Genomic DNA, 115,343 nt, shown 5'->3' on the forward strand with positions numbered 1-115,343 from the left:
CACCACCGCGACGACAGGCACCGAACCACTGCGCGCCAGAATCGCCGAGATGATCTTGCCGGCGCGCGACTGCCCGTCGAGTCGTCCCTCGCCGACCACCACGAGGTCGGAGGTGGCGAGCGCGTCGTCGAAACCTGCCACATCCAGCACGTAGGCGGCGCCGGGGCGCAATTCGGCGTCGAATCGGGCCCACATTCCTCCGGAGAACCCACCGGCCGCACCCGTGCCGTCCACGCCCCGTGGATCGCGCGGCAACGACGCGGCGGCCTCGTGTAGTCGTGTCGTCAACAGCTCGACGGTCGCGGGGTCGGCGCCCTTCTGCGGCCCGAACACCCGCGCGGCGTCGGTGTAGCGGGTGGTGACATCGGTGAGCACGACGACGGAGGCAGAACCCAGGCCATCGGCGTCTTCGATCGCGGCGAGCGCCCCGAGACCACCGTCGGTGGTGGCCGACCCGCCCGCTGCCACGACGATCTGCCGCGCACCGCGCTTCGCCGCGGCGGCCATGATCATCCCGGTGCCGTACGTGTCGGCGGCGGCGGCATCGCGAACACCGTTGTGTGCGGTCGTGATTCCACTGACCGTGGCGAGCTCGACGATCGCGGTGCCGTCGGGCGACAGGCCGAAGAAGCCGCGGCACGGGGCCCGCCACGGGTTGACCGCCTCGACCTCGATACGTTCGAGGCCGAGCGGAACCGTGAGGACATCGAGCGTGCCCTCACCGCCGTCGGCCACGGGCATGCGGATCGTCTCGTGACCCGCGGATGCGGCTCCGGCAGCGATCGCGTCGGCGACCTCGGCGGCGGTGTAGGTGCCCTTGAAACTGTCTGGTGCAATCAGAATCCTCATGCGCGGACGACCCATTCGAACGCGTCGGCCTCCGACCGTGCCCCCTGCCTGGCGCGGGAACGGTTCGGCTCGTCCAGTTCGGCGACGACGTCCTCTCCGAGCCGGACGATGTCGGCGAACACGTGCGGAGAGAGCCACGACGGACGGGTAGCGAAGAGCAGGTCCTCGCTCGCGGTGTTCCCGCTCGCTCCGGGTGCGAACGGGCAACCGCCGAGTCCGCCGAGCGCGCCGTCGACGACGTTCGCGCCCGCCTCGACGGCAGCGAGGCCGTTCGCGACACCCAGACCCCACGTGTCGTGGCCGTGGTAGACGATCCGACGATCGGGCGACTCCCCGCGGATGCGCGAGACGAGGGCGCTGACCTGCGCGGGGACGGCTTGGCCGAGGGTGTCGGCGACGACGACATCGGCCGATCCGTCGGCCCGCGGGTCGCATGCGATCTCGAGGACACGGTCCGGGTCGACGGGCCCGTCGAACGGGCAGGTGAACGATGTCGCCAGACACAACTGGATGCTGCCGCCCGCGGCGCGGGCCAGTTCCACTGCGGCGGGCATTGCCGCGAGGCTGTCCTCGGTGTCGCGGCCGATGTTCGCGCGGTTGTGGGAATCGGACACCGAGAAGCAGTACTGGAACCGCCGCGCTCCCGCAGCGAGCGCCTTCTCCACGTGCCGCGGGGTGGCCACCCAGATCCAGCAACGATCCAGTTCTTCTTCGGTGAGCGCCGACACCAGTTCGAGGGTGTTCGCCATCGGCGGCACCAGGTCGGCGCGCGCCAGCGACCCGATCTCGAGCTCGGGTATCCCCGCGGCGAGAAGGGCGTGCACGATCTCGACCTTGCGCTGCACCGGGAGCAGTTTCCCGGTGAGTTGCAGGCCGTCGCGCAGGGTCACATCCCGCAGGATCACATCGCGCCCGGTCGACTGTGTATCCACGTCGTGCCTCCCGTCCCTCGAGCCATGTCGTGCCGAGTATCCCCGCGCCGCGATTGGTACACCAATCGGGGACACACCGCCCGAGTTCTGTCGGTTTTGTGACAGGTGACACTATCGTTGCGACCTGGATGGGGACTTGCCGGAAGGTATTTGAGAAATGGGAGCGTTCGTCGGGAAAGCGCTGCTGTGGTGTGCGCTGCTGGCAGGGCTGATCGGATCCGGGATCGCCGTGTACGCCTTGCACGTGAACGGGGCAGTGGGCTCGCTCATCGTCGCATCGGTCGCGGGGCTCGTGCTGTTGCGCCTGCGGCCGGAGGTGAGAGACGAGGAGGCCGGCGAAGCCCCTCGCGACGCGGCCGTGACATGACATCGGCCGTGACCTGACGTATGCCGGTCCACACCACCCGATCGGGTACGCGTCACCGTGGCTCGATGGCACTCGCCGATGGGCGCAAGGTGCGTTTTCGGCCGGTATGCTGAGCGGTCGGGCGTCCGCACGGGCGTTTCGCACGGAGGAACCTACGACGGTTCCCTCGGGACGTCGAAGAGGAGCATCGGTTCGTGTCGTTGTGGTCACGTGCGCTTTCCGTCGATGAGCTCGACGACCGAACCTGGCTCGAGCTCATGCCGTGGCTCGATCGCTACGGGTCTGCGCGCACGGCAGCGTTGAATGCGCTCGCGCCGACACCGAGCTGGTGGGAATCGCAGTCACCGGCGCAGACCGCTGCCGACACCGAGATCCCGGAGCTCTGCGCGGAACTGTCCCGGATCTACGTCACCGACCACCCCGAACTGCGGTTCGCGGACGGGCTGATCCGCACCGTCGAAGTCGCCGTGGAAGCCCTCGACCTGGGGGTGTCGGCCGCGACGATCGTCGCGCGCCTGCCGCATGCCCCTACCACCGCGGAGCTGTTCAGCCGCAGCCCCGCCGACCTGTTCGACGTGCGCGGCGCCGACAGCGACGCGGTCTACGAAATCGTCTGTGCGGCCCTCGTACTCACGGTGCTGCGCGACCCTTCCACGCTCGGGCCGGAAGAGTCGGCAGCGCCCGTCCCGGCGCTCGCGCTTCTCGTCGATGACCTCGCTGCCGTTGCCCGGTGGCAGACACTGTGCAACGAGCGGGATCGTCCTCTGCTCGACATCGGTCTCGACACGGGTGCGCCCGAGGAGATCCAGGAGGCCGTTGCACGGCTCGGGGCGATCGCCGCCCGGGATCTTCCGGTGGGGGCTCCGGCCGATCCGGTGACCGAACTCGCTGAATACGTTGCGTCGTTGCCCGACGCCGACCGCGAAATCCTGCGCAGCCGCATCCACGACGATGTCGATGCCGATTCGTCCCAACCGTCGACATTTCCGTTCGGGACCGCGGTGGGCGACTTCCTGGCGGCGCTGCGCACCGACGTACGTCCTGTGGCGTCGTTCGACCGGATCCTGCGTGATCGTCCCGTGCTGGCGCAGACGGTGCCGGGGCTCGACGCGCCGTTGTGGAAGGTCCTCGACCGCCTCGACGACCGCTGCACCGTCGCAGACGGATGGATCGCCGTGCCCGATCTCGCCGAGGCGGAGAAGCAGACCCGTGCACTGCTCGGCGAATTCGAATCCGCCAACGGAGTGGTGCAACCCGCAGGGGTTGCCGCGATATCGAAACTGCCCGCCGACGAATTCCGATCATGGATGGAGTACTGCGGAACCACCGTCTTCGAAGGCCGGATTCTCACTGCTCAGGGCACCGTCGCGGGTCACGCCGCGCAGATCCTCGAGGTGATCGGCGACCCGCTCTCCGCCGAAACGCTCGTCGCACGCATGGACTCGAACATCGACATCCACAGCGTCGTCGAAGAGCTCGGTGACGACGACCGGTTCACCGTCACCGAGGACGACGGACTGTGGGGTCTGCTCGAATGGGAGACCGACCTCGTCACCGCCGTCGCGACACGCATCGCTCGGCTCGTAGACGGTGCTGCCGGCTCGATCGAGCTCGACAAGGTGGCCGAAGCGCTGGTCCAGCGATTTTCGATCTCCGATGCGTCCGCTCGGGTATTCGCGGCGAGCGGGGATTTCGAAGTCGTCGCGGAGTGTGTCCGCCGTCGGCGTCGCACCCATGTACCCGCTTTGCCCCCGGAACGCACCAAACGCCTGTACCGGCTCGATGAGCACTGGCGCCTGCGGATTCCCGTCACTCGCGACCACATGCGCGGCGCGGAGGTCCCGATCCCGTCCGCTGTCGCGGGCATAGTCGGGTGCGAGCCCGGCGCCGAGATCGTGCTGAAGTCGAGGCTAGGGCCTCAGGTGTTGCGGTGGACAGGGCCGATTCCGCAGCTCGCTTCGGTGCGTCGGTTCCTCGACGAGATCGGTATCGACGAGTACGGCGAGCTGTTTCTCGAAGTCCGGTCGGACGGCCGGTTCGACGTGCTGCCGTTACGCACGTTCGCCTCGAATGCCGATCCGCTCCGCAAGGCGCTCGCGCTCATCGGCTACACAACACCGGAGGTCGTGCCGGAGTCGAGCATTCCGGCCGCGTTCGCAACGGCCATCGGGCTCGACGGCGAGACTCGCCCACGCCGCATCCTCAGCGCATACCGTGCACGTCACGAAGCCGAGGTGGTCTCGTTGCTCGAGAGTGCGTGGGTGCGCGTACCCGGCGGTCAGGATCATCCCCGGCTGTGAGTAGGGTCGCCGGGTGGTGCATCGGGGGTGCGTCGTAGCACGATGGTGCACATGAACGACCTGCCGAATCCCGACGTTTCCGGTGCGATCCCCGCGGATGCGATCGTGCGTGCGCTGGCGGGTGTCGTCGGATCGGTCGAAGCCGCGATCGTGCGGCTCCGAGGCGACGACGCCGAACCCGACACTGTCGAGAAGGTCCTGGCGGGAGCGGGCGCTCCCGATCTCGGCGACGTCGTCGCCCACCACAACGCGTTGACGCGCGCGATCGCGATCGTCGATCACCGTGGTGCGCTCCCCGAGGAGGAGTGGATCACGGTCGCGGAACTCGGTCCGCTGCTCTCCTCAGTGGTCCAGCGGCTCCGCGCGTATGCCTTCGAGATCCTTGGTCCGGTCGAGCCCGAGATCACCGTGTCGGCACACGTCGCGTTGCTGCTCACGATGGCCGACGACGGCCGATTCGGTGAGACGCTGCAGTTGCTCGTGCTCGTCGAGGACGCCACGACCATGTGGCAGCGCCTGCGTATCGAACGCGCACGCACCGCTGAAGCGGACGAACGGAGCGAGGTTCTCAGCGCCGCACGCGTCCTGCTAACCGAGCATTTCGAGCAGGACGGCGAACTGCTCCGCCGTGGACGCCGCGCACTTGCCCGGGTTGCCGAAGGCACCCCGCTCGAGGTCGTCCGACGCCTGTCTTCACCGCGCACCATGCGCACGCTTGCCAGGTTGCGGGAGGACCTCGAGGACTTCCGTTCGGCATGCCGAGCCGACGCGGCAGGATGGCTCGTCGACGAGGATCCCGAGATCGCCGACGCACTGGATTCGATCGACAGTCCGCTCAAATCGGTAGGCGGTGTTCTCGGCCGAGGCCTCGCGAAGGTATCCGACGCGCGGCACCGCGCCGCCGAGAGCGATGGCGAATCCGAGGAGGCCGCCCGCGAACGGGATTAGGTGGTGGGGGTCGACACCTAGGGTGCGTATCTGCGAGGTCGAGCCCGCGGGACAGTAGTGGAGCCGGTTTCTCCGGCCGTCCGGAACGAATGGACGCCATCTCCGCCGCAACCCCGGGTGTGATTCCATGGCCGCCGCCACTGTTGTTGTCCACGAACCATTTCCACTGTCTCCCGCCCAGCGTGGGTTGTGGTTCGCTCAACAGCTCGCACCGCGTGTGCCGATCTGCATCGCACAGTACGTCGACATTCGTGGTGTGCTCGACGTCGACCTGTTCCGTCGGGTCTCGCTCGTCGCCGCGCACGAGTTCCAATCGGTGTTCCTCAGGCTCGTCGACATCGACGGCGAACCCCACCAGGTGGTTGCGCCGCCTCCGGATGCCGAACTGGACGTGCACGATTTCCGTGCGGCGCCCGACCCGGAGGCAGCGGCGCACGAATGGATGGACCACAACCACACCGCCGAAATCGATCTCACCGACGAACCACTGACCGAGGCCGCTCTGCTCCAGGTCGCCGACGACCGGTACTTCTGGTACACACGCATCCACCACATCGCGCTCGATGGGCACGGCGCCGCGACGATGGTCGACCGAGTCGCCGAGTTGTACACCGCAGAGTTCGAGAATCGGGAACCACAGCCGAATCGCGCCGCCGACCTGCGCACACTGCAGCAGCTCGACCACGACTACCGCGCCTCCCGCCGGTACGAGCAGGATCGTGCCCACTGGGCGGAACGGCTTCACTCGCGCTCGGCCGCAGTCACACTCACCGACAAGATCGCACCACCCGCGGTCCGTAGCCGGGTCGCCCGTGCCGCGCTCACAGAGGAGACGACAGCCCGGCTGGACGCGTCCGGAGCCGATGCGGCCGCGCGGATCGTTTCGGCGTTTGCGTGCCACCTCGCGCAGACGACCGGGCGACAGGACGTGCTGGTCGACATCCCGGTTTCCGCGCGCACTACCGCCGTGCTGCGTCGGTCCGGCGGCATGCTCGCCAACGTCGTCCCGCTGCTCGTGACGGTGCGCACCGACGGCACCGTGGGCACGCTCGTCGATCGGGTCCGGCTCGAACTCACCGGTGCGCTGCGTCATCAGCGGGGGAACGTCGAGGACATCCTGCGTGAGCTGGGCGCGGACGCCGCTGCCCGGCGGATCTCGTCGCCCGTCGTCAACGTGATGCTCTTCGACCGGCAATGGCGATTCGGGCCCGCCGTGGCCGATTTCCACATCCTCACCGCGGGTCCGGTGCCGGACATCATGATCAACATCTACCGCTCCGGCCACCCGCCGAGGACGATCGTCGAGATCCGCGCCAACCCCGGTCGGTACACCGACGACGAGGTGCATCGGCACCATGCGCGGCTCCTCGACGTCGTCGACGCGTTCGCGTGCGCATCGTCGGACACGCCGCTGACCGACATCGGGGTGATCGACGTGCCCGGCGCTGTCCGCGGCGCACCGGGGGAGAACGGTACGACGATGCCCGAGGTCCTCGCTGCCGCCGTCGCCGCGAATCCGCAGGGTGTCGCGGTGCAGTGCGAGGGCCGCACCCTCACCTACACAGAACTCGACATGGTCTCCGACCGGCTCGCCCACGCCCTCCGCGTCTCGGGGGCCGGGCCGGAGACGGTTGTGGCCGTCGCGATCGCGCGGTCGATCGAATCGGTGGTGGCGCTGTGGTCGGTCGTCAAGAGCGGCGCAGCATTCGTGCCCGTCGACCCCTCCTACCCGGCCGAACGGATCGCGCACATGCTCACCGATTCGGCCGTGGCGGTGGGGCTGACCACGCCGCAGTTCCGCGCAGCGCTGCCCGACGCAATTCGATGGCTCGAGCTCCGGGAGGGACTGCCGGCCACGGAGCTCACGCCGTGCGCACCCGCGGCGGTACATCCCGACGGGGCTGCCTATCTGATCTACACGTCCGGATCGACCGGCCTTCCCAAGGGCGTCACCATCACCCACCGCGGCATCGCCGACCTGGTCGCAGAGCAGCGCGACCGCTTCCGTGGACACCCCGGCGCCCGTGTGCTGCACTGTGCCTCCCCGAGTTTCGATGCCTCCGTGTTCGAGATCCTGTGGGCTGCGGGCAGTGCCTCCCGTCTGGTCGTGGTGCCGCCCGCCGTAACGGGCGGCGACGAACTCGCCGAGATCCTTCCTCGCAACGACGTCACCCACGCTGTCCTCACGCCTACCGTGTTGTCCACGGTGCCGCGGCTCCCCGGCTCTCTGCACACGCTGGCGGTAGCGGGGGAGGCATGCCCGGACGAACTCGTCGAACGCCTGGCCCCCGGGCGCACGATGATCAACGGCTACGGGCCGACGGAATCGACCGTCATGTCGAATGCCGCGACGATCGTGGCCGGTGAACCCGTGACGATCGGTGGTCCGGTCCGTGGGCTCACCGAAACCGTCCTCGACGACCGGCTGCGGCCCGTCCCTGTAGGGGTGGCCGGGGAGCTGTACGTGGCCGGCCCGGCGTTGGCACGCGGCTACCGCAATCGCGAGGCGCTCACTGCGACGCGTTTCGTCGCAGCGCCCGGCGGTGCGCGGATGTACCGGACCGGCGACGTGGTGCGCTGGCGGCGACTGCCCGACCGCACCCTCGTGCTCGACTACGTGGGCCGCTCCGATTTCCAGATCAAGATCCGGGGTATCCGGGTCGAACTCGGCGAGATCGACGCAGCCCTGGTCCGCCACCCCGTCGTCGCTGCGGCGGTGACGGTCGGGCGCCCGGATCCGTCCGGTGATGTCGTTCCTGTCTCGTACGTCGTTCCCACTGCGGGCGAGCCCGCCAATTTCACTGCGGGCGAGCCCGCCAATTTCACTGCGGGCGAGCCCGCTATTCCCACTGCGGGTGAGCTGACCGCGTACCTGCGCGGTTGCGTGCCCGCTCACCTGGTGCCTGCCGCGATAGTCGTTCTCGACGAGCTGCCCGTCACGCCCGTCGGGAAACTCGACCGCAATGCACTGCCGGAACCCGTGTTCGGCGCCGGGCGCGCCGAGTTCGTCGCGCCGGACGGGAACGCCGAACGCGCTGTCGCGGAGGTGTTCGCCGAGGTTCTCGGGCTCGAGCGGGTGGGTCGCAGCGACCACTTCTTCGACCTGGGCGGCAATTCCCTCAGCGCGACCCGCGCGGTCGCCCGTGTGAACGCCGCACTCGGAGTGGGACTCGGTGTCCGCGACCTGTTCGAGTCGCCGGTCGTCGCGGCTCTTGCTGTTCACGCAGGCAGGGCTGCCCCCGCGGCGGGGTCCGTCCCCGCCGGCCCTCGCCCCGACCGGGTTCCACTGGCGCCCGCTCAGCAGCGCATGTGGATCATCAACCAGGTCGACACAGCCTCGCCCGCGTACAACGTGCCCATCGCATTGCACGTCACCGGAGACCTCGATCTCGATGTACTGCGCGCGGCCTTCGCGGACGTCGTCGCGCGACACGAACCGCTGCGCACCCGCTACCCGTCCTCGGAGCGCGGCCCCTACCAGGACGTGCTCGACGACGCCGCGTTCGATTTCACGCCGGTGCCCGTGCGCGGAGAAGTCGGCATGCGCGAGGCGCTGCGCGAGCTCGCGACCGCAGGATTCGACGTGAGCCGCGATCTTCCGGTCCGTACCGCGTTGTTGCAGCTCGGGCCTGCAGATCACGTCGTCGTGGTGGTTGTACACCACATTGCCGCCGACGGTGCGTCGACGCTGCCGCTCGCTCGCGACACGATGCTCGCCTACACCTCCCGGCTACAGGGACACGCCCCCGCGTGGGCGCCACTGCCGTCGCGCTACACCGACCACGCGCTGGGGCACCTCGCCCGACTCGGCGACGCCACCGATCCGCAGTCCTTGCTGGCGCGGCAGATCGACTTCTGGCGTTCGACGCTCGACGGCGTCCCCGAACTTCTCGACCTGCCCGTCGACCGACCCCGGCCCGCGCGACGCACCCACCACGGCGCCACCGTCTCGTTCGAGATTCCGGCCGAACTGACATCGGGTGTGTCTGCCCTGGCTCATGCGCACGACGTGACCGTCTTCATGGTGATGCACGCAGCATTCGCCATCCTGCTCGAACGACTCACCGGGGCAACGACGCTGGCGATCGGGACGCCTGTAGCGGGTCGCGGGGCCGCAGAACTCGACGACATGGTCGGTATGTTCGTCAATACGGTCGTGCTCCGCTCCGACATCGATGCATCCGCGTCGTTCGGCGAATTCCTCGACCGCACCCGCGACCGCGACCTGGACGCCTTCGATCACGCGGACGTGCCGTTCGACCGGGTCGTGCAGGCGCTCGATCCTGCGCGGTCGACGTCGCACGCCCCGCTGTTCCAGGCCCTGCTCGAGTTCCGCAACATCGCACCTACCCGGGTCGAACTGCCGGGTCTCGTGATCGATACCGTCGACGTGGCACCGCCGGTTGCCAAATGCGACCTCTACCTCGCTGTGGAGGAACCGCGGGACGGGAACGTGACAGCAGCCGAGTTCGGGTACGCCACAGATATCTTCGATGAGGTGTCAATTCAGCGGTTCGCCGCGGAATTCACACGAATCCTCGACGCGGTCGTCACCCGGCCCGACCGCGAGGTCGGCGGGATCGACATCCTGAGTACGAGTGAACGCGCCGATCTCGTGCCGGTGTCGGGTCGGCCGATGGAACCCGCTGTCACCCTCCCGCGGCTGTTGACGCATGGCGCAACGATCGGCGGCGACGCCGTCGCAGTGGTGTGCGGCAACGACCAGCTCACCTACCGCGCACTCGATTCGCGCTCGAACCGGCTGGCGCGCCGGCTCATCGAACTCGGAGCGGGCCCCGAATCGGTGGTCGCGGTCGCGCTGACTCGCTCGATCGAGTCGGTCCTGGCACTGTGGGCGGTCGCGAAAACCGGTGCCGCCTTCGTTGCGGTCGACCCGAAATACCCCTCCGCGCGGATCGAGCACATGATCGAGGATTCCGGCGCTACCATCGGAGTCACCGTCGATGAACTGCACGCCGACCTACCACTCCAGCGGTGGGTGATGCTCGACGACCTTGACGAAAGTAACACGATCGCAGCCCATTCCGATCGCGCGATCGCCGACATCGACCGTCGCATACCGCTGCGCCCCCATCAGGCGGCCTATCTCGTCTACACCTCGGGATCGACGGGGACTCCCAAGGGCGTCGTGGTCACTCACACGGGACTTGCAGGGTTCGTCGAAGAGCAACGCACGAGGTTCGTACTCGGATCGCGTTCGCGGGTGCTGCATTTCGCATCACCGAGTTTCGATGCCGCGATCCTCGAACAGTTGTGGGCCTTCGGGTCGGGCGGGTGCCTGATCGTTGCCCCGCCGACGGTCTACGGTGGTATCGAGCTCGCTGATCTTCTCGCCCGAGAACGTGTCACGCACATCGCCTTGACTCCGTCGGTGCTCGCGACCCTCGACCCTGCCGGACTTACGCACCTGCACACCGTCGTCGTAGGTGGGGAGTCCTGCCCGCCCGAACTCGTGGCGCAGTGGGCGCCCGGTCGCGACATGGTCAATACATACGGGCCGGCCGAGAACACCATCCAGACCAACGCCGGCACACCGCTGGTTGCGGGTGGACCTGTCGAACTGGGTGGGCCTATCCGCGGAATCACCGAACAAGTCCTCGACCACCGTCTCCGGCCGGTTCCCGTCGGAGTGGTGGGGGAGTTGTATGTGAGCGGACCCGCCGTGGCCCGCGGTTACCGGAACCGACGTGGCGGCACGGCGTCCAGATTCGTCGCCGATCCGTCCGGGAAGCCGGGGGAGCGGATGTATCGCACCGGCGACCTCGTGCGGTGGCGCCATGCCGCCGACGGCACACTCACCCTCGACTACGTCGGCCGCAGCGACCTGCAGGTCAAGATCCGCGGATTCCGCATCGAACCCGGTGAGATCGAATCGGTGCTTCGCGACGCCCCCAGGGTGGCCCGCGCGGTGGTCACTGTGCGCCGTGATCGCCTCGACAGCTACGTCGTTCCGGTTCCCGGCGCAGCCATCGTCGCCGACGATGTTCGTGCCCACGCCCAGACGCGACTCGCTCCGCACATGGTGCCCGCGACCCTCACCGTGCTCGATGCGCTGCCCGTCACCCCCAACGGCAAGCTCGACAGGACGGCATTGCCGATCCCCGACCTCATCGAGGGACGCCGACCCTACCGGGCGCCGCGCGACGCGACGGAGCAGGCCGTTGTCTCCGCGTTCGCCGGAACCCTCGACATCCCGCGAGTGGGGCTCGACGACGACTACTTCGCTCTCGGCGGCACCTCACTCGGCGCGACGGCCGTGGTCGCCGCGCTGGCGGAGTCCTTCGGCCGTCCTGTTCCCGTGCAGTGGATCTTCACCCACCCCACCCCGGGGTCCCTGGCTCGGCGTCTCGTCGATTCGCCGGCCGGTGAAGACTCGTTCGATGCGGTGATCCCGTTGCGCGAGGGCGGGTCCGGCGATCCGTTGTTCTGCGTCCACCCCGCGGCGGGCCTGGCGTGGTGCTTCGCCGGACTCGCACGGCGTATCGACGACCGGCCCGTATACGGGCTGCAGTCGCCGCTGCTGGCCGATCCGGATTGCGATGTCGACACCCTCGCGGGTCTTGCCTCCGCTCACGTCGAGAGCATCCGGGCGACGCAACCGCACGGTCCGTACCACCTGCTCGGCTACTCGGTGGGCGGGCAGATCGCCCACGAGATCGCAGCTCAGCTCGACGCCGCGGGGGAAGTGGTCGCGAGTTTGACCATGCTCGACACCCACCTGCAGGAGGACGCACCCGACGCGGAGATCGTCACTGCCGAAATCGAGGCACTCGCGCCTGGGTGCGCGCGGCCGCGCAGGGAACTCCTCCGCAGCGCCTTCAACCGAACTGTCGGCTTCGCCGCCGTCCATCGACCGACCGCACGACCCGTCGCCGACCTGGTGTTCTTCGAATCCGCCGACGCCGTCGCCGCTCGGATGCCCGAGCCCGCCGAAGTCTGGCAACCGCACATCGACGGACACATCGTCACCCACCGCCTCGACATCACACACCGGGACATGACCGGTCCACACGCACTCGACCAGATCACCCCGGTCCTCACGGACCATCTCCGGAAAGGCCAGTCATGACCGACCAGACCAGCGTTCTCCGTGGCCGCCGATCGGGCATCGAGCCGGTGAGCGTCTTCGACGACGTCCGGGACGACGAGCATCCCCGCACCGCGGAGCTGCGTCGCTGGGCAGTCGATTTCCTGTGCAGACCGCACGACGAGCTCGGGCGCAGCGGCGCCGTCTGCCCGTTCGCGGCGCCGTCGATCGGCCGGGGACTGTTCTATGCGGTGTTCGTACCGGGTGCGGTCGGCGCGCAACGCATGCGGGACGTCGCCGACGACCTCGCAGAACTCTTCCCGCATCTGTCGCCGGCCTCCGGGCCGGACGCGGCGCTCAAATCCGTCGTTGCGGTGTTCCCTGACGTCACGGACTACGACGTGATCGACCTCGTACAGAACGAACGCAAGTCGGAGTTCGTACTCGACGGGCTGATGCTCGGCCAGTTCTATCCGGGCTGCACTGTGTCCGGTCTGAGGAACAGTGCGTTCCGGGCGCTCGACGCACCGCTGCCCATGCTCGCCGTCCGTCACATGGTGGGCTCGGATTTTCCGTTTCTCGCATCCCAGCGTGAGTGGGTCCTCGCGTACTTGAAGAAATTCGCCGCCAGTGTCCCGTCGATGGTCCGGGCCGACATCGCCGACCGCGTGATGATGTCGTGACTACCGAACTCTCGTGAGTACCGAACTACGGTAGGCGCATGGCCAGATCCGAAGGCGTGCCCGCGTACACGATCCGTCAGCTGGCGGCCTTCGTCGCCGTCGCGGACTGGGGAACCATCACCGCGGCCGCCGACGCACTGCACATGTCGCACTCGGCGGTGTCCGCCTCCATCAACGATCTCGAGCGGGCACTCGACGTCACACTGTTCGTGCGACAGCGGGCCCGCGGGGTGCGGTTGACCCCGACCGGGCACGCGGTTCTCGAGCGCGCCAAGAACGTCCTGCATGTCGCTACCGAACTCGAGAGTGATGCCCACTCCGAGGCGGGATCCGTGGTCGGCCCTGTCGCCGTGGGGTGCTATCCGTCCCTCGGGCCGACTCTGCTGCCCTCGTTGATCGCGGGATTCACCGAGGCGCATCCCCGGGCGCGCGTCGATTTCCGGGAGGACACCCAGGACAGGTTGAGGGCATTGCTCGACTCTCGCGAGCTGGACGTCGCATTCCTGTACGACCTCGAGCTCGATCCGGGGCTCGAGACCGTCGTGCTCGACTCCAGGGAACCGATGCTGCTGCTGCCCGCCGAACACCCGGCCGCATCGTCGGGGGAGCCGGTGCGACTCACAGACCTCGCGCAGGATCCCATGGTGATCCTCGATGCGCCCCCGAGTTCGGGCCACGCGATGAGCCTGTGCGCCGAAGCGGGGTTCTCCCCGGTGGTCGCCTACCGCACCCAGAACTACGAGACGGCCCGCTCCTTCGTCGGCCGTGGGTTGGGGTGGACGCTGCTGCTGCAGCGTCCCGCGCAGGACGTGAGTTACGAGGGGCTCCCGATCGCCGTGCGGCCGTTTGCGGAACCGAAGCCGCCTCCCGTCGGAATCCTCCTCGCATGGCGGAAAGACGCGCTGCAGAGCCGTGTCGCGCAGACTTTTGTGGACTTCGTGCTCGCGGCAGGGGAGCGCAAAGTACCCAAATGAACTGGGAAGACGCCCTCAATCACTGATTTTCGGTGATTCATTCCCGACTTTATCCGCTTTTCAAACGAATGTGATCGCCCTCATGATGTTCGTATCGCGTCCGAACGCTCGTTAACCGGAATGCACCCCTGTTACATCTCGCCGAAGGGCACCAGTAATCATGACCGTCCTTGACTCGCCTCCGCAGGCGTCGGCCGAAGCCGCGCGCAAAGCCGCGCTGGGCAGCTTCGTCGGTACCGCAATCGAGTGGTACGACTTCTTCATCTACGGCACTGCTGCAGCGCTCGTACTCGGACCTCAGTTCTTCCCCGGTTCGTCCGATGTCGCCGGCACCCTCGCTGCCTTCGCGACGCTCGCCGTCGGCTTCATCGCCCGCCCCATCGGCGGCGTGGTCATGGGTCACTTCGGTGACAAGATCGGCCGCAAGTCGATGCTCGTCACCTCACTGCTGCTCATGGGCTTCGCGACGGTCGCCATCGGCCTGCTTCCGAACTTCGACGCCATCGGCGTCGCCGCCCCCATCCTTCTCGTGACCCTGCGCTTCATCCAGGGTCTCGGCGTGGGCGGAGAGTGGGGTGGCGCGGTGCTCGTCGCCACCGAGAACGCCCCCGCCGGCAAACGCGGCCTCTACGGCGCAGCGCCTCAGCTGGGTGTGCCCGCCGGTGTGCTGATCGCGAACCTCGTCTACCTGCCACTCACCGCGTTCCTCAGCGAAGAGGCCTTCAACTCGTGGGGCTGGCGCGTGCCATTCCTCATGTCGGCGGTCCTCGTCGTCGTGGCGCTGTGGATCCGCCTCGGACTCGAAGAGAGCGAAGAATTCAAGGCGACGAAGGAGGCCCCCGCCGAGGCCGACGAGAAGATGCCGATCCTCGAGGTGCTCACCAAGCACTGGAAGACCGTTCTGCTGGCCGGTGGCACGTTCATCGCCACCAACGGCATCGCGTACGCGTACATGGTCTACGTCCTCAAGTACGGCGAATCCGAACTCGGCTACAGCAAGACCGCGATGCTGAGCCTGCTCATCGCATCCTGCCCGTTCTGGATGGCCGGCATGGCCTACAGCGCGTGGCGCTCCGACATCGTCGGCCGTCGCAACATCTACATCAAGGCATCTGCCGCGCTCGTCGTCGCCGCGGCGCTGTTCTTCCCCCTGATGGACACCGCGATCCTGCCGGTGATGCTGCTGGCGATGGTCGCACTCGGCTTCACTCTCGGATGCTGCGCCGGACCGCAATCCGCGCTCTTCGCGGAACTGTTCCCCGCCAAGATCCGCTACAGCGGCGCGTCCCTCGGATACCAGGTCGGTGCCATCCTCGGCGGTGGTCTCGCCCCGATGATCGCGACGTCGCTGTTCGCCGCGACCGGCACCTCGATGTCGATCACCGGCTACTTCGTGCTGATCGCCCTCATCAGTCTCATGAGCATCCTGCTCCTGCGCGTGCCCTCCGCCGGCACGAGCACCGAGCAGAAGCAGTCCCTCTCCCAGGAAGGTGTCTGACCCGTGTCGACCTACTACCAGCCTCCCAAGTACCCCGCAGCGGCATTCGACTCGATGACTCCGTCCGGCGAGACGCTTCCCGTCGTCGTCGTGGGTGCCGGACCGGTCGGCATGGCCACCGCACTCGGACTCGCGCAGCGCGGCATCCCCGTCACCATCATCGAGGCCGCCGATCAGGTGTCCTTCGGTAGCCGCGCGATCTGCATCTCCCGGCACAGCCTCGAAGCCGCCGGTCGCCTCGGATTCGGCAAGGAACTCGAGAAGATCGTCCTCCCGTGGGTCGGTGGCCGCAGCTACTACCGCGACGAGCAGGTCCTGCACTTCGAGATGCCGCTGCGTGACTTCGACGTGCGCCCGCCCATGATCAACGTCTCCCAGTCGGAGTTCGAGCAGATCATGGTCGACACCCTCGAGAAGAACCCCCTCATCACCCTGTACTGGCAGGCGTCCATCGCCGGCATCCTGCGCGGCGACGACGAGGTCACCCTCGAGGTCGACACCGCCGCCGGCAAGCGCCACCTGCGCGCCCGCTACGTCGTCGCTGCCGACGGCGGCCGCAGCCGCATGCGTGAGCTCGCCGGTCTGCGTCTGCAGGGCACCAGCTACGAGGGTCGCTACGTCATCGCCGATATCCACTGGGAGTCGGATCTGCCCGCCGAGCGCATGGTGTGGTTCGACCCGCCGAGCAACCCGGGCTCGACGATCATCATGCACAAGCAGCCCGGCAACATCTGGCGCATCGACTATCAGCTCGATCCGTCCGAGGACGCCGAGATCGAGACCCAGGAAGACGCCATTCGGGCCCGCATCACGAAGCACCTCGACTGGCTGCAGAACGATCTGCCGTGGACTCTCGAGTGGAAGGGCTTCTACAGCGCCCGCGCGCTCGCCCTCGACGAGTTCACACACGGCCGCATCCTGTTCGCCGGCGACGCAGCGCACCTCGTCCCGATCTTCGGTGTGCGCGGTCTGAACTCCGGCATGGAAGACGCCGAGACCCTCGCGTGGCAGCTCGCCGCCGTCATCAACGGCAACGCCGACGAGGCCCTGCTGCAGGCGTACTCCTTCGAGCGCCACAATGCGTGGGAGCAGAACGTCGCCAACGCCGGCAAGTCCACGCTCATCATGAGCCCGGGCAGCCATGGCTACCGCACCACCCGCGATGCAGTTCTCGCCCTTGCGGTCGGCCGCCCCGAGTTCGGACACCTGATCAATCCGCGCCAGTCCAGCGCCACTCACGCTCGGCTCTCCCCGCTCACCTGGCCGGTGGCGACCGGTGTCGAAGGTGTGCTCCCGGGCGAGCCTGTCGAAGACCGCAAGGTGCGCGTCGACGGTGCCGACAGTTCTCTCAACGTCGCACGCGGCACCGGCTTCGCAGTGCTCGGCGTCGGTCTCGACGCGGCAGACAGCGCGGCGCTCGCGACCGCGGCCACCGAACTCGGCGAAGCCCTGTCGCCCGAGAGTGTCCGTGCACTTGCCGTCGACAGTGCTGCTGCAGAAGGCGTCACCGTCCTCGACGCCGCCGACCTCGCGGGCGCGCTCGGTGCGACCGCGGGCGAAGCGTTCGTCATCCGTCCCGACGGCCTGCTGCTGTGTCGCGTCCCGGTCGCGCGGCTCTCCGGGGTCGCGGCTGCACTGCACGCGGGTGTCGCACCTGCCGGTGATGCGCTGCCTGCACGTCCGGCCGAGCAGGTCACCGCGGATGAGCAGCGTCGCGAGAACGTGTGGCTGGGTCTGTCGACCGCGCTCGACCAGGTTGCTGAGGACGATCGGGAGGGGTTCCTCACCCGCCTTGCGCTGATGCTGGGATCCCAGGTCGATCACCGTCAGTTCGAGGAGGCCATCGCGGCCGCCTCCGACACGTCCCCGGTCCGCGTCGAGGAGCTCACGCCGCAGGCCTGACACCCCACCCCTTCCGAGCGAATGGCACATTCGGCTTGATCACGAAGCCGAATGTGCCATTCGTCCACCTCGGTGCGGTGTGATCTAGCGCAGGGAGTCGAGTGCCTCGGCGATCGGGGTATCGCCGTTGTTGAATTCGATGGTGCGACCCGCGGTAGCGGGACGTTCGAGCACCGCAGCGACGACGGCAGCGACATCCGCGCGCGACACCTGCCCCTTGTCGCGCGCGCCCTGACCGGCGATCTCGATCCGTCCGGTCGGCGGATCCAGCGTCAGGGCGCTCGGCCCCAGAATCGTCCACTCGAGATCGGTGCCGCGCAGATGCGCATCGGCGCCGGCCTTCGCCTCGGCGTAGGGGTAGAAGCTGTTGTCCTCGGGCACGCCGTGGTCCGGGCGCGCCCCGAAGTACGAGACCATCACGTACCGGCGCACACCGGCCTCCTGCGCGGCCGTCATCGATGAGATCGCCGCGTCGCGGTCCACGGCGTAGGTGCGGGCCGGGTTCCCGCCGCCTGCGCCCGCCGACCACACCACCGCGTCATGTCCCTGCAACAGTTCGGTCAGCGCCGCGATGTCGAGTTGTTCGACGTCGGCCACCACCGGCGTGCCTCCGGCGGCCCGCACGTCGTCGGCGTGGTCCGGGTTGCGAATGAACGCACTGGTCTCGTGGCCGGCGTCGGTGAGCAGCCGCTCGAGGTGCAGTGCGACTTTGCCGTGTCCGCCGAAGAGTGCGATGCGTGCCATGTCGGGTGCTCCTTGGTATTCGGAATCAGTGCCGCCTCCCAGCATGCCTGCCTGCGCGGGTCGGTGTGTCCGGAGAGCGTCAGCGGAGCCGTTCAAGTGCCGTGTCGACGAGATGCTCGGCGATCGCCATCGACGATGTGGCACCGGGCGAGGGTGCGTTGCGCAGGTGTACGACGGGCCCGTGTCCGGTGATGACGAAGTCGTCCTCCAACCCGCCGTCGGCATTCATGGCTTGCGCGCGAATTCCGCGGGGACCGTCGACCACATCGTCGGCGGTCAGTCCGGGAACGTATCTCGCGGCCTCGGACACGAAACGACGAGTGCTCATCGCGGTGCGCAGTTCACGACTTGCTGCGGGAAGGTTATGTGTCGCGAACTTCCAGAAACCGGGCCAGGCGGCGGCGTCGCGCAGGTCGCGCCACGACCCGCGGATACCCTCGTAGGTCTCGCGTCCGGGCGAGAGGAATGCGTTGGGTCCCACCATGACTTCTCCGTCGATGCGCTTCGTCAGATGCACCCCGAGGAACGGGTAGCGAGGGTCCGGCACCGGATAGATCAGGCCACGAACCTTCGTGGCGGCCGCGGGTTTGAGTAAGCGGTAGTCGCCGAGGAACGGAACGATCCGCGGGGTGCGGGCGTCGCCGGCCGCATGCGCGAGGCGATCGGACTGCAACCCCGCGCATGCGATCACCAGATCGAATGACCAAGTACCAGAAGTGGTTTCGACGACGACCTGGTGCCCCGCAGTGTGCAGGCCGGTCACGGGAGTGCCGGTGTGTAGAGCGCCACCCGCATTCGTCACGTCGTCGGCGAGTGCGCGGGTGACCGCGACGTAGTCGATGATCGCGGTCTGCGGCGAATGCAGCGCGGAGATGCCCACGGCGTGCGGCTCGATCGCCGTGATCTCGTCGGCACCGATTCGTCTGATGCCCGGGACGCCGTTGGCGGTCGCACGGGCTTCGATCGCGTCGAGTCGGTCGAGCTCGGATTCGTCCAGCGCGACAACGAGCTTGCCGCACTCGTCGTACGGGATGTCCTTCTCGACGGCGAATTTCTGCAGCAGGTCGACACCGCGCCGGCACAGTTGCGCCTTCAAGCTCCCCGGTGTGTAGTACAGCCCCGCATGCACCACGCCGCTGTTGTGGCCGGTTTGATGCGATGCGAGCGACGGCTCCTTCTCGAACAGGGTGACGTCGTGGTCCAGCATCGCGAGTCGGCGTGCCGTGGCGGCGCCGATGATCCCACCGCCGACGACGGCGGCGCGCAGCGTACTCATGGGCGACACTCTAACCGTGTGGGAGCGAACGCCGGTTGATGACCGAATGTCACCCCTGGTCAGTCCGACTGACTCGGGGTGACATTCGGCCATCAGCGGTAGAAGCCGCGGACTCAGCGCGTGCGGTCGGAGCTGTAGCCCCACAGCCAGTCGGTGTATTTGTAGCTCGACGTGTCGCGGATGCGGAACAACTCGTTGCGCGCTTCGCGACCCGCCCCGTCGAGATGCCACAGATCGCCCCACATGCGGCCGACTGTGAGGATGCGGTTGCAGCGCGGTGCACGCTCGGCGTTGACGTCGCGCAGGATCTTCGGCCAGTTCTTCGTGTCGCCCCGAAGGTCCTCGGCGGCATAGTCGGCCAGGCACCGGGCGTCCTCGAGGGCCATGACCGCGCCCGACGCCAGGTACTGCAGCGGCGGGTGTGCGGCGTCCCCGAGCAGGAGCATGCGGCCGTCGACCCAGTTGTCGACCGGGTCGCGGTCGAACATCGGCCACCAACGGTCGGTCCACAGATACTTCAACGCTTCCTTGACCGAGTCGTGGCAGTGGTCGTAGGCGTGTGCCAACTCCTCCGGGCTGCCCCACTTCTCCTCACCGCGCAGGAACGCGGGCGACTGGAAGACGGCTACCTGGTTGAGCATCTCGCCGTTGCGCAGCGGGTACTGGATGAAGTGACAGCGCGGACCGATGTAGCCGACGACGTCCTCGATCTCTTCCTCGAGCGGAACCTCGTTCATCGGGAAGGTGCCGCGGAACGCGACATACCCGGAGCCGACGGGCTTGTCGTCGTGCAGCTTCGGTCGCAGGCGCGAGTGCAGGCCGTCCATTCCGAGCGCGACGTCGCCGACATGCTCGGAGCCGTCCTCGAGGATGACGCGCACGGTGTCGCCCTCGGTGATGACGTCCTGCACGGTCGAACTGACGCGAAGATCGGCACCGGCCTTGCGGGCAGCCTCGACGAGCACCGAATGCAGGTCGGAGCGGTGGACCACGAAGTACACGCCGCCGTAGTGCTGCTGGTAGTCGTGCCCGAGGTTGACCTTGGTCAAGATCTCGGAGGTCACGGCGTCGCGGAAGACGAGGTTCTTGGGCAGGACACCCTTGGAGATCACCTCGTCGTAGACGCCGAGTGACTGGAGGATTCGGCTGCCGTGTGGGCCGATCTGAAGGCCGGCACCGACCTCACCGAACTCCGGGGCTCGTTCGAACAGCGTGACCCGGGCGCCCTTCTGGGAGAGGGCCAGGGCATTGGCGACGCCGCCGATCCCGCCGCCGGCTATGAGGACCCGTGCGTCCTTCAGATCGGACATGAGTTGAGGCTCCTTCGTTTTCGAGAGTAGGTCGGATCAGTGGGCCATGACCGGGCCGCGAGCCGCGTCATGACTGGTGGGGAACTTCTTCCAGATCACGGTCAGCAGGAGCGACGAGACCAGTGCGCTGATACCGAACAGGATGAAGTTCGAGTCGGCGCCGAGCCCCGCAGCCAGAAGCCAGCCACCGACCTGCGGAGCCGCGACCGCGCCGATACGCCCGACGCCGAGCGCCCAGCCGAGAGCGGTGCCACGGAGGTGGTCGGGGTAGTACGACGCAACTGCGGCGATGATGAGTGCCTGCGTACCGTGTGTACCGACGCCCGCGAGCACGAAGATGAGGTAGACGACGGCGACCGGAGGATCGAGCAACAGGGCGAGCAGGGAGACGCCGGCAATGGCCGCGGCGATGACACTGGTCGGTACCGATCCGTATCGCACACCACCCCAGGCGGTGATGAACGATCCGGCGACCGCACCGAGATTCAAGGCGAGCGCGAAGGTGAGGGCGCTGCCGAGATCGGTGCCCTCACCCTGCATGAGCTTCGGCAGCCAGGTGCCGAGTCCGTACCAGGCGAGAAGGGTGACGATGGTGACGGCGGCGAACATGATGCTGATGAGACGGAACTGGGGGCCGAGCAGTGCTTTGAAACCGCTTGCGCCGGCCTTCTGATCGGCCTTCGTCGTGGTGCTCGGAAGGGTCCTGAGGGCAAGCGGCACGAGTACGACGAGGGGGATGATGGCGAACAGGAACATCGGTCGCCAACCCCAGTGGGGAATGACGGGGATGCCGACGAGCGCGGCGATGCTGCCGCCGATCGGTACACCCGACATCATCATGGTCGCGACGGCTGCGCGCCACTTGTTCGGGACGAGTTCGGCCGCAAGCGCATTGGATGTCGGGACGAGTCCGCCGAGGCCGATTCCGGCGATCAGGCGGAGGATGCCGAAGACGGCGGGTCCGGGTGCGATCGCGCACAGCGCGGTGAATACCGACAGCACGACGACGCATCCGATGACCGCCTGCTTGCGTCCGATCGCGTCGGACAGCCGTCCGGCGAGGACCGCGCCGATCATCATGCCGACGAACGCGAGGCTCCCGAGGGTGCCCGCAGTCGAGGAGCTGATGCCCCATTCGTCCTGCAGGCTCGAAATGACGTTGCCGTAGACGATGAGGTCGTAGCCGTCGAAGACGACGAACATCCAGCACACGATCACGGCGATGACGTTGCCGCGCGGGAGGACGATGTGGCCGTCACTTGTCGAGGAGACGACCCCGTTGGGCTTGTGCATTTTTCCACCTTGGGAGTGCGTTGCACCGCCATGCAATAGAGTTCTGCTATGCAGAAAAAGCCGGGCAGGATCGAGCGGCCTACATATGCCTTGGAGTCGGTCGACAATGCGCTTCGCCTACTCCAGATGCTGCGTGATGTGGGTGCTCTGCGATTGAAGGAAGCCGCGGAAGAACTCGGGACGGCACCGTCGACCGCGCATCGACTACTCGCCATGCTGGTCTACCGCGGGTTCGCAGTGCAGGACGAGAAGCGGACCTACCACCCCGGGCCGGCGATGGGAGTGGGGCCGGCGCGGCAGGGCTGGACCCGCGAACTCACCGAACTGTCCCGGCCGCACATGGAGGCGCTGGCGTCGCTGGCGGGGGAGACGATCAACCTCGTCATCAGGATCGGGTCGCAGGCGCGGTTCCTGTGGACCGCGGAGACCGAATCGATCCTGCGGGTGGGTGATCGGCAAGGCCAGGTACTTCCGGCCGAGCTCACAGCGGGTGGGCGCATCCTCCTGGCCGAGCAGCCACGCGCGGTTCTGGAGCAGTTGTACCTGCGGCCGGCCGACGAGCCCCGAATCGATCAGGGGCCTTCGCCGGCCTATGCCACCGATCGGAGGATGGCGGTGGGGGAGTTCGAGGTCTTCGTCCACGAGCTCGAGGCCGCGCGGAAGGTGGGGTTCGCGGTGAACGTCGAACACACCGAGGAAGGAGTCGCCGCACTCGGTGTGGCGATCCGCAACGGCAGGGGTAACGCGATTGCGGCGCTCACCGCCGCGGTGCCCGTCACTCGCTACCGGGCGCATCTGCGCGGGCAGCTGGTCAACCAGATGCACGCTGCCGTCCGCGGCATCCAGGTGGATGTCGCGAGTATCGAACCGACCGGCGTCAAGAGTTCTGGAGAGAAGAAATCAGTTCCGCTCGACGACTGACCGGACATACGTTGGACGGCAAGCCGGACATGTGCTGCACGTTTGACGAGGAGACCGATGACCGCCACCGAATCCATGGATCCCGAACCCATGGACCCCGAACTCAGCAAGCTCTACGACGACTTCGCCACCGAGAACCTGAACCCTCTGTGGACACAGCTCGGCGACCTCATGCCGATGGCGCCGACGTCCAAGGCGGTGCCGTTCGTGTGGAAGTGGTCGACGCTGTACCCGCTCGCGCAGCGAGCAGGTGATCTCGTGCCGGTGGGCCGCGGCGGCGAGCGCCGCGCAATCGCGCTGGCCAACCCCGGCCTCGGCGGCGTCCCGTACGTCACCCCCACCCTGTGGGCGGCGATCCAGTACCTCGGACCGAAGGAGACGGCCCCCGAGCACCGTCACTCCCAGAACGCCTTCCGATTCGTCGTCGAAGGCGAGGGCGTGTGGACCGTCGTCAACGGCGACCCGGTCGCGATGCGTCGCGGCGACTTCCTGCTCACACCCGGGTGGAACTTCCACGGCCACCACAACGAGACCGATCAACCGATGGCATGGATCGACGGACTCGACATCCCGTTCGTCCACTACACCGACACTGGGTTCTTCGAATTCGGCTCCGACGGTGTGACCGACGAGAGCACCCCGGACCTCTCGCGCTCCGAGCGTCTGTGGGTGCATCCCGGTCTGCGTCCGCTCGTCGGACTCGACCGCAAGACGAGTTCACCGATCGCGTGCTACCGCTGGGCCCACACCGACCGCGCACTGAACGAGCAGCTGGCACTCGAGGACGAGGGTTACGCTGCGACACCGGAGCCCGGCCACGCCGCGATCCGCTACACCAATCCCACCACCGGTGGCGACGTCATGCCGACGATCCGCGCCGAGTTCCACCGCCTCCGGGCCGGAGCACACACCCGTCGGCGCCGCGATGTCGGCTCGGTCGTGTTCCAGGTGTTCGAAGGCGAGGGCCGTTTCCATCTCGGAGACAAGAGCCACGACGTCACCAAGGGCGACATGATCGTGGTGCCGTCCTGGACCGAGTGGTCGCTCGAAACCGACAACGGCGTCGACCTGTTCGCCTTCTCCGACGCACCGATCGTGGAGCGTCTCCACTTCAACCGCACCATCATCTCCGAAGGAGCCTGAAACTCATGCGACTCGCCACTCTCCGCCTCGACGGCGCGACCGCTGCCGTGAGGGTCGACAGCGACTCCGCCGCGACCGTGATCGACGGTTACGCCGACCTGTCCGCGCTGCTCGACAATGCAGACTGGAAATCCGTCGCCGAGAAGGCTTCGGGCAAGACCGTCGACCTCGCGAACGCCGACTACGCACCTGTGGTGCCCAGCCCTAGCAAGATCGTGTGCGTCGGCCTGAACTACGCGACGCACATCAAGGAGATGGGCCGCGACCTCCCCGAGTTCCCGACCCTGTTCTCGAAATTCAAGGAAGCCCTCACCGGTCCCTACGATGACGTGATCGTGCCCGAGTACGCCGGTGCGCAGCTCGACTGGGAAGCCGAGCTGGCCGTCGTCATCGGTAAGCAGGCCTACCAGGTCGGCGAGAGCGACGCTGCCGACTACATCGCCGGCTACTCGGTGATCAACGACTACACGATGCGCGACTATCAGTACCGCACGCTGCAGTGGGACCAGGGCAAGACGTTCGAGAAGACCAGCGGCTTCGGTCCGTTCCTCGACACCGACTACCAGCTCGGCACCAAGATCGAGACCGTGCTCGAGGGCGAGGTCATGCAGTCCTCGAACACTCAGGACCTGGTGTTCACCCCGGCCAAGCTCGTCGACTACATCTCGCACATCGTCACGCTGCAGCCCGGCGACGTCATCATCACCGGCACCACCGGCGGCGTCGGTCACGCCCGCAAGCCCGCTCGGTACATCCAGAACGGCGAGACCGTCGAGGTCACCATCGAGGGCCTCGGCACCGTCAAGAACAAGACGATCATCAAGTAGGAGAACCCGAACGTGGGATTCAACGATCTCGAACTCTCCGAGCGGTTGCTGATCGCCAGACGCGGAACGTCGTACCTGTCGCAGCGGCTCGCGGACCTGACCGATGACGAATTCGACGGACCCACCCTGCTCGAAGGGTGGACCCGCCGGCACCTCGTCGCACATATCGGGTACAACGCCGCGGCCCTGTGCCGACTCATGGATTGGGCCGCGACAGGTGTCGAGACACCGATGTACTCATCGACCGAGCAGCGTGGCGAGGAGATCGCAGAGGGTGCCACACTGAGTCCCGCGGCGCTCCGGAACCTGTTCGCGCACACGGTTGCCCGTCTCGACGAGAAGTGGCGGCACTTACCGGACTCTGCATGGCAGGCGCAGGTGCGCACTGCGCAAGGACGACTGGTCCCGGCCGAGGAGACCGCCTGGATGCGCACCCGCGAGGTGTGGATCCACGCCGTCGACCTCGACAACGGCGGACGTTTCGGCGACTTCCCCACGGTCGTCCTCGAGTCGCTGCTCGACGACATCGTCGGGATGTGGCGCAAGAAGGAACTCGGCGCGGGTATCGCGCTCGAGGTCGACGGCGGCATCCCGGTCGCGGTGAAGGAAGACGCCGAGGTCACCCACAAGGTGCAGGGCTCGCTCCCTGCCGTAGTGCGCTGGGCCGCCGGCCGCGGCGCGGTCGGAGTCGAGGGGGGAGAGCTGACGCCTCCGCGCTGGCTCTGACATCACACGGACGGAGGGGCCCTTTCATCTGCAGGATCGATGGAAGGGCCCCTCCGTGTGTGCGGTTGCTAGCGGGGATCCCGCTCGCAGCCGATGCCGTCGTTGTCACGGTCCAGGCGCGGTGCGTAACCCGGATCGTCACGGTAGACAGGAGCTGCCCCGGCGTTCCATGCCTCGGTACAGTTCTTGAATCCGCCACTCGGCGCCGACCGCGGCGTGGGCGCGGGGGCCGACTGTTGCGGAGCCGGAGCCGGAGCCGGAGCCGGCTGCTGGGGAGCCGGCGCCTCGTGCGGTGCCGGAGGAGCCGGCGGCGCCGGCGGCGCGAACGGGTTCCACGAACCACTCGGGATCAGATCGGCGACACCCTTGGGGAGCAGATCGACCAGGGTGAACGCGTTCGCGGTGGCAGGAGCAGCGACGGTCAGAGCCAGAACGCTCAGGGTCGCGGCAGTCAGACGCCGGATCTTCATGGGTTGTGCCTTTCGAATCATCGTCGAGGCCATCCGAAAAATGTGGCCTCGAAATGGGTATCGTCCCGTCCGCACGAAACGTTGCGAACGGGACGATCGGCACAAAATGGTCTCCTAGCGGAACGCAAGCTCCACATCGGACGGTGTCGGCTGCCCATGCGTGGGATCGATCTCAGCGTGCTGCTCCGCGTGATGGAACGGCACGACCACCTTCGGATCGATACGCATGACGGTGTACCCCGCGACTGCACCGGCACCGAATCCGGGTGCGAAGATCCGAACCGGCTTGTCGATGACACCGTCGCGGACGGCGTCGTGTATCGCGAGCGGGATGCTCGCCGACGACGCGTTGCCGACCTGTTCGATGTTGAAATACAGGCGATCCGCCGACAGTCCGGCGTTCGCGGCAAGCTCGATGATCATCGTCTTGTTCGCCTGGTGCGGCACGATCAGGTCGATGTTGTCGAGCAGCGACCCGCTCTCACCGGCCGGTGCGGGCAGTTCCTTGATCTCGTCGAGCATCTGCGCGAGGTAGCGACCGGCGAGCGACTTGACCTCGGGACCGTAGACAGTGATGAAGTTGTCGAAGTCCGGGTTGGGCCAGATGATCGAATTGACCTCGCTCGTAGGCCCACTGGCGTAGCTGTTGAAGTACTCGATGTCGGATTCGGCAGATTCGTCTGCGGGCGAGACGACGATCGCCGCTGCACCGTCGCCGAAGATCATCCGCGACGGACGCACGTTGCCGATCTTGTCGGAGAACTTCTCGACGCACACCACGAGCACCGGTCGCTTGACCTGTTGCATGATCCGCGTTGCCTCGGCCAGGCCATAAGGCATGCCCGCGCACGCAGCGATCAGATCGAACGACGCGTGGCTCTGCGCAATTCCGAGCTCACCGGAGATCCACGTGGCGAGCGACGGGATCAACCGTCCGCTCGTGCACGTGCACACGATGACCGCGCCGATGTCTTCGGGACCGACCTTCGCATGCTCGACGGCCTGTTTCGCTGCCGACAATGCGAGATCCTCGAACGTGCCGGAAGTGTAGCGGCGCTGTTCGATTCCGGTCTTCTCGGCGATGGACGCAGCGGTCATCGGCGACCAGTTGTACGCCGTGTTCCGGATGAGATCTTCGTTGGTGCAGACAGTGTCGCCGTGCGCGACCGCAATCGCGTCGATGCGCGGCCGGATCGTGAACTCCTTGCTGACGTCGATTGCCGGGTAGGGCTTCGACGGAGGTACAGGATCCGGGCTCGTATAACTCACACCCTTGCGCGTCTTGCCGGACGTGGCACGGGTGATGAAGCGCTGGACTTCACGGTCGCGCGGCTGGAAGACGACCACGTAGTCGTCGTCCTTCAGTTCCGAGACCTTGACGACCTGTAGGTCGTTGCGGTTGTACGGGTGTTGGTTGTGCAGCACCATCGACCACCGGCCGAGGGCCTCCAGTTCCGCGACATCCTCGCTGCTGTCCAGGATTTCGTCGTACGTGTACGTCGGGTAGTTCGGATCGTGGTTGCCGATCCGGAGCGTCATGTTGGACGGGTCGGCGAGTAGCTGCTCGACCGTCGGCTTGACGGTGGGCAACGATCCGGCGATGTGCCGGCGGGCACCGAACACGTTGAACAGGCGGGCGAAGATGAGGTCTTCGGCGGAGTCGTTCCATGCGGCAGGCAGTTCACGGAACGCGGCCTGGACAGAAGCCATGCGCTCGGCCGCTTCGGGCCACGGCGTGAGAGTCGGCATGTAGAGATCGTCGCGGTTACGGGGGACATCGGCCCACCGCGTCGGTGTCTTGTCGAACATGGTGAGTGCAAACCGATTGGCCCAGAACCCACTCAGAGCCATGTCGCGCATGAGCTCGAACTTGGATTTGTAGACTCCCTGAGCGCTGCGCGAGAGGATTTCCGAGACCGAGGGTGCCTTCGTGTCGAAATCGCGGCGGATCACCGAGTCGAGGTGCTCGACGCTGGTGAACGCTGAGAAATCGAGGTCGGGAAAGAAGTTCGAAGGAAAGACGATCTTGCCGTGCCGATTGAGCTCGAATGACTGCATGTGAGATGAAACCGTTCAGTGAATGTGGCTGGAATGGGTATGAGCGGTCACATGTCGAGTCCGCCGTTGACACCCCACACCTGACCGGTGATGTACGACGAGGCATCGGCTGCGAGGAAGTGGACGACGCGAGCAATTTCCTGCGGGTCGGCAAGGCGCTTCACGGGGATGCTGTCGGTGATACGGTCGAGCACCTTCTCCGGGATGGACTCGACCATTTCCGTGGCGACGAATCCCGGGGTGACCGTGTTGACGGTGACACCGATGCTGTCCGGAGTGAGGAGCCCTGCCCTGCTCAGGTGGAACGTGGCTTCCTTGGCGAGAGTCTTGGTGAGGCCGAAGAGACCGGCCTTGGAAGCGGCGTAGTTGGCCTGGCCGATGTTGCCGGTCTCTCCGATGACGGACGAGACGTTGACGATACGGCCGGTACCGCGCTCGAGCATGTGGCGAAGGGCCGCCTGGGCCAGATAGAACGCGCCGGAAAGGTTGACGGAGATGACCTTGTCCCAGTCGTCGTCCTCCATCTTCAGCACCGTGCGGTCGATGGTGATGCCGGCGTTGTTGATCAGGATGTCGATACGGCCGTGCTCGGCGATGACCTCGTCGATGGTCCGGCGGCAATCCTCTGCGCTGGCGACGTCACCCTTGTGCACGGAGTAGTTCGCGTCGTCGCGGCCGTTGGTCTTCAGCTCCGCCAGGAATTGGTCGGCCTGCGAAGTGTTGCGTGCGTAGCCCGCTGCCACGGTTGCGCCCTGGGTGGCCAGGCTGCGGCTGATGGCAGCACCGATGCCCCGTGTTCCTCCGGTGACGAAGGCGACGCGTCCACGAAGCTTGTTGCCCTGGACGGACTGGGTGGTGGGTTCGGCGGTGCTGGTCATGTGTCGTCTCCTCTGATGGCGGCGATCGCGTCGGGCACGGCGACGTGCCTTCGGGGCTGCGTATGCCCGATGGTCTTGTAGTAGTGCGCGATTGAGAGATGTCCCCTGCTGCGCGTTGTATTGTCGAGCGCCCCTGCTCGCTAGCTCCCTGCGTATTCAATGATGCAGCACATTCCCGTGATTGTCATGTGCAATGTATCGCCGCAATTCAGCCAGAGGATTTCATGATCAGTTTGTAATATGTTGCAGTGCAACGAATTAAGGGAAAATCCGTTGCTTACTCCGGAGTACGAACATGCTGTTTGTTCGTAGCTGCGGCGACCTGTTGTGTGCGCGTATGGCTCCGGGAATTGCTGTGGCGCACAGTCTTACTTCAGGGTCAGGTCGAATCGCGGAGAGGTGATGACGATCTTGATTACATCGAACGATTGATTGAAAGTAAGTGCTGCACAACATAATAGAGATCGGGTGTGTGGTGGCTACCAGAATGGCATGCAGTGCATAATTTGGTTGCACTCGGTGCCACGAATGAGGCTTCCGGTGTCATCGCGGGGAATTTCGCATCCAGCCGTGTCTCATGCTGCATCCATTGTGATGTTGGGCACAAGACTGTCTGCAGTGTGGGGAAAGACCCCATCGTCGCGCTGTTCCGGAGTCATTCGACTGAGATGATGGTCGGCGTGACGCAGACGCAGATGATTCGAACCGAGCGAACAGAACTTGAAGTACTCGTGAACGGCGCAGGGCCGGCAGTGGTGCTGCTGCCGTCGCTCGGGCGCGACTCCTACGAGTTCGAGCCGATCGCTCAGGACCTGGCTGCAGCCGGATTCTGCGCCGTGCGTCCCCAACCTCGCGGAGTCGGCTCGAGCACCGGTCCGCTCGACACGCTGGATCTGCACGATCTCGCCGGCGATGTAGCTGATGTCCTCGCGGCGCTCGACACAGGCCCCGCAGTACTGGCAGGGCACGCGTTCGGTCACTACGTCGCACGCGTGCTGGCCGTGGACCGTCCCGAGCTGGTCAGAGGAGTTGCCGTGCTGGCAGCCGGTGCGCGTAGTTTCCCGTCGTCATTGACCGAGCGCGTCGCGAAATGCTCCGACCTGGCGCTACCGGACTCCGAACGCCTCGTTCACCTGCGTGAGGTCTTCTTCGCCGAGGGCCACGACCCATCGGTGTGGCTCGAGGGCTGGTGGCCCGCCGCCATCGTCTCCCAGCGCGCTGCCATGGCATCGACCGACAAGGAGTCGTGGTGGCCGATAGCGCCGTCCCCGCTGCTCGACGTGCAGGCCGGTGACGACGTATTCCGCCCGGCCGAGACCCGCTCGGAGCTGATCGACGAATTCGGGCCCGGCCTGGTGACGACCGTTCTCATCGAGGGCAGCGGCCACGCGCTGATCCCCGAGGTTCCGCACGCAGTCGCGCACGCGCTCGTCGAATGGATCCGCACGTTCGACTGAGATGAAGAAATCGTCATCTTCGCCTCATGGACGACTCATCGTGGATCGCCAGAGTAAGGGTGCACCGAACGGAACATCCTCGTGAAGGAGACAAGATCATGGCCCTGAGCCGCACCTGGTGGGCAGCCGTAGCATTGACGACTGCGGCCGCAGCCGGAACAGCCGGTTTCGTGCTTTCGGACTCGAACGAGGCCGCGCCGACCGCATCGTCCTCGACCTACACGATCTCGACGATCGCCGATCCTTCCTCGACCGGACCCACCCCGTCCACGACGCCGACCACTGCGTCAGCGACGGCCTACGGAACAGGCTCCGCCGGCCTTGCCGGCGCCCCACCTCCCGGAGTCCCGTTCATCGACACCAACACCTGCGACGCCTGGTTCGACGACTGGGACGACACGGTCCCCGATTTCGTCGAGGACTTCTACGACGAGTGGGACGATCGGTGCGACGACCTCCTCGATGACGATCATGACGACCGGGACGATCACGACGACTGGGATGACTAGATCGTAACGACGAAGCCCCGCACCGGTTTCCGGTGCGGGGCTTCGGTCGTTCTACGGGTGGTTACGCGAGGGTTCGCGCAATACCACGCTCGAGGGCCGCGATGATCTGCGGACGCAATTCGGCGGCCGGCACGATCGCATCGACCGACCCGACCCGCTGAGCGCGCTGGATATTGTGGATCGCCTCGAACTCTGCGGCGACCTCACCGAGCTTCTCCGACCGGACCGAGGTCCGCAGCGACGCGAGTTCGACACCGAGACGTGCCTTCTCTCCGTCCTCTGCCGCCGCGATCTGGGCTTCGAGTTCGACGATGCGCGAGTCGCTCGCTGTGCGCTTGTTCACGTCGCGGGTGAACACCACGGCCGCGGCGGGTGCGCCACCGAGCACCGACGCGAACGAGCCCTCGACCGCGAGGACTTCCATGTTCTCGTTGAGTGCTCCGGAGAACACGACGAACGCGCCGCCGTGGTAGCGGGACACCACGACGAACACGATGGGTCCGTCGAAATTGACGATCGCACGCCCGATCTCGGCACCGTTCTCGAGCTGCACATTGCGCAGCGACTCGGGGGAGCCATCGAAGCCGGACAGGTTCGCCAGCACCACGAGCGGACGGTTGCCGCTCGCCGCGTTGATCGCGCGCGCAGTCTTCTTCGACGACTTCGGGAACAACGTGCCCGAGGTCCACTGGTCCGGACCGTCCGTCGGGAACCAGCCCTTGCGAGCGATGGCCCGCGACTCGATGCCGATGACGGAGACCGCATGGCCGCCGAGGTGTGCATCGAACACGACCGAGGTGTCGGCGTCGGCCATGTCGGCCCAGCGTTCGAGCACCGCGTGATCCTGGTCGACCACAGCCCGCATCACCGTGCGGATGTCGAACGGCTTCTTTCGGTCCGGGTTCGTCTCGGACGAGAAGATGTCGCCCACGGTGGTGAAGTCGCTCGACGGATGCACGTGCGGGTAGACCCGCACGTCGCGGTCGATCGGGTCGCTCGACTCCGCCTTGCGGGGGAACCGTTCGCCCGGAGCGATGTAGGCGTGGGCGTAGTGCCCGAAGAGAACCTCGATCGCGGCAGACAGGTTCGGGGCCCAGTACTGCGCCTGGCCGTTGGGGCCCATGACGCGGTCGTAGCCACCGATACCGAAGTTGTCCTCGGCAGACACACCACCGGAGTAGTCCAGCGACTGCTTACCGGTGAGCACCATCGCGCTGTCCGGCGTCATCACCAGGATGCCCTTGGTGTGCATGAGCATCGTCGCCTCGGCGTTCCAGTACGGCTGTGCGCCGACGTTGATGCCCGTGACCACGACGTTGATCTCGCCGCCGTTCTGCGTGAACGTGATGATGCGACGCAGTGCACGCGACACCCAGTCCATGTTCTCGGTACCCGAGTCCATCGAGATCGTTGCACCCGACGACAGCGCAAACCATTCGACGGGGGCACCGAGCTTTTCGGCGAGGTCGACGGCGGCGACCACGCGGGAGCATTCCGCCTCCGCGACGGTACCGAGCGCCTTGGTCGGATCCCCGAACATCGCGACACGGGTCATGCCCTCGGGGTACAACTCGGTCGCGGTGGTCACGACACCGACGATGAGACCTGCCTTGTTGCGACCGTACGGGCGGTCTACCGGGACCAGCTCGCCGGCCTCGTCGAAGTCGTATTCGACGAAGCTGCCGCCGTTGCCGGTGAGCAGCGGAATGAGCTCGTACGGGTACACGGTGTTGCGGGCGCGGGAGCGCTGCACCTTCTGGGTGTACTCGTCGAGCGGCTTGAGGGGTTCCTTCGGCGGATCGGTGAGACGCACGACCACACCGGCTCCCGAGCGGTACGAGAATCGCAACGCGACCTCACGCGCGGGCTGCTCCGGGTTGTCGCGGAGCCAGCCGATGACGGTGATTTCTTCGAGTCCTGCGCCGACGGTGAGTGGTGCGGCGTTCTGGGCGGTCCGGCGCAGCTCGTCGAACGTCAGGTCCACGACGGGCCAGACGAACAGCACGACGCGATTGGCGTCGAGACGCCGACCGCCGCGGGCCGCCTGCGCCCGCCGCATGCCGTCGAGCGAACTCGCGAGCGCCCGCTCGAACGCGGGTAGGCCCGCGATCGCACCGGATTCGTCGCGCTGCGGTGTCAGATCCCGCACCTCGGCGAGGGCGATGAACCGCTCGTCGGACGGGTTGTCCTGCGAAACAATGTGATACAGGTACGTGTCCGGGTTGGCAGGAAGGCGCGTGCCATCGAAGTTCTTCAGGCGCCACAGGTCGAGACGCTGGCCGGTGAGCGGGTGGATGTCGCGGATGTTGGTCTCCTCCGCGTATCCCGTCTCGTAGGGGCGGAACGTGAAGACGTGCTCCTCGGCATTGTCGGTGTGGCACACCGTGACCGTCACGCGACGCGCGGTCGCGGTGACCTCCCTCGCGGCCAGCACGGTCTGCAACGCCTGTGCCTGCGCATCGGCGTCGCCGGGAGCGTCGTCCCATGCCAGGTAGAGATCGATGACGAGGTTCTCGGTGCTCGGCAGCGGCTTCGCGGCGTCTTCGACGGAAGCGAGCAGTGCGGCGAGATCGGAATGCTTGGCCTCGGCCGAGATCAGGTACAGCCGGGTGCCGCGTAGATCGAAGTTGCCGGTGACGAACTGGCGACCGTCGCGAACGTTCGACTCCACGTCCTCGAGAGTGCGGATCTTGTATGCGCGCCGCGTGATCACCTCGAGGAGCGGTCCGGGAACCGATTCGGGACGTGAAATCTGCTGCGCGAGAAGATCGATGAGGGGTTCCGGAGTTGCGACGAGCGCCTCGATCCGCTCCGCGTAGTCGGCGGAACTGTCGTGCTCGGCGAGGTAGGCGAGCGAACCGCGCACCCCGTCGTATACCTGCTCGCGAGCCTTCCGGATCACCGGCTCCTCGAAGAAGCGGTACCGCAGATTGCGGGCGGTGTCACCGATGACGGGGAAGCGGACCTGCGTCGCGACGATGAGACGGTCGAGGACCTCGTTGAGTTCGCTCGACACACCGGACTCGCCGGTGCCGTGCTCGAGCCAGCGGTCTAGGAGTGCCGAGACCACGGGGATCTGCGCCTCGATGCGTTCCTGCGCGCAGAAAAGCCGGTAGACGGCCTCTTCGAGCTCGGGTGTGCGTTCGAGCTCGGTGACGTCGTAGTGACGCAGGGCGCGCGAAAGACGTCCGCGGAAGCTCTCGGGCAGTCCGCCGACCTCGACGTCGAGCGACTGCAGATACCCGTGGAAGAACTCGCGGGGGCTGTGTACCTTGTCGTCGCTGTTCTCCTCGTCCTGCGTCGGACGGTTGCGCGACAGTTCGCACACGTCGGCGAACGTGGTGAGCAGAGCGAGCTCCGCGCGCACCAGGTCGCAGGACGCGGCCTTCGCGGTGAGTTGCTCGTACTCGCCGAGCAGCGCTGCGGTGCGTTCGGCGGACACGTCGTAGCCGGTGATCAATGCCCCGAGCCGGACCAGGCGGGCATGGGCATCGGCGACGGCATCGTCGGTCAATGCAGGTGCGGCAGTGGGGAACTGCACCCGCTCGACCACTGCGGTCGTGGTCTCCTCGGCAACCTGATCGACGCGCAGCAGCGGAGCGCCGGCGTCGACCTGGCCGTTGACGACTGCGAGGATCTCGCGGACCTTGCCGGCGAACGGGGCTCGGACCGCGGTCTCCATCTTCATGGATTCGAGCACGACCAGCGTCTGACCGGCCTCGACCTCGTCGCCCACGGCGACGGGCACGGCGACCACGACGGCCGGAGCGGGCGTGCGCACGACGCCGGCTTCGTCCTGGCTGATCTGGTGGCTGATGCCGTCGACCTCGACGAGGAAGTGCGCAGGTCCGGCGATCGAGACGACGTTGTGGCGCTTTCCGTCGAGTGTCAGCCGCGTCTCGTATTCGCCGAGGCGCTCGATGTCGACTTCGAGCTCGGAGTCGCCGGCGCCGATGCGGTATCGGTGCGGACCGATCTGCCCGACGAGCAGCTCGTAACCCTGGCCCTGGTAGCTCAGTTCGATCTTGCGAGTACCGGTCTGGCCGGCGCGGGGGCGTCCGCCGCGTGCCGAGGCGAGGAATCCGGCGCGGGCGCGGGCCTCGTCGGCGTCGTACACGTCGACCGCGGTCGCGAGGAGTGCGATATCGGCGACCTTGGTCGGTCCGGTGGCGGTGCCGGCGCCGGTGCGGTCGAGCCAGCCGGTGTCGGCGCTGGCGTCGATGACCTCGTCACGGTTCAGCAGGTCCAGGAGGAACGACTTGGTGGTGGTGCCGCCGTCGAGGACGACGGTGGTTTCGCGGAGCGCCGTGCGAAGACGGGCGAGCGCCTCGTCGCGGTCGCGGCCCCACGCGATGATCTTGGCGACCATCGAGTCGTAGTCGGGCGGGATCACGTCGCCCTGGGCGATGCCGGTGTCGACGCGCAGACCCGAGCCGAGCGGGAACTTGAGCAGCTGCACGGTGCCGGGTGCGGGAGCGAACCCGTTGTCGGCGTCCTCGGCGTTCAGGCGGGCCTCGACGGCGTGACCGAACTCGGGCGGGCAATCGCCGGGGAGCTTCTCGCCGGCGGCCACGAGGATCTGCAGTTTGACCAGGTCGATGCCGGTGGTCGCCTCGGTGATCGGATGCTCGACCTGCAGACGGGTGTTGACCTCGAGGAAGGTGAAGATCTTCAGGTCGGGCTGATACAGGTATTCGACTGTGCCCGCACCGCTGTAGCCCGCGGCGCGGACCAGGTCGGCGGACACCTTGCGGAGCTCGTCGGCCTGTTCCTTGGTCAGCAGCGGGGAGGCGGATTCCTCGATGACCTTCTGGTTCTTGCGCTGGATGGAGCAGTCGCGCACGCCGGGCGCCCACACGTTGCCGTGGTTGTCGGCGATGACCTGCACCTCGACGTGCCGAGCATCGGTGACGAGACGCTCGATGAACACGACCGGGTCGCCGAAGGAACGCTCGGCCTCACCTTGGGTGCGCTCGAGGGCGAGTTCGAGTTCGTCCTCGGCATAGACCTTGCGGATACCGCGTCCGCCGCCGCCCGAACGGGCCTTGATGATCAGCGGGTAGCCGATGGCCTGGGCGTGGCGGCGTGCATCGGCGCGGTTCTCGACGGGACCGCCGGACCACGGAGCGACAGGCACGCCGACCTTCTCGGCGAGGAGCTTGGCCTCGACCTTGTCGCCGAGGAGACGCATCGCGTCGGAGGACGGGCCGATGAAGGTGATGTTCAGCCGGGCACACACGTCGGCGAAAGTGGGGTCCTCGGCGACGAAGCCCCACCCGACCCACACCGCGTCGGCCTTCGCTTCGGTCAACGCGCGCTCGAGCTCGGCGTAGTCGAGGTAAGGGGTCGCGGCCGTCGCGGACGGTCGGAGGGTGACACCTTCGTCGGCTTGACGCACGAACATGGCCCGTCGCTCGGCCTCGGTGTGCAGCGCGATCGTCGTGATGTCGTAGTTGTGCTCGGAGTTCAGCTCTCGGACTGCCCGGATGAGGCGTACGGCCGCCTCACCCCGATTGACCACTGCGATCCGTTTGAACATGCTCGTTGCCACCGTTCTCCATGGTTTGTGCGCAGTACCGCGCTCGTCGAAGCTCAACCCCGATGAGGAAGCCAAGTTAACCGAATGCTCGTCCCGCGTCACGGGTTGATAACGCGGCTGGGAACATGTATCGGTCGGCTCCTCGTGGTTGACGCGGGCATGCGTGTCGGTCCCCTGCCCTGTGGGCCCCTGCCCCAGGGCGCCGTCGGGCGGTTCGGAGGGATCCTGCGTGAAGCCCGCGGTTGCCGGTGCGACAACGCCCCCTGCTTCGGATGATCCCTCCGGGTAACAGCATGGAGGAAACATGAGGCTTTGTCACGTTTTGGCGATCGGTGACCGGGAGTGACGAACGGCGCTCGCCGCATCGATGGGAGGCGTTGTGGGGCACGGTTTCCCGGTTGAAGCGACGGAGCGGGCGGCATCATCGAGATGGGCTGCGCAAGGTGTACTGCGGGGTAACACCGGCGGGTAACTTGGAGGCGGACCGGGGTGTCGGTGTGCATTTTCGGGTGAAAATCTTGTGACACAACAGAATTCGATGCCGCTGGCGAGTCGGGGCGACACTCGGTGACGGAAACCACCCACTTTTCGGAGATTCTTCCTGTGACATCCATCACCGCAGATCATCGGCACCTTCGGTGGGGTGGTGCGGCTGTAGGTCCCTTCCTGCCCGGCTGCGCGGGCACCCTGGGTCGAAACTGGGGACACCGCTGTACCGGCCGATGTCGGTGAACTCTGGAACAGTGGAGGTCGACAGTCTCCGAGGAGGTCACAATGACCGAGCCCGACCGGTCGAGAGTTCCCGTGGAGTTCGCGACCCGACTCGAACGCCGCGAGCGCATCGCCGCCCAGGTTCGACGCTGGTGCGAACAGTGCCGCATCGACGGCCACCACGACCCGTTGTCCGATGACGCCGCTATCGCGATCGCGACCGGCTATCTCGATGAGCCCGCCAGATCGGTCCTCGCCGCCCGTCGGGGCCTCGCGAGGCGAATCCCTGATGTGGGCGGGTTCGGAGAGCTTCGGCGCCTGACCGACGAGCGGGAGAGGTTTGCCGCTCGTGCCGCGGCGCAGCGTCCCGGTGTGTCCCGGTTGATGCTCGAGCATCGGGCGGGTGAGATCGACAAGCGAATCCGGTCGGCGCGGCAATCGATAGTGCATTCCCCGGCGCACTACGCGCAGGGGGTGCGCGCCGTGCGTCGTGAACGCCGCGACGGCATCCACCTCGAACTCGAGCAGCGTGAGGCGTTGTTCCGGGCGTTGCAGCGCACGCCCGCTCCGATGCCGGTCGCTGCGGTGGATCGCGCCCGCGACACAGTGCTGGGTATCGCGAGCGACCGAGTGGGGCGGTGGTCCGAGCGCACGCCCGTGGCCGACGCGGGACGGCGCGCCGCCGAGGTGCTTGCCCGGCAAGCCCCGAGCGAGGCCGATCGCTTCGTCGATCGCTACGACACTCTGCTGTTTCTCGCGGGGACCTTGTTCGACCGGATCGACTCGTCGCCGGCATGGCATTCCGAATACCTCACCGTGCAGCGATCGCAACTGAACCTCACCGACGAACTCATTCAGATCGCCACCGACGCGATCGCGCTGCGGGGTCTGCGTGCCGAGCTGGACGATGCGATCAGCACCGCGCCTGCGGCCCGGGCGGGGCTCGAGTCCCGGATCGCGGCGCTGGACCCGGTCTGGGAACAGCTTCTGGACCGGGTCGCGGCTCTCGCTCGTATCGGTGAGCTTCTCCGATACGCAGACGGTCGGATGGCCATGGTGGACGTTGCGCAACGTGCGGCAAGTCTCGACGAGCGGATCGACGACCTCATCGGGCGCTCCGGCGCGCGCGAGCTCTCGACCGACAACACCAATTTCGTCGGCGATCAATTCGGTGGTGCCGCGGAGTCGATAGGCGTGCTGCAATCCGCGCTTCTCGGCGACATTGCGGAGCTGACGGCAAAGGACTGACGTCGGGATTTGTGAATGGACACAAGGCCGAATTGTGTGTCGCGTATAGGTCCGATTCGGCTTCGATAATAGTGAGCTGTGCCACTGATCAACTGGTTGTTCGGTGTTAGCGTCCGTCGCGTTCGGGTGGGGGGACAAAAGTGACGCGAGGGGCAGAAGTGACATTTCGCAGGGGACTGAAATCCGCCGCACTCGGTGGTGTGGCTGCGCTGATATTGGTGGGTTGCGGCTCCGGAGGCGCTGTGACCGTGGTCGATGATCCGAAATTGGAATCGGAGTTCGACACCGTTCTCACGACGGGGCAGCAGCGGAGCCTCGGTGAGATCACAGAGGCAGGTGGGCTCGACAGCGACTCGTGGGACCGGATGTATTACTTCAGTGCGCCGCTCCTCATGAGCGAGATCAATCGTTCGCTCGGTACCGAGGGTGTCGTGTGGGAAGGGCTCCCCGGCGACGAGGCGAAAGGCATTCTTGTGTTCACCTCGGGTGGGGACGTCGTCACTGCCGTGATCGACCACAAGCCGGCGGTGTTGCTGTCGGGATACGCGACCGCAGACTCGATGGTGGGTCCTGACCAGGCAATCGCGGACTACGAACGCGTCGCAGTGGAGTCGCGGGGGCACTGAGCTGGTCCCGCGTCGCCTTTGTCTGTATTCCGGTGTAGTTTGCTGCAGCGACGTGCGGCAATTTTCCGGAGGAGTGCGCTGGTGGCGCGGGTGATCGCGACAATCGATCTCGAGGGTGGCGTCGGCAAGACCACGACTACGGCCGCTCTGGGTGAGTTCGTGGCCGCATCGCCACGTCGTCCCCGCGTGGATTCCCGAAGCGAACCAGATCGCAGCATAGGCAGAGTTCGTTCCGTACGGCACTCTCGAACGCAAATGCGGTGGTGCAGGACAGTTCGATGCCCTGCGCATGCTCACCGAGACGATTCTGATGAATGCGCAGGTGTATCTGTGAGCACGGGTCGTCTCGACGGCAGCCCTGGTTCCGACCACGGTGCGTCCGACTCCGGCCCGGAAATTCCCGGCTCGGCGTGCCGAGCGTGCGCCCGGCCCGTTCGACCCGTTCGAGGTGTTCCGTGACGGGGGAGAATCGGGTCTGCGCGACAAGCTCGCCTTGCTCGATGTCGACCGGTTGAAAGACATCATCGCCGAGCACGCGATGGACTGCGGCAAGCTCGCGATGCGCTGGCGTACCCCGTCCAAGCTGCAAGAACGCATCGTCGATCGTGTCAAGGCGTTGTCCACCAAGGGCGATGCCTTTCGGTAACCGGTACGGGGACTATCCGGCATCCGGTATGTAACCGTATGGTTGGCCCATGGAAGAGTCAGCCGACAGGGGCGTCCGGGCGTTCGTCACCGATGTCGTTCAGCGAGGCGGAAGTGCGACACAGCTGAAGGGCTCTCGTTCTGTGCGGGTCAAGGGGGTGGACGGGCGCAGTTGCGTCGTCCGGGTGCGGTCGACCACCAGAGGTCAGTGGATGGCGCGCCGGCAGGACGGCACACCGGGCAGCGATCCCACGGGGTCGTCGTACTGGGTGTTCGTGGATCTGGGCAAGGAATGTCCCGAGTTCTACATGGTCGAATCCGACGAGGTGGAATCGGGGATCGCGGCAGACGTCGAACTGTGGCTCGCCGAACGTCCCGGTCGTGTACCCACCGGTAGTCATCCGATTCCGATGAGCAGTATCGTGCACGGGCATGACCGGTGGGATCTGCTCAACCTCAACCGAGTTCGCGATTCCCGTCATAGCAGGGAAGTGTTGCGGCCGCGAACCAGGCCCGCGAAGGCGATCACGCCGGCGGTCGAACCCGAATTCGTCGACCCCAGAACGGCGATCGTAGCGGACTTCGGCGGATATCGGATCCACGCGCGCTTCGACCAGGAGAACAGCAACGTCGAGATCACCCGTGGCCCGATGGAAGGCCGCCGATTCAGCCATCCCACCACCGCGGCGAACGCCGTCACGAAGTTCGTCAGCGACGACGACGCCGAATATGATGGCTGGACCTTCTGGCGTCTCGACGACCAGACGGGTGATCCCCTCGGAAAGCGCCTGTCGCACAGCGGATAAGCGACTCAGTTCTTGCGCTGCATTCCCCACTCGATGGCGGGGCAGGTGTCCATGACCATCGCAACCCCGGCGTCGGTCGTCCGCGCGAAGGCGTCCTCGTCGATCACGCCGAGCTGGAACCACACTCCCTTCGCGCCGATCCTCACGGCCTGATCGGCGAACTCGCCTGCGGCGTCGGACCGGCGGAACACATCGACGACGTCGATGGGGAACGGTACGTCGGCGAGGGTCGCGAAGCCCTGTTCACCGAAGACCGTCGGAGCTTTCGGGTGGATGGGCACCACCCGCTTCCCGCGCTCGCGGAGCAGCTTGGCGATGCGGTATGCGGTCCGGTTGGGGTCGCCCGAGAGGCCGACCACTGCCCATGTCGCGCAGTCGTCGAGCATGAGGGACACGGAGTCCGGGTTCTGCCATGCGGTGCTCATGTTCTCCACGGTACGTACGGGTCGCGGAGTAGGAGTCACACTCCGCAGAATGCTGCGGTCTGCTGTGGGGGAACCGCGTCGAGCAGTGCTTGCGCGGGCGCACTCAGAGCCGGGTCATCGGCGAGCCACGCGACGGCCGGACAGTCTGCGAGCCGGTATCCGCGGTCGGAGGGGGAAGGCTCACCTTCGGTGAACGCGCCGAGGACGTCAGCCGTGAACCGGCTCGCCGACCCAAATGCCGACGCGGCGACGGAGAAATCGGACCCGAACGACGCCGACGCGTGAAACGAGCGGTCGTCGCTCCAACCCCACTTGGTACCGATCACCCCGGCGAGCAACGCGGTGCCGAAGTTCTGCGGGTAACCGTCGGCCGCGGTCTCGTGGGCGGAGGCCATCGCGGCGAGTACGGGGGAGCCCGGGTCGGTGCGCTTCTTCGCTTCGAGGTAGGTCACCATGTCGTGCGTCGACGTGGTTCCGAACCCCCAGTACCCGGGCACATGGGTGTCGACGAGACCGAACTCGGCGACCGTCGTCGAGATCGCCTGCGGGTATTTCGCATGCAGCCGGTCGGCGAGGGCATCGTCCGACGCGCGGATCATCTCGACGGCGTCGGCTCGATCGGTCGGATCGCCGTGCCGAACAACATATTCGGCGAGGTACAGCTTGACGATGGAGACCCCGGCACGCGACTCGTGCTCGTTCGCAGTACCTGCGCGCGTACCGGACGGCGTGTGTGCGAACGAAATCTGTGTGGAGTTCGGCGCCACGATGGCGCCGTTGCCGTCGACGATGGGAGCGGGCGCCGCTGTCGCCGTCCCCGCTGAGGCCAGGGCGACGGCGGCTGCTGCGAGGAGAACTCTCGCCGAAGTTCGCATGGGCACTGATGCTACCGGGTGTCGGCGGCGGGTTCGGATCCCCGTGAGCCGAACGGTCGACGCGTCGCGGTCGCGTTGGAAAGCTGCGTGCAGGCAATGAACGACGACCCAGGAGCCTCACATGACCCTCAGCGAACTCGAGCGCCCGGTAGCAACTGCGGAGGAGATCTACCGCGCCGGAGGAATCGTGGTCACCAAGCTCGGCGAGAACATCGGCGCCCGGATCGATGGGGTGAAGCTGTCCGGCGATCTGTCTTCCGAGACCGTCGATGCCATCCGATACGCGCTGGCCGTGAACAAGGCGATCGTCTTCCAGGGGCAGGAGCATCTCGACGATGAGGGCCAGTGGGCGTTCGCGGGTCTCCTCGGTCAGCAGACGCAGTCGCACCCGACGGTGCATTCGAAGGGGAAGCGCCTGCTTCCGATCGAGGGCGCCGCGAACAGCTGGCATACCGATGTCAGCTTCGTCGACCGCATTCCGAAGGCGTCGATCCTGCGAGCCGTGACCCTCCCGCCGTACGGGGGCGCGACCACATGGGCGTCGACGACCGCGGCCTACAACCAGCTTCCGGATGCGTTGAAGTCGTTGGTCGACAACCTGTGGGCACTGCACACGAACCTGTACGACTACGCGGAGAAACTGGATGCCGGAAGCAACGATCCCGCGCTCACCGACGAACGCAAGCAATATCAGGACGAGTTCCGCCGCAACACCTACGAAACGATCCATCCCGTCGTCCGTGTTCATCCGCAGACGGGGGAGCGTACCTTGCTCCTCGGGCACTTCGTCAAGGAATTCGTGGGGTTGAAGTCGTCCGAGACGACCGCGCTCCTGCAGCTCTTGCAGGCGCGAGTCACCAAGCTCGAGAACACCTTCCGCTGGGCCTGGTCGCCGGGTGATGTGGCCATCTGGGACAATCGCGCCACCCAGCACTACGGGATCGCCGACTTCGGCGACCACACCCGTCGCCTGCACCGGATCACGCTCGCGGGCGATCTGCCGGTAGGGGTCGACGGCACCGGGAGCCGCGTGGTGCAGGGGGACGCATCGGAGTACTCGGTGGTCGAGAGCCCGTCGCGCCTGCTCGGCTTCGAGAGCGCCTGACATCGGTGCCGGAAATGCTGGTCGGTGTACCGAAATATCGGACACCGACCAGCATTTCCGGCGTCTGCGGCAGCCTCCGAGGGCCGCTCCCGCCGGCCGCGGTGTCCTCGCGCGCCACATCGGCTCGACACTGGGCCCGGGGAACGCACTGAGTCACGTCTCGGCGGCGATTCTGCACGGCGCGCCCGTCTGGAATATTCCGCGTGCACGCGTGCACGTGTCGCGGGGATCCGACGAGGGGGCGCGACGAAGGACTCGGATACACACTTACACACTCATGTCGCGCAGTGGGCGAAAACAGACCTCACGATCGTCGATGGCGTACCGGTGACGTCGGTGGCTCGCACGATCTCGGACCTCGCGCGCTCCGTGCCGAAGCCGCAAGCAGTCGTCGTCGGCGATGCGCTGCTGCGTATCGACACCGAAGCTGCGTCGACACTGCCGGACGTGCACGAGCAGTCGTACGCTTCCTGGACACGCGGAGTGAGAGTGTCGGCGAGTCGTTGTCGCGGCTGCGGATCGATGAGGCGAGATTGCCTCGTCCGCAGCTACAGCACGAGATCGCTGCGCGCGACGGTCGACGCTATCGCCTCGATTTTCTCTGGGAAGACGACGGAATCGTCGGAGAATTCGACGTGTCGAGCGAGCGCAGGACCGTAGATGTCAGAAATGACGGTACGTGTCCGATATTTCGATACACCAACCAGCATTTCCGGCGCTCACGTCGGTAGCGGCAGGTGAGCCTGATTCCCGCAATCCACCGCCACCTGATCGGGCGAGGTCTACGCTCGGGGCTACCGGCCTGTCCCGGGAGACTCAGGCATGCGGAGGGCAGGTGCCGGTGGAATGCCGCACGTCGGCGCCGCGGTCGTCCGGGAGGTTCGTCCATGAATCCGGTGGTGGTGGAGGCCCGAGCAACAAGGCCTTATCCGGAACGACGCGCCCGCAAGGGAGCGGTGCTCTACAACCTCATCACGACGACCGACCCGAAAACGCTCGGGATCATGTACATCGTCACGGCGTTCGCCTTCTTCCTGGCGGGCGGGTTGATGGCGATGCTGATGCGCACCGAGCTCGCCGTGCCGGGGCTGCAGTTCCTGTCGACCGAGCAGTACAACCAGTTGTTCACCATGCACGGTGGCATCATGTTGCTGCTCTACGCGACACCCATCGTGTTCGGATTCGCCAATTACATCCTCCCGTTGCAGATCGGTGCGCCCGACGTGGCGTTCCCGCGTTTGAACGCGTTCAGCTACTGGCTCTTCCTCTTCGGTGCACTCGTGGTCCTGTTCGGTCTGATCACTCCCGGAGGCGGAGCCGATTTCGGGTGGACCTCGTACATGCCGCTCGCCAATGCGATCCACTCGCCCGGGATCGGTGCGAATCTGTGGTTCGCAGGTCTCGCGGTCACCGGCCTGGGCACCATCCTCGGCGGCGTCAACATGATCACCACCGTGGTGTGCATGCGTGCGCCCGGTATGACCATGTTCCGGATGCCGATCTTCACCTGGAACGTCTTCATCACGATGATCCTGATCCTGCTGGTGTTCCCCCTGCTGACCGCGGCGTTCATGGGAGGTCTTGCCGATCGGCTTCTCGGCGCCCACATCTACGACCCTGAGACCGGAGGAGTGCTGCTCTATCAGCATCTGTTCTGGTTCTTCGGGCATCCCGAGGTGTACGTCGTGGCTTTGCCGTTCTTCGGGATCGTGAGCGAGGTCTTCCCGGTCTTCAGCCGCAAACCGATCTTCGGATACTCGGGTCTGGTCTACGCGACCATCGCGATCGCCGCTCTGTCGGTTGCGGTGTGGGCGCACCACATGTACGCGACCGGTGCGGTGTTGCTGCCGTACTTCTCGTTCATGACCTTCCTCATTGCGGTGCCCACCGGGGTGAAGTTCTTCAACTGGATCGGCACGATGTGGCGAGGGCAGATCACGTTCGAGACCCCGATGCTGTTCGCCATCGGTTTTCTCATCACCTTCCTGTTCGGGGGTCTGACCGGGATCATCCTCGCCTCGCCGCCGCTGGACTTCCACGTCCACGACACCTACTTCGTGGTGGCCCACTTCCACTACGTCCTGTTCGGCACGATCGTCTTCGCTACCTACTCCGGGATCTACTTCTGGTTCCCGAAGATGACGGGCCGGTTGCTGGACGAACGTCTCGGCAAGTGGCACTTCTGGCTCACGTTCATCGGCTTCCACCTGACGTTCCTGGTTCAGCACTGGCTCGGCAACGAGGGGATGCCTCGCAGGTACGCCGACTACCTGCCGTCCGACGGTTTCACGACGCTCAACACGATCTCCACCATCGGCGCCTTCGTCCTCGGCGCGTCGACGTTGCCCTTCGTGTGGAACGTCTTCAAGAGTTACCGCTACGGGCAGGTCGTCACCGTCGACGATCCGTGGGGCTACGGTAATTCGCTCGAGTGGGCCACCACGTGCCCGCCGCCGCGTCACAACTTCACGGAACTACCGCGTATCCGGTCGGAGCGCCCCGCATTCGAGCTGCACTACCCGCACATGTCGGATCGGATGCGTGCCGAGTCCCACGTCGGTCCGGGTTCACGGAGGCACAATGCAGTTGTGGTCGAAGGCGCCGACCGCACGCCACCCGACACCTCGTACGACCGGCACTGACCTGTGCCTGAGCGCACCTATTCCTGAGCTCGCACTGCCCCGAGCGAGTCGTCCGCGACACCCACAACGAGAGCACGCGCCCGATCCACGACGTCCTCGGTGGGACGCCCGAGGACAGTGAGTGCCGCGGTCGCGAGGATCTCGGGGAGCTGCGCGTCGATCACCTGCTCGTCCATCTGCCGGTCTGCGCGGATATCGATGACCGACTCCACGAGCCGGAACGGCAGCTCGGCGCGCGGATCGCTGCCGCCGAGCACCTCGACGGCGAGATCGCGGTAGCGGCGCGCGAGACGAAGGCGGCCCTGCCGGAACGACTCGAACGGCTCGCTGCGAACTTCCGGCAGCATGTACAGCGCGCCGAGGTTCCACCGTCCCGCACACAACTGCGCGGCGTCGAACCACGTCAGCGCGCACAACAGCACCGCGGCGGGTTCGGAGTCGTCGAGGCTCTCGTCGAACTCGACGGTCGGAGCGATGGTGGCGTCGAGAAGAGTGGCGAGGATGTCGCTCTTCGTCGCGAAATGATTGTAGAGCGACGCCTGGCGGATGCCGACGGCGTCGGCGATCTGTCGCGTCGAGGTGGTCGCGAAACCGCGCGTGCTGAACAACTCTGCGGCAGCGTCGAGGATCTCTGCGCGGGCGGTGGTGCCCGGGCGTCGAGGGCTTGTCAGCCGGGGACGGCCTGGTCCTGCTCTGGTCACCTCACCACCTTGGCACATCGAGTTGTGTTGCTACCCAATCGCATCGATGTGTGAGCGTTACGTCATCAGTTGGAAACATCGGCCACACACTCGTTACGCCGGGGACATCCTCCGAAGATGCGCGCTCTGAAAACTGTCACTCGACAGTTACCCCGTCCGCCACGAATCGGAGCACCATGACCGAGACACTCGCGACAGCCACGACCCACGCCGCCAGAGAACACGCACGTTCCCAGGCCGGAACCGTCACCGACGGCATGCCGATCGTGCCGGCGTCGGCGTGGCCCACACCGCCCAACGGTCGGTGTGTGTCGATGACCTGGGCCGAGACGGTGCCGGGCGGCCGCTACACCAGTAAGGTCCTCGCGCGCGGCACTCGCCTGCGTCTACGCGATCTCGACGGCGCCGCGTGCGCACACCTTCTCCTGTTCCGTGCCGATGCCACGCACGAGCGGCTCAACGTCGCCGACACCGTCAAGGTGCCATGGCAGGCCTACCTCGGCGTCGGGCACCCACTGCTCTCGGATCAGGGACGTGTACTCGCGACCGTCGTCGCCGACACCTCGCGCCACCACGACGCTCTGTGCGGCACGAGCCACGCGGCAGGAAACACCGCGCGATACGGCGCCGGTGCGCTGCATTCGTCGTCCCCTGCGGGACGTGAACTGTTCAAGGTCGCCGCCGCCAAGCACGATCTGCAGCCCCGCGACCTCCCGCCGTCACTGTCGTTCTTCCACGGCATCCGCGTCGAGGACGACGGCGCGCTCACCAGCACCGGAACCGCCGGCGCCGGTGCGTATGTGGATCTGCTCGTCCACCTCCCCGTCATCGTGCTCATCGCCAATACCGCGCACCCTCTCGACCCGGACCGCGAGTTCGTCACGACCCCACTCGAAGTAACCGCGTGGCGCGCCCCAGGTGAACTCGATTCGGTCGATACCGCCGAACCCGAGTACCACCGCGCGGTGCTCAACACCGAAGATGCCTGGGCTGCTGCCGAATCCGGAATGGAGAACTGACCCATGACCGCCACCCTCGATACTGCTGCACTCGTCCCCGGAACCGTCGTGCTCGACGAGAGCGTCGAACTCCGCGGACCCTGGTCGGCGGTCGTCGCTGCCGGCGACGTCCTGACCATCGTCGACCTCCACGGCAACCAGGCCGTCGACACCCTGATCTACGACGCCCACGACACCGCTTCCCGCTACAGCTCCGCCACAACCGTTGCAGGACAGGGAAACCTGTTCCTCACCACCGGTTCGGTACTGCGCGACTCCGACGGCGAACCCCTCATGACGTTGGTCGGCGACGAGGTCGGCAACCACGACACCGTCGGCGGTGCCTGCTCGCAGGAATCCAACACCCTCCGCTACGGGCACCACACCAAACACCAGCACGCATGCGTCGAGAACTTCCTGATCGAAGGTGCCGAGTGGGGCCTCGGCAAGCGGGATCTGGTCTCCAACATCAACTTCTTCATGAACGTGCCCGTCGAGGCCGACGGCACCCTCGGCATCGTCGACGGGCTGTCCGCACCCGGCAAGCGTCTCGCCATCCGGGCCGACCGCGACGTGCTGGTGCTCGTCTCCAACTGCCCGCAGATAAACAACCCGTGCAACGGTTTCGATCCCACACCCGTGCGGATGATCGTCACGCGCCCACAGGAGGTGTGAGTTCGCCATGACCACGAAGATCACCGTCGAACGCCCGGGAATGCTCACCACCGTCCAGGACTACCCGGGTCGCGCCGGTTACTGGCAGATCGGTGTGCCGCCGTCCGGACCGATGGACGACCTGTCGTTCCGCCTCGGCAACACCGCTCTCGGGAACGACGAGGGCACATCCGGCCTCGAATCCGCAATGGTCGGTCCGGCCCTGCGATTCACCGAGGACACCGTGGTGTGCGTGACGGGCGCCCCGGTCACGGTGCGCATCGACGGTGAGATCGTGCCGCAGTGGCGGCCCGTCACGGTCCCGGCGGGCGGACTACTCGACGTCGGAACGATCGAGGGGCCTGGCCTGCGTGTCTACGTATTGGTGGCCGGCGGCCTCGATGTCCCCGAATTCCTGGGCAGCACAGCAACCTTCACACTCGGGACATTCGGTGGTCACGAGGGTCGCGCACTCCGCGACGGAGACGTGCTGGTCGTCGGCGACATCCCGTCGGGACAGAGCGCTGCAGTGCCCTCCGAGCACATCCCCGCCCTCACGACGCACTGGCGGATCGCCGTCACCGAGGGACCGCACGGCGCACCCGAGTTCTTCACCCGCGCCGACATCGACACCCTCTACGCCACCGACTACGAGGTGCACTTCAACTCCGACCGCACCGGCGTCCGGCTCGTCGGCCCGGTACCGGAATGGGCCCGCACCGACGGCGGCGAGGCCGGACTGCACCCCTCGAACATCCACGACAACGCCTACTCTGTCGGTGCACTGGACTTCACCGGCGACACCCCGATCCTCCTCGGACCCGACGGCCCGAGCCTCGGCGGCTTCGTGTGCCCGGCGACCGTGGCGTCCGCCGACCGTTGGAAGCTCGGTCAGCTCGCCCCCGGCAACACGATCCGGTTCGTGCCGGTGCGGGCGGAGCACGTCGCATCCCGCCGTGCACTCGGAACCGCGCGTCGCGCAGGGTTGTCGCTGGTCACCTCCAACGGCGGAGATGGCGACGACGGCGTCCTCGCCCGCCGCGACGGCCACACCGCCGTCACCTACCGGCGCAGCGGCGACGACAACGTGCTCGTCGAATACGGCGACATGACCCTCGACCTGGGTCTGCGTGCCCGCATCCACGCGCTGCACCAGCAGCTCGACGCCGACCGCCCACGCGGCCTGCTCGAACTCACTCCGGGCATCCGATCGCTGCAGGTCAAGGTCGACCCCGACGTGCTGCCCGTGAAGACATTGCTCGGGCACCTCGCGGACGTCGAGGACACCCTCGGCGACAGCGAGGAACTCGAGGTTCCCAGCCGGCACGTGCGGCTGCCGCTGTCGTGGGATGATCCTGCGACGCGCGAAGCCATCCAGCGCTACATGCACGGGGTGCGTTCCGATGCACCGTGGTGCCCGTGGAACATCGAGTTCATCCGCCGCATGAACGGCCTCGACGCCGTCGCCGACGTGTTCGACACCGTCTTCGCCGCCGAGTACATGGTGCTCGGGCTCGGCGACGTCTATCTCGGTGCGCCGGTCGCGACCCCGCTCGACCCGAGGCACCGACTTGTCACCACGAAGTACAACCCCGCACGCACCTGGACTCCGGAGAATGCGGTCGGGATCGGCGGCGCATATCTGTGCATCTACGGAATGGAAGGCCCGGGCGGCTACCAGTTCGTCGGACGCACCACACAGGTGTGGAACCACCGGCATCCACAACAGGCAGGTCCGTTCGAGGACGGCACACCGTGGCTTCTGCGCTTCTTCGACCGGATCTCCTGGTACCCCGTCGATCCAGAGGAACTGCTCGACCTGCGCGCCGACCTCGCCGCCGGTCGCGGTGGGGGAGTGGAGATCACCGACGGCACATTCTCTCTCGCCGAACACCGGAAGTTCCTGGTGGACAACACCGAATCGATCGACGCCTTCCAGCGAATCCAGTCCGTGGCGTTCGCGCAGGAGCGTGCACGGTGGAAGGAAGGCGGCGCGTGACGGTCGCTACGTCGCTCTCGGGAACCCGTTTCGAGCGCACCCTGCTGAGCAGACCGGAGCATCCGGACGACACGACGACTCGTGTCACCTGGCTGCAGGGACGCGCACTGTACTGCGATCTTCGACAGCCCGCCGCGCTACCGAAGATCGAGGCACCCGCGCTTCGTGCCCTGGGTATCGGAGACCTGCTCGTGCTGGCTGATCAGGACGGATTCGCCGGCCCGCTGTTCGACAACAGCGACCACGTCGAATGGGGCCGCACAGTCGCGCTGCACCCGGCAGGCCCGACACCGGACGCGGGCGCTCTGAATGCACTCGATCACGGCACCCTCGTCGAGCAAGGCATATTCGAGGACTACATCGAACACTGGCGGATCGCCGCAACCTCACCGGACATCGACGAGTACCTGCTCGAGGACCTCGACACCGGTGCACCCGGAGTCGTCGTGCGCGTGGGCGGCGACTTCGCATTCGCCCGGGGCCGTACGCACGTGCTCGACAGTCCACCGCTCGACAGTCCACTGCACGAACAGATCCGCGGAGCCGCGAGCCTACGCGCGGCACAAGAGCTCTTCGACTGTGAGATCGCGCTCGGCGTTGTGCGCGACGAGCAGTGGATCATCACCGCCTCCAGCCTCCCGTATCGGGTCGGTGCACACCTGAATCCGGTGTTCGGCGACCGGATCGGCACTCGCGACCACGACCTCGACGGGAATCCCGTCGTGCGGAACTGGCAGCGACTCGACCTCGACGCAGGCTCCGGCGCAGACCTCAGGAGAATCCCGTGACCTTCACCAGTATTCCGGTCATCGACGTCACCGCTCTCATCGTCGGCGCAGATGAACGCGACGCCGTCGTCGACGAACTCGGCCGAGCAGCCCGCGAGGTGGGCTTCGCTCAGATCATCGGTCACGGAATCGATCGCACCCTGATCGACGAGCTGAAGGGCGCAGCCGAGCGATTCTTCGCGGAATCGGACGACACGAAAATGTCCGTGTACATCGGTAATTCCACCAATCATCGTGGATATGTCCCGGCAGGGGAGGAGGTGTTCGCGGGTGCCACCCCCGACCACAAAGAGGCCTACGACCTCTCGATCGATCTCCCGGCCGACGACCCGGATTATCTTGCGGGCAATCCGTTGCTCGGACCCAACCAGTGGCCCACACTCGACAACTTCGCCGGCCCCGTCACCGCCTACTACGACGCGATCTTCGGTCTCGGCCGAGTCATCCTGCGCGCCTTCGCCGAAACTTTGGGTGAGCCGGCGGATCTCTTCGATCGATTTGTCACCACCCCACCCGCACAGCTGAGGATGATCCACTATCCGCACGACCCGAGTGCCGACGACCGGCCGGGTATCGGTGCCCACACCGACTACGAGGTGTTCACGCTCCTGCTGCCCACGGCGCCGGGACTCCAGGTCGTCAACGCTGAGGGCACCTGGATCGACGTTCCATACCGCGACGACGCATTCGTACTGAACATCGGTGACCTACTGGAGATTTGGACCAACGGGACATTTACAGCGACGTCACATCGGGTGCGTAAGGTAGCCGAAGAGCGTTACTCGTTCCCGCTCTTCTTCAATGTCGACTACGACACGTGGGTCGAACCCCTGGATCGATTCGTCGGTGAAGACGGTCCGCGGTACGACGGTGTACGAGCGGGCGAGCACCTGTTCGCGCAGACCGCCCAGAGTTTCGTCTATCTCCGTCGCCGTCTCGCTGATGGCGAGATCGCTCTTCCCGACAATGCACGCCCTCTCTACTCGCTCGGACGCGAAGCCCAACGCAGCGCTCCTGCCGTCTGACCCTCTCGATGGAGCTGTCATGATCATCACCGGTGTCGCCGTGTGCCTCGTAGTTCTGCTCGGGGCCGGTTTCTATTCCACTCGCAAAGTTCGCGGAGATACCGGGAACTTCCTCCTGGCCGGCCGCTCACTGGGCGCGCCCGTCATCGCGGTCCTGCTCATGTCGCAGGTCATCGACTCCAACGCGACCCTCGGCAGTGCAGACCTGTCCGCCGCATTCGGTTTCTGGGCCGGCGCTGCGATGCCACTGGGTATTGCAGTGAGCGTGCTCCTCGTGGGCCTGTTCTTCGCGAAGAAGCTACGCGCTACCGGAGTGGTGACCCTTCCCGAATACTTCGGGCAGAGGTTCGGGCGAAGCACCGAGATCACCGCGTCAGTCCTTACGGTGGTGAGCTTCGGGATCCTGCTCGCGGGCAACTTGGTCGCGCTGGGCTACCTGCTCGAATACTTCCTGGGCCTGAACTACACGATGGCAGTGCTGGTGATCATCCCGTTCGTGCTCGCCTACACCATGGCCGGTGGGATGTTCGCCAGCGTCTACACCGGCATGGTGCAGTTCGGCGTCATGGTCGTGGGGATCATCTCGCTCCTCCTGTGGGTCGCGGCCGGCCCCGGGTTCTCCAGCCCTGAGGGGCTCGGCATCGGAAATCTGGGTCAGCTCACCGATCCCGCGCAGGGCGCAGCGATCAACTGGGCGACGATCGTCGCGCTCGGCCTCGGCAACCTCGTCGCGATCGACCTGATGCAGCGCGTATTCTCCGCCAAGTCGCCGCATGCCGCACAGCGCGCCTGCTTCTCCGCAGCGACGGGCATCCTGCTGTTGTGCGTCCCGCTGTCGTTCGTTGCACTCGCCGCGGTCTCCATCGTGGGAGACAGCGCCGCCGATGCCCCTATCCTGTACGTGCTGCTCGGCGAGTACACGCCGCAGTGGCTGTCGATCCTCGTCCTGTCGGGTCTCGTCACTGCGTCGCTGACGACGATCAGCGGAATCCTGCTGTCCACCGCGACTGTGCTGGTGCGCAACATTTTCCGGGTCGGTGGTGAGCATGCCGCGATGTCGTCGGACGTCATGAAGGCGACTCGCTGGGCGATGCTCCCGATGGCGGCGCTCGGTGCGATCGTCGCACTGCGAGTCCCGCAGACCGGCATCCTGCTCACCCTCACCTTCGACCTGCTGCTCGCGTCGCTGGTGGTGCCGTTCATCCTGGGCCTGTTCTGGACGCGCGGTGACGGCGTTGCCGTCGCCGCCGCCGCGGTCGCCGGTATCGGGGTGCGCGTCGGGTTCTTCGTCCTCACGCCCACGATCTACGGCGTCGACAACACCCTGCTGTACATCCCGAACGATCTGGTGACGGCCGACGTCGACGGGTGGACGACGTTCCTCGCCGTGATCATCTCGCTCGTGATGTACGTCGGCGTGGCGCTGGTACGACGGCCGTCGCTGACGCCGATTCCCGCTGCAACCTCGGGCCCGGAGAAGGAACTGGTCGCGGCGTAGATGTAAACACCCGCGTGTGCGCAGGTCATGGTTGGTCATCGGGTGTTTGCCGGATCTTTCCCAGACGAGGCCGCGGCAGTCGTGTTGGAGAGGTACAACCGATGCGGTTAGCCTCGAAGTCGGCGTGGAATCCTGAAACGTCGCCGAACGGAAGCGAGTGATCATGACCGGCTCCGCCGAGTCAGAGCGAGTAGCCGAGTACCCGCGGCCGTCTCACACCCTCCTGCACCTCAGCGACACCCACCTGGTGGGTGGAACCGAACTGCTCTACGGCACGGTCGACAGCGACGCGCACATCCAGCGCATCGTCGACGACATCCGTGCGTCGCAGGTTCGGCCCGAGGCCCTGGTCTTCACCGGCGACCTCGCCGATCGTGGCCAGCCCGATGCCTATGTGAAGCTACGTGCGTTGGTCGAACCTGTCGCGGAGGAACTCGACGCCCGCGTGATCTGGGCGATGGGGAACCATGACGACCGCGCCGCCTTCCGCGAACGTCTGCTCGACCAGTCCCCGGGTTCCGGGCCGATCGACCAGGTCCACAACGTCAACGGCCTGCGGGTGATCACCCTGGACAGTTCCGTTCCCGGGTTCCACCACGGCGAGATCGGCCCTGAACAACTCGGATGGCTCCGAAGCGAACTCGAGACGCCCGCGCCGTTCGGAACCGTGCTCGTGCTGCATCATCCTCCGGTGCCGTGCGTGTTCGACCTCGCGGTGCTCGTCGAGCTTCGAGACCAGACCGGGCTCGCCGACGTGGTGCGCAACTCGGATGTCCGCGCAATTCTGGCAGGTCACCTGCACTACTCGACGACGGCGACGTTTGCCGGAATCCCGGTATCCGTGGCGTCGTCCACGTGCTACACCCAGGATCTCAACGTCCCGTTCGACTCTCAGCGCGGTCGCGACGGAGCACAGGGGTTCAACCTGGTACACGTCTATCCCGAGACCATCGTGCATTCCGTGGTGCCGGCCGGCAGCCATGCCACCGCCGGTCGGCACGTCTCCGCCGAGGAGACCGCCCAGCGTCTCGCCGATGCGCGGGTCAGAATCCCGGAGAATCCGGAGCTCACCCTCAACGTCTGACCGGGACGGTCAGCGGGGATAGGCGGTCTCCCACGGCGCGGGGATCGGATAGTAGTGATCGAGGAACTGCGTGACCTTCGCGGTACGCACTTCCAGATCGACCTCGGGGGCGCTGCCGTCGTTGAGACAGATGAAGTCGGTTCTGCGTTTCGCGAGCAGTGTATCGAGTTCTCGCAGGCCCGAGTGAGTCGTCGTGTCGACATAGTTCACACGGGCGGACTGCTGCTGCACCGCGCGTCCTGTCATCAACGCGTAGTAGTGATAGAAGGAGTTCGTCACCGAGATGTTGTCGACTGCGCGGAACGGGCTTCCTGCAGTTGCCATGAACTCGGTGTCGAATTCTCGCTCCATCTCCGCCACGATGCTCCGGCGCAACGGTGCCGGTGAATGTTCGAGGTGATGGGTGATCGTCACCCCGAAACGCTTTCGCAGCAGTCCTCGATTGACCCGCGCCGAGTTCTCGAAACCGCTGCGTTCGCTGTGGTTCTGCCCGAGACCGATCCGAATATCGGACTCGATGAACTTGCTGACCCCCGCCGGTGAGAAGAACACTTGGGGATCCACCGGACGACCGAAGAACATGTCGTCGTTGGAATACACGAAATGCTCCGCGAGTCCGGGAATGCGGTGCAGCTGCGCCTCGACGGCCTGCGAATTGTGCGTCGGCAGCATCGATTGGTCGGCGAAGAACTCCTCGCTTCGCACAAAAGTGACCCGGTCGTCGTCGGCAAGCCACTCGGGTCGATCGGAATCGGTCGCGACGAAGATCCGGCGAACCCAGGGGGCGTACATGTTCACCGAGCGGAGCGCGTACTTGAGCTCGTTTATCTGCCGGTAGCGTGCGGGGGAGTCGTCCCCCTCGCCGACCACATAGCTCTGCATGAGCTTGGCGCGCTTGGCCTGAAATGTCTTCGACGAGCCGTCGACCCACGAGAAGACGATATCGATCTCGAACGGTAGGCCCGACGGATGCGCGTCGAACATGCCCTCGATGGTCGGCCAGAGCTGTCCGTACCGCTCGACGGTGGTGCACACCAGTTCGTTGCGCAGCACCGTATTGCGTGTGAGCGCGTTCGCGCCGGGGAGCTCGAGCTCGTCACCCCGTCGTCGCCACAGTTCGATCCCCACGCCGCTGGACGCGCCGTACCGCAGGCCGCTCACCGGCTCCACCCGCGGACGATACAGCCGGAACGCGCGGGCCTTCCGCATCCGGGACAGGCGCCCGTCGGCCACGAGTACAGGTCGAAGTCCCTTCTTTCCCAGCGTTTTCGAATAGAACGGCTGGTCCGAACAGGCCGATGCCAGGCTCGCCTCGAGGATCTTCCGGTCGGCCCGGTCGACAGCCAGGCAGGGACGGTCGTCCACTTCGCGGATCAGCGTGTATGTAATACCCGCCGTGTCGAGGACATCCCGGATGAACAGCAGGTCTTCGACCATCGCCTCGTGCGGCGTGGTCGTGGTGATGGGCAGGGCGTACCGGTCGATGCACCAGATCGGATCGAGTGGCCGAGTCGGGATCGGCGCGAGTGCGGGAGTGGCCACCACACCCGGGTTCGCGGGGACATGGGACGTCGAGGGCTGTGCCTGGGTGATCGTGGAGTGCTCCGTTCGGTGAAATATTTGCGTGAGGACGTCATCCTAGTCGCAAATGTTCACCGAGTGAAGTGGGAGAAATCGCAGGTGAAACGGGGTGGCAGCAAATTTTGGTGTACGAGTGTTGGCTGAGGATGCTCCGCTAGGGCTGCCGACGGTGAGGTCCCCGCCCGAGAAGCGCGGGCGGGGACCTCTGCTCGACTGTGCCGCCTGCGTCAGGCGGACGCGGCCTCACGCTCGGCGACGAGGTTGAGCGCGATGTCGACGATCATGTCTTCCTGACCGCCGACCAGCTTGCGCTTGCCGGCCTCGAGGAGCAGCGTGCGCACGTCGATGTCGTAGCGTGCCGACGCCGCCTCCGCGTGACGCAGGAAGCTCGAGTACACACCGGCGTAACCGAGGGTGAGGGTTTCGCGGTCGACGCGCACCGGACGGTCCTGCAGGGGGCGGACGATGTCGTCGGCTGCATCCTGCAGCTTGAACACATCGCAGCCGTGCTTCCACTCGTACAGATCGGCGACCGCGATGAACGCCTCGATCGGGCAGTTGCCGGCACCGGCGCCGTGTCCCGCAAGCGACGCATCGACGCGGTAGACGCCCTCCTCGACGGCGATGACACTGTTCGCCACCGACAGCGACAGGTTCTCGTGAGCGTGGATACCGATCTCGGTGCCCTCGTTCAGGATCTCGCGGTAGGCACGGACGCGGTCGCGCACACCGCCCAGGGTCAGCCGTCCGCCGGAGTCGGTCACATAGACGCAGTGCGCGCCATACGATTCCATGAGCTTGGCCTGCTTCGCGAGCTCCTCGGCCGGAGCCATGTGGCTCATCATCAGAAAGCCCGACACATCCATGCCGATCTCGCGGGCGGTCGCGATGTGCTGTGCGGAGACGTCGGCCTCGGTGCAATGCGTCGCGATGCGCACCGAGCGGACTCCGAGATCCCATGCGCGCTGCAGATCGTGGACTGTACCGACGCCGGGCAGCAGCAGCGTGGTCAGGCGGGCGTTCTGGAGAACCTCCGCTGCGGCCTCGATCCACTCCCAGTCGGTGTTCGAGCCCGGGCCGTAGTTCACGGAACCGCCGGCGAGGCCGTCGCCGTGCGCGACCTCGATTGCGTCGACGCCCGCGTCCTCGAGGGCGGAGACGATGCGCTTGACGTCGGCCGGGGTGATCCGGTGACGCACCGCGTGCATGCCGTCGCGGAGGGTGACGTCCTGAACGAAGACGGTGGTGTTGCTCATCAGGCGTTGTCCTTCTTCTGTGCGATCCGCTCTGCGATCTGGAGTCCGGCGGAGGTCATGATGTCGAGGTTGCCGGCGTATGCGGGAAGGTAGTGGGCAGCGCCCTCGACCTCGAGGAAGATCGAGACCTGGTGGGTCGGGCGGTTGCCGTCGACGAGCAGCGTCTCGACCGGCTGATCCTGCGGGATCTCGGTGATCTGCACCTGCTGCTTGAGACGGTAGCCCGGTACGTATGCCGCGACGTCGCCGACCATCTTCTCGATCGACTGACGGATCTCGTCGTGGGTGGCCGGATCCGGGGCGTCCACCAGGCAGAACACCGTGTCGCGCATGATCAGCGGCGGCTCGGCCGGGTTCAGGATGATGATGGCCTTGCCGCGACGAGCGCCGCCGACCGTCTCGATCGCCGACGACGTGGTCTCGGTGAACTCGTCGATGTTCGCGCGGGTACCGGGACCGGCCGACTTCGACGCGATCGACGCGACGATCTCGGCATACGCGACCGGCACGACGCGGGACACGGCCGCGACCATCGGGATGGTGGCCTGGCCACCGCACGTCACCATGTTCACGTTCTGCGCGTCGAGGTGCTCGTCGGCGTTGACGGCGGGAACCACGAAGGGACCGATCGCGGCGGGCGTGAGGTCGATCAGGCGCTTGCCCAGCGGTGCGAGACGCTCGTTGTTCGCGATGTGCGCCTTCGCCGACGTCGCGTCGAACACGATCTCGATCTCGTCGAAGTTCGGAAGGTTCACCAGGCCTTCGACGCCTTCTGCCGTGGTGGGTACCTTCAGGCGCGCGGCGCGGGCGAGGCCGTCGGACTCGGGGTCGATGCCGACCATGGCGCCCATCTCGAGAACCTCGGAGGTGCGCAGAACCTTGATCATGAGATCGGTGCCGATATTGCCCGATCCGATGATCGCAACCTTGGTCTTGCTCATGCTTGCTTTCCTTCCACGAAACGGGCTGTCACGGTGCCCAGGCCGGACACGGTGACGGAGACGGTGCTGCCTGCGGAGACGGACGCCATCGGGCCGAGAGCACCCGAGAGGATCACCTGGCCGGCCTTCAGCGGCCGGCCGAGTTCGCGGGCGGTCTGTGCGAGCCAGACGACGGCTTGGATCGGGTCGCCGAGGCAGGCGGCGCCGTTCCCGGTGGAGACCTCGGTGCCGTCGATCTCCATCGACATGGTGACATCGACGGGTTCGATCTCGTCGAGGGTGCGGCGCTCGGTGCCGAGGACGTACACGCCGGAGGACGCGTTGTCGGCGACAGTGTCGCCGAATTTGATGTCCCAGTTGGCGATCCGGCTGTCGCAGATCTCGAGAGCGGCGACCGCGTACTCGATGGCGCCCCGCACCTGGGCGGTGTCGAGCGGGCCGTCGATCAGGTCGGCGCCGAGCACGAACCCGACCTCCCCCTCGACCTTCGGCTGGATCAGCAGGCTCATCGGGATGTCGGCACCGTTGTCGAATGCCATGTTGTCGAACAGCACCCCGAGGTCGGGCTGGCCGACACCGAGCTGTTCCTGCACGGCCTTGGACGTCAGGCCGATCTTGCGGCCCACGACGACGGCGCCGGCCTCAGTGCGGCCGTCGTTGAAGCGCTGCTGAACCGCGTAGGCCGCGACGAGATCGCTCTCGCCGATCAGGTCGCGGATCGGGGCGGTCGGGGTGCCGCTCGCGGCAGCGGACACGAGGCGGTCCGCTGCGGCGGCGATGTCCGCCTCGCTGACCGCGGTGGTGTTCGTGGGGTTGCTCATGACCTCTACTGTCCTGCTTCGAGGGCTCGAGCAACAATGGTTCGTCTCACTGAGCGATACGCTGTTCTCGTGACGGCAAATCTGGGCACGGTGCTCGGCAAGGCGGTGACGATCCTTCGTGCGTTCCGGCCCGACGACAATGTTCTCCCGCTGGCCGAACTCGTCCGGCGCACCGGACTCCACAAGGCGACCGTCCACCGACTGGCCGGGGAGTTGGTCGCCAATCGATTGCTGGATCGCGTCGACGGCGGATACCGCCTCAGCGGAGGACTGTTCGAGCTGGGGATGCGGGCCTCCGTCGAGCGCAGCCTGCTCGAGATGGCCATGCCGTTCCTGCAGGACCTCTACGAACGCACTCACGAGACCGTGCATCTGGGCGTGCGCGACGAACTCGACGTCGTCTACGTGGTGAAGCTCGGTGGTCACCGGCAGGCGAAGTCGCCGTCGCGCACCGGTGGTCGAAATCCTTGGTACTGCACCGCAATCGGGAAAGCCCTGCTGGCGCATGCGGACGCAGAACTCGTCCACGAAGCGCTGTCGATGCCCAAGGTCCGTCGCACGCCGCATACGATTGTCGCCCCCGGAATTCTGCGCACGCAGCTCGAACGGGTCGTCGAGACCGGTGTCGCATTCGAGCGGGAGGAATCGGCGCTGGGCATCACCTGTGTGGCGGCGCCGGTGTTCGGGATCGACGACGAAGTCATCGCGGCTATCAGCGTCACCGGCCCCACCGGTCGATTCACTCCGGAAGCCCACGTCGCCGCGGTGCGCGCAGCAGCGGAAGGGTTGCGCAGCACCGTCGGGCGACGTGAACGGTTGCGTTGAACATCCCCCGACACCTAACAGTTCTATGTACCTAGATCTGCTAGGGTCGGCTTCACGCCTAGAAGTGCTAGGTATAGGAGGGTCATGTTCATCGACAAGGACCTCGTGGCTGCGTCGGCCACGCCCTTGGTACTCGGGATTCTCGCCGAGGGCGAGTCGTACGGCTATGCGATCATCAAACGCGTCAACGAACTGTCGGACGGTCGCATGCAGTGGACCGACGGCATGCTCTACCCGCTGCTGCATCGGCTCGAACGCGCCGGCTGCGTCTCGGCGTCCTGGCATACGGCAGAGAACGGTCGTCGGCGGAAGCACTACACGCTGACCGACGCCGGCAGGAACATGCTCGCCGAACGTGCCGCGCAGTGGACGGTCGTCGCTGAGGCCCTGCATCGGGTGTGGGACTCCACCGTGCTGCCACCGGCGGCGGAAGGGTGGGCGTGATGGACATCGACGCGCAGCTCGAATCTCAGATCGCGCAGTGGCGAGGATATGTCTCGGGGCACAGGGTGATCTCGACGTCCGACGTCGACGAATTGGAAGAGCATCTGCGCGGGCAGATTTCGGACCTGTCGATCGCGGGACTCACGTCGAGCGAAGCATTTCTCGTCGCTGTGAGGCGGATGGGTAGCGTCGACGACATCTCCCGGGAGTTCGCACGAGAACACTCCGACCGGTTGTGGAAACAACTCGTGCTGGTCCCGGCTGATCCACACGACGGCGCCAGGCGCAGGCCCAGCGAACTCGGAGTGGTTCTCGCCCTCGCCATCGCAGCAGGACTGGTCGTCAAGGCCGGGGCCGAATGGCTTCCCGAACAGGTGCTCGTGCGCAGCCTGAGCGTGCTGGTGCTGCCGTTCCTCGTTGTGTACTTCGCGTGGAAGCGGAACATGAGCGTTCCGGGCATTGCGGCACTGGCAGTTCCGTTCGTGGCGACCGCCCTGGTGCTGAACGTCTATCCGTTCGACGACGGCGGCGACACCGAGATCATCGCGGCGATTCACGCCCCGATCATGTTGTGGCTCGTGGTCGGTGTGGCGTACGTCGGCGGAGACTGGCGATCGGACCGCCGACGCATGGACTTCGTCCGGTTCACGGGGGAATGGATCGTTTACATGGTGTTGCTCGCGCTCGGTGGAGGAGCGCTCATGGGCCTGACGGCAGGAACGTTCGCCGCACTGGACATCGACATCGAGTGGTTCTTCGAAGCATGGGTCCTCCCGTTCGCGCCAGTGGGCGCGATGGTGGTGGCAGCGTGGCTCGTCGAGGCGAAGCAAGCGGTGATCGAGAACATCGCGCCCGTGCTCACCAGGGTCTTCACGCCGCTGACGATCCTCATGCTGCTCGCGTTGTTCGCGGCATTCGTCGTCGCGTTCGTCTCGTCTCGGAGCGTTCTCGATGTCGACCGGGACCTGCTCATCCTGATGGACCTGATCCTCGTCCTCGTCCTGGGGCTACTGCTGTATGCCATCTCCGCTCGCGACCCCCACGGGGCGCCCGATGTGTTCGATGTGGCTCAGATGGTCCTCGTGGTGGCGGCGCTGGCCGTCAACGTACTGATGCTCGTGGCCATGCTCACGCGCATCGTGGAGTTCGGCTTCACCGCGAACAAGGTAGTCGCGCTCGGATTGAATCTGGTCCTGCTCGTCAACCTGTCCTGGGCGGCGTGGCTGGGCATCCGCTTCATCCGTGGGCGGTGCGGATTCGGTGCTGTCGAACGGTGGCAGATGCAATATCTGCCCGTATACGGAGCATGGGCTGCGCTGGTGGTCGTTGCGATCCCACCCTTGTTCGGTTTCGTATGACCCGGACCGTCAGAGTGCAACCAGGTACTCGACCACGTACGGCCATGGGAGGCGCTCCTGCTCGATCCTCAGCCTGCCCGACTGCACCCGCGCGAGCGCGTTGTGTTCGTGTTCGGTCAGATGCTGCGGGATATGGGTCGCCGGTGACGATTCCGGCACTGCGAGTTCGCCCCAGCGTTCGATCGTCGACGAATCCATCAGCAGACTGCGCACGTGCGGCAGATGTTGTCGGAAGCGATCGAGTATCGCGAAGCCGTGGGTGTCGAGATCACCCCAATACACCACGTCCGAGGCCGCGAGCCACGGCACGGTGGCCAGTTCGTGCACCGAGTACCCGCCTCCGTGCACTGCCACCGTGGACGGCAGGTGGGGCAGGGCGTGCAGGCCTTCCTTGTTTTCCAGCACCAACGTGGTCGAAGGCTTCAAGGGAAGGGAAGACAACTCGTCGATCGACGTCGCGAAGATTCGGGGAGCCGACGGCAGCAGCGACCGGTCGCACACTGCCACGTCGCACATCCGGGGCAGTGCCCGCACCCCGAGGTCGCGATCGCCTCGCACACCCTCGAGCAACGCCTCGACCGTGCCGCGATGGCGCGACACCCATTTCGTGTCGACTCCGGGAATCGGCAACTGACGAATGAACATGCCTGACCCGGGGTTGTCCGAGAACCACCGTACGACCGCAACGAGCCGTGCGAAGTTCTCCTCGTCCAACTCCAGCCACTTCGAGTGCGTCGAGGCGATCGCAGTAGCGAGCGTCGAGGTGCCCGGTGCGAGCGCCTCAGCCAGATGTTGTCGCCGTGCGGTGACGGTACGCCACTCGAGTGTGCGTCCGGAGGCCTCTGCGATCTCGGAGGCACCACGCAACACGAGGCGAACCGGTACCTCCTGGCGACCGAAGCTCCGCCATCGACGCAGCTCCCACTCGACGGTGCCGGGTCCGGGATACGCATGCCACGAGCGGACCCATGCCACGACAGCGTCGGGATCGTTCGCGACAGCAGCTTCGGCCGGTGGGTGCAATGCGATCGACAAGCTATCCGGTCCACCGAGTTCCGGCTCTGCAACCCATCTTCCACGCCGGTGAGCGTAGGTGGTCCGGGCCTTACCGGCCACAGCGGACGGCGGCACGCACTTCACGGCTGAGCCTCGCCGGCGTCGTGGATCGGTAGCAAGGCCAACTGCGAATACTTCTTGTCGCGGATGCTCACTGTCGCGACACCGTCGACGTAGTCGTCGAGTGTCTGCAGAAGCTTCAGCGGTGTCGCGAGCACCATGTGAAACCCGAACTGCGTGAACACGTCCAGCGCGCGGCGCGTGTACGCGGGGTCGGCGCGGTCGAACGCCTCGTCGAGGATCACCGTGCCGTACCGTGGCAACTCCGCGCCGGCCGGGGCCAGCTGGTACCGCAGCGCCGCTGCAAGGCAGAAGAACACCAACTTCTGGGCTTGCCCACCGGACAACCCCGAACTCGAATCGTGATAGTTGGTGTCGTTGCCCTCGAGGTCGACCTCGACGCCGATGAACCCGACGTGCAGGCGGGTGTCGAGCACGAGGCGTCTCCACCGCACGTCCGCGGGCTCCCCGGAGTCGAGACGCTCGAGAACAGCCGCCATCCGTTCGAAACGCCGCTCGGCGTCGGTGCGGTCTTCTTCCTTCCACGACCCGCTCATCAGCGAGACGAGTTCGGCGAGGAACTCGGATGCGGTGGCCGACCGGCGGTCCTTCACATCGATCCGCAGTATCCGATCGGTGTCGAACGGCGAGTGCCGCAGTGATTCGTTGACCGGATCGATACGCGACCGGATCTCACCCGGCGCACGCTGGATCGCCCGCGTGAGCTCACCGATGTTGCGGTGCGACTGATCGCTGAGCAGTCGGAAGAATTCGTCCTCGTAGGCGGGCAGACCGTCGGTGCGCAGCCGCGAGAGCACCGCCAGCGCCTCGTCGACGAACTCGGCGTCCGCGCGCATCTCGGCGCGTCGCGCCTCCCATTCGGCGAGATACGCGGTGAGGATGCGGGTGATGTCCCGCTCGGCGTCGCTGATCGCGCCGGCCGCACGCCGCTGCTCGTCTCCGATGGCCTTCCCCACAGTGTGCAGGGCACGGTCGATGTTGTCGTGGGTGACGCGGCGCGCCACCGCCTGGAAACGGTCGCGAATGCGCCTGGCCACTTCTGCGGGTGCATCGTCGACCACTTCCGCGCGGACCTCGTCGAGCCGCGCGGTGAGCGCGGTGAGCTCGTTCCGATGTGACTCGAGCGCAGACCGAGCCGCCACCTGAGCGTCCTGCGCACCCTGCGCCTCGGTCTCGGCGCGTTCGAGAGCAGCGGTGAGGACCGAATACTCGGTGTTGCCGCGCAGCCACTCCTGCAGACGTTCGTCGATCGTCGCGAGGCTCGCGTCCGCGGTGGCGATATCGACGTCTGCCCACGCAGTATCGTGCACCGTGCCTGCCGCGTGGCGGCGCTGCTGGATCACCGTGTCGTCGTGCTCGAACCGGTCGCGGCGCCTCGCGAGCTCCCCGACCTCCGATTCGACGGCGACGATGCGGTCGCGCAACGCCACGAGCTTCGCCTCGTTGTCGAAACCGAGCACCCAGCGGCTCCGGTCGTCGACCCGGAACCGGTCGTCCTTCTCGAACCGGTCGCCACCGTGTTTGACCTGGCCCGCGCGGGTGACACCGCGCGTGACTCGCCGCAGATCGTCGGCGGTGTCGACACATGCGTAGTCGAACCGGTCGGCCAGATGATGTCGGATCCACGTCGTGAACGAACCGGCCTGCACGTCGAGTTTGCGAACGAGCGACTCGTTCGACGTACTCGGCGCATCCTTCGGTGTCGCGCCGAGACGCACCCGCCGATACACCAGTCGCGCGCCGAGATGCTGCGCGTCGATCGCGGCCGCGACACGCGGATGTAGCTCGTCGGGCACGAGGAGGGTGCGGCCGAACCCCCCGAGCACTCGCTCGATCGCCCCGGTCCATTCGGCGTGTTCCGGAAGTACCTCGATCGACTCGCCTGCGAACGGAAGTGCATCTTCGGTCAGTCCTGCTGCAGCGCAGATCAGTTCGCGAGCACGGAGCAATTGGGTGTCGAGATTCGACCGGCGCTTCGCGAGCGTCTCTCGGTCGGCGACGAGCGTGCGTAGCAGCGCTTGACGTTCGGAGACGTCGGCGATGACCGAATGCAGCTGCGTGCGGCGCTCGCCGGCGCGGGCGTCGAGGTCGCGCAGTTCGGTGTCGATCTGGGCGCGGAGATGCGCGAATTCGGCGGCGGTCGTCGGTGTCTGCGCATCCCACACTGTGAGCGCTTGTTCGAGGGTTCGGAGTTGCCGAGAGATCCGCTCGCGTGTCTCCTCGGCGGTGTTGCGTCGCAGCCGGAGTGTGGCGAGTTGGCCGTCTCCGGCGCCTTCGAGCCGTGCCCTGAGCTCCACGGTGTGTTCGGAGGCGCATTTCGCCTCGTCGGCGGTCTTGTCGGCCGCGGCCTCGAGCAGCGAGGTCTGTGCGGTCGCCTCCTCGACGCGTTCGGTGAGCAGTCGCACGGTCATCTCGGTGTGCACGGCGTCGAGGTGATCGGCTTCGTCCTGCAGGTCGCGCTGTGTGTGCAGACCGAGTGTGCGGGTGTTGGCGAGGGCGACGAGCGGATCGAGCGTCTCCACCTGGCGTCGCGCGTCGATTACCACGCGGTGGGCCTCGTTCAGATCGCGGAACTGTTCGGTGGCGCGCCGCGCGATGTCGAACGTGCCGGGTTCGTCGAGCATGTAGTCGCGCAGGAGCTGGTCGAGGCTGCCCAGACTCTTCGCCGACAGCGTGCGGTGGAGCAGATGCTGCGCGGCTTCCGACGAGATTCCGAGCTTGTTGCGGAACGCACGTGCGAACGGCGAGTAGCTCGGGTTGACGGTGGCGTCGGGCCAGTTCTTGCGGATCGCTCGGGTATCGATGCCGCGGGAGACGAACGGTTCGAACTCGGTGAGGCGGACGTCGGCATCGAGGATCAGATGCAGTACCGACACGTCGCTGTTCGTGTTCGCGCCGCGTTTGAGATACATGAGTTTGATCAGGGTGACCGGCGAGGTGTCGTCGCCGGTGCGGTAGGTGAGGGCGACGGCGCTCCATGTTGCGCCCGTCCGCAGGTAGGACGACGTGAGCGCGTCGGTGTCGGCGTCGGCCTCACGTCGCCATGCACCGCGGATGTAGCTGACGAAGTTGCGGCCCGCGCCGGTCGTCGACTCCTGTGCGGCTGCGTTGAATCTGACGCTGCCACCGGGCATCAGCACCGTGGAGATCGCGTCGATGAGTGTCGATTTTCCCGACCCTGACGCACCTGTGATGAGGAAACCTTTGCGTGCCACGGGGACATCGTGGAATCCGTGGAGGGTTCCCCAGTTGACGACCTGGACGCGCGCGAGCCGGAACTGTGCCGGATGGATCGGTGACGTACTCACCTCGGGTTCTCCTCGAGGATGCTACGGAACTCCGCCTCCACTGCGGCGACCTGGTCGGCGTCGAACAATTGCCGCAGCACCGGCGAGACCTCCATTCGGCCCTCGGTGGTCGTGGGAACCAGCAGCGAGTACTCCTTGAGTTTGGTCCACGACGAGTTGACGCGTTTGCGGAAACCCGCGGGATCGGTGCTCGTCGCTGCCCGATACACCTCGAGTTGTTCGCCGACCTCGTCGAAGCCCACGATGACGCGTTCGCCGGGTTGCGCACGCAGCAACCGGTGCCGCAGCGCGAGGATCATCACGGTGTCCATGAACGTGAGGCGCTGGGTGCGCAGTACCCTCGGCGTCTTGTGATCGCCGGTGTCCGCCGGCCGGGTGAATGCGAGAAGTTCGTCCTCGTCGACGACGAGGTCGAGGAACACGTCGGCGAGGCGCGAGCGAAGCACCTTTTCGTCTCGGATGACGGTGCGCCACACTTCGGGATGCTTGTCGGCGGTGATCAACGGCCCCTTCAGCAACTGCACGAGTGCCCGTCGTGTGTCGAGGCCCAGCTCGCCGGTGTCGCCCGGGTACAGGCCTGCGGTGTCGGTCATGAGGATTCCTCGGTGGAGAATACTGGGTCGGTGGGGTCGTAGCGGCGCCGACGGACCATCGCGACACGGAGCCGACCGTCCGGTGCTGTCCACCCGATGTCCTCGATGCCGTCGACGAGGTGTCCGTGCTCGGCTGCGAGCACGAGTAGCCCGACAGCGCTGGCGAGGCCCTGCGTGGCGGGGTGGTCTCGAAGGACGTCGGCGATCGTTGCGCTGCCTCGCACACGCAACGTGGAGGTGATGTTGTCGGCGAGTTCGTCCATGTCGATCTCTGATTCGCGGACGATCCGCCGGAGGTCGGCGAGGTCGACTTCGCCGATCTCGTTCGCCTGCACCGGTTCGGTGACGAGATCGTCGGCGGGATTGTGCAGGTGCAGCGCCGCTACGGAATCGATGGACATACCGATCCGAACCAGTTCCACATCGAGAACGTCGTACGGTCTGCGCAGCGGCGCGGCTTTCACTGCCTGCTGCTGAGCGGACCGCAGGAGCCGCTGCAGACGACGGTGCTCCTCGTAGTGCCGCGACTGCACGAAATGCCGCAGAGACCGCGACAGCGACGTCATGGTCGCGTGAACCTCGCTGCCCGATCGCTCCATCTCGGTGAGCAACGCGCGGAACCGGCGCCGCTGGTCGGGATCGAGGTCGTACGAGAAGGACCGCTGAAGCACCGTCTCGATCCACTCGTCGATCTGCGACGACCGTTCGGGGTCGATGATCATGTCGTAGAAATTGGTGAAGCTCCTGCCGGCGTCGGAGCTGCCGATCAGGTCGACCCCGCGAAATACCTCGCCGAGCGTGTCGCCGCGATCGCCGTCGTCGTCGAGGATGCGAGCGCGGAGCTCGCGGTTGAGTGCCTCGAGTTCAGCGCGAACCCGGGCGAAATCGCCGGGGATCTCCCCGGCCAACGCGAGAATCTCGCGAATCCGCTCGACAGCCCGAGTCTCGTCGAGGACCGAGAAGTCCCCCGATTCGACGGCCGCGATCTCACGGTCCAGCGCGTCGCGTTCGGCGCGCAACGCCGCGAGCCGGGTTTCGCTGCGTGGATCGGAGTCGCGGGCGAGATCGCGGAGTTGGCCCGCAAGTGTGGTGAGGCGGGATTCGGTGACGGAACTGGTGGCACTCGTCAGGCCCGCCACGAACGCGAGCGCGGCGAACGTCGACTCGCTGGGCTCGAGGGTTTCCTCCCGCGACTCCGTATCCGCACGGCGGAGCAGGTACCCGGCACGCACCCAGTCGGCGCAGTAGGCCTGCCCGGTGCGGGGCACGTCGAATCCTTCGTCGCGTATCGACTGCAGGTCGGCGTCGAGCAACGCGAACAGTTCGGGCGCCGGGAGTCGCCGTGTGCCGTGATCGAAATACGCACCCAACAGCGACAGCACCAGCGCCGCATTGTCGGCACGCAGCAGCGCCCACGCCGCATGCTCACGCTGCAGGCGATTGAGTCGATGTAGGTCGGCTGTGGCCACAAGGTTCCTCTCGGCGGTCGCGCCCATGCTGGCACAGCTCACCGACACATGCGGGTGGGATCGCACGGTTCGGGACCAACGGCGGTATCGCGCCGGTCGATTCCGTGCAACGCTTGTCCGCGGACCGGAGACCTACTCGGCGGAGGGCCGATACATGAAGGCACTGGTGTTCCACGGACCGGGCAAGCGAGTCTGGGAAGACGTCCCCGACCCACACATCCAAGACCCGACCGACGCGATCGTGCGCGTCGATGCTGTCACCATCTGCGGAACCGACCTGCACATTCTCGGTGGCGACGTCCCCGAGGTGACGGACGGCCGCATCCTCGGCCACGAAGCCGTCGGTACGGTCGTCGAGGTAGGCTCCGGCGTGCAGACCCTGTCACCGGGCGACCGGGTACTGGTCTCGTGCGTCACCGCGTGCGGACGCTGCCGCTACTGCCGCGACACCAGCTACGGCCAGTGCCTGGGCGGTGGCGGCTGGATACTCGGGCATCTCATCGACGGCACCCAGGCCGAGCAGGTGCGCGTGCCGTTCGCCGACAACTCCACCCACCGCGTTCCCGACGGGGTGAGCGACGAACAGATGCTCATGCTCGCCGACATCCTTCCGACCTCCTACGAGGTCGGGGTGCTGAACGGGCGGGTGAAACCGGCGGACATCGTCGTCATCATCGGCGCCGGACCCATCGGGCTCGCCGCGATCCTCGCGGCAAAGCTGATGAGTCCCAGTCACATTGTCGCCGTCGACCTCGCCGACAGCAGGCTCGACGCGGCGAAGGCGTTCGGCGCCGACGTCGTCGTCAACAGCGGTCGCGACGACGTCGCCGCGATCGTCCGCGACCTCACCGGAGGTCTCGGTGCCGATGTCACCATGGAAGCCGTCGGGATCCCGGCCACGTTCGAGCAGGCGGTCGCGCTGGTGCGGCCCGGTGGGCACGTCGCCAACATCGGGGTGCACGGAAAGCCCGCGACCCTGCATCTCGAGGACATCTGGATCAAGAACCTCACCATCACCACGGGTCTTGTCGACACTTACTCGACACCGACCCTGATCGGTCTGGTGGACAGTGGCAGGCTCGACACGTCGTCGATGATCACGCACCGCTTCGTGCTGGATCAGTTCGAGGAGGCCTACGACGTGTTCTCCCGTGCCGGTGAGACCGGTGCGCTCAAGGTGTTGCTCACGGCCTCGTCGTAGCGGGTTCGCTTGCCATGTCGGCGTGGGGTGCGGTCGGCGGTCCGAACGAGTGCGCGAGCACCGCACCCCAGTCGCGCCAGACCGGGCACGGTGGGGGCGCCCGGTGGTTCAAGAACCGGATTGCGGCGTCCTCGAACTGCGGCGACTTCGGCAGGTACGGGTGCGCGACCCGTGCAGGGCACCCATTGCGTTCGACGTCCAAGTGCCAACCGTGAGGCATGAGCGGCAGGTCGGTGGTCGATGTCAACGACAACGCACGGGCGTCCATCTGTTGCGCGAAGATCGACTCTGCAGCCCCCGGCGTCGCCAGCAGGTCGCGGGCAGCAGGAGAGTCCGGGTCGAAGTTGAAGTCGACGAGGTCGGTGATCGGTGCGGCCCAGCGCAGCAGATCCCCGAGTACTGCTTTCGGCGCGCGCAACCCCGGCGGCGGATAGCCGAGCGGTGTACTCGCAAACGGTCCCACGAGCAGAAGTCCATCCACCTCGACCCGTCCAGCCGCGACGGCATCCCACACCACCCACGCCGCATGCGAATGCGCTGCGACGACGAGGGGTCGTGGCAGCGGTTCGGCCTGCTCGACGAACAGGTCGACCTGCTGTGCGAACGCCACCTGGGTGTCGTCCGGCTCATACGGTGCGCCCGTCCGGATCGGGCACGTAGCGTCGCGTTGCGGTTGTCCGTCACCCGGCCCGGCATACGAGAAGTAATACACCTGATCGCAGGTGTAGCCGAGCTGATGGACATCTGTCGCGTGTATCGCACCACGCCCGGATTTCGAGTTGATGCCCGACAGAATCAGCAACGACCCGGCCTGCCTCGGACCCGGCTCCGGTGTGTCGTAGCTGCGGGTGGCGACGAAGACGGTCCACGACGCCGCGAACACCGCGACGGTTGCCGCGAGCGCCACGAGAGGCCGGCGAACCGGTGGACGCTCCATCATGCGTATCGCGATGCCTGTGACCAGTGCAGAGACAGGCACCAGCGGGATCGCCGACCACGTGTCGGCGACTGCTCCGAGCAGGACGATCGCCGCGCCGTACGGAATCATCACCTCGACCCGCAGTCCGCGTCGCCATGTCAGGGTCATCGACGACCGCAGGGTGCCGGCGCCCTGCCACGGCACCGGGCCGACGATCAGGACCATCGCCGCGATCAGGGTGACGGCAGGCCAGAAGATCCGCGAGTAGAGCACCGCGTACGACGCAGTGGCGGAGAACGCAGCGAGGGCGGTCGGTGCGAACGCGATCGCATAGAAGGCCATCGCGACACGCCAGCGGTGCATTCCGCCCATCAGCCACGCCAGCAGCGCGATCCTGCACGCACCGACAACCGTGAGCAGGAAGAGGAACTGGGGCCACGAATCGGTGGCCACCAGCAGCACCCGCAGATCAGCGAACATATCCAGAGGAGGCAACGCCACCAGGTGCACCAGACCCGGCCAGGTGGGGATCACTCCCGTCCAGGCCAGGAGCACGACCAGCACCGTGGTCGCCGCGAACGGCCACCACCGCGTGCGAATCATTCTCGTATCCATCGGGTCCCCGTCGCCCCCTCGACTGTAGGCCGAAACGGTGGCGTTATTGCGCTCGATCGAGTGCCCACATCCGGTGCCGGGCGACAGCGCGCTCGAACCGTCGCACAACCACCTCGAAGGTCTCCAGCTCCTCCGGATCCCAGCGGACGACCTCGAGACCCAGGTCGCGCAGCCCGTCCTCCCAACGCCTCTCGTCGATGAGGTCTTGTGGCTCGGTGAACTTCTCGTGGCCGTCGAACTCTCCGACAACCCCGAGGTCTTCCCAGTAGAAATCGACCCGAACACGTCGACCGTCGACAGTGACGAGTTCGCGTTGGAGGTCGGGGGCGGGCAGGCCGTACTCGAGTATCCGGATCCTCGACAGCGACTCACCGACACTCTCGCTACGGCCGTCGAGGAACTGCAACACCGACGACGCCGACACCAGCCCGTAGCGACAGCGGGATGCCTCGAGCACACGGGGTATCTGTGTTGCTGCGCTCGGGTCGGAACGCAAAGCCGCATCTCCGACGGCGATGGCCTGGTCGCGGGGGAGAGTCCGGGCGAGGTCGACGACGGTGCGAGCAACCGACGTCACCGGAACGCCGAGCACCTGCGTGATCTCTCCATCGTCCCAGTTCGTGGTGTGTGCGTGCAGACCGGACGTCACACGGCCACTGCGGCTGGGAGGACGCGAGACGTGGACGCGGCGCAGCGGCACGTCCCACACGTCGATGCCGTGGAGTACCGCGGCCGAGATGTGGCTGATCGCCTCGTCGGTGTCCAGGCCGGAAGCGATGTGTCGCGCGTGCACGCGATGACGTCCGACCGGTCCGAGCGCATCGAAGTCCTTGCGCCACAGATACAGTCCGTGAGCGATGCCGGCGAGCTCGCCCGAGCGCAACGCCTTACTGATGTGGTGCTCGGACATACCCGACGCGGCGAGTGATTTCCTGGTGAGTCCCCGTGGTTCGTACATGAGCGGATACTCCCGCTCGACGAGCCGCGTGTGGCATCGAAAGTCGCGTTGTGGCCGAATCTGTGGATGAAATGTGCGCCTGTGGACAACTTCAGAACAGGCGCGGGGTCGCGTGCGAGCCGTCGCGCACCTCGGCCATGCGGGCATCCCACCGTTCGACGAGCCACATCTCCACCAGCTCCGGCCGGGTCCTGATCTTTTCGGCCCACCCGCTGAGGAGCCCCACGTAGCGGAGATATCGGCGCAACGTGAAATCGGCGACCGCCGGATCCTCCAACCAGCCCTCGTGCACAAGTGTCGACACACCGTGCTGATCGAGCAACTGCGCGGAACCGGCATCGGTATGGACATCGACGGCCCACAGATATGTTGCGAACAGCGGAACCCCCACGCCGGGGGTGTCGGGCCATCCCAACCACGTGAGTCGGGAGTTGTCGGGCAGCGACTTCGTCTTCGCGCAGTAATCGAGGACGCCTTTGATCTTGCCGAGGGGGTCGCGTCCGGACGGCGCGTGGGCGTCGAAGACATTCGGGAACCGGCGCGCCGAGCGTCGGCGGGGGTGCGCGCTGCGCCAGGCCGCGCACAGGAACAGCAGCCCCAGACCGTCGTGATCGGTCTGGACGAGCTCACTGCCCAGACGCAGGTCGTTGCGGGGGACGACGGCCTTGCCACTGGTGACGACGCGCCCATCGAGATTGCGTCCACGCAGCCGAATGTCGTGTCCGGCGTCCTCGAGGTGGTCGTTCCACCACTTCAGATCGATGGTCACGCCGTCATCGAGGACCTGCAGGTCGTACATGCGAAGGCGACACCAGTCGGCACAGGCTGTCGGGGGCTCGAACCCTTCGTCGTACGCATGCATGCAGGTCAGCCTGCCACGAGAACGTCATTGCCCTCGGTGATGACACGCGCGGCGTGATCGACCCGATGCCGTTCGGTCAGACGACGGAGCCGGGATCGATCGCCTGAAGCCGGCGGACCCAGTCGAACTCGGCCTCGAGGAACGCTTCGCCGCCGGTAGCGAAGGCGTCGCGCAGTTGTGTGAAGGCGTCGATGAATTGGTCGACCCGTTCTTGGGCCGATTCCGGGGTCCCGGCTGCTTTTCTGGCGTAGCCGGCGGCGAGTTGCTTTGCCGACTCGAATTCTCCGAAGCCTCGGGTGTCGGTGAGATTGTTTGCGACGAGCCTTGCCTCTTCCAGCGCGTCGATCGTCGTCTGGCAGATTGCGACGATCTCGTCGATGACATGCGGTTCGAGTCGTACGAACTCGCCCATGCGAAATTCCTTTCACGGAGATTCGGGACCTGGCCGGCCTGGGTGCGTTATTGCTCGAGGTGGGACTCGAACAGCGCGACGGCGTGATCGAGGCCCCCGCACCATTCGTCGATCGGTAGCCTGCGCGCGTCGTCGGGAAATTGGGTTCGCCGGAAGGTCACCATTCCGAAGTCGGTTCGAACGTTGATAGCGCACGTGTTCTTGTTGCTCGGGTCGAGTTGAAGCAGAGCATCGCGTCCGTTGACGCTGGTGTGGGTGGAGATGTGGCCGTCTTTCTCCCATTCCTCTTCCAGGGTGACGTTTCCCGACAAGATCATCAGGCGTGAGCCGTCCAGGACGCCGGGAGGTGGCGGTGTGCTCTTGAAACTGCAGCCGAGGAAGCTGTAAGTCTCCATCGGATATTCCGAGGGACGCTTCGACTTCGGATCGTATTGCGCTTCGACGAGCACGTCGTCGGGGAGGTCGAGGCAGGGATCGAAAGTGATCGCCGGCCGGCCGGATTCGTCGACGACGCGGGGCGTGCGCGTCGTCGAGGTGATGGTGTCGGCTGCGCTCGTTGGATCGTCAGGTGGTGCGTCGGTCCCGCATGCCGTTGTCGCCGCGATGAGAGCGATGCTCCCCGCGACACGTTTCCACCCGCCCACGCGACCCCCCGATCCGCTGAGTATCCGGAGAGACGGTAGCAGCTCGGGCTCCGAGCACGTGGGTCACCGAGGTTCGCAATGCACACGTGAGGTTCGCAACCCCAGCGGTGAACCACCAGGTTTGCGAACGTCAATTCAGCGTTGCGTACCTCTCCTGCTGTCCAACACTGCGAGATCGTAATCGACGACGACAGGTGCGTGATCGCTGATCCGACGGTCAGGCGCCGGATCGCGATCGGTGCCCGCGGACACTGCGGAACGCGCGAGCGCGGGGGTGGCGAGGTGGTAATCGATTCGCCAGCCGACGTCGTTCGCGAACGACTGCCCGAGCCACGACCACCACGAATACGGACCGTCCGCTTCTGGGTGGTGACTGCGCACCACGTCCACAAGAGTGCGGGGAGACAGGATCGACGCGAACCACTCTCGTTCCTCCGGGAGGAAGCCCTCGGCCTGATTGCTGCGCCGCCAGTTCCGGACGTCGTACCGGGTGTGCGCGATGTTGAGGTCACCCATCAACAGCAACTCGCGGTCGCGGGCGCGTGCAGTGCGGCGCGATCTCGTGAGCTGACGGGCGAACGCGTCGAGGAAGCGCATCTTGCGGTCGTAGCGTGCGCCACCGTCCGGTGCTTCGCGCATCCGACCGGGCTTCTGTAGGTGAGCGGGCAGGCCGCCCTTCGGCAGATACAGCGACGCCACCGTGATGGGTGCGTCTGCGAGGTCGACCTCGACGTATCTTCCCTGGTCGGCGAACTCGCGCAGACCTCGGGCAAGTGGAGTGGGTTCGACGTCGACCGTCTCGATGTGGTCGTCGCCCGGGTGTCGTAGGAGCGCTGTGCCGCTCCAGGTGCGCACCGCGCTCGGCTCCTTGCGGGTCATGATCGCGACGCCGTTGCGTCCGGGCAAAGTCCCCTCGTCGTAGGTGACGTGGTGGTCGCCGAACACGCCGTCCGGAATCGCCGATGCTGGGGCGCGGAGTTCCTGCAACGCCACCACGTCGGGTTCCCGTTCGCGCAGCCATGTCTCGAAGCCGCGACGCTGCGCTGCGCGAATGCCATTGATGTTGAATGTCGCGATGCGCATGGTCAGTTCGACTTGCCGTTCACCACGTCCAGCTGCTGCTGGATCTCCTCGAGCCCGATCCCGAAGTTTCCGAAGCTCAGTACCCGTTCGAGCGGCATCGAGGCCGCCATCTCGAGGACCGCCGGGTCGAGGGCCGGGGCTGCGCCGTCGGCTGTGGCGAATATCTTCGAAAGCACCTCTGCAGCTGCAGGGTTGGCGAGGATTTCGCCGATCGACGACTCCAGCGTCAACGGGATGGACACTTCGTCGCCGTCGATGTCGACGGTGCAGGTGGCTCGGATGTCGCGACTCGAAGCACCGATCTGGACGCGGTAGGTGCCGCCTTCGACCACCCACCCATCGACGCGGGTGTCCCAGTATGCGAGGTCCGCGCGCCGGACAGGAACCTCCACCTGTCGTGATTCGCCGGCGTCGAGGCGGACCTTCGCGAATCCCTTCAACTCGCGCGGTGCACGGGACACAGAGGAGTCGGGCACACCGACATACACCTGCACCACGTCGGAACCCGACCGTTCGCCGGCGTTGGTGACGGTCATCGTCACGACGACATCGTCACCGACTGTCACCGAGACGGCGGAGTAGTCGAACGTCGTGTACGAGAGTCCGTGCCCGAAGGGGAACGACACATCGGTTCCTCGGGCGTCGACACCGCGGTATCCGACGAACAGTCCTTCGCCGTAGCGAACGTGTCCGTGCTCGCCGGGGAAATCGGTGTACGACGGGGTGTCCTCGAGTCGCACGGGGATGGTCTCGGCGAGCCGGCCCGCAGGATCGGCCACCCCGAACAGCACGTCGGCGATCGCACCGCCACCGGCCTGACCGAGCAGCCAGCCCTCGATGATCGCAGGTACGCGATCGGCGAAACCGGACACGCGCACGACACCGCCGTTCGACAACACGACCACGGTGTTCGGATTCGCCGCTATCACGGCGTCGAGCAACTCGGTCTGTTCCGAGGGAAGTTCGAGATCGGTGCGGTCGAAGCCTTCGGATTCGAGCGCGGCGGGTACACCGACGAACACCACGGCGACCTCGGAAGCACGCGCTGCATCGGTCGCGGCGGTGCGCAACTCGTCGTTGGTGGTGCCGTCGTCGAGATAGCCGGGAGCGAACGCGACATCCACCGAGGCCAACGCCCGCATCTCGTCGAGCGCGTTGTCGAGGCGAGTCGGATTGATCCGCGACGAACCGGCACCCTGATAGCGCGGAGTGCGAGCCAACTCACCGATCACGGCAACGTTCGTGTCGGCTGCAAGCGGCAGGACTCCGTCGTTCTTCAACAGCACCACGCACTCCGCAGCGACCCGGCGGGCGAGCGCGTGGTGCTCATCGGCATCGAATACGTCATCGGGGTCGACCACGGCCTTGCCGACCAGGTCGACCACCCGCCCGGCGGCAACGTCGACCACCGACTCGTCGAGCGACCCGGCCTTCACCGCGTCGACGATCTCCTGATCGGTCCGTCCACCGGTCGACGGCATCTCCAGGTCGAGGCCCGCTTTCAATGCTGCGACCCGGTCGGATACGGCACCCCAGTCGCTGACGACGAGCCCGCCGAATCCCCACTCGCCTCGCAGGACATCGGTGAGCAACCAGCGGTTCTGCGACGAGTACACGCCGTTGATCCGGTTGTACGAGCACATCACTGTCCACGGTTGGGCGTCTTCGACCACGCGCTGGAACCCGCGCAGGTAGATCTCCCGAAGCGGACGCGGGTCGATATCCGCGGAGACCCGCATCCGATCGGTTTCCTGGTTGTTGGCTGCGAAATGCTTCAGCGACGCGCCGACGCCCTGTGATTGGATCCCGCGAACGAGTGCGGCGCCGAGCGCACCCGACAACAACGGGTCCTCGGACAGGTATTCGAAGTTGCGTCCACACAACGGCGACCGTTTGATGTTGATGCCCGGCCCCAGCAGCACGCTCACCTGCGCTGCACGAGCCTCGACGCCGAGCGCGACCCCGACTTGTTCGAGCAGTTCCGGGTCGAACGAGCATCCCATCGCCACGGCGGGGGGAAAGCAGGTGGCGGGCACCGAGTCGGTGAGACCGAGGTGATCGCCACCCTCGGTCTGCTTGCGGATGCCGTGCGGACCATCGGTCAGCATGATCGACGGAATACCCACCCGCGACACGGGTTTCGTGAACCAGAAGTTCAGCCCGCTGGTCAGGCTCGCCTTTTCCTCGAGTGTCAATGTGGGAACGGACTTGGCGGGGTCGGTCATGCTGCTCCTCCGAAATCGGCGTCGGCAGCAGACTATCGCTCCGGGTGCTCTACTCGGGGACCACCGCGATCGCGTCGATCTCGACCAGCGCCCCAGGCCGGGCGTGCCCCGCAGTAGTGACGACGGTGATGGCCGTACGTCGATCACCCCACACCGACCTCGACGCCGCGTATCCGACCCGCGCATCTACCCCGTCGACCATGTAGATGTCGAGCTTGACCACATGATCCGGGCCCGACCCCGCAGCGGCCAGCACAGCAAAGACGTTCTTCATAGCTTGCACGGTTTGCGCTTCGATGCCGTCGAGCATGGCTCCGGAGCCGTCGGTGCCGAGCTGACCACCGACATAGACCGTCTTGCCGGCCGGTGCGATCACCCCCTGAGCGAAAGCGGGGCTGTACGCGAGCTCGTCGGGATCGACCAGTGTGATCATGATTTCTTACCTTCTCTCGGGGTGTGTACGTACAGGTCGCGCAGGAGCGAGACCTCGGACAGGTGGTGGATCAGTTCGCGGTGGATGTGCAGCACGAGGTCGGCCACCGCGAGCTCGGGGTAGGGCTCCTTGTCGCCGACCGGGGCGGTCAGCTCGGTGTAGCTGAGGCCCCGCACGCCCTTCACCCACACGTCGAGCTGGGTTTCGAGCTGGTCGAGGGCGTCTTGTGCGGTGCCTGCATACTCCCAGGACTCGTATGACGCCGGAGGTGCGCCGAAATGCGATGCGTTGCGTCCGGCCAGCACACCGACGATCACGTGTCCGAGCCGCCACGCGATCGTGGTGAACGGTGCAGGGTCCGGCTGCGGGAAGGCGAAGTCGATGGTGAAATCGCCTGCGCCGGCCTGCAGGGGCGCGGTCGAGGCGCCCCGAGGCCGGACATTCCAAGGGTCCGGCACTGGAGACCAGAAGTACTCGTCGTCCGTGAGACCCTGGAGTCGGGCGCGGATCTGATTGTTCCAGTGCCACTCCCACTGCTCGAGCAGAGAATTGTTCCAGTCGAATTCGGTAGCCATGGAGATACTGTGGCACCACAAGAGGACAGGATCGGTCCGCTGCATCTGGCACTCTGAAACTTATGGACGACACCACCGAGCGGGTACTGACCTTGCTCGGTCTGCTGCAACAGCGACAGGTCTGGACCGGCCCCGAGCTCGCTGATCGGCTCGGCGTCACGCCCCGCACCGTCCGGCGCGACGTCGAGCGGCTGCGCAACCTCGGATACCCGGTGCATGCCAGCAAGGGCATCGGTGGCGGCTACCAGCTCGGACCCGGTCAGGATCTGCCCCCGTTACTCCTCGACGACGACGAAGCGATCGTCACCGCGGTCGCTCTGCTCGCCGGTGCGGGTGGCGCGATCGCGAGTGGCGGCGACGCGGCGCTCAGAGCCCTGACCAAGCTCGACCAGGTGCTTCCTGCCCGTTTGCGACACGAGGTGCGTGCCCTGTCGGTGTCGGTGGAGTCCTTCGGTGGAGGTCGCGACCCCGTAGACTCCGAGGTGCTCATGACACTCGCGCGGGCTTGCCGCGACGAGGTGGAGATCGGATTCGATTATCGCTCGACGCCGCGACGGATCGAGCCTTACCGTCTCGTCGCCTCCGATCGACGCTGGTACCTGCTCGCATACGACCTCGACCGCGACGACTGGCGTAGCTTCCGCGTCGACCGGATGTCTACGGTGATGCTACGGACGTGGCGGTTCCGTCCGCGCGCAGCACCCGACGCGGCGACCTACGTGCAGGAAGGTGTCGCGAGTCGGGTGTATCGGCAGCAAGCGCGGTTCCTGGTCCGTGCACCGGCCGAGACGGTGCGCCGCCAGATCTCGGCGTCTGCGGCGGTGGTGAAACCTCGGGATCGTGATACCTGTGAACTGATCAGTGGCGCAGACAATCTCGATATCGTCCTGTGGCATGTGCTCACGTTGGGGCACGAGTTCGATGTCCTCGAGCCTCCGGAACTTGCGGCACGGTGTACCGAGCTGGGGGAGAGGCTCACTTCCGCCGGAACGTGAGGTGACGTCCCGGGCGAAGTGTTCTCGGTGCCGTGAGCGGGTACCGCAGCATGACGATGCTTCGATCGGGAGCACCCTGATGGATGTTGCGAAGAAACTGCTCGACCTCGCCGGACGTACCTACGCGGACGCCGCCGGGATCACCGTGAAACACTCCGAAGCCGCTGTTCCAGCTAATGGTGCTGGCATTGTGTTACGTCAGCGCGTCCGCCAGCCGCGGCAACTCACGCAGCGCGTTGTCGCGTTCGATGCGGAGACGGGAGGCGGTATCGAACGTTTCGCTCAGTTCAGGCTGCGGATCTCCGGACCCGGACAGTGTCAGTGCGCTGAACGGCCAGTCGCTGCCGAATACGATGCGGTCGAGCTGGCCGACAGCGAGCACGCTGCGCATCGCCGACGGTGCGGGACTGAGCGCGGTGTCGTAGAAGAACCCGTTCACATAACGAGCGACGTCGAGTACCGACGGTCGCGGAACCGAGTCAGGCCACACGTCACCGACCGGAGTCTGCGACGCGATTCCGATGCGATGTGCGAGAAACGGCAGTGTGCCGCCCGCGTGCGAAAGCTGGAACCGGATGTTCGGGTATCGAGCCAACGTGCCACCTGCCATGAGGAGCGTCGCCGCACGAGTGGTATCGAAGGTGAACTCAGCAAGAAAGTCCGGCAGAGGAAGCGTGGGTTTGGCATCGTCAGGGATGGCGGCCGGATGCACGAATACGTACGCGTTCCGGGCGTTGAGCGCGTGCATCAGCGGCTCGAAACGGGGGTCACCGAGGTAGACACCGTTGTATGCGGACAGCAGGACCACACCGTCGAGACGAAGAACATCGAAGGCGTAGTCGAGCTCGGCGAGGGCAGCCCCGAGGTCGTGCATCGGCAGCACCGCGAGACCACCGAAACGCGTCGGGTGCCGACCGAACAGCTCGGCTGCATAGGTGTTGCAGTAGCGCGCCATGTCTTTCGCTTCACCGCCGGGGAGAAAATCGACGCCGGGATCGGAGACGGACAACACCTGGGCGGCGATACCGTAGCGGTCCATGAAATCGATCGCTGCCTCGGGAGACCACTCCGGCGTGGGGTAGCCACCGATGGTGAAGTGGCCGTGGGCGAGCAGCGAGGCGCGGTATTCGGGCGGCAGGAAGTGAGCGTGCAGGTCTACGCGATACGGCTGCGAGGGCAGCGGATCGTTCTGTCGCCGTGCCGGCTGCGCCGCCGCCACGCCTGCACCTGCGAGAAGGGTGCCCGCGCCGACTGAGGCGACAGCGGTGGCGCGCAGCAGATTTCGCCTGGACAGTGTGGTACGGGGGTCGTCGGATGATTCGGACGTCATAGGTGTTCTCTCCTGTCGGAAGGGCGGGTGCAGAGCCCTCGGGGGGTGCTGTGTCAGTCGCCGGTGATGCCGGGACCGCTGAGCGCGGGAACGCTGTCCTCGCGGTGACGCAGCGACGCTGCGGCTCGCTTGAATTGCGCGAGCTTGTCGACGATCGTCTGCCCTTCGGGAGTGTGGCCCCAGATACTGATGCCGCGGTGCGTGGTCGGCTCCCACGTCGATTCGTCGACGACAATCGGGTTCCAGCCGACTTCCCATTCGAAGCCCGAGGGGGTCAGTGCGTAGAAGGACAGTTCATGGTCGTTGGTGTGCTGACCGACACCGAGAGCCATCTCGAAGCCGAGTTGCTTGACCCGCTGGTAGGCGCGGGTCATGTCATCGAGTTCGGTCACCTGGATATTCAGATGCTGGATGCGGGTGCGGATCGGGTCGACACGCACCCCGCGCACCGCGGCGACCGCGATCGAGTGGTGCCGTTCGTTCACCCGCAGGAACCGGATCTTCAGACGCGCACCGTTGATGGTCTCGTCGATGTAGTCCGAGAGCCGGGCGTCGAAGACGGTGTCGTAGTATCCGCGGAGCTTGTGTGGCTCGGTGGACGTGATCGCCACATGTCCCATTCCTGAAGCGCCGGTGACGTATCCGGAATTGCTCATCACGAGTGGTTCGGTGGTGGTGCGTGCCCGGGTGAAAATTTCTTGTGAGATTCCCTTCGGTCCGGGAAAGCGGAGGAGTCGTTCGACACCGCGCAGGGCTGTCTCCTCGTCCGTTCCTTCCGTCAACGGTACTCCGCGGTCATGGACCCGGGCCGCCACTCGTTCGAAGGACGCGTGGTCGTCGAGTTCCCATCCGAATGCTGTGACGTCCTCGGCGGAGCCGCGCTGTAGCAAGAACCGGCACTCGTGGTCATCGAGCCGGAATCGCATCGCCCGGCTCGACAATCGGTCGGCGTGCAATCCGATGGCGTCGCGACCGAAACGGTGCCAATCGGCGAACTTGTCGGTTTCGATGACGAGATAGCCGAGATGGACGGCCCCGAACAGCGAAGCGGAGTCGGTCATCGGGTGCTCCCGGTGAGGAAGGCGGTGGTGACGGCGTTGAAGAAATCGGCGCGCTCCCATTGCACCCAGTGCCCGGTGTTTGCGGTGAGCAGCAGGTCGCAGTTCGGCATCGCCTTCGCGAGCATCGGCCCCCCGCTGGGGCGGTTGACCTTGTCGTCGGCGCCCCAAATCACCAAGGTGGGAGTAGTGAGGCGGCGCACCCGGTGGTCGCGGGTGAAATCCATCCGCCACAACGTGCGCAACGCCGCCGGTCCGGAGGGACGTCGCAAGGGTGGATCCGCCACCACGTCGGGGTCGATGCTCGCCTGGTAGCGATCCTCGATCACCTCCGCCGGGACGGTCGCCCCGTCGAAGACCAGATACTTACGAACGAACGTCTCGAGTTTTTCGCGCGAAGGGCCGTCTCCGGTGTAGTACGACAACAGCGATTGCAGTCCGGGCGTCGGCAGAGCACGGGTGGTGCCGATGCCACCGGGTCCCATGAGAACCATTCTTTCGACCCGGTCCGGGCTGTCGAGCGCCAGCCGCAGGGCGCACGCCCCGCCGTAGGAGTTGCCCACCAGGTGGGCCCGGTCGAGATCGAGTCGGTCGAGCACACCGCAGATGTTGTCGGCAAGGAAGCCGAACGGATCGGACTGATCCACTCCTTTGCTCGAGCGTCCGTACCCAGGCAAATCTGGCACGATTACCCGGAAATGCTCGGCGAGGGCATCGATGTTGCGCGAATAGTTGGACACCCCGGACGCGCCGGGTCCACCGCCATGCAGCAACAGCACTGCCGGTCCTTCGCCCGTTTCGGCGACGAAGATGTCCTTGCCGCCGACAGTCACGGTATGTTCGGTCATTACTGCGCGGGTCATTCGAGGGTCTCCGTTTCGTCATGTGCAGCAGAAAGGGCTCGGCCAGAACCGCTGTCGAGATCAGCGGCTCCGGATCGCTCGGGCACGGATGTTCGACGGGCGGCCATACCCGGTGGTGGAGGGGCGAGGGCGGAGTCGGGCCCGGCGGCTGCGTACACGACCCGGTCCGGGCGCAGTACGATCACCGTCGCATTCTTGGTCCGCATCCAGTCGGTCAAGGTTGCGTCGATGTCGACGACAGCGCCGGCGGTGGGAGTCGTTCCGGACGACGCCAGGCGCACACTCGGAACTTCGGCAGTGTGCCAGCCGGGCCACGCCTGCGCCGCCCCCAGATGCAGGATCGTCCAGCGCCTGCCCAGGACGTCGTCGAGCCGCACTCGAGCGCCCTTCTCGTCGAGAACCCATGGCTGGGGAATCAACCAGCCTGGGGCCGCGGATTCGACTGCTCTCGGCGTTGCCACCAACCCCTGCGGAGAGAAGGCGTCGGGGATCCACCGGTTGTCCCGCAGCCAGTCGGCCACTCTCGGAATACGCAGAACGATCGGGAAGAGCCGGTCCCGAAGCGCGGCGAGCGTGCGATTGTGTTGCGTGATGATCTTGCCGACCTTGACGGCGCGGTCGGTCACCTCCCTCACATGGGGAAGCCGTTCTTGCTGGTAGCTGTCGAGAATCGCCTCGGGCAGAGTCCCGTCCAGCACCGCGGCGAGTTTCCAGCACAGGTTCGCTGCATCACGGACCCCGGCCGACATTCCCTGGCCGATCCACGGCGGCATCGCGTGTGCAGCGTCCCCGGCAAGAAAGATCCGACCCACCCGCCAGCGATCGGCGAAACGCACGTGATGGCTGTAGACGACGGCGCGGAGGATCTTCACCTGGGTGTCGGTGATGCCCTGACCGTTGAGCACACGCCAGATCGCCGCCTCGGAGACCAGTTCGTCCTCGTCCTCGTCGTCACGAACCGGGAACTCCCATCGGTGATGGCCGAGTGGAGTCGGACAGTCCACGGTCGGACGGGCGGGGTTGCAGTGGAACCGCAATCGGTCGTGTCCGGGCCAGTCTTCGAGCACTTTCGTGTCGATCACGACCCAGCGTTCGGCATAGGTTCTGCCTTCGTACCCGATGCCGAGCTGGGCACGGGTAGGACTCGACCCTCCGTCCGCGGCGATCACATAGGACGCGCGGACGCGCACGAACGAGTCGGTGCGCAAGTCTGCGAGCATCAATTCGGCTCCGGCGCCGTCCTGCAGCACCCGCAGACATTCGTGCTCGAGCAGGACCTCGACATCGGGAAACCGGTCGATCCCCTCCCGTAGGACCTTTTCGAGGGCGGGCTGGTAGATGAATTGCTGGGGCGGGTGGCCGGAGCCCCGAGGAACGGCCTCGGTTTCGATGATCGGGTCACCGTCTGCGTCGACGAACGCCACCTCCCCTCCCGCGAGCATGTCCTCCTGTAAGCGATCCGCAAGACCGATCTGCTGCCAGATCCGCAGCACCTCCTCGTCGGTGGAGATCGCGCGGGCCCGACCATAGATATCGGGGTTGCGTTCTATGACAACGACTGTCAAGCCGAGTTGGCCGAGGAGATTCGCGGCGGTCACGCCGGTGGGGCCGTAGCCGATGACGGCGACGTCGTAGTGCGGGATGTCGGGCACGTCGAGACCTCTCATGGGGAGCGTGTCGATCGGAGGGCGGTAGCCGGGTCGTCCGGACCCACAAAGTTACCGTAGTGATCACTACAGTAAGCTGGGTTTGCGAGTAGAGTCAACGTGTCCCCCTCACACACTCGAGGAGCAGCTCGTGCCCGAGCAGAAGAAAACCCGCAAGCGTCGCGCAAACGGAGAGGAATCGAGACGCCGCATTCTCGACGCGGCCGTCGAAGTTGCCACCGAACGCGGCTACGAGGGCACCAGCATCGCTCTGGTGAGCACGAAAAGTGGCCTACCGGCCAGTTCGATCTACTGGCACTTCAAGGACAAGGACGAGTTGATCGCTGCGGTGATCGAACGCAGCTTCAGCTCATGGATGTCCGGATGGGTCGTGCCCGAGGGGGAGAGCTCCCGCGACCGCCTCGTCGCCTTGGCGCGGCAGGTCGCCAAGACACTGCTCGAGTCGCCTGATTTCCTCCGACTGGGTCTGATGCTCACTCTCGAACGACGGCCCGTCGAGCCGAGCGCACGCACGATGTTCCTTCAGGTGCGGGAACAAGCCCGACGCCAACTCGTCGACGCAGCTCGCACGCTGTTCTCCGACGCACCGGAATTCTCCGACGTACCGGAGGATGCCGTCGAACTACTGGCCACCTACGCGATGGCTGCTGCCGACGGGCTTTTCATCGCCAAAGAGATCGACGGAGACAGTATCGACCTCCTCGCCCTGTTCGAACTACACGCCCACTCGCTCTACGACGCCGCCCAACGGCTGAGCGCCTCCGAAAAGCACTGACGGACGGGTGACGTCGAAGGCGACGAGGAGGTTACCTGGACGCTCGTCACGGTCGCGATCCGGTGTCAGGTGATAATTGTCTGCGATCAGAACCTGGCGGACTCGCGAGTGTCACTGTCCGACAGGCGTGTTCATCGGGGATGGGGCAGGGTCGAATCTCGACTGGCCCCCGGGACCGATAGGGCGGGTGGCACCTTACACGGTGGCGACACCGCACTCCGAGCCCTACGCCCCGGCGTCAGCTGAAGCCGAGCACATGGGTAAGATCGGATCGAATACTGCGGTAGAGAACCCTGCCACCTTCGCGGCAGGTGAGGTGTGCCTGCATGCACCCTCGAGAAAGAGCCCGCCGATGCCCCAGAACCCCTCGCTTGACGATCTCGATGTGATCGCCAGAGTCGACGCCGTCGCGGCCGCTCTGGATGAGCTGCGAGGGCGCTTCGGCGCCGGACAGCCTACTACCACCGTGTTTCTCGAGCAGTTGTGTCGGTGGGCTGTCGACACCATTCCCGGTGCTGACATGGCCGGCATCACGCTTGTCGGTTCGGACGGTACTGCGACCACTCCCGCGTACACCGATCCGCGGGTGGTCGAGATCGGCGTCGACCAGTACCGGACCGGTCAGGGACCCTGCCTCGAGGCTGCCGCCACCCATACGGTTGTCCGGGTTCGATTCGATGAGCTTCCCGATTGCTGGCCCCCCTTTGCTGCCGCGGTCCGTCGTCTCGGCGTACGCAGCTATCTCTGCGCCCCGCTTCGTCTGGCCGACGACCACATCGGAACCCTGAACCTGTACAGCGTCGACGGGGACGGTTTCAGCGACCTGGACGCGGCGCTGCTCAAGATCTATACCACCGTCGGGGAAACCATCATCGGTCTGTCCCGGGACCTCGACCGGGCCCGCCGCGACGTCGCCGGGCTCCGGACAGCTATGGAAAGTCGTGCCGTCATCGAGCAGGCCAAGGGTGCCCTGATGTTCTCGCGAGGGATCGGGGAGGACGCAGCCTTCCAAGCCCTCGTCGACGCCTCTCAACGCGAAAACGTCAAACTCGCCGCAGTTGCTCAGAGGATTGTCGCTCTTTTGGGGAGCAGGTCTTGAAGAGTCCGTCCCGACAATGCATTCAGTTTCATGGGCACAGTCTCGAGGTCGAAACATCTCAATGGTGACACGGACGGTGGTCTCGGCGGCGCGGATCGTCGATGCCCACGTCTACAAGGCGCTGTCCTCGACCTCTGGAATTCCGAGTGCGCGCGTCCAAAGCTGCCCTTCGAAGACGCGCACGAAATCCTCCGCGAAGTCTTCCAAATCCTTGTGTCCTTGAGTGATGCCCAGGGTCGACTCGTTGGCGAGTGTCGCTCCGAGGCTGGAGATCATCACCGACATCAACGTCGGGGGCAGCGCGTCGAGATTGATTCCCCTGGCGCGCAGAATCACGGTGAGTGCGGCAACCTGACTCTCGCGGTACCGCTCTGCGTACGCCGCGATCTCGGTGCGGATCTCCTTGCGGTGATTCGCCAGGGCCATGAACTCCATCAGCAGCGCGGCCCCGCGGGGTTCGGTGGCCACCTCCCACAGTGCGCGCATCGGTGTCTCGGACGTGAGAGCCTTGCGCTGTCTCTCCAGATTGGCCTCGGCGCCCCGCCGGAGCACCGCGACGAACAGTTCGTCCATGGTGGGGAAGTAGTAGTACACGAGAGCTGGATTGACACCGGCCTTGGCCGCGACCCGGCGTGAGGTTGCTGCGGCGTAGCCCTCCTCGAGGAGGATGTCGCCGGTGGCTTCGATCAGCAGATCGCGTGTGTCGTTGGTGCCTTCACGACGCCGCTTGCGGGGAGTACTCATGCCACGTCCCCGGCGCGTCCGATCCTTGACGCACTGATCATCCCGGTGCTATCCATGTGACGCAGCCTATCATTAGGCGATCGCCTAACAGGCTGTCGGACGCGGTGTCGTTCTCGGTCCTGTTCCACCCGTCGGCGCGTCCGCTGCCCGATGCATGACTGTGCTTACCTCGAGCCGTATCACCCAGCAGCACTGCTTTATTCGATCATGGGTTCCTTTCGGTCGGTGGCCCCAACGGCCCCGCCCACACATCGATTCACCTTTCGAACCTCGAAGGAGAAGATGAATGTCCTCAGTTGAACAAGAAGTCCCTGCCGACGTCGTCACCGACCAGCGGTTGCTCATCGGGGGCGAGCTACGCGACGCCGCCACCGCATATCCCTCCGTCGATCCCGCCACCGGCGAGGTGTTCGGCTATGCACCGGACGCGTCCGTCGAGGATGCCGAAGCAGCCATCGCCGCTGCTCGCCGCGCGTTCGAAACCACGAACTGGGCGACGGACGTCGCCTTCAGACAGCGCTGCCTCGACCAGCTACATCAGGCGTTGCTCGATCACCTCGAAGACCTGCGGGAACTGACGATCACCGAGGTCGGTGCCACCGTCGCGCTCACGAAGGAAGCGCAGCTCGAGGGACCGCTCGCGATCGTCCGCTACTACGCCGACCTGCTGAAAACATACGACTTCAGTGAGGAACTCGGTTCGGTCGAGTACCTCGGCCAACAGCACCGACGCTGGGTGGAGAAGGAAGCGGCGGGCGTCGTCTCGGCCATCGTCGCCTACAACTTCCCCAATCAATTGGCCCTCGCCAAGCTCGCTCCCGCGCTGGCCGCGGGGTGCACGGTGGTGCTCAAGGCGGCCCCGGAAGCTCCGCTGGTCACCCTCTTCATCGCCGAGTTGATCGCCCAGCACACCGACATCCCGGCCGGTGTCGTGAACGTGCTGTCATCGACGGATGTTGCCGTAGGTGAGGTGATGACGACGCATCCCGACGTCGACGTCGTCACGTTCACCGGATCCAGCGTGGTGGGCCGCAAGATCATGAAGGCCGCCGGCGACACGTTGAAGCGGGTGTTCCTCGAGCTCGGCGGAAAGTCGGCGTTGATCGTGCTCGACGATGCGGACTACGGGCCGATAGCGCCGTACGCGGCGTTCGGCATCACGATGCACGCAGGTCAGGCGTGTGCGCTCAACTCCAGGCTCCTGGTGCCGAGGAAAGATCACGACCGGATCGTCGAGGCCGTCGCGGCGATGATGGCGCGGGTTCGCTACGGAGATCCCCGGGAGAAGAAGACCTACATGGGTCCGCTGATCAGCGAGAAGCAGCGCGACAAGGTGCACGGCATGGTCGAGCGGGCCGTCGCTGCGGGTGCGACGCTCGTAGCAGGCGGCGAGAAGATCGACCCCGGTTTCTTCTACACGCCGACGCTGCTGGCCGGTGTGGATCCGGACAGTGAGATTGCGCAGGAGGAAGTGTTCGGTCCGGTCCTCGCGGTGATTCCTTACGACGACGATGACGATGCCGTGCGGATCGCGAACAACTCCGCGTACGGGTTGTCGGGCGCGGTCTTCAGTGGCGATGAGCAGCGGGCTCTGAACGTTGCGCGCAGAGTACGCACGGGCACTTTGGGTATCAACGGAGGAAACTACTTTCAACCCGACGTCCCGTTCGGTGGCTACAAGCAGTCGGGTATCGGTCGCGAGATGGGTGAGGCCGGTCTGGAGGAATTCCTCGAGCTGAAGTCGCTGGCGATTACCCTTCCCTAATTTGATCGATCGCCCAATTATTGGTCGAGGGACGCTGGACTGCCTGCGGAAGATCAGCATAGCCGCAGGTAGTTCCGGGTCAGGAGCTCGAATTATCCAGCACCCCTTGACCTTGATCGAACTCGAGTGTTAAACATATGACTAATACGCGAAAGGCTCGAACGCCGATCGGTCGCCACAGCCCCGGCGAACCCGCGACGACTGCCTGGAGTTTGCAATATTGCTGTTCTTCAACAGTATTCAGCTGCACTCACACTTGAACGGAGATGCGAAGTGACACGGGCACGACGCTCCGAGCTGGCAACGCCGGCAAGCAATGAATCGATGTGCGCGGCTGCGGCCCGCTCCGACGCCGACCTGGTCTTCCTCGACCTCGAGGACGCCTGCGCGCCGTCCATGAAGGAAGCCGCCCGCGGAATCGCGGTGCACGCGTTCACCGAGCTGGATTGGGGACGCACCACCCGCGCGGTCCGGATCAACGGACTGGACACACCCTGGTGTCACGACGACTTGATCGAGGTCGTCACCGGCGCCCGCGACGCACTCGATGTCATCATTGTGCCCAAAGCCCGCACCGCCCGCGACGTGTGGTGGGTCGACGTCATGCTCACCCAGCTCGAGTCGAAGGTCGGGCTCGCGAAGCCGATCGGCCTCGAAGTGCTGATCGAGGAAGCGGAAGGACTGCTCAACGCCCAGGAAATCGCGAAGGCGAGCACACGCGTCGAGGCCGTCATCTTCGGTGTCGGCGACCTCTCGGCCTCACTCCACGCTCGCGTCGGCGGAAACTTCCGACCGGCCGCCGGCACCTATCCCGGCGACTTCTGGCACTACGCGCGGGCCCAGGTCCTCGCCGCGGCTCGCGCAGCGGGTGTCGACGCGATCGATTCCCCCTATCCGGACTACGCCGATGTAGACGGATACCGCACCGACGCCGAACACGCCGCAATGCTCGGATTCGACGGAAAATGGGCCATCCACCCCAGCCAGGTACCGATCGCCAACGAGGTCTTCACGCCGACACCGGACGAGATCGCGCACGCCCGAACACTGGTCGACGGCTACCGCGCAGCTCAGACCGGAGGCGTTGGCGCGCTCGGTCGAGGCGGCCAACTCGTCGACGCCGGGCATCTCCGTCTCGCCGAGAACGTACTGGTCAAAGCAGAACTCACACAGACAGAGAGCGGTGTCACACGATGAGCACAGCTGAAGGCAAGGGTCGTCTCGAGGGCAAGGTCGCCGTCGTCACCGGCGCAGGGTCCGGGATCGGCCGCGCCAGTGCGCGCCTGTTCGCCCGCGAAGGGGCCAAGGTGGTCTGTGCTGACGTCAGTGGTCAGGAGAAGGAGACCGCGGACGAGATCGGGAACTCTGCGGTCGCGGTGCACGTCGACGTGGTGAACTCGGCGGACGTGCAAGACATGGTCACCGCCGCGGTGGACTCCTTCGGTCGCCTCGACGTGCTGTTCAACAACGCCGGGCTCAGCGGCCGGCGGGGCCCCATCGCGGAACTCGACGAAGACGCGTTCGACAACGTCGTCGCGGTCAACCTCAAGGGTGCCTTCCTCGGGATCAAGTACGCGATCCCCGCCATGATCGCCTCCGGCGGTGGTTCGGTGATCAACACGGCGTCCGCGTCGGCGCTGGTCGGATGGAAGGGCATCGCCGCGTATTCCGCAGCGAAGGGTGGCGTCGTGCAGCTCACCAAATCGGCCGCGCTCGACTACGCGACGAGCGGCATCCGGGTCAATGCGATCTGTCCGGGCATGACCTGGACGGGACTCGCCGGCGCTGCCGCCGACGGACACGTCGCCCCACCCACCGGAGAGGGCCAGGTACCACCCCAGCCGATGAAGCGCTGGGGAGTCCCACAGGAATTGGCCAACGCCGCACTGTTTCTCGCCAGTGACGAATCGTCGTTCATCACCGGGACGGCCATCCCGGTCGACGGCGGCTACGTCGCACGCTGACCTGCACGACTCGACTCCGAACGGAGCCCACAGTCATGACACGACCATTCCGGTTCGCCGTCCAGGCGACCAAAGCCACCACCTCCGCCGAATGGCGCGACACCGCCCGCCGCGTCGAAGATCTCGGATTCTCCACGCTCTTCCTCTCCGATCACTACCTCGGGCCGGGGCCGGCGCAGGAGGACGCCCGGTGGCCACCGCAGTACCTCGCTCCGATCGCGGCGATGTCCGTCGCTGCAGCCGTCACCAGCACTCTGCGTGTGGGATGCCGGGTGTTCTGCACCGATTACCACGTCCCGGGCGTACTGGTGAAGGAAGCGGCGACCCTCGACATGCTCTCCGACGGCCGGCTCGAATTCGGTATCGGTTGCGGCTGGAGCGAGCCCGAATACGTCGCTATGGGTGTGCCCTTCGCACCCGCCCCGGAGCGCGTGTCGAAGCTCGAAGAAGTTGTCGCACTGTTCAAGGCGCAGTGCTCGGGTGAGCCACTGGATATCAGCGGCGCGCACGTCACCGCGAAAGACTATGCCGGACTGCCGCTGCCGGTGCAGAGGCCGCACCCTCCGATCATCATCGGAGGGAGCCGAAAGAGGGTGCTGTCATTGGCCGGCCGTGAGGCCGACATCGCCAGCATCAGCACAGTGTCGTTCGAACCGGTCAACGCGCAGGGGCGCACCCCGCAGCAGGAAGCGGTCGAACGACTGCAGTTCGTCCGGGATGCAGCAGGTGATCGCGTCTCCGACCTCGACATCGAGAGCTCGCCTTTCTTCATCAAGATCACCGACGATGCGGACACCACACTGAAGAAGATCGCGTCCCGCCTACGTATCAGCGCGGACGGGCTCGCGGAGCATCCGAACGTCCTGGTCGGCGGTGTCGACGAGGTCGCCGACCAACTGCTGAAGCGTCGCGAGACCTTCGGCGCCAACTACATCTCCGTGCAGCAGAGCAATTTCGAGGAGTTCGCTCCCGTCGCGCAACGCCTCGCAGGACTCTAGAGAAGGACAGACATGACCAAGAGATCACGCTTCAGCGAATACAAGGATCGGTACGCGAACTACAAGTTCGAACTCACCGAAGACGGCATTCTCTTCATGCAGTGTCACACCAACGGCGGGTCGCTGGTGTGGGACTGGAAGTCACACGACGACATGGCCGACGCCTTCGCCGACATCGCAGGCGACCGCGAGATCAAGTGCCTGATCCACACGGGTACCGGCGAGAATTACAACGCCGACTGGGGTTACATGCCCGACGGTTCGCCCATCGACACTCCGATCTACCAGGCGATGCCGGGCGATCGCGGACTGTGGAAGCTCGACGAGAAAGCCTGGTACAACCGCAATCTCATGTTCAACGTCCTCGACGTGGACGTACCGATGATCAGTGCGATCAACGGGCCCTGCAACATCCACTCCGAGGTACCGCTCATGGGCGATATCGTGCTCGCCTCGGACACCGCGTGGTTCCAGGACGTGTCGCATTTCCCGCGCGGACAGGTCCCAGGCGACGGTCAGCACGTGATCTGGAATTTCCTTGCCGGGCACAACCGCGGTCGCTACCTGCTGCTCACCGGCAAGAAGCTGTCGGCGGAGGAAGCCAAGGAATGGGGCGTCGTCGCGGAGGTGCTCCCGAAGGACAAGCTGCTCGATCGCGCGTGGGATCTGGCCCGCGACCTTGTCAAGAAGCCCCCGCTGACCCTGCGCTACACCCGTCAGCTGTTCACTCACCAGCTCAAGCGCGCATTCCTCGATCAGATGAACCAGGGCATCGGTTACGAAACCTACGCGCAGCGAGCGTTCTTCCCGGTCGGCGGTTATATGCAGCCGCTGGACCGGGCTTGGGACGACAAGCCCTGGACGAACCCGGACGGGAACACCGTCGCGGATGCCGGCAACCATCGTGCAGCCGCTCCCGCGGAAGGCTGACTCATGCACGCGCTCGACGGAATCAAGGTCCTGGACCTGGGCACCTTCATCGCCGGACCGTTCTGTGCGACGGTGCTCGGTGAGTTCGGGGCGGAGATCATCAAGATCGAGCGCCCCGGTGTGGGCGACCACCTGCGCCGATTCGGAACCGAGACGGAGTGCGGCGACACCCTCGTCTGGCTCAGTGAGGCCCGCAACAAGCGGTCGGTGACGTTGGACCTGACAGATCCTCGCGGACAACAGATCCTGCGGGAGTTGATTGCCGACGCCGATATCGTCATCGAGAACTTCCGGCCCGGAGTGATGGAACGCTTCGGATTCGGATTCGACGAGATCCACGCCATCAATCCGCGCACCATCATGCTGAGGGTGTCCGCATACGGCCAGAGCGGGCCCAACCGCGACCTCCCGGGCTTCGCTCGGGTCGCTCACGCGTTCTCCGGCCTGGCCTACCTCGCCGGCGAACCGGACGGCCCGCCCGTGACGCCGGGGTCGACGTCACTGGCCGATTACATGACCGGATTGTACGGGGTGATCGGAGTGCTCACGGCGCTGCAGGCGCGGGAACGCACGGGCCACGGGCAGGTCGTCGACCTGGCGCTGTACGAAACGATCTTCCGCGCGCTCGACGAGTTGGCCCCAGCGTTTCAGCAGTTCGGCTTCGTTCGGGAACGCATGGGCGCCGACACCGTCAACGTCACCCCTCACAGTCACTACCAGGCCGCCGACGGCGGATGGGTCGCGATAGCGTGCTCCCACGACGACATGTTCGTCCGTCTCGCCAAGGCGATGGGCGACCCGGACCTGGCGAGCCCGGATCTGTTCGGCCCCAAGGCTGCACGGCTGAAGGCCCGCGACGAGGTGAACTCCCTGGTCTCCGGGTGGGTCGGATCACTCAGTCGCGACGAGGTGATCAAGCGATGTGTCGACGCGGAGGTACCGGCCGGGCCGCTGTACTCGATCGCCGACATATTCGACGATCCGCAGTACCTGCACCGGGGCACCATCACGACCGCCGAGTCGCGAATCGGCCCTCTCGCCGTTCCCGACGTCATTCCCGCACTGTCCGACACTCCCGGCGAGATCCGATGGCTGGGACGAGAACTCGGTTCCGACACCGACTCCGTTCTGCAAGAACTTCTCGCTCGAACCCCGAGTGAGATCGCGACCCTGCGCGCAGATGGCGTGATCTGACCACACACCACAGATATGCTACGAGAAAGGCGCCATACCATGGCAATCCAAGAGAAATTGGCCACCGGCCAGGGGAAGTTCACCCCGAGATATCCGGAGCTGGGAACCGGACCCGTCAGCTACGACGACGCCGTCTCCGAAGAGTTCTTCCTCGCCGAACGCGAAGCGGTGTTCAAGCGGTCGTGGCTCAAGGTCGGGCGCATCGACCAGCTACCGCGCGTCGGCAGCTATTTCACACGTGAACTCGTCGGGCTCGGCTCGATCGTCATCGTCAAGCAGGCCGACGGCACGGTCAAGGCGCTGCACAACGTGTGCGCCCACCGCGGCAACAAGGTGGTGTGGCAGGAGCATCCCGCAGAAGAGACCAAGGGCTCCTGCAAGGCCTTCACCTGCAAATACCACGGGTGGCGCTACGGGCTCGACGGCAAGGTCGACCACGTCACCAACGAGGAACAGTTCTTCGACCTCGACAAGGGCGCCCTCGGTATGCCCGAGCTGCATTGCGACACGTGGGCCGGATTCATCTTCGTCAACTTCGACCCCCACGCTCAGCCGCTGCGCTCGTTCCTCGGTGAGAAGTTCACCGCGGTCGAGAGCTACCCGTTCGAGAAGATGACGGAGCACTACGGCTACAAGACCAAGGTCAAGGGCAACTGGAAGCTCTCCATCGACACGATCCTCGAGTGGTACCACCCGCCGTATGTGCACGGCCGATTCATCGATCGCGACGTGTCGAAGGCCGAGAAGCTCGTGCCACCGCCGGACTCCTACTACTACGACCTGTTCACCTCGCACATGCTGAACTCGGTGCCCGGCCCGCCGCAGCTGCCCCCGCGCAAGCCCGGTGAGCTCGGCCCCGCCCAGCGCAACCAGCGTTGGATCTACAAGTTGCTGCGCGCCGGCCTGTTCGGCCCCGACGACGTGCAGGACATCGGCCCGCTGCCCGACGTCCTCAACCCCGGCAACATCAAGTCCTGGGGCAATGATGCCTACTGGCTGTTCCCGAACTTCTCGGTGCAGATCTGGGCCCGCAACTTCTACATCACGTACCAGTACTGGCCCGAGACGGTCGGCGAGCACAGCTACGAGCTCGACATCTACTTCCCGCCGCCGCGCAACGCAGCGGAGCGTCTGGCCCAGGAGATGACCGCACAGACCACCATCGAGTTCGCGATGCAGGACTCGAACACAGTCGAAGCGACGCATTCGGCCCTGGCGACGGGTGCCAACCGGGAGTTCCACCTGTCGGATCAGGAACTGATGATCCGCAACTTCCACAAGGTTGTCCGCGACACGGTCACCACACACCAGAACCTCAGCTCCAAGTAAGGACGAACCGATGACGAATTCGACTCTGCCGGAATCATTCCGGGACCTCGAGCCCTTTGTCGACGAGTGGGCGCTGGCCACCCGCGAGGAACGCTACGACACGCGTATGGCCCGCACGATCGACGAACTCGACCGCTTCTACGATGCGATCGCTCCGCGCGCCGAGGAGGCGATCGACTACCTCAACGGATTCGACCTGGAGGAACTGCCCGAGGCCGAGACCACATTGTTGCACCTGATGTACTCGCTGGTCATGGTGTCGTACCCGGTCAACGTGTTCCGTCAGCCGAAGATCCCCGACTCGGGTGCTGCGTTCTTCGACACAGTCGTCGAACCCGAGGTCTGACGCCATGGCCTACACCGTCACCGATATCGGACCCACAACGGGCGTCGAGATCAGCGGCTTGTCCGGGCCCGAACTCGTGGATCAGGGCGTCGCCGACGTCGCTTCGGATGCACTGAACCGACGCGGTGTAGTCGTGTTCCGTGAGGCAAATCTGTCCGACGGCGACCTCGTCGCGTTCAGCCGGCTGCTGGGGAAGGTCGCGCAACTCCCGCTCGGCGGCGACTCGGAGCACCCGGAGATCCAGAAGGTCACCCGCGACGCGACGAAGAGCAAGCTCGCTGCATATCGGGAAGGCACATTCTTCTGGCACATCGACGGCACCACCGCCGAGATCCCGGACAAGGCGACCGTCCTCATGGCGCGGCAGGTGTCCGACGACGACACCGGCGACACCGAATTCGCGAACACCTACGCCGCATACGAGGAACTGCCGGACGATCTCAAGGCGGAGCTCGAGGGCACACGTGTGGTGCACAGCTTCGCGGCGTCCCAGTTGCTCGTGTATCCCGATCCTGACCCGAAGGAGCGGGCGGCGTGGGACCGCAATCCCTCGCGCGAACACCCGCTGGTCTGGACCCGAGGGTCAGGGAAGAAGTCCATGGTGCTCGGATCCACAGCTGAGCGGGTGGTCGGCAGATCGGAGGACGAGAGCAAGGACCTGCTCACACGGCTGCTGGATTGGTCGACGCAGGACCGCTTCACCCTCCGGCACAAGTGGCGGGTGGGCGACGTCGTCATCTGGGACAACACCGGCATGCTGCACCGCGCGTGCCCGTACGGAGAGCAGTCGGCACGTCTGATGCTCCGCACATCACTCGTCGGTGAGGAGGTCGTGCAATGACCGCCAAGGTTGCACTCGTGACGGGTGGTGGTTCGGGCATCGGCCGGGCCATCTCGCACCGGCTCGCCGCCGACGGTTACGCGACAGCCGTACTCGACCTGAACGCCGCATCGGCCAAGACGGTCGTCGAGGAGATCCTCGAAAACGGCTACACTGCAGCCGCGTTCGGCGACGTCGACGTGTCGGACCGGTCTCAGGTGGACGCTGCTGTCGAAAGCGTGCGGGACAGCCTCGGGGCGGTGTCGGTTCTCGTCAACAACGCCGGTATCACCGGATTCAAGAAGTTCGGGCACATCACCGACGAAGTGTGGGAGCGAACCCTCGCGATCAACCTGTCGGGCCCGTTCTATGCGTGCCAGGCCGTGGTGCCCGACATGACGAAGGCGGGGTGGGGGAGGATCGTCAATATCTCGTCCTCCAGCGCTCAAGGTGGTCAGCAGTTCATGACGCACTACGTGGCGTCGAAGGCCGGGCTCGTCGGATTCACGAAATCGCTCGCGCTCGAACTGGGCCCTTCGGGAATTACCGTGAACACGATCCCACCAGGGTTCGTCGATACCCCGATGCTCCGCGGATCGGAACGGGACGGTCTGCTCGGCGGCAGCGTCGATGAACACGCCGACCGAACTCCGGTCCGACGCGCCGGCAAACCGGAGGATATCGCGGCAGCGTGTTCGTTCCTCTGCTCGGAGGAAGCCGGGTACATCACGGGCCAGATCATCGGTGTGAACGGTGGGCGCAATACCTGATCTTCCGGATAGGTATCAGCACAACATGATTCCCGCGACGGTTCCGGTTTCCCACAGCAGCAATCGCTGCTGTGGGAAGCCGGCATTCGCGCGGGAAGGGTGGGCCGGCTACGTGTCGACGTCGATCGCCTGAAGCTGCCGTACCCAGTCGAACTCGGCGCCGAGGAAAGCTTCGCCGCCGGAGGCGAAGGCGTCGCGGAGCTGGGTGAGAGCTTCGATGAACTGATCGACGCGCTCGCGGGCGGACTCGGGCGTGCCCGCGCCTTTGCGGGCGTAGCCGGCGGCAAGTTGCTTGGCGGACTCGAAGTCGCCGAAGCCCTCAGCGAAGCCGAGCCTCGACGTGATCGCACTAGCCGCTCGGAGCTCAGAGAGCACGCTGTTGCAGATCGTCACGATCTCCTCGATGACGTGGGGGTCTAGCCTCACGAAGTCGCTCACGGCGGGTTCGTCCTCTCGGTGGGTGGAGTTTCTTTCAAGCCTTGAGGAGCGGCTCGACTGCCGCGACGAAATCGTCCAGTCCCGCGCACCATTCATTTTGCGGGACCGGACCCGTATGGTCCTTGTGATAGAGCCGATTGAAGAGCACGATGCCGAAGTTGGTCTCGAGTACGTATGTGCACTCGTTGTCGCCGTTCGTACCGATCTCCCGTAACGCCGGACGCCCGTTGATGGTGATCTCAGTTGCGAACTGACCGTTCTTCTTCAGTTCTTCGTCCAGCGAGACATTGCCAGCCATGACGTTGAGGTCATATCGCGCCAAGACTCCGGGTATTTGGACAGTTCCGCGGTAGTAGCATGCCAGAAACGTATACGACCCCATCGGCATGTCCGCGAACTCTTTGTGCGCCGCGTCGTAGCCGGCCGCGGTCATCACGTCGTCGGGGAGGTCGAGGCACGGGTCGAAGGTGATGTCGGGGCGGCCCGAGTCGTCGACGATGCGAGGTGTGCGCGTTGTCGGGGCGGCGGCTTCGGTGGTGGTGTCGTCGACCTCTGGTGCCGGCGCTGGTCCGCAGGACGACACAACCGCGACCACCGCAGCACCCAGCGCTGCATGTCCCCACCTGCCCACGCGACCCCCCGATCCGCCCGAAAAATCGGTTCGACGCTAGCACAACCGGTCCCACCATAATTCCCGCGACGATCCCAGCTTCCCACAACCGCAATTGCAGGTGTGGGAGGCTGGGACGCGTGGGGGAAAGGGCGATGGCTACGTGTCGGCGTCGCGGAGCTGGGTGAGGGCTTCGATGAACTGATCGGCACGATCTCGTCGATGACCTGGGGGGTCCAGCCGTATGAAGTCGCTCACGGCGTGTTCGTCCTCCTGGTCGATGGATGCTTCATTCAAGCGTCGAGTAGCGGTTCGATTGCTGCGACGAAATCGTCCAGTCCTGCACACCATTCACCTTGCGGGACCGGGCCCGTATGGTCCTTGTGATAGAGGCGATTGAAGAAGACGACACCGAAATCGGTCGCGAGTGCATATGTGCACTCGTCGTCGCCGAAGGTGATGTCGGGGCGGCCGAGTCGTCGACGATGCGTGGGGTGCGGGTCGTCGAGGCGGGGGCCTCGGTGGTGTCGTCGACCCCTGGTGCCGGCGCTGGTCCGCAGAACGACGCAACCGCGACCACCGCAGCACGCCCCACCTGCCCACGCGACCCTCGATCCGCCGAAAAATCGGTTCGACGCCGACACTGCGGGCAGGAGGTGTCCGCAGTGGTGGTTCAGGACGGGAGTGTGAGGAACTGCATCGGGTCGCTCTTCTCGAAGTGGCCCGACACCTCACCGGCAAGGCCACCTTGTAGTGCGGTGTCGCTGAGAAGATCCAGCTTGCCCGCCCGCGCACCCTCGCTGAAGTCGAGATCGTCCAGATCGACCCACACGATGTTGGGTCGGGTGGTCGACTCGAACACGTATCGCTTGTTGGTCAGATCGGCAACGGTCTGCCAGATCGTCTGCGAAACATAGGGTTTTCCTGGAGCCGGTGTTCGGAATGGCTGCGCTGCATTGCGCATGACGCTGAGGATTCCTGCGACGGCCTCGACCGGGTTCTCCGGATCCGGTAGGCGGCCGACGTAATGTGCGGCGCGGGCAAACCTGTCGGATGCAGAGTCGGTGCCGGGGATCGGCTTGTCGCCCCCGAAACCCTCGATCTGCCTCAGCAAGTCGATCTGTTTGTCGTAGGTGGGGGAGTTGGTCATGACGACGTGGTCGCGGCTGTGCCAGATCACGGCCTTGCCATCGAGGTACTCGATGACCGCAGAGTCTCCGGTCGCGTCATCCAGGGCCAAGTGCACTGCCGGGACTTCACCGGTAGCTGGGTCGCCCAGCGGCACTACCTGTACGCCTGTGCGGTCGATCCACGACACTGCCTCGTCGACTGTCGCGAAGTTGTCGAGGAAATACTGCATCCAGACGGCCATACTGAGTCCGGGTTTGCTGTTGTCGTATGTGCCGTAAGTGGATTCGGTGAGCCAGAGAACGTGCCCTGCCAAACCCTCCTCGTTCATACCATCGACGGTCATCATGTCGTAGGCCCCCGCCACGACGCTGCCGTACTTCGCCCTCCAGGCCAGGTTTCCTCCGACACCGTCGTTGCGTTCGACACCGCGAGGAAGCGACCACAGGTTCGTCCCGGTATCGCGGTGGTAGTCCATGTTGCGGCCGACAAGCACACCACCGGAGGGTTCGTTCCAGACGACTCGAGTGCACATTCTTTTGCCTTTCCAGGACGAGTACGGTTCCCGAGGCTGCGGTATGTCGATGGCGTGTCCAGCGCGCATTTCTCGGCAATGGTGTATTCAGGTGTCGTGTTGAAACGGTGGTTCTGCACAATCGTCCCGTGGCGAATAGAAACTCCTCCTCGAATGGTCTCCCAGAGTTTTCTATCACTCTTCTCCTGCGCATGAACCGTGTCGGTCGCGGGGGAGGGTTAAATCGAGGGGTGAATTTCTGCGCGTCATCGCTCGCTGGGCGACGTTGTCGGCACGGAGGGGTCGATGTCGGCGCGGGTGCGGTCGCGTCAGTGGTGGTCGGAGTGGACGTCGACGACATCGGTGGTGCCGCTTCGGATGCGGGTGCTTCCGTCGACGGAACCGTACGGATGGTCACTGTGGGTTCCGGCGAGGAGGTCTTGCGCGGTGCGCTGCGCACCGAAACCGATCGCCGTAGATTGGTGTTGGAGGTGGCCGGTCGTGCCGTGGATTCGACGCTGGCAGAGGCCCGGTACAAACGGAGGTTTCGTCGAGTTCAGTATTCCGCCGACACCGGAGTTTGTTGTGATAGATTGCGAATCGCTCCAGTATCCGTTGCGCATCTGGTTTCCGTCCGGAATTCCGGATCTCGATTTGTTGGTGTCTCCGACGCCCTTCGTTAACCGCCGACTGTACGAGGCTTCGGTAGTCATCCGACCGGCGGAAACGGCGAAGGCCCGGCAGGTCCACAAGGAGGTACGCATGAGTGAAATTCGAAAAGTCACTGTACTCGGTGCCGGCGTTCTGGGGTCCCAGATAGCGTTCCAGTCGGCATACAAGGGATTCGACATCACCTCCTACGACATCAGCAATGAAGCGCTCGACGGCGCACGAGAGCGGTTTGCCGGATTGGGTGAGACGTACAAGCGGGACGTCGCAGGTGCCACCGAGGAGGCTGTTCGGGAAGCGCGCGAAAGACTCACACTGACAATGGATCTGGAAGACTCAGTGGCGAACGCCGACCTTGTTGTCGAAGCGGTTCCGGAGATCCTGTCACTCAAGCAGGAGATCTACGGGAAGATCGGGGCTGCAGCGCCGTCGAAGACCGTCTTCGCGACCAATTCGTCGACGTTACTCCCGAGCGACCTGAAGGAGTCCACCGGGCGCCCCGATCGGTTTCTCGCGCTGCACTTCGCGAACCAGGTCTGGCAATTCAACACAGCCGAGATCATGGGCACTCCCGATACGGACCCGGCAGTGTTCGCGGCAGTGGTCGAATTCGCGACCGAGATCGGCATGGTGCCCATCGAACTGCACAAGGAGAAGGCCGGGTACGTCCTGAACTCGCTCCTCGTGCCCTTCCTCTCCTCGGCTGCGCAGCTCGCTGCCGGCGGATACGCCGACCCCGAAGCAGTGGACAAGACGTGGAAGATTGCGACGGGCGCGCCGATCGGACCGTTCCAGATCTACGACATCATCGGCCTCTCCACCCCGTACAACATCATGGCCAACGGCGACGATGAGCAGCAGAAACTCGCGGTGTGGCTGAAGGAGAACTACATCGACAAAGGCAAGCTCGGCCTCGCGTCGGGCGAAGGTTTCTACCGATACTCCTGAGACGAGAACTGAGGCGCGATGTACTACAGCAGCGGCAACTACGAGGCATTCGCACGTCCACGCAAGCCGGAGGGCGTGGACGACAAGTCGGCGTGGTTCGTCGGCTCGGGCCTGGCTTCGCTGGCGGGGGCAGCGTTCATGATCCGCGACGGCAGGATGGCCGGCAACCGGATCACGATCCTCGAACGGCTGAAGTTGCCAGGCGGTGCACTCGACGGAATCAAGGAGCCGAAGAAGGGGTTCGTCATCCGCGGTGGACGCGAGATGGAGGATCATTTCGAGTGTCTGTGGGATCTGTTCCGGTCAGTCCCGTCGCTCGAGGTCGACGACGCCAGCGTGCTCGACGAGTTCTACTGGCTGAACAAGGATGATCCGAACTACTCGCTTCAGCGCGTCACGGAGAAGCGTGGGCAGGACGCACACACCGACTTCGAGTTCGACATGAGCTCGAAGGCTCAGAAGGACATCACGAAGGTGTTCCTCACTCCACGTGAGGAACTCGAGAACAAGCGTATCGACGAAGTATTCGGCCGCGAGTTCCTCGACAGCAACTTCTGGCTGTACTGGCGCACCATGTTCGCGTTCGAGGAATGGCACAGTGCGCTCGAGATCAAGCTGTATCTGCACCGCTTCATCCACCATATCCGCGGCCTACCGGATCTGAGCACCCTGAAGTTCACCAAGTACAACCAGTACGAGTCGCTCGTGCTTCCGCTGTACACGTGGCTGCTCGATCAGGGCGTGAATTTCCGCTTCGACACCGAGGTCACGGACATCGATTTCGAGATCACGTCCGAACGGAAACAGGCCACCCGTATCCATTGGATCTCCGACGGAGCCGAGGGCGGCGTCGATCTGGGTCTCGATGATCTCGTGCTCACCACCATCGGCTCGCTGACGGAGAATTCGAACAACGGCGATCACCACACACCGGCTCGGCTCGACGAGGGGCCCGCGCCGGCATGGGATCTGTGGCGTCGGATCGCAGAGAAGGATCCTGCCTTCGGTCGCCCCGACGTGTTCGGTGCGCACATCCCCGAAACCAAATGGGAGTCCGCGACCGTCACGACACTCGACGAACGTATCCCCGAGTACATCCAGAAGATCTGCAAGCGGGATCCGTTCAGTGGACGTGTCGTCACCGGTGGCATCGTCACCGCCCGGGATTCGAAGTGGCTGATGAGCTGGACAGTGAACCGTCAGCCCCATTTCAAGCAGCAGCCCAAGGATCAGATCGTCGTGTGGGTGTATTCGCTGTTCGTCGACGTTCCGGGCGACTATGTGAAGAAGCCGATGCAGGAGTGCACGGGCGAAGAGATCACTCAGGAATGGCTGTACCACATGGGTGTTCCGATCGGAGACATCCCGGAGCTCGCAGCGAATGCCGCGAAGACGGTGCCGGTGATGATGCCCTACGTCACCTCGTTCTTCATGCCGCGTCAGGCGGGGGACCGACCGGACGTGGTCCCGGAAGGTGCCGTCAACTTCGCTTTCCTCGGACAGTTCGCGGAAACTACCCGCGACTGCATCTTCACCACCGAGTATTCGGTCCGCACCGGAATGGAGGCTGCATACGAGTTGCTGGGCATCGAACGTGGTGTGCCCGAGGTGTTCGGATCGACATACGATATCCGGAAGCTGCTGCAGGCAACGTACTTCCTCAATGACAAGAAGGAAGAGAACGTCCCGCTGCCGAAGCTGATGCGTCGACGGCTGAGCAAGAAGCTGGACGAGAACGAGATCGGCCAATTGCTGCACGAATACCACATCTTGACCCGAGAGTAACTGGGGCACCGCGTGTAGGTGGAGGTCAGACGGTGAGGATCACCTTCCCGCGCGCTGTCCGGCCCTCCACCGCCGCGTGCGCTGCTGCGGCCTCCGACAAAGGGAAGCGTGTGATCAGCGGTCGGAACTCCCCGCCCGCAGCACGCGCCAAGGAGGTCGAGCGCAATGCATCCCACCCGCCCGGCGGAACCATGCGTGGCCCCAGCGCCCAGGTTGCTGTGAGCTGCCGGGAGATCAGGTCGGTGGTTGCGATCTCGGTGGGTGAGCCGGATGCCCACCCGTAGAGGATGATCCGGCCAGCAGGGGCGAGAAGTTCGAGAGCCTGTCGCCCGATTCGGCCGCCGACGCCGTCCATCACGACACTCACCCGGGGTGCAGAGACAAGGCGCTCCGGCCAGTCGGGATCGCTGTAGTCCACCGCGATATCGGCACCGTTGTCGTGCACTTGTGCGGTCTTCGTCGCACCACCGGCGGCCCCCACGACGAAAATGCCCTCACGATGCAAGCTCTGGACGAGCAGCGTGCCGATGCCACCGGCGGCAGAGAGGACGAGGACGGCATCGTCGACCGTCGGTTGTGTGGCGTGCAGTAGACCCAGCGTGGTTGCACCGGTGCCGACCATCGCGACGGCGACGTCGGCGGACAGGTCGTCGGGGATGGGGTAGAGGTTTTCCACGCGAGCGACGGCGAGTTCGGCGTAGCCGCCGTGGCCGTCGAGGTGCGCAGCGACCCTCCGACCGATCCATGTGGGCTCGACGCCGTCGCCGACCGCATCGACTGTACCGGCGACCTCCCCGCCCGGAACGAGCGGAAGTGCCGGTGGCAGATGCGGTCCCACTGTCTCGCCACGCCGGATCTTCGTCTCGATGGTGTGTACTCCGGCTGCTTCGACCGCGACACGGACTTCGCCGGGCCCTGGAACAGGGTCCGCAAGGTACTCGTGGATCAGGTTGTCGGGAACGCCGAAGGCGTGCAGTCGTATTGCGTGCATGTCATACCTCGATGCGTCGGCGTGGAAGAAACAGTGCGGGGAGAAGCGCAGCGGCCAATATTACGGCCACCCACAGGTAGGTGGAACGGAAAGCATCCGCCAGGAGAGTAAGGGAAGACTCGGGGAGTAGGAAGGCCTGCTCGAGATCCTGCACCTCGGGCAGGCGCTCGGTGACGGACCGCGCGAGCCCGGCCGAGAACACGGCAGTACCCAACGCGACCGCGACCTGCTGAATGATCATCAGCCCGGTGCTGGCGGAGGGCACCTCGTCGTGGGTGAGGCCGCGGGTTCCCGCGGCAGTAGCAGGCATGAGCGTCATACCGATGCCGACGCCCATCACCGACATAGCGGCCATGAGCTGCCAATACGGGGTATCGGCAGAGACGAGGACGGCGAAGAGCAGAACCCCGGTGGGGGCAATGATCGTGCCCAGCGCGACGACTCGGCCGGGTGGAACCCGATCGACCAGGCGCGTGGCCACCTGCATCGTGAGGCCGGTCGCCACAACCTGCGGAACACTCAGCAGTCCGGTGGTGTGTGCGTCCTCCCCGCGAACCATCTGATAGTAGAGCGGCAGCAGGACCATGGACCCGAAGTACGCCGCTGCCGCGAACGTGAGGGTGAGAGCCGACGCGGCGAGTCTGCGGCGACGAAACAATCGGAGTTCGATGAGCGGCTCGTCGGTCGTAAGCGACCGGACGACGAATCCGGCCCCGAGCAGGCCGCCGAGTGCGGCGAACATGATTCCTCCGCCGGTGAGTCCGAAGACCAACACTGCGAGTCCGCATGACAGCAACGCGAGCCCGATCCAGTCGAGGCTGCGTCGAGTGCGGTTCGGGTCGGTGGGGAGAAGGCGGGCGGCGAGGAGCACGCCGACGAGACCGACGGGGACGTTGATCAGGAAGATCCAACGCCACGATGCCGCGTCGATGAGGAGGCCGCCCAGTACCGGGCCGATCAGTGGCCCGATGAGAGGTGGGATGCCGAGCATGCTCATGAGCCGGCCGTTTTCGCCTTCGCCCGCTGCGCGGAGCACGATGGTCATGCCGACCGGCATCAGCATGCCGCCACCGAGTCCCTGCACTACACGAAAGACCACCAGCGACCACACATCCCATGCGCACGCGCACAGGACCGAGCCGAGCACGAACAAGATGATTGCGGTGAGGTAGAGCCGCTTGGTGCCGAAGCGTCCGACCGCCCAGGCGGTGATCGGGATGATGGTGACCAGCCCGAGGACGTATCCGGTGGTCACCCACTGGATGTCGGTCATCGTGGCGTGGAACTCGCGGGCAAGGGTGCCGATCGCGATGTGGACGATCGTGGTGTCGAGCACCACCATCAGCATGTTGAGTACGACGACCAGCGTCACGGTCATCGGCCGAACCGCCGCGCGTTGCCCGGCCCGGCCGATGACGGCGGTCATGCGGGCACTCGCAGCGATTTCAGTGCTTCCGACCAGGCGGAGACCTCGTCGATCAGGTCGGTCAGCGCCGGTTCCTGGTGTTGCCCAGGTGTCAATGCTCCGGATTCCAGTGGGTCGGTGATGTCGAAGTCGTGGTGCAGCGACAGCACTACCTGGGTGCGTACGGTCGCGACCTTGACCTCGGCCAGTACGAGCCGAAGGTGTTCGGCTGCCCGCACTCCTCCGGCTTGGACTCCGTACGTGACGAATCCCGCTGCCTTGTCGGCCCATTCGTCGAACAGGAAGTCGATGGCGTCCTTCAATGCACCGGGGAAGGAGTGGTTGTATTCCGGTGCGACGAAGACGAATCCGTCGTACGCCCCTATCGTCGCGGCCCACCGTCGTGTGTGCTCCTTCTCGTACGTGCCGAAGATCGCGGGCGCGGACTCGTCGAGGTGCGGCAGGTCGTAGTCGCGCAGGTCTATGACGTCGTAGGTGTCGTCCGGTCGGTGTTGCTGGGCGACCCCGTGGACCCACTGCGCCACTGTTGCGGCGCGACGTCCGGGGCGGGTGCTGCCGACGATGATTGCTATCCGTGTCATGCGGTGTCTCCTCGGTCGTTGGGTGCACAGGTAAAGTACAACTAGTAATGTAAAAAGTGCAATATCTGTTGTACTTACTAAGGTGTGGATCATGGCGCTACGTGCTGACAAGCGAGAATCGATTCTGACCGGGGCGCTCGAGGTGTTCGCCCGCGACGGATACACGCGGGCAGGCATCGACGTGATCGCCAAAGAAGCGGGCGTCTCGACGCGGACGATCTACAACCATTTCGGCGACAAGGCGACGCTCTTCCAGGCCGTCATCACCGCGAGCTCCGATCGCGTCGCGGCCGGGCACATGTCCGCGATCGACAACTACCTGCGTAAGGTCACCGACCTCGAGGACGACCTCACCGACCTGGGCGTTGCCCTGGTGTGGGACGAGGAGTACGTCACCCACTTCGCTCTCGTCCGTCAGATACAAGCCGACATCGACCACATTCCGCCCGCTGCCATCGACGCATGGAGGGACGCCGGGCCGCTACGCGTGCGCCGGCACCTCGCCGATCGTCTCGAGAACCTGGACGGGCTGAATCTCGACGATCCGATGCTCGCCGCATTCCATCTGATGGCATTGATCGGCCGGGACACCTCGGGCGGGGGGCGTTCGACCGAAGAGCATGTGCGCGCGGGGGTGCGGGTCTTCCTGCACGGTTATTGCGATTGATCCAGCACAAAGTGTGGATCTGAGCCTGGATTCCGGGCCCAGATCCACAATGTTGTCAGGCGATCCACAGCTCCTCTGGCAGAGGCGAGCCGAGCGTGTACAACTCGACGCCATGGACGTCGTTGCTGTACATGACCGAGGGAATTGCACGGACGTACCAGATGCCCGGGACCACCTCGATCAAGCGTTCCTGCACGGTGTCGTAGGCGGCCTTGCGGTCATCGAACGCCTCACTGATGCGTCCGGTATCGAGAGCTGCGTCGAGTTCGGGATCGTTGGTGCCTGTGAAGTTGCCCGTCGATTGGGAATGCAGCGCGGTCCACAGCGCGAAATCGGGGTCCTGGACGATTGTGGCGGTGATGATCATGTCGAAGTCGCCGGTAGTGAGCCGCGTGGTGGCCGTCGCGGCGTCGAGCATGTCGACACCCACCTCGACGTTGTCGTACGCACTCAGCTGCGCTTGCACACCTTCGGCGAGAATCCTGGAATCAGTGGTGGGGAAGGAAGCGAAGGAGAAGCGGACAGGCGTGCCTTCTGCGGCCAGTTCGTCGAACAGTCGTTGGGCTTCGTCGGGGTCCGATTCCTGGAAGGCGACGTCGCTGAAGAAGGGTGACTGTTCGGGAAAGAAGGTCTCGGGGACTTCACCTTCGCCGTTGTACACGACGGTGTTGAGAGCATCGAGATCCAAAGCCAATCTCACGGCACGGCGGGCGCGCACATCGTCGAACGGGGCACGACGCTCGTTCATTCCGATCATCTGGCCGCCGCCGGTGGGGACGACCTCTGTCTGCAGCCCGGCCTCACGAGCCTTGTTGATGTTGGCCATGGTCGACTCCAGAGACAGGTCTGCGGCGCCGGTGATCATCGCGTTGATGCGTTGGTTGGTGTCGTGAACGCCTTTGATCGTGAGGTGGTCCAAGTAGGGCTTGGGTGCGTCCCAGTAGCCGGGGTTCTTCTCCAGCTCGATAGCGCTTTGGCGGGTCCAGTCGACCAGTGTGAACGGTCCCGCGCCGACCGGATTCTCGTCGAACGCTTCCCGCCCCTGCTGTAGAGCGGTGGGTGACGCGATCCAATTGAGCGCCCCGGCAACGAGCGATTCCGCGAAATGCGGGTTCCGTGCCACCATCGTGACCTTCAGATTCGTGGCATCGACAACCTCGGTGTCGGCAACCTGGACTGCTTGCCTGGTCGAGGTCGAACCGAGACTGGGATCGCGCAGGCGATCCCAATTGAACTTGACGGCTGCGGCGTCGAGCGGGGTGCCGTCGGTGAACATCAGGTCGGGCCGGAGCGCCAGGTTGTACGTGATTCCGCCGTCGGAGGTCGAGAAGTCGGTGGCCATCTTGTACTCGATCTCGAACGTGTCGGTGTCGTTGATCATCAACGTTCCGTACAGCGCATTGCCCAATGCTGCGTGAAACGCGAAGACATTGGACATCGACGCCGGGTCCATGGACGGGGGCTCCGCAGGTTGCATGATCGTCATCGATCCACCTGCCACGGGACTGCCCTCCTCCCGTCCGGGTTCGCTGTCTGCGGTGTTGGCTCCGCAGGCAGCAACAAACAGGACCAGTGCACTGCTGCACAGTGCTGAGACGAACTTCGGATACGGTGAGATTCGGCGCATGATCGACCTCTCGGACTTGACGCACAAATGAGTCATGTGGGTGAAGCTGACGGCGGAACATTCTCGATCACTTTCGACCGACCACGCGCGACGGGGCGTGATTCGGGCTGTCGCGCTCGGAGGTACCCCTGCTCTACAAGTTCCTATCTGAGCAACGATCCAGCGTCGATCGGTAGGGCGACGCCGGTGATGAAGCGAGCATCGTCGGACGCGAGAAACAGTGCCGCCGCGCTGATGTCCTCTGGCTCGACCCACGGTGTCGGCAGCACCTGTCCCATCTGAGCCACTTCGGCGAAGTCCTCCTTCGTCGGGTTCGGCAGGTCTGGTAGGAAGAGTCGGTAGGTGTCGTCATTGAGGAGCATCGGTGTGCCCACATTGGTGGGGCACAACGTGTTGACACGAATACGCTTGTCGCCCAGTTCCAACGCCAATGTGCGCATCAGGCCGATGACGCCGTGCTTTGCCGCGATGTAATGACCGATATGCCGCGCGCCACGCAAGCCGCCGACGGAACTGGTCAAGATGATCGATCCCCCGCGGCCGCCGGCCACGATATGGGGAGTCGCTACCTTCGTCGTGGTCCATACCCCTGTCAGGTTGACGTCGATCATGTCGCGCCATGCCTTTTGGGTCATCTCGTCGAGGTTCGCACCTTCACTGGCCAATCCGGCGTTGGCCACAACGATATCGAGGCGTCCGAACTTTTCGACGCCCTCCCTCACAACTTCTGTCATGACGTCTTCGTCGCGCACGTCCGCTTCGACTGCATGGATGCGCCGGCCCAACGCTTCGACCTGGGTGGCTGTTTCGGCGAGATCATCGGGCGTCGACATGGCAATCTTGACGCCGTCGAGTTGCTTGCAGACGTCGACCGCGATGATGTCTGCGCCTTCTCCGGCCATACGGACGGCGTGGCTTCGTCCTTGACCGCGGCCCGCGCCGGTGATGAAGGCTACTTTTCCTTCGAGCTTTCCTGACATCGTGTGCTCATTTCTGTTCACGAGCGACTCCGCTGAGTCGTTGGTTGCGGCCGGATAGACGTATCCGGTGGATCGAAATCTGGACCGGGGAGAAGACCTGTGGTTCAGGTGGTGGTCGACGCAGCACGGATGGCGGCGACGATCCCGTGGTAGCCGGTGCAGCGGCAGATGCTTCCGGAAATTCCGTCGCGGATCTCTTCGTCCGTCGGATCGGGATTCTCCCGTAACAGTGCTGTGGCAGTGACGATGAAACCCGGTGTGCAAAATCCACATTGGAGACCGTGGTGTTGGCGGAACGCTTCCTGGATGGGTGCGAGCGTGCCGTCGGGTGATGCGATTCCCTCGACGGTGGTGATGCAGCTACCGTCGGCCTGGACTGCGAAGAGAAGGCACGCCCGCACGGCCTCACCCTCCATCAAGACCGTGCACGCGCCACAGACTCCGTGCTCGCACCCCACATGCGTACCGGTCAATCCGCAGTTGACCCGCAGGAAGTCGGCCAGCGTCAACCGGGGTGGGACGGCTGAGCGTCTCTCTGTGCCGTTGACCTCGATCGTAATGTCGACGTCAGTCATCTGTTGCCTCCTCGAGAGCGCTCTTCAATGCGCGTGCCACCATCGTTGCGCCGACCCGTACGCGGTACGCAGCGGAACCGTGCAGGTCGGCCGGAACCGACTCCAGGCCGGATACCGCGGCGTGGGCGACGTCGCGCACCTGCAGTTCGTCGATCGAGCATCCGACGAGGGAACGTTCCGCCGAGGTCGCCCGGATCGGCATCGACCCCAGACCGAAGAGTCCTATGCTGCAGCTCTCGACTCGCAAATCGTTGTCGACCTTGACGGCCACGCACGCGCCGGCCATGGCGAAGTCGCCCTTGCGGCGGGAAAACTCGGCTATCGAGAACCCGCTTCGCCCCTCCCGGATCGGGAAGGTGACCTTTGTGAGAATTTCGTCGTCCCGCAGAGCTGTGGTCCACATCCCGATGAAGAACTCGGCGGCCGGTAGGGTTCGTCGGCCGGCGGATGAGAGTGTCTCGATCTCGGCATCGAGAGTGAGTGCCACCGCGGGGTACTCCGCAGCGGCATCGGCGTGAGCAACCGAACCACCGAGTGTGCCGCGATTGCGGATCGGGAAGTGACCGATGAGCGGTGTGGCTCGGGACAGCAGTGGCACCGACGTGCGGATGAGAGCAGATCTTCCGACTGTTGCCTGGTTCGTGATGGCACCGATCGCGACGGATCCCGAATCATGGTTGATACCGGTGAGGTCGGTGAGTCGTCCGATATCGATCAGGTGCTCGAACACGGCCAGTCGAAAATTGAGCATCGGCATCAAGCTCTGACCGCCGGCGATGACTTTCGCGTCGTCTCCGAACTCTGCCAGGAGTTCAGCAGCTTCCTCGGGTGTTGTGGGCCGATGGTATTCGAACGCGGAGGGCTTCACTCGTCCACCGCCTCGGCACGAGTGGCGTCGAGCATCGCGATGATCGTGGAGGGGCTCAACGGCAGGTGGTCGACTTCGACCCCGAACGGCGCCAGTGCATCGACGACAGCATTGACCACGGCAGGAGCCGAGCCGATCGCTCCACCTTCGCCCACACCCTTGTGGCCGCCGGGGCCTGGGCCGGGGGTTTCGATGTGCCCCAACTCGATGACCGGGACTTCATTGGCAGTGGGGAGTAGATAGTCCATGAAGGTCGTCGTGATCGGGTTCCCGGTGTCGTCGTAGGCGAGATGCTCGTACAGGGCGCCACCTATGCCTTGGACCGTGCCGCCGTAGATCTGTCCTTCGACCACGTTCGGATTGATCATGGGGCCACAGTCATCACTGACTATGTAGCGCAACAGTGTTACCTCGCCTGTTTCGATGTCTACTTCGCATGTGCACACGTGGCTCGCGTTGGCCCAGATCAGCGGACTCTTTGCTCGGTATCGTTCGCTGACCTCCAGACCGGAGGGAACCTCCGGTGGGAGAGTCAGGGTTTGGAAGTAGGCGATGTCGGCGATGTCGGCCAAGCTCAGTTCCCGGTTCGGGACACCTCGAACAGTGGCTCGACCCTGCCGGAATTCGACGTCGTCGGTGTCGACTTCGAACGCGTGCGCAGCGATAGCCAGAATCCGCTCACGTAGGACCCCGGCAGCCTGAGCCACCGCGCCGGCGGTCATCGAACCCGACCGGCTGCCGCCGGTACCTGCGCCGAAGGGAGTGATCGCGGTGTCGCCCTGAATCGTGTTGACATCCCCGATTTCGACACCGAGCGCGTCGGCGGTCAACTGGACCACCGTGGTCTCCAGGCTGTTACCGCATGATCCACCGGAAACGTAGACGTTGACCTTGCCCGACGGCTCGATCCGAATGGTGGCACCCTCCGTGGCGTGGAACGCGGTAGCGCCAGTGGTGGGCTCGAGGTATGTGCAGGTGCCCACTCCGATGTACCGACCGCTCTGGCGCGCGAGGTGCTGTTCGTGGCGGAATGCCGGATAGTCGAGGATATCGAGCGCCTGCTCGAATGTTTCACGCGGTGTTGCGTCGGAGTAGGGCATACCGTTGGGGTTCGATACCGGCAGTTCGTCGACTCGCAGCAGATTGCGCCTGCGCAGTTCGATCGGATCGATGTCGAGGCGCCGTGCCGCCGTGTCGAGCGCCACCTCACGGGCCATCGATTCGAATTGCCAGGGTCCGCGATAGGCTCCTCGTCCAACTGTGTTGGAGTACAACAACTTCGTTCTGAAGGTGGCGGCAGGAACCCGGTACGGTCCCGGGAACAACATGCCGACTACTCCGCCTGCTGTCATGGGAGGTGTGATCGGGTAGGCGCCCACGTTCTGCACGTGTTCGAGGTCGGCGGCAAGGATGATGCCGTCTGCATCGAACGCGAAACGTCCGGTCCCATGCTCCTGACGCGCCATTCCTGCAGACATCAGATGCTCTTGCCGGTCTTCGATCCACTTGAGTGCGACCCCGGCCTTCCTTGCGGCCAGCATGACGCAGATTTCCTCGCGCTGCGGTACTACTTTCTGCCCGAATCCGCCGCCTGTGTCCCGCACGACCACTCGCACGTGGTGCTCGTCGATTCCGAGGACGCGCGCGCATACCAAACGAACCTCGTGGGGTGCCTGGGTGGACGTCCAGAGCGTCATGTCGCCCGCTGCCGCCGACCACTCTGCGACCACTCCCCGGGTTTCCATCGGCATCGGCATGTGGGCCTGCTGGTGCACAGTCTGCTCGACGACATGCGCAGCACTGTCGAAGAGGGGCTCCAACTCCGATAGTGGTCTACCGGAGAGCTCACCCGCCAGATTGTGAGGAGCATAAGAATGCACGAGTTCTCGGCTATCATAGGAGGTTTCGTAATCGATCACCGGAGTCAACGGCTCGTAGTCGATGAGGACACGCTCGGCTGCATCTTCCGCCACGTAGCGATCGGTGGCGATGACGAGGGCGACCGGATCACCGACGAACCGGACCTCGTTCTCCGCGAGTGGTACACGGATCAGACGATCGGCGACACGCTCTGCGGTGTACCTGAACTCGTGTACGCCGGAATTCAGTTCCGAAGCAAGATATATCGCGGTGACGCCATCGATAGCGAGGGCCTCCGACGTGTCGACGTCGAGAATCCGCGCGCGAGCGTAGGGGCTGCGTACGAAACACGCATGTTGCATGCCCGGTCGGGTGATATCGTCGACGAATACGCCTGTGCCGGTGAGTAAACGAGCATCCTCGATACGCGGAACGCGGGTGCCGACGGAAAGGCCCGTCTCCTCGATGGTTCTCATCGGACAGCTCGCTCGTGTGTGGCTCCCGGCGCAGGCTTCTCGGGACGTCGAACGTTGAGGGCGAACACCTGGCTCCTTCCAGTGCGTGAATATTGCGAACCCGGGTTGCGGTACCGCGTAGGTGCGGCGTCGCATTCGGGGCGGTGAACTGCTGGGCGTGAGAGCGTTCCGAACATCCATGGGGAATCTGCGAGCGCACTTCGACGTAATCGTCTGGTGCTGTGTGGAACTCGCGATGTTCCTGCATCAACAAGACTTGGTGGTCAAGTTATCGGTTGGAAGGTGGGGTGTCAATCATTGATCGGTCGAAGACGCTTGTCTGCCGTAGTGCTGATAGGCGTTGACTGCGGCCATTGCGGTTCGAACGCAGCGGGGCACGCACCGGATGTCCGCTCGGCGGATGTGAAGTGCCGATCGGATCACCTGGTGCGTGCCGGGAGTAGCTGTCGCGGCGCCGAATCTATCGTGGGGGATCAGTTCGGAGAGACAGTGGTGCGTTTCAGTCCCACGCCACGGGCAGCGAATGAACGCCGAAGACCACCATGTCGGTCCGGAGGGGAATCTCGGCGGCCGGGGCGGCGAGTCGGAGACCCGGCAGGCGTGTGAACAGTTCGACAAGCCCCACGCGTAGCTCTACGCGCGCGAGCTGCTGGCCCAGGCACTGGTGGATGCCGTAGCCGAAGGCCATGTGTCCGGTATCGCGTGGACGGGTGACATCCAACTGGCCGGGCTCCGGCCAGCGCTCTTCATCCCGGTTGGCGGTCGGCAACGAAATCACGACAGTGTCGCCGGCCGGAATCTCGACCCCGCCGAGGGTGATGTCTTCCAACGCGATGCGAGTCGGGCCGGTATGCGACACCGAGAGGTACCGCAGCAGCTCCTCGATGGCTGCGTCGATGAGTGTCGGATCGTTCCGGAGCGCAGCAAGCTGCTCCGGGTGCTCGAGTAGTGCAAAGACGCTCAGTGCAAGCATGTTCGCTGTGGTCTCGTGGCCCGCACCGAGAAGCGTCACGCCGATGTCGATCAACTCGGCGTCGGTCAACGGTGGATCGGCGGCCAGTTCACCGCTGATCAAGCCCGAGAGCATGTCGTCACCGGGCGCGGTGCGTTTCGCGATGACCAGATTGCGCATGAACTCCCACAGCGCAATCCCGGCGTCGCGCTGCTGTTCCGGAGTGTTGTTGATGTTGAGTGTGATCGCGCTCCGTTCCTGGAACTCTGCCCGGTCTTCGTATGGCACGCCGAGGAGCTCGCAGATCACCAGCGACGGTAGGGCCAACGCGAAATCTGTCACGAGATCGGCGGTGGTGCCGGCGCCCTGCATGGCGGTGATGAGTTCGTCGGTGATCTCGTGCACTCGCTGATCCAGGGCACGCATGCGACGCACGGTGAACTGGCTGGTGAGCACTTTCCGTAGCCGGGAGTGTTCCGGGGGATCCATGAAGATGAACATGCCGTCGGTGCGCTGCAGGTCCGGCTGGGCGGGACAGCTGCCGGTCGTCACCTGTTCGGAGGTCAGGGACATGGCGTTGGTATTGCGCACGACGTCGGAGCTGAGGCGGATGTCCGAAATGGCGTTGCGAACTTCTTGATAGCCGGTGACCAGCCAGACGTGTGCGCCATTGAGCAGCGGCACCTTTGCGACCGGGCCCTGTTCCTCCAGTAGTCGGAACCGTGCGGCGGGTGGATCGAAGGGGCATCCGGTTCTCTCGGACATTTCGGGGGGCAGTGGTCGTCGGCCGGTCAACGATCCGATCGGGGCGGTTGTCTCGGTAGCTTTCACGGGCTGTTCCCTTCGTTGGCTGTGGGTTCGGAGTGGTCGTTTCGGGGGTGGCGGGGGGCGGTGAGCATCCCCGTGACGGCGTCGATCAGCGCCTCGCCGACCATGGGCCAGTCGGCAGGTACACCTGTGCGCGCGGCGAGCCGTTCCTCTGCGGCGCAGGTGTGCAGGACGACCATCCGTATTGCCCGCCTCCGTAGGGCTTCCTCGGCCGGCGGGAGTTCCGGCACGCCGGACCATGTGTCGTACCGGGGGACTTGCACCAGCGCGCCGGTCAGAATTTCGTCACGGAGGACGGGATCGACGTCCACTTGAGCGATGAAGCGTGCCTGCCAGCTAGGATTCCCGAGTTCGGCCAGGTGTTCGATATGCGGCCGGATGAAGCTCGCTACGTGGTCGCGGGGGTCGTCGGAGTCGCGCACCTGTTCGCTCAATTGGCGGGTGCGGGCGGCGATCGGTTCGCCATGTTTTCGGATGATTGCGCGCACCAGGTCCACGCGGTTGCCGATGTGGTATTTCAGCGCAGAATTGTTACCTATTCCAGCTGCTTCGACGATGTGCCGCATCGAAACCTGGGCCATTCCTTGTTCGGCAAACAGCTGTTCTGCAGTGGTGAGTAGTAGTTGTCGGG

96 protein-coding genes (1 of these 96 running past the window's edge) are annotated in these 115,343 nt (G+C 65.3%); 47 read left to right on the plus strand and 49 right to left on the minus strand.

The annotated features are described in order from the left end of the window. Together Q7514_RS28180 and Q7514_RS28185 are read right to left on the minus strand one after the other, a co-directional pair. Positions 1 to 849: glycerate kinase (locus tag Q7514_RS28180; protein ID WP_330136567.1), on the minus strand; the 849-nt coding region annotated here is incomplete at its 3' end. Continuing rightward, a complete protein-coding gene (locus Q7514_RS28185; protein WP_330136675.1) occupies positions 846 to 1,754 on the minus strand; it encodes a beta/alpha barrel domain-containing protein in 909 nt (302 codons plus the stop codon). The genes Q7514_RS28180 and Q7514_RS28185, both read right to left, overlap by 4 nt. A gap of 184 nt (positions 1,755 to 1,938) precedes the next feature. On the opposite strand from Q7514_RS28185, the gene Q7514_RS28190 reads away from it, so the two are divergent. The 8 genes from Q7514_RS28190 (at position 1,939) to Q7514_RS28225 (ending at position 17,501) form a co-directional block, all read left to right on the plus strand. Continuing rightward, on the plus strand, positions 1,939 to 2,148 hold the full coding sequence (locus tag Q7514_RS28190) for a hypothetical protein (protein WP_330136568.1): 210 nt from the start codon (positions 1,939 to 1,941) through the stop codon (positions 2,146 to 2,148). 194 nt (positions 2,149 to 2,342) lie between these two features. Continuing rightward, entirely contained in the window at positions 2,343 to 4,448 is a 2,106-nt protein-coding gene (locus Q7514_RS28195; protein WP_330136569.1) for a hypothetical protein, read from the plus strand. A gap of 51 nt (positions 4,449 to 4,499) precedes the next feature. Next, positions 4,500 to 5,396, plus strand: a complete 897-nt coding sequence (locus Q7514_RS28200; protein ID WP_330136570.1) for a hypothetical protein — start codon at positions 4,500 to 4,502, stop codon at positions 5,394 to 5,396. Positions 5,397 to 5,523: 127 nt separating this feature from the next. Next, on the plus strand, positions 5,524 to 12,486 hold the full coding sequence (locus Q7514_RS28205; protein ID WP_330136571.1) for an amino acid adenylation domain-containing protein: 6,963 nt from the start codon (positions 5,524 to 5,526) through the stop codon (positions 12,484 to 12,486). After that, positions 12,483 to 13,127: a DUF6875 domain-containing protein gene (locus tag Q7514_RS28210; protein WP_330136572.1), complete on the plus strand. Its 645-nt coding sequence runs from the start codon at positions 12,483 to 12,485 to the stop codon at positions 13,125 to 13,127. Before Q7514_RS28205 ends, Q7514_RS28210 begins: the two co-directional genes overlap by 4 nt. A 38-nt stretch (positions 13,128 to 13,165) precedes the next feature. Further along, complete coding sequence (locus Q7514_RS28215) at positions 13,166 to 14,101, plus strand: LysR family transcriptional regulator (protein WP_330136573.1); 936 nt, start codon at positions 13,166 to 13,168, stop codon at positions 14,099 to 14,101. Positions 14,102 to 14,261: 160 nt separating this feature from the next. Continuing rightward, positions 14,262 to 15,599 carry an MFS transporter gene (locus Q7514_RS28220; protein WP_330136574.1) on the plus strand — a complete coding sequence of 446 codons (1,338 nt, stop codon included), beginning with the start codon at positions 14,262 to 14,264 and terminating at the stop codon, positions 15,597 to 15,599. A gap of 3 nt (positions 15,600 to 15,602) precedes the next feature. Beyond that, on the plus strand, positions 15,603 to 17,501 hold the full coding sequence (locus Q7514_RS28225; RefSeq protein ID WP_330136575.1) for an FAD-dependent oxidoreductase: 1,899 nt from the start codon (positions 15,603 to 15,605) through the stop codon (positions 17,499 to 17,501). Between the two features lie 84 nt (positions 17,502 to 17,585). Here Q7514_RS28225 and Q7514_RS28230 read toward each other — a convergent pair whose 3' ends face one another. The 4 genes from Q7514_RS28230 to Q7514_RS28245 form a co-directional block, all read right to left on the minus strand. Then, a complete protein-coding gene (locus tag Q7514_RS28230; RefSeq protein ID WP_330136576.1) occupies positions 17,586 to 18,245 on the minus strand; it encodes an SDR family oxidoreductase in 660 nt (219 codons plus the stop codon). A 79-nt stretch (positions 18,246 to 18,324) separates the two neighbouring features. Further along, on the minus strand, positions 18,325 to 19,521 hold the full coding sequence (gene lhgO, locus Q7514_RS28235) for an L-2-hydroxyglutarate oxidase (protein ID WP_330136577.1): 1,197 nt from the start codon (positions 19,519 to 19,521) through the stop codon (positions 18,325 to 18,327). A 113-nt stretch (positions 19,522 to 19,634) separates the two neighbouring features. Beyond that, positions 19,635 to 20,831 carry an FAD-dependent monooxygenase gene (locus Q7514_RS28240; protein WP_330136578.1) on the minus strand — a complete coding sequence of 399 codons (1,197 nt, stop codon included), beginning with the start codon at positions 20,829 to 20,831 and terminating at the stop codon, positions 19,635 to 19,637. A gap of 36 nt (positions 20,832 to 20,867) precedes the next feature. Beyond that, positions 20,868 to 22,124 (minus strand): MFS transporter, encoded by a 1,257-nt coding sequence (locus Q7514_RS28245; RefSeq protein ID WP_408016205.1) that lies wholly within the window; start codon positions 22,122 to 22,124, stop codon positions 20,868 to 20,870. Between the two features lie 48 nt (positions 22,125 to 22,172). Between Q7514_RS28245 and Q7514_RS28250 the strand changes: the two genes are divergently transcribed. Genes Q7514_RS28250 through Q7514_RS28265 form a run of 4 tightly spaced genes read left to right on the plus strand, consistent with a single transcriptional unit; the run spans position 22,173 to position 25,741 of the window. Next, positions 22,173 to 23,045 carry an IclR family transcriptional regulator gene (locus tag Q7514_RS28250; protein ID WP_330136579.1) on the plus strand — a complete coding sequence of 291 codons (873 nt, stop codon included), beginning with the start codon at positions 22,173 to 22,175 and terminating at the stop codon, positions 23,043 to 23,045. Positions 23,046 to 23,102: 57 nt separating this feature from the next. Continuing rightward, complete coding sequence (locus Q7514_RS28255; RefSeq protein WP_330136580.1) at positions 23,103 to 24,188, plus strand: cupin domain-containing protein; 1,086 nt, start codon at positions 23,103 to 23,105, stop codon at positions 24,186 to 24,188. 5 nt (positions 24,189 to 24,193) lie between these two features. After that, positions 24,194 to 25,015 carry a fumarylacetoacetate hydrolase family protein gene (locus Q7514_RS28260; RefSeq protein WP_330136581.1) on the plus strand — a complete coding sequence of 274 codons (822 nt, stop codon included), beginning with the start codon at positions 24,194 to 24,196 and terminating at the stop codon, positions 25,013 to 25,015. A gap of 12 nt (positions 25,016 to 25,027) precedes the next feature. After that, positions 25,028 to 25,741 (plus strand): maleylpyruvate isomerase family mycothiol-dependent enzyme, encoded by a 714-nt coding sequence (locus tag Q7514_RS28265; protein ID WP_330136582.1) that lies wholly within the window; start codon positions 25,028 to 25,030, stop codon positions 25,739 to 25,741. A 68-nt stretch (positions 25,742 to 25,809) separates the two neighbouring features. On the opposite strand, the gene Q7514_RS28270 is transcribed toward Q7514_RS28265, so the two are convergent. The 3 genes from Q7514_RS28270 to Q7514_RS28280 form a co-directional block, all read right to left on the minus strand. Next, positions 25,810 to 26,211: an excalibur calcium-binding domain-containing protein gene (locus Q7514_RS28270; protein ID WP_330136583.1), complete on the minus strand. Its 402-nt coding sequence runs from the start codon at positions 26,209 to 26,211 to the stop codon at positions 25,810 to 25,812. 114 nt (positions 26,212 to 26,325) lie between these two features. Beyond that, positions 26,326 to 28,269 (minus strand): ketoacyl-ACP synthase III, encoded by a 1,944-nt coding sequence (locus tag Q7514_RS28275; RefSeq protein WP_330136584.1) that lies wholly within the window; start codon positions 28,267 to 28,269, stop codon positions 26,326 to 26,328. 47 nt (positions 28,270 to 28,316) lie between these two features. Beyond that, the gene (locus Q7514_RS28280; RefSeq protein ID WP_330136585.1) at positions 28,317 to 29,147 is read right to left on the minus strand and encodes a beta-ketoacyl-ACP reductase; all 831 of its coding nucleotides are present in this window, start codon (positions 29,145 to 29,147) and stop codon (positions 28,317 to 28,319) included. Between the two features lie 671 nt (positions 29,148 to 29,818). Here Q7514_RS28280 and Q7514_RS28285 point away from each other — a divergent pair. After that, positions 29,819 to 30,604 carry an alpha/beta fold hydrolase gene (locus tag Q7514_RS28285; protein WP_330136677.1) on the plus strand — a complete coding sequence of 262 codons (786 nt, stop codon included), beginning with the start codon at positions 29,819 to 29,821 and terminating at the stop codon, positions 30,602 to 30,604. A 98-nt stretch (positions 30,605 to 30,702) separates the two neighbouring features. Beyond that, positions 30,703 to 31,113 (plus strand): hypothetical protein, encoded by a 411-nt coding sequence (locus tag Q7514_RS28290; protein WP_330136586.1) that lies wholly within the window; start codon positions 30,703 to 30,705, stop codon positions 31,111 to 31,113. A 61-nt stretch (positions 31,114 to 31,174) separates the two neighbouring features. Here the strand turns inward: Q7514_RS28290 and Q7514_RS28295 are convergent, their stop codons facing one another. Further along, on the minus strand, positions 31,175 to 36,652 hold the full coding sequence (locus Q7514_RS28295) for an ATP-binding protein (protein WP_330136678.1): 5,478 nt from the start codon (positions 36,650 to 36,652) through the stop codon (positions 31,175 to 31,177). A 774-nt stretch (positions 36,653 to 37,426) separates the two neighbouring features. Here Q7514_RS28295 and Q7514_RS28300 point away from each other — a divergent pair. The 4 genes from Q7514_RS28300 to Q7514_RS28315 all read left to right on the plus strand — a co-directional run bounded on the left by Q7514_RS28300 (position 37,427) and on the right by Q7514_RS28315 (position 40,688). Further along, positions 37,427 to 38,611: a hypothetical protein gene (locus Q7514_RS28300; protein ID WP_330136587.1), complete on the plus strand. Its 1,185-nt coding sequence runs from the start codon at positions 37,427 to 37,429 to the stop codon at positions 38,609 to 38,611. A gap of 158 nt (positions 38,612 to 38,769) precedes the next feature. Further along, positions 38,770 to 39,237 (plus strand): hypothetical protein, encoded by a 468-nt coding sequence (locus Q7514_RS28305; RefSeq protein WP_330136588.1) that lies wholly within the window; start codon positions 38,770 to 38,772, stop codon positions 39,235 to 39,237. A 373-nt stretch (positions 39,238 to 39,610) separates the two neighbouring features. Further along, complete coding sequence (locus tag Q7514_RS28310; RefSeq protein WP_330136589.1) at positions 39,611 to 39,883, plus strand: hypothetical protein; 273 nt, start codon at positions 39,611 to 39,613, stop codon at positions 39,881 to 39,883. Between the two features lie 49 nt (positions 39,884 to 39,932). Then, on the plus strand, positions 39,933 to 40,688 hold the full coding sequence (locus tag Q7514_RS28315) for a hypothetical protein (RefSeq protein WP_330136590.1): 756 nt from the start codon (positions 39,933 to 39,935) through the stop codon (positions 40,686 to 40,688). Positions 40,689 to 40,693: 5 nt separating this feature from the next. Here Q7514_RS28315 and Q7514_RS28320 read toward each other — a convergent pair whose 3' ends face one another. Together Q7514_RS28320 and Q7514_RS28325 are read right to left on the minus strand one after the other, a co-directional pair. After that, a complete protein-coding gene (locus Q7514_RS28320; protein ID WP_330136591.1) occupies positions 40,694 to 41,113 on the minus strand; it encodes a CoA-binding protein in 420 nt (139 codons plus the stop codon). Between the two features lie 35 nt (positions 41,114 to 41,148). Continuing rightward, positions 41,149 to 41,988 carry a hypothetical protein gene (locus tag Q7514_RS28325; protein WP_330136592.1) on the minus strand — a complete coding sequence of 280 codons (840 nt, stop codon included), beginning with the start codon at positions 41,986 to 41,988 and terminating at the stop codon, positions 41,149 to 41,151. Positions 41,989 to 42,109: 121 nt separating this feature from the next. Here Q7514_RS28325 and Q7514_RS28330 point away from each other — a divergent pair, with 121 nt between their 5' ends. Further along, positions 42,110 to 43,093, plus strand: coding sequence for a TauD/TfdA dioxygenase family protein (locus Q7514_RS28330; protein WP_330136593.1), 984 nt, complete (start codon positions 42,110 to 42,112; stop codon positions 43,091 to 43,093). 887 nt (positions 43,094 to 43,980) lie between these two features. After that, positions 43,981 to 45,735, plus strand: coding sequence for an aa3-type cytochrome oxidase subunit I (gene ctaD, locus Q7514_RS28335; protein WP_330136594.1), 1,755 nt, complete (start codon positions 43,981 to 43,983; stop codon positions 45,733 to 45,735). 17 nt (positions 45,736 to 45,752) lie between these two features. Here ctaD and Q7514_RS28340 read toward each other — a convergent pair whose 3' ends face one another. Further along, positions 45,753 to 46,436, minus strand: a complete 684-nt coding sequence (locus tag Q7514_RS28340) for a TetR/AcrR family transcriptional regulator (protein WP_330136595.1) — start codon at positions 46,434 to 46,436, stop codon at positions 45,753 to 45,755. A gap of 176 nt (positions 46,437 to 46,612) precedes the next feature. Here Q7514_RS28340 and Q7514_RS28345 point away from each other — a divergent pair, with 176 nt between their 5' ends. The 7 genes from Q7514_RS28345 (at position 46,613) to Q7514_RS28375 (ending at position 54,482) form a co-directional block, all read left to right on the plus strand. Further along, positions 46,613 to 47,455, plus strand: coding sequence for an urea amidolyase associated protein UAAP1 (locus Q7514_RS28345; protein WP_330136596.1), 843 nt, complete (start codon positions 46,613 to 46,615; stop codon positions 47,453 to 47,455). 3 nt (positions 47,456 to 47,458) lie between these two features. Beyond that, the gene (locus tag Q7514_RS28350; protein ID WP_330136597.1) at positions 47,459 to 48,109 is read left to right on the plus strand and encodes an urea amidolyase associated protein UAAP2; all 651 of its coding nucleotides are present in this window, start codon (positions 47,459 to 47,461) and stop codon (positions 48,107 to 48,109) included. Between the two features lie 7 nt (positions 48,110 to 48,116). Beyond that, on the plus strand, positions 48,117 to 50,087 hold the full coding sequence (locus Q7514_RS28355) for a 5-oxoprolinase/urea amidolyase family protein (RefSeq protein ID WP_330136598.1): 1,971 nt from the start codon (positions 48,117 to 48,119) through the stop codon (positions 50,085 to 50,087). After that, positions 50,084 to 50,875, plus strand: coding sequence for a hypothetical protein (locus tag Q7514_RS28360; protein WP_330136599.1), 792 nt, complete (start codon positions 50,084 to 50,086; stop codon positions 50,873 to 50,875). Before Q7514_RS28355 ends, Q7514_RS28360 begins: the two co-directional genes overlap by 4 nt. Continuing rightward, positions 50,872 to 51,900 (plus strand): isopenicillin N synthase family dioxygenase, encoded by a 1,029-nt coding sequence (locus tag Q7514_RS28365; protein ID WP_330136600.1) that lies wholly within the window; start codon positions 50,872 to 50,874, stop codon positions 51,898 to 51,900. Before Q7514_RS28360 ends, Q7514_RS28365 begins: the two co-directional genes overlap by 4 nt. A gap of 19 nt (positions 51,901 to 51,919) precedes the next feature. Next, positions 51,920 to 53,398 (plus strand): sodium:solute symporter family protein, encoded by a 1,479-nt coding sequence (locus tag Q7514_RS28370; protein WP_330136601.1) that lies wholly within the window; start codon positions 51,920 to 51,922, stop codon positions 53,396 to 53,398. Positions 53,399 to 53,561: 163 nt separating this feature from the next. Then, positions 53,562 to 54,482, plus strand: a complete 921-nt coding sequence (locus Q7514_RS28375) for a phosphodiesterase (RefSeq protein ID WP_330136602.1) — start codon at positions 53,562 to 53,564, stop codon at positions 54,480 to 54,482. 9 nt (positions 54,483 to 54,491) lie between these two features. On the opposite strand, the gene Q7514_RS28380 is transcribed toward Q7514_RS28375, so the two are convergent. The 4 genes from Q7514_RS28380 to Q7514_RS28395 all read right to left on the minus strand — a co-directional run bounded on the left by Q7514_RS28380 (position 54,492) and on the right by Q7514_RS28395 (position 59,081). Then, positions 54,492 to 55,976 carry a stealth family protein gene (locus Q7514_RS28380; protein WP_408016209.1) on the minus strand — a complete coding sequence of 495 codons (1,485 nt, stop codon included), beginning with the start codon at positions 55,974 to 55,976 and terminating at the stop codon, positions 54,492 to 54,494. Positions 55,977 to 56,290: 314 nt separating this feature from the next. Beyond that, the gene (dmpG, locus tag Q7514_RS28385) at positions 56,291 to 57,319 is read right to left on the minus strand and encodes a 4-hydroxy-2-oxovalerate aldolase (RefSeq protein ID WP_247273015.1); all 1,029 of its coding nucleotides are present in this window, start codon (positions 57,317 to 57,319) and stop codon (positions 56,291 to 56,293) included. Next, complete coding sequence (locus Q7514_RS28390) at positions 57,319 to 58,260, minus strand: acetaldehyde dehydrogenase (acetylating) (RefSeq protein WP_330136603.1); 942 nt, start codon at positions 58,258 to 58,260, stop codon at positions 57,319 to 57,321. Before Q7514_RS28390 ends, dmpG begins: the two co-directional genes overlap by 1 nt. Then, entirely contained in the window at positions 58,257 to 59,081 is an 825-nt protein-coding gene (locus Q7514_RS28395; RefSeq protein ID WP_330136604.1) for a 2-keto-4-pentenoate hydratase, read from the minus strand. The genes Q7514_RS28390 and Q7514_RS28395 overlap by 4 nt, the downstream gene beginning before the upstream one ends. A 36-nt stretch (positions 59,082 to 59,117) precedes the next feature. Between Q7514_RS28395 and Q7514_RS28400 the strand changes: the two genes are divergently transcribed. From Q7514_RS28400 to Q7514_RS28410, 3 genes are all read left to right on the plus strand, one after another. Beyond that, positions 59,118 to 59,906: an IclR family transcriptional regulator gene (locus Q7514_RS28400; RefSeq protein ID WP_330136605.1), complete on the plus strand. Its 789-nt coding sequence runs from the start codon at positions 59,118 to 59,120 to the stop codon at positions 59,904 to 59,906. An 84-nt stretch (positions 59,907 to 59,990) separates the two neighbouring features. Continuing rightward, positions 59,991 to 60,350 (plus strand): PadR family transcriptional regulator, encoded by a 360-nt coding sequence (locus Q7514_RS28405; RefSeq protein ID WP_330136606.1) that lies wholly within the window; start codon positions 59,991 to 59,993, stop codon positions 60,348 to 60,350. After that, positions 60,350 to 61,708, plus strand: a complete 1,359-nt coding sequence (locus Q7514_RS28410) for a permease prefix domain 1-containing protein (protein WP_330136607.1) — start codon at positions 60,350 to 60,352, stop codon at positions 61,706 to 61,708. Before Q7514_RS28405 ends, Q7514_RS28410 begins: the two co-directional genes overlap by 1 nt. Before the next feature lie 9 nt (positions 61,709 to 61,717). On the opposite strand, the gene Q7514_RS28415 is transcribed toward Q7514_RS28410, so the two are convergent. From Q7514_RS28415 to Q7514_RS28430, 4 genes are read right to left on the minus strand one after another with little or no spacing between them, the layout of a single operon-like run. Next, on the minus strand, positions 61,718 to 62,848 hold the full coding sequence (locus Q7514_RS28415) for a DUF3322 domain-containing protein (RefSeq protein WP_408016206.1): 1,131 nt from the start codon (positions 62,846 to 62,848) through the stop codon (positions 61,718 to 61,720). Further along, positions 62,845 to 66,153, minus strand: coding sequence for an ATP-binding protein (locus tag Q7514_RS28420; RefSeq protein WP_330136609.1), 3,309 nt, complete (start codon positions 66,151 to 66,153; stop codon positions 62,845 to 62,847). The genes Q7514_RS28415 and Q7514_RS28420 overlap by 4 nt, the downstream gene beginning before the upstream one ends. Then, on the minus strand, positions 66,150 to 66,746 hold the full coding sequence (locus Q7514_RS28425; protein ID WP_247273022.1) for a DUF4194 domain-containing protein: 597 nt from the start codon (positions 66,744 to 66,746) through the stop codon (positions 66,150 to 66,152). The genes Q7514_RS28420 and Q7514_RS28425 overlap by 4 nt, the downstream gene beginning before the upstream one ends. Then, on the minus strand, positions 66,743 to 68,242 hold the full coding sequence (locus Q7514_RS28430) for a DUF3375 domain-containing protein (protein ID WP_330136610.1): 1,500 nt from the start codon (positions 68,240 to 68,242) through the stop codon (positions 66,743 to 66,745). The genes Q7514_RS28425 and Q7514_RS28430 overlap by 4 nt, the downstream gene beginning before the upstream one ends. Positions 68,243 to 68,369: 127 nt before the next feature. On the opposite strand from Q7514_RS28430, the gene Q7514_RS28435 reads away from it, so the two are divergent. Beyond that, positions 68,370 to 69,416: a zinc-dependent alcohol dehydrogenase family protein gene (locus Q7514_RS28435; RefSeq protein ID WP_330136611.1), complete on the plus strand. Its 1,047-nt coding sequence runs from the start codon at positions 68,370 to 68,372 to the stop codon at positions 69,414 to 69,416. Here the strand turns inward: Q7514_RS28435 and Q7514_RS28440 are convergent. The 9 genes from Q7514_RS28440 to Q7514_RS28480 form a co-directional block, all read right to left on the minus strand. Further along, entirely contained in the window at positions 69,400 to 70,938 is a 1,539-nt protein-coding gene (locus Q7514_RS28440) for an alpha/beta fold hydrolase (protein ID WP_330136612.1), read from the minus strand. The genes Q7514_RS28435 and Q7514_RS28440 overlap by 17 nt on opposite strands. A 55-nt stretch (positions 70,939 to 70,993) precedes the next feature. Continuing rightward, positions 70,994 to 71,908: a type IV toxin-antitoxin system AbiEi family antitoxin domain-containing protein gene (locus Q7514_RS28445; protein WP_330136613.1), complete on the minus strand. Its 915-nt coding sequence runs from the start codon at positions 71,906 to 71,908 to the stop codon at positions 70,994 to 70,996. 91 nt (positions 71,909 to 71,999) lie between these two features. After that, entirely contained in the window at positions 72,000 to 72,770 is a 771-nt protein-coding gene (locus Q7514_RS28450) for an 8-oxoguanine DNA glycosylase OGG fold protein (RefSeq protein ID WP_330136614.1), read from the minus strand. A 76-nt stretch (positions 72,771 to 72,846) separates the two neighbouring features. Then, the gene (locus tag Q7514_RS28455; RefSeq protein ID WP_330136615.1) at positions 72,847 to 73,182 is read right to left on the minus strand and encodes a hypothetical protein; all 336 of its coding nucleotides are present in this window, start codon (positions 73,180 to 73,182) and stop codon (positions 72,847 to 72,849) included. Between the two features lie 47 nt (positions 73,183 to 73,229). Further along, entirely contained in the window at positions 73,230 to 73,826 is a 597-nt protein-coding gene (locus Q7514_RS28460) for a DUF3558 domain-containing protein (RefSeq protein ID WP_330136616.1), read from the minus strand. Positions 73,827 to 73,961: 135 nt separating this feature from the next. Beyond that, positions 73,962 to 74,909: an exodeoxyribonuclease III gene (locus Q7514_RS28465; RefSeq protein WP_330136617.1), complete on the minus strand. Its 948-nt coding sequence runs from the start codon at positions 74,907 to 74,909 to the stop codon at positions 73,962 to 73,964. Positions 74,910 to 74,911: 2 nt separating this feature from the next. Next, positions 74,912 to 77,134: a glycoside hydrolase family 3 C-terminal domain-containing protein gene (locus tag Q7514_RS28470; protein WP_330136618.1), complete on the minus strand. Its 2,223-nt coding sequence runs from the start codon at positions 77,132 to 77,134 to the stop codon at positions 74,912 to 74,914. 49 nt (positions 77,135 to 77,183) lie between these two features. Then, complete coding sequence (locus Q7514_RS28475; RefSeq protein ID WP_330136619.1) at positions 77,184 to 77,567, minus strand: RidA family protein; 384 nt, start codon at positions 77,565 to 77,567, stop codon at positions 77,184 to 77,186. Beyond that, positions 77,564 to 78,142 (minus strand): DinB family protein, encoded by a 579-nt coding sequence (locus tag Q7514_RS28480; RefSeq protein WP_330136620.1) that lies wholly within the window; start codon positions 78,140 to 78,142, stop codon positions 77,564 to 77,566. Before Q7514_RS28480 ends, Q7514_RS28475 begins: the two co-directional genes overlap by 4 nt. A 62-nt stretch (positions 78,143 to 78,204) precedes the next feature. On the opposite strand from Q7514_RS28480, the gene Q7514_RS28485 reads away from it, so the two are divergent. After that, positions 78,205 to 79,137: a helix-turn-helix transcriptional regulator gene (locus tag Q7514_RS28485; RefSeq protein WP_330136621.1), complete on the plus strand. Its 933-nt coding sequence runs from the start codon at positions 78,205 to 78,207 to the stop codon at positions 79,135 to 79,137. A 193-nt stretch (positions 79,138 to 79,330) separates the two neighbouring features. On the opposite strand, the gene Q7514_RS28490 is transcribed toward Q7514_RS28485, so the two are convergent. The 4 genes from Q7514_RS28490 to Q7514_RS28505 are packed head-to-tail and all read right to left on the minus strand — an operon-like array spanning position 79,331 to position 84,055. Next, a complete protein-coding gene (locus Q7514_RS28490; RefSeq protein WP_330136622.1) occupies positions 79,331 to 80,467 on the minus strand; it encodes an amidohydrolase family protein in 1,137 nt (378 codons plus the stop codon). Between the two features lie 53 nt (positions 80,468 to 80,520). Continuing rightward, positions 80,521 to 81,528 (minus strand): VOC family protein, encoded by a 1,008-nt coding sequence (locus Q7514_RS28495; RefSeq protein WP_330136623.1) that lies wholly within the window; start codon positions 81,526 to 81,528, stop codon positions 80,521 to 80,523. Beyond that, complete coding sequence (locus Q7514_RS28500) at positions 81,525 to 82,388, minus strand: alpha/beta fold hydrolase (RefSeq protein WP_330136624.1); 864 nt, start codon at positions 82,386 to 82,388, stop codon at positions 81,525 to 81,527. Before Q7514_RS28500 ends, Q7514_RS28495 begins: the two co-directional genes overlap by 4 nt. Next, entirely contained in the window at positions 82,385 to 84,055 is a 1,671-nt protein-coding gene (locus Q7514_RS28505; RefSeq protein ID WP_330136625.1) for a bifunctional 3-(3-hydroxy-phenyl)propionate/3-hydroxycinnamic acid hydroxylase, read from the minus strand. Before Q7514_RS28505 ends, Q7514_RS28500 begins: the two co-directional genes overlap by 4 nt. Positions 84,056 to 84,185: 130 nt before the next feature. Between Q7514_RS28505 and Q7514_RS28510 the strand changes: the two genes are divergently transcribed. Both Q7514_RS28510 and Q7514_RS28515 read left to right on the plus strand, forming a co-directional pair. After that, on the plus strand, positions 84,186 to 84,830 hold the full coding sequence (locus Q7514_RS28510; RefSeq protein ID WP_330136626.1) for a TetR/AcrR family transcriptional regulator: 645 nt from the start codon (positions 84,186 to 84,188) through the stop codon (positions 84,828 to 84,830). Positions 84,831 to 85,182: 352 nt separating this feature from the next. After that, positions 85,183 to 85,929, plus strand: a complete 747-nt coding sequence (locus Q7514_RS28515) for a GAF and ANTAR domain-containing protein (RefSeq protein WP_330136627.1) — start codon at positions 85,183 to 85,185, stop codon at positions 85,927 to 85,929. Between the two features lie 111 nt (positions 85,930 to 86,040). Here the strand turns inward: Q7514_RS28515 and Q7514_RS28520 are convergent, their stop codons facing one another. After that, positions 86,041 to 86,673, minus strand: a complete 633-nt coding sequence (locus Q7514_RS28520; protein ID WP_330136628.1) for a TetR/AcrR family transcriptional regulator — start codon at positions 86,671 to 86,673, stop codon at positions 86,041 to 86,043. A 286-nt stretch (positions 86,674 to 86,959) separates the two neighbouring features. Between Q7514_RS28520 and Q7514_RS28525 the strand changes: the two genes are divergently transcribed. The 10 genes from Q7514_RS28525 to Q7514_RS28570 all read left to right on the plus strand — a co-directional run bounded on the left by Q7514_RS28525 (position 86,960) and on the right by Q7514_RS28570 (position 96,789). Beyond that, complete coding sequence (locus Q7514_RS28525) at positions 86,960 to 88,438, plus strand: aldehyde dehydrogenase family protein (protein WP_330136629.1); 1,479 nt, start codon at positions 86,960 to 86,962, stop codon at positions 88,436 to 88,438. Between the two features lie 273 nt (positions 88,439 to 88,711). Then, positions 88,712 to 89,635 (plus strand): HpcH/HpaI aldolase/citrate lyase family protein, encoded by a 924-nt coding sequence (locus Q7514_RS28530; RefSeq protein WP_330136630.1) that lies wholly within the window; start codon positions 88,712 to 88,714, stop codon positions 89,633 to 89,635. Further along, positions 89,632 to 90,402, plus strand: a complete 771-nt coding sequence (locus tag Q7514_RS28535; protein ID WP_330136631.1) for an SDR family NAD(P)-dependent oxidoreductase — start codon at positions 89,632 to 89,634, stop codon at positions 90,400 to 90,402. Before Q7514_RS28530 ends, Q7514_RS28535 begins: the two co-directional genes overlap by 4 nt. Before the next feature lie 35 nt (positions 90,403 to 90,437). Beyond that, positions 90,438 to 91,400 (plus strand): TIGR03621 family F420-dependent LLM class oxidoreductase, encoded by a 963-nt coding sequence (locus Q7514_RS28540; RefSeq protein ID WP_330136632.1) that lies wholly within the window; start codon positions 90,438 to 90,440, stop codon positions 91,398 to 91,400. Between the two features lie 12 nt (positions 91,401 to 91,412). Continuing rightward, positions 91,413 to 92,330 carry an enoyl-CoA hydratase/isomerase family protein gene (locus tag Q7514_RS28545; protein WP_330136633.1) on the plus strand — a complete coding sequence of 306 codons (918 nt, stop codon included), beginning with the start codon at positions 91,413 to 91,415 and terminating at the stop codon, positions 92,328 to 92,330. Positions 92,331 to 92,333: 3 nt separating this feature from the next. Continuing rightward, positions 92,334 to 93,524: a CaiB/BaiF CoA transferase family protein gene (locus Q7514_RS28550; RefSeq protein WP_330136634.1), complete on the plus strand. Its 1,191-nt coding sequence runs from the start codon at positions 92,334 to 92,336 to the stop codon at positions 93,522 to 93,524. A gap of 39 nt (positions 93,525 to 93,563) precedes the next feature. Continuing rightward, on the plus strand, positions 93,564 to 94,853 hold the full coding sequence (locus Q7514_RS28555) for an aromatic ring-hydroxylating oxygenase subunit alpha (protein ID WP_330136635.1): 1,290 nt from the start codon (positions 93,564 to 93,566) through the stop codon (positions 94,851 to 94,853). A gap of 10 nt (positions 94,854 to 94,863) precedes the next feature. After that, a complete protein-coding gene (locus Q7514_RS28560) occupies positions 94,864 to 95,199 on the plus strand; it encodes a hypothetical protein (RefSeq protein WP_330136636.1) in 336 nt (111 codons plus the stop codon). Positions 95,200 to 95,203: 4 nt separating this feature from the next. Further along, the gene (locus Q7514_RS28565) at positions 95,204 to 96,040 is read left to right on the plus strand and encodes a TauD/TfdA dioxygenase family protein (RefSeq protein WP_330136637.1); all 837 of its coding nucleotides are present in this window, start codon (positions 95,204 to 95,206) and stop codon (positions 96,038 to 96,040) included. Beyond that, a complete protein-coding gene (locus Q7514_RS28570; protein WP_330136638.1) occupies positions 96,037 to 96,789 on the plus strand; it encodes an SDR family NAD(P)-dependent oxidoreductase in 753 nt (250 codons plus the stop codon). Before Q7514_RS28565 ends, Q7514_RS28570 begins: the two co-directional genes overlap by 4 nt. Positions 96,790 to 96,897: 108 nt before the next feature. On the opposite strand, the gene Q7514_RS28575 is transcribed toward Q7514_RS28570, so the two are convergent. From Q7514_RS28575 to Q7514_RS28590, 4 genes are all read right to left on the minus strand, one after another. Continuing rightward, positions 96,898 to 97,227, minus strand: coding sequence for a hypothetical protein (locus Q7514_RS28575; protein ID WP_330136639.1), 330 nt, complete (start codon positions 97,225 to 97,227; stop codon positions 96,898 to 96,900). Positions 97,228 to 97,261: 34 nt separating this feature from the next. Then, the gene (locus Q7514_RS28580) at positions 97,262 to 97,858 is read right to left on the minus strand and encodes a DUF3558 domain-containing protein (RefSeq protein WP_330136640.1); all 597 of its coding nucleotides are present in this window, start codon (positions 97,856 to 97,858) and stop codon (positions 97,262 to 97,264) included. Between the two features lie 272 nt (positions 97,859 to 98,130). Beyond that, entirely contained in the window at positions 98,131 to 98,481 is a 351-nt protein-coding gene (locus Q7514_RS28585; RefSeq protein WP_330136641.1) for a hypothetical protein, read from the minus strand. 29 nt (positions 98,482 to 98,510) lie between these two features. Further along, complete coding sequence (locus Q7514_RS28590; RefSeq protein ID WP_330136642.1) at positions 98,511 to 99,500, minus strand: linear amide C-N hydrolase; 990 nt, start codon at positions 99,498 to 99,500, stop codon at positions 98,511 to 98,513. A gap of 741 nt (positions 99,501 to 100,241) precedes the next feature. Between Q7514_RS28590 and Q7514_RS28595 the strand changes: the two genes are divergently transcribed. Both Q7514_RS28595 and Q7514_RS28600 read left to right on the plus strand, forming a co-directional pair. Continuing rightward, positions 100,242 to 101,096, plus strand: coding sequence for a 3-hydroxyacyl-CoA dehydrogenase (locus tag Q7514_RS28595; RefSeq protein WP_330136643.1), 855 nt, complete (start codon positions 100,242 to 100,244; stop codon positions 101,094 to 101,096). A gap of 18 nt (positions 101,097 to 101,114) precedes the next feature. Continuing rightward, positions 101,115 to 102,881, plus strand: a complete 1,767-nt coding sequence (locus Q7514_RS28600; RefSeq protein WP_330136644.1) for an oleate hydratase — start codon at positions 101,115 to 101,117, stop codon at positions 102,879 to 102,881. 25 nt (positions 102,882 to 102,906) lie between these two features. On the opposite strand, the gene Q7514_RS28605 is transcribed toward Q7514_RS28600, so the two are convergent. The 3 genes from Q7514_RS28605 to Q7514_RS28615 are packed head-to-tail and all read right to left on the minus strand — an operon-like array spanning position 102,907 to position 105,879. Beyond that, a complete protein-coding gene (locus Q7514_RS28605) occupies positions 102,907 to 103,872 on the minus strand; it encodes a zinc-binding dehydrogenase (RefSeq protein ID WP_330136645.1) in 966 nt (321 codons plus the stop codon). 1 nt (position 103,873) lies between these two features. Then, a complete protein-coding gene (locus Q7514_RS28610) occupies positions 103,874 to 105,298 on the minus strand; it encodes a DHA2 family efflux MFS transporter permease subunit (RefSeq protein WP_330136646.1) in 1,425 nt (474 codons plus the stop codon). Next, entirely contained in the window at positions 105,295 to 105,879 is a 585-nt protein-coding gene (locus Q7514_RS28615) for an NADPH-dependent FMN reductase (protein ID WP_330136647.1), read from the minus strand. Before Q7514_RS28615 ends, Q7514_RS28610 begins: the two co-directional genes overlap by 4 nt. A 91-nt stretch (positions 105,880 to 105,970) precedes the next feature. On the opposite strand from Q7514_RS28615, the gene Q7514_RS28620 reads away from it, so the two are divergent. Further along, positions 105,971 to 106,546: a TetR/AcrR family transcriptional regulator gene (locus Q7514_RS28620; protein WP_330136648.1), complete on the plus strand. Its 576-nt coding sequence runs from the start codon at positions 105,971 to 105,973 to the stop codon at positions 106,544 to 106,546. 55 nt (positions 106,547 to 106,601) lie between these two features. Here Q7514_RS28620 and Q7514_RS28625 read toward each other — a convergent pair whose 3' ends face one another. The 7 genes from Q7514_RS28625 to Q7514_RS28655 all read right to left on the minus strand — a co-directional run. After that, positions 106,602 to 108,173 carry an ABC transporter substrate-binding protein gene (locus Q7514_RS28625; protein ID WP_330136649.1) on the minus strand — a complete coding sequence of 524 codons (1,572 nt, stop codon included), beginning with the start codon at positions 108,171 to 108,173 and terminating at the stop codon, positions 106,602 to 106,604. 143 nt (positions 108,174 to 108,316) lie between these two features. Continuing rightward, positions 108,317 to 109,153 carry a mycofactocin-coupled SDR family oxidoreductase gene (locus Q7514_RS28630; protein WP_330136650.1) on the minus strand — a complete coding sequence of 279 codons (837 nt, stop codon included), beginning with the start codon at positions 109,151 to 109,153 and terminating at the stop codon, positions 108,317 to 108,319. Between the two features lie 104 nt (positions 109,154 to 109,257). Next, positions 109,258 to 109,728, minus strand: coding sequence for a (2Fe-2S)-binding protein (locus Q7514_RS28635; protein ID WP_330136651.1), 471 nt, complete (start codon positions 109,726 to 109,728; stop codon positions 109,258 to 109,260). Continuing rightward, complete coding sequence (locus Q7514_RS28640) at positions 109,721 to 110,596, minus strand: FAD binding domain-containing protein (RefSeq protein ID WP_330136652.1); 876 nt, start codon at positions 110,594 to 110,596, stop codon at positions 109,721 to 109,723. Before Q7514_RS28640 ends, Q7514_RS28635 begins: the two co-directional genes overlap by 8 nt. Continuing rightward, a complete protein-coding gene (locus Q7514_RS28645) occupies positions 110,593 to 112,932 on the minus strand; it encodes a xanthine dehydrogenase family protein molybdopterin-binding subunit (RefSeq protein ID WP_330136653.1) in 2,340 nt (779 codons plus the stop codon). Before Q7514_RS28645 ends, Q7514_RS28640 begins: the two co-directional genes overlap by 4 nt. A 499-nt stretch (positions 112,933 to 113,431) precedes the next feature. Then, complete coding sequence (locus Q7514_RS28650; protein ID WP_330136654.1) at positions 113,432 to 114,715, minus strand: cytochrome P450; 1,284 nt, start codon at positions 114,713 to 114,715, stop codon at positions 113,432 to 113,434. Continuing rightward, positions 114,712 to 115,343: the 3' portion of a TetR/AcrR family transcriptional regulator gene (locus Q7514_RS28655; protein ID WP_330136655.1), read on the minus strand. It continues 64 nt past the right edge of the window; only the last 632 of its 696 coding nucleotides appear in the window; its start codon lies beyond the right edge, outside the window; its stop codon occupies positions 114,712 to 114,714. Before Q7514_RS28655 ends, Q7514_RS28650 begins: the two co-directional genes overlap by 4 nt.

This window comes from Rhodococcus artemisiae, assembly GCF_036327795.1.
GTDB classification, from domain to species: Bacteria; Actinomycetota; Actinomycetes; order Mycobacteriales; family Mycobacteriaceae; genus Rhodococcus; species Rhodococcus artemisiae.

Bases quoted from the DNA above. Each gene is read 5' to 3' on its own strand.
- Q7514_RS28190 (WP_330136568.1), top strand. From the start codon at position 1,939: ATGGGAGCGTTCGTCGGGAAAGCGCTGCTGTGGTGTGCGCTGCTGGCA.
- Q7514_RS28200 (WP_330136570.1), top strand. From the start codon at position 4,500: ATGAACGACCTGCCGAATCCCGACGTTTCCGGTGCGATCCCCGCGGAT.
- Q7514_RS28205 (WP_330136571.1), top strand. From the start codon at position 5,524: ATGGCCGCCGCCACTGTTGTTGTCCACGAACCATTTCCACTGTCTCCC.
- Q7514_RS28210 (WP_330136572.1), top strand. From the start codon at position 12,483: ATGACCGACCAGACCAGCGTTCTCCGTGGCCGCCGATCGGGCATCGAG.
- Q7514_RS28215 (WP_330136573.1), top strand. From the start codon at position 13,166: ATGGCCAGATCCGAAGGCGTGCCCGCGTACACGATCCGTCAGCTGGCG.
- Q7514_RS28220 (WP_330136574.1), top strand. From the start codon at position 14,262: ATGACCGTCCTTGACTCGCCTCCGCAGGCGTCGGCCGAAGCCGCGCGC.
- Q7514_RS28230 (WP_330136576.1), bottom strand. From the start codon at position 18,245: ATGGCACGCATCGCACTCTTCGGCGGACACGGCAAAGTCGCACTGCAC.
- lhgO (WP_330136577.1), bottom strand. From the start codon at position 19,521: ATGAGTACGCTGCGCGCCGCCGTCGTCGGCGGTGGGATCATCGGCGCC.
- Q7514_RS28240 (WP_330136578.1), bottom strand. From the start codon at position 20,831: ATGTCCGATCTGAAGGACGCACGGGTCCTCATAGCCGGCGGCGGGATC.
- Q7514_RS28245 (WP_408016205.1), bottom strand. From the start codon at position 22,124: ATGCACAAGCCCAACGGGGTCGTCTCCTCGACAAGTGACGGCCACATC.
- Q7514_RS28250 (WP_330136579.1), top strand. From the start codon at position 22,173: ATGCAGAAAAAGCCGGGCAGGATCGAGCGGCCTACATATGCCTTGGAG.
- Q7514_RS28255 (WP_330136580.1), top strand. From the start codon at position 23,103: ATGACCGCCACCGAATCCATGGATCCCGAACCCATGGACCCCGAACTC.
- Q7514_RS28260 (WP_330136581.1), top strand. From the start codon at position 24,194: ATGCGACTCGCCACTCTCCGCCTCGACGGCGCGACCGCTGCCGTGAGG.
- Q7514_RS28270 (WP_330136583.1), bottom strand. From the start codon at position 26,211: ATGAAGATCCGGCGTCTGACTGCCGCGACCCTGAGCGTTCTGGCTCTG.
- Q7514_RS28275 (WP_330136584.1), bottom strand. From the start codon at position 28,269: ATGCAGTCATTCGAGCTCAATCGGCACGGCAAGATCGTCTTTCCTTCG.
- Q7514_RS28280 (WP_330136585.1), bottom strand. From the start codon at position 29,147: ATGACCAGCACCGCCGAACCCACCACCCAGTCCGTCCAGGGCAACAAG.
- Q7514_RS28285 (WP_330136677.1), top strand. From the start codon at position 29,819: ATGGTCGGCGTGACGCAGACGCAGATGATTCGAACCGAGCGAACAGAA.
- Q7514_RS28290 (WP_330136586.1), top strand. From the start codon at position 30,703: ATGGCCCTGAGCCGCACCTGGTGGGCAGCCGTAGCATTGACGACTGCG.
- Q7514_RS28295 (WP_330136678.1), bottom strand. From the start codon at position 36,652: ATGTTCAAACGGATCGCAGTGGTCAATCGGGGTGAGGCGGCCGTACGC.
- Q7514_RS28300 (WP_330136587.1), top strand. From the start codon at position 37,427: ATGACCGAGCCCGACCGGTCGAGAGTTCCCGTGGAGTTCGCGACCCGA.
- Q7514_RS28315 (WP_330136590.1), top strand. From the start codon at position 39,933: ATGGAAGAGTCAGCCGACAGGGGCGTCCGGGCGTTCGTCACCGATGTC.
- Q7514_RS28320 (WP_330136591.1), bottom strand. From the start codon at position 41,113: ATGAGCACCGCATGGCAGAACCCGGACTCCGTGTCCCTCATGCTCGAC.
- Q7514_RS28325 (WP_330136592.1), bottom strand. From the start codon at position 41,988: ATGCGAACTTCGGCGAGAGTTCTCCTCGCAGCAGCCGCCGTCGCCCTG.
- Q7514_RS28330 (WP_330136593.1), top strand. From the start codon at position 42,110: ATGACCCTCAGCGAACTCGAGCGCCCGGTAGCAACTGCGGAGGAGATC.
- ctaD (WP_330136594.1), top strand. From the start codon at position 43,981: ATGAATCCGGTGGTGGTGGAGGCCCGAGCAACAAGGCCTTATCCGGAA.
- Q7514_RS28345 (WP_330136596.1), top strand. From the start codon at position 46,613: ATGACCGAGACACTCGCGACAGCCACGACCCACGCCGCCAGAGAACAC.
- Q7514_RS28350 (WP_330136597.1), top strand. From the start codon at position 47,459: ATGACCGCCACCCTCGATACTGCTGCACTCGTCCCCGGAACCGTCGTG.
- Q7514_RS28355 (WP_330136598.1), top strand. From the start codon at position 48,117: ATGACCACGAAGATCACCGTCGAACGCCCGGGAATGCTCACCACCGTC.
- Q7514_RS28370 (WP_330136601.1), top strand. From the start codon at position 51,920: ATGATCATCACCGGTGTCGCCGTGTGCCTCGTAGTTCTGCTCGGGGCC.
- Q7514_RS28375 (WP_330136602.1), top strand. From the start codon at position 53,562: ATGACCGGCTCCGCCGAGTCAGAGCGAGTAGCCGAGTACCCGCGGCCG.
- dmpG (WP_247273015.1), bottom strand. From the start codon at position 57,319: ATGAGCAACACCACCGTCTTCGTTCAGGACGTCACCCTCCGCGACGGC.
- Q7514_RS28390 (WP_330136603.1), bottom strand. From the start codon at position 58,260: ATGAGCAAGACCAAGGTTGCGATCATCGGATCGGGCAATATCGGCACC.
- Q7514_RS28395 (WP_330136604.1), bottom strand. From the start codon at position 59,081: ATGAGCAACCCCACGAACACCACCGCGGTCAGCGAGGCGGACATCGCC.
- Q7514_RS28400 (WP_330136605.1), top strand. From the start codon at position 59,118: ATGGTTCGTCTCACTGAGCGATACGCTGTTCTCGTGACGGCAAATCTG.
- Q7514_RS28405 (WP_330136606.1), top strand. From the start codon at position 59,991: ATGTTCATCGACAAGGACCTCGTGGCTGCGTCGGCCACGCCCTTGGTA.
- Q7514_RS28410 (WP_330136607.1), top strand. From the start codon at position 60,350: ATGGACATCGACGCGCAGCTCGAATCTCAGATCGCGCAGTGGCGAGGA.
- Q7514_RS28425 (WP_247273022.1), bottom strand. From the start codon at position 66,746: ATGACCGACACCGCAGGCCTGTACCCGGGCGACACCGGCGAGCTGGGC.
- Q7514_RS28430 (WP_330136610.1), bottom strand. From the start codon at position 68,242: ATGGGCGCGACCGCCGAGAGGAACCTTGTGGCCACAGCCGACCTACAT.
- Q7514_RS28435 (WP_330136611.1), top strand. From the start codon at position 68,370: ATGAAGGCACTGGTGTTCCACGGACCGGGCAAGCGAGTCTGGGAAGAC.
- Q7514_RS28440 (WP_330136612.1), bottom strand. From the start codon at position 70,938: ATGATTCGCACGCGGTGGTGGCCGTTCGCGGCGACCACGGTGCTGGTC.
- Q7514_RS28445 (WP_330136613.1), bottom strand. From the start codon at position 71,908: ATGTACGAACCACGGGGACTCACCAGGAAATCACTCGCCGCGTCGGGT.
- Q7514_RS28450 (WP_330136614.1), bottom strand. From the start codon at position 72,770: ATGCATGCGTACGACGAAGGGTTCGAGCCCCCGACAGCCTGTGCCGAC.
- Q7514_RS28455 (WP_330136615.1), bottom strand. From the start codon at position 73,182: ATGGGCGAGTTCGTACGACTCGAACCGCATGTCATCGACGAGATCGTC.
- Q7514_RS28465 (WP_330136617.1), bottom strand. From the start codon at position 74,909: ATGCGCATCGCGACATTCAACATCAATGGCATTCGCGCAGCGCAGCGT.
- Q7514_RS28470 (WP_330136618.1), bottom strand. From the start codon at position 77,134: ATGACCGACCCCGCCAAGTCCGTTCCCACATTGACACTCGAGGAAAAG.
- Q7514_RS28475 (WP_330136619.1), bottom strand. From the start codon at position 77,567: ATGATCACACTGGTCGATCCCGACGAGCTCGCGTACAGCCCCGCTTTC.
- Q7514_RS28480 (WP_330136620.1), bottom strand. From the start codon at position 78,142: ATGGCTACCGAATTCGACTGGAACAATTCTCTGCTCGAGCAGTGGGAG.
- Q7514_RS28485 (WP_330136621.1), top strand. From the start codon at position 78,205: ATGGACGACACCACCGAGCGGGTACTGACCTTGCTCGGTCTGCTGCAA.
- Q7514_RS28490 (WP_330136622.1), bottom strand. From the start codon at position 80,467: ATGACGTCCGAATCATCCGACGACCCCCGTACCACACTGTCCAGGCGA.
- Q7514_RS28495 (WP_330136623.1), bottom strand. From the start codon at position 81,528: ATGACCGACTCCGCTTCGCTGTTCGGGGCCGTCCATCTCGGCTATCTC.
- Q7514_RS28500 (WP_330136624.1), bottom strand. From the start codon at position 82,388: ATGACCCGCGCAGTAATGACCGAACATACCGTGACTGTCGGCGGCAAG.
- Q7514_RS28505 (WP_330136625.1), bottom strand. From the start codon at position 84,055: ATGAGAGGTCTCGACGTGCCCGACATCCCGCACTACGACGTCGCCGTC.
- Q7514_RS28515 (WP_330136627.1), top strand. From the start codon at position 85,183: ATGCCCCAGAACCCCTCGCTTGACGATCTCGATGTGATCGCCAGAGTC.
- Q7514_RS28520 (WP_330136628.1), bottom strand. From the start codon at position 86,673: ATGAGTACTCCCCGCAAGCGGCGTCGTGAAGGCACCAACGACACACGC.
- Q7514_RS28525 (WP_330136629.1), top strand. From the start codon at position 86,960: ATGTCCTCAGTTGAACAAGAAGTCCCTGCCGACGTCGTCACCGACCAG.
- Q7514_RS28535 (WP_330136631.1), top strand. From the start codon at position 89,632: ATGAGCACAGCTGAAGGCAAGGGTCGTCTCGAGGGCAAGGTCGCCGTC.
- Q7514_RS28540 (WP_330136632.1), top strand. From the start codon at position 90,438: ATGACACGACCATTCCGGTTCGCCGTCCAGGCGACCAAAGCCACCACC.
- Q7514_RS28545 (WP_330136633.1), top strand. From the start codon at position 91,413: ATGACCAAGAGATCACGCTTCAGCGAATACAAGGATCGGTACGCGAAC.
- Q7514_RS28550 (WP_330136634.1), top strand. From the start codon at position 92,334: ATGCACGCGCTCGACGGAATCAAGGTCCTGGACCTGGGCACCTTCATC.
- Q7514_RS28555 (WP_330136635.1), top strand. From the start codon at position 93,564: ATGGCAATCCAAGAGAAATTGGCCACCGGCCAGGGGAAGTTCACCCCG.
- Q7514_RS28560 (WP_330136636.1), top strand. From the start codon at position 94,864: ATGACGAATTCGACTCTGCCGGAATCATTCCGGGACCTCGAGCCCTTT.
- Q7514_RS28565 (WP_330136637.1), top strand. From the start codon at position 95,204: ATGGCCTACACCGTCACCGATATCGGACCCACAACGGGCGTCGAGATC.
- Q7514_RS28570 (WP_330136638.1), top strand. From the start codon at position 96,037: ATGACCGCCAAGGTTGCACTCGTGACGGGTGGTGGTTCGGGCATCGGC.
- Q7514_RS28590 (WP_330136642.1), bottom strand. From the start codon at position 99,500: ATGTGCACTCGAGTCGTCTGGAACGAACCCTCCGGTGGTGTGCTTGTC.
- Q7514_RS28595 (WP_330136643.1), top strand. From the start codon at position 100,242: ATGAGTGAAATTCGAAAAGTCACTGTACTCGGTGCCGGCGTTCTGGGG.
- Q7514_RS28600 (WP_330136644.1), top strand. From the start codon at position 101,115: ATGTACTACAGCAGCGGCAACTACGAGGCATTCGCACGTCCACGCAAG.
- Q7514_RS28605 (WP_330136645.1), bottom strand. From the start codon at position 103,872: ATGCACGCAATACGACTGCACGCCTTCGGCGTTCCCGACAACCTGATC.
- Q7514_RS28610 (WP_330136646.1), bottom strand. From the start codon at position 105,298: ATGACCGCCGTCATCGGCCGGGCCGGGCAACGCGCGGCGGTTCGGCCG.
- Q7514_RS28615 (WP_330136647.1), bottom strand. From the start codon at position 105,879: ATGACACGGATAGCAATCATCGTCGGCAGCACCCGCCCCGGACGTCGC.
- Q7514_RS28620 (WP_330136648.1), top strand. From the start codon at position 105,971: ATGGCGCTACGTGCTGACAAGCGAGAATCGATTCTGACCGGGGCGCTC.
- Q7514_RS28625 (WP_330136649.1), bottom strand. From the start codon at position 108,173: ATGCGCCGAATCTCACCGTATCCGAAGTTCGTCTCAGCACTGTGCAGC.
- Q7514_RS28630 (WP_330136650.1), bottom strand. From the start codon at position 109,153: ATGTCAGGAAAGCTCGAAGGAAAAGTAGCCTTCATCACCGGCGCGGGC.
- Q7514_RS28635 (WP_330136651.1), bottom strand. From the start codon at position 109,728: ATGACTGACGTCGACATTACGATCGAGGTCAACGGCACAGAGAGACGC.
- Q7514_RS28645 (WP_330136653.1), bottom strand. From the start codon at position 112,932: ATGAGAACCATCGAGGAGACGGGCCTTTCCGTCGGCACCCGCGTTCCG.